General features: G+C 57.4%; 98 protein-coding genes, 1 pseudogene and 1 riboswitch (1 of these 100 running past the window's edge). Of the genes and pseudogenes, 38 read left to right on the top strand and 61 right to left on the bottom strand.

What is annotated here, in order from left to right:
* Positions 1-1,116, bottom strand: the 5' portion of a protein-coding gene (locus tag ACIGG6_RS07635) for an ABC transporter substrate-binding protein (RefSeq protein WP_253506022.1). 45 nt of this gene lie to the left of the window's left edge; the window shows 1,116 of its 1,161 coding nt (coding positions 1-1,116); its start codon is at positions 1,114-1,116; its stop codon lies off the left edge, out of view.
* Between the two features lie 104 nt (positions 1,117-1,220).
* Complete coding sequence (locus ACIGG6_RS07630) at positions 1,221-1,832, bottom strand: flavin reductase family protein (protein ID WP_253506024.1); 612 nt, start codon at positions 1,830-1,832, stop codon at positions 1,221-1,223.
* Positions 1,833-1,932: 100 nt separating this feature from the next.
* On the opposite strand from ACIGG6_RS07630, the gene ACIGG6_RS07625 reads away from it, so the two are divergent.
* The 3 genes from ACIGG6_RS07625 (at position 1,933) to ACIGG6_RS07615 (ending at position 3,643) form a co-directional block, all read left to right on the top strand.
* Positions 1,933-2,880, top strand: a complete 948-nt coding sequence (locus ACIGG6_RS07625) for a D-2-hydroxyacid dehydrogenase family protein (protein ID WP_399843643.1) — start codon at positions 1,933-1,935, stop codon at positions 2,878-2,880.
* A gap of 72 nt (positions 2,881-2,952) precedes the next feature.
* Positions 2,953-3,369, top strand: coding sequence for an alternative ribosome rescue aminoacyl-tRNA hydrolase ArfB (gene arfB, locus ACIGG6_RS07620; RefSeq protein ID WP_253502788.1), 417 nt, complete (start codon positions 2,953-2,955; stop codon positions 3,367-3,369).
* A 76-nt stretch (positions 3,370-3,445) separates the two neighbouring features.
* Positions 3,446-3,643, top strand: a complete 198-nt coding sequence (locus tag ACIGG6_RS07615; RefSeq protein ID WP_253502791.1) for a DUF1289 domain-containing protein — start codon at positions 3,446-3,448, stop codon at positions 3,641-3,643.
* 33 nt (positions 3,644-3,676) lie between these two features.
* Here ACIGG6_RS07615 and ACIGG6_RS07610 read toward each other — a convergent pair whose 3' ends face one another.
* The 3 genes from ACIGG6_RS07610 to ACIGG6_RS07600 all read right to left on the bottom strand — a co-directional run bounded on the left by ACIGG6_RS07610 (position 3,677) and on the right by ACIGG6_RS07600 (position 6,589).
* Positions 3,677-4,720, bottom strand: coding sequence for a proline racemase family protein (locus ACIGG6_RS07610; RefSeq protein ID WP_399843639.1), 1,044 nt, complete (start codon positions 4,718-4,720; stop codon positions 3,677-3,679).
* Positions 4,721-4,731: 11 nt separating this feature from the next.
* Entirely contained in the window at positions 4,732-5,913 is a 1,182-nt protein-coding gene (locus ACIGG6_RS07605; protein ID WP_253502797.1) for a zinc-binding dehydrogenase, read from the bottom strand.
* A 97-nt stretch (positions 5,914-6,010) separates the two neighbouring features.
* Complete coding sequence (locus ACIGG6_RS07600; protein WP_253502799.1) at positions 6,011-6,589, bottom strand: NnrU family protein; 579 nt, start codon at positions 6,587-6,589, stop codon at positions 6,011-6,013.
* 166 nt (positions 6,590-6,755) lie between these two features.
* Here ACIGG6_RS07600 and ACIGG6_RS07595 point away from each other — a divergent pair, with 166 nt between their 5' ends.
* A complete protein-coding gene (locus ACIGG6_RS07595; RefSeq protein ID WP_253502801.1) occupies positions 6,756-7,934 on the top strand; it encodes an MFS transporter in 1,179 nt (392 codons plus the stop codon).
* Here ACIGG6_RS07595 and corA read toward each other — a convergent pair.
* The 4 genes from corA to ACIGG6_RS07575 all read right to left on the bottom strand — a co-directional run bounded on the left by corA (position 7,931) and on the right by ACIGG6_RS07575 (position 12,567).
* Positions 7,931-8,899, bottom strand: coding sequence for a magnesium/cobalt transporter CorA (gene corA / locus ACIGG6_RS07590; protein ID WP_062360163.1), 969 nt, complete (start codon positions 8,897-8,899; stop codon positions 7,931-7,933). The two genes, ACIGG6_RS07595 and corA, sit on opposite strands and share 4 nt — an antisense overlap.
* A 33-nt stretch (positions 8,900-8,932) precedes the next feature.
* Positions 8,933-10,363, bottom strand: coding sequence for a diguanylate cyclase domain-containing protein (locus ACIGG6_RS07585; RefSeq protein ID WP_399843634.1), 1,431 nt, complete (start codon positions 10,361-10,363; stop codon positions 8,933-8,935).
* Positions 10,364-10,438: 75 nt separating this feature from the next.
* Positions 10,439-11,818, bottom strand: coding sequence for a sodium:solute symporter family transporter (locus ACIGG6_RS07580; protein ID WP_062360162.1), 1,380 nt, complete (start codon positions 11,816-11,818; stop codon positions 10,439-10,441).
* A riboswitch (TPP riboswitch) is annotated at positions 11,808-11,911 on the bottom strand. (Overlaps the previous gene by 11 nt.)
* Positions 11,912-11,955: 44 nt before the next feature.
* Entirely contained in the window at positions 11,956-12,567 is a 612-nt protein-coding gene (locus tag ACIGG6_RS07575; RefSeq protein ID WP_083024858.1) for a peroxidase-related enzyme, read from the bottom strand.
* Positions 12,568-12,741: 174 nt separating this feature from the next.
* On the opposite strand from ACIGG6_RS07575, the gene ACIGG6_RS07570 reads away from it, so the two are divergent.
* Complete coding sequence (locus tag ACIGG6_RS07570; RefSeq protein WP_253502807.1) at positions 12,742-13,431, top strand: hypothetical protein; 690 nt, start codon at positions 12,742-12,744, stop codon at positions 13,429-13,431.
* Positions 13,432-13,495: 64 nt separating this feature from the next.
* Here the strand turns inward: ACIGG6_RS07570 and ACIGG6_RS07565 are convergent, their stop codons facing one another.
* Positions 13,496-14,992, bottom strand: coding sequence for a CoA-acylating methylmalonate-semialdehyde dehydrogenase (locus ACIGG6_RS07565; protein WP_062360159.1), 1,497 nt, complete (start codon positions 14,990-14,992; stop codon positions 13,496-13,498).
* A 274-nt stretch (positions 14,993-15,266) separates the two neighbouring features.
* Here ACIGG6_RS07565 and ACIGG6_RS07560 point away from each other — a divergent pair, with 274 nt between their 5' ends.
* On the top strand, positions 15,267-16,328 hold the full coding sequence (locus ACIGG6_RS07560) for a putative zinc-binding metallopeptidase (RefSeq protein ID WP_399843630.1): 1,062 nt from the start codon (positions 15,267-15,269) through the stop codon (positions 16,326-16,328).
* Here ACIGG6_RS07560 and ACIGG6_RS07555 read toward each other — a convergent pair whose 3' ends face one another.
* Both ACIGG6_RS07555 and ACIGG6_RS07550 read right to left on the bottom strand, forming a co-directional pair.
* The gene (locus ACIGG6_RS07555; RefSeq protein ID WP_399843627.1) at positions 16,329-17,327 is read right to left on the bottom strand and encodes an alpha-E domain-containing protein; all 999 of its coding nucleotides are present in this window, start codon (positions 17,325-17,327) and stop codon (positions 16,329-16,331) included.
* Positions 17,328-17,331: 4 nt separating this feature from the next.
* Positions 17,332-18,816: a circularly permuted type 2 ATP-grasp protein gene (locus ACIGG6_RS07550; RefSeq protein ID WP_399843625.1), complete on the bottom strand. Its 1,485-nt coding sequence runs from the start codon at positions 18,814-18,816 to the stop codon at positions 17,332-17,334.
* A 434-nt stretch (positions 18,817-19,250) separates the two neighbouring features.
* Here ACIGG6_RS07550 and ACIGG6_RS07545 point away from each other — a divergent pair, with 434 nt between their 5' ends.
* The 3 genes from ACIGG6_RS07545 (at position 19,251) to ACIGG6_RS07535 (ending at position 25,973) form a co-directional block, all read left to right on the top strand.
* The gene (locus ACIGG6_RS07545) at positions 19,251-22,601 is read left to right on the top strand and encodes a DUF2126 domain-containing protein (protein ID WP_399843622.1); all 3,351 of its coding nucleotides are present in this window, start codon (positions 19,251-19,253) and stop codon (positions 22,599-22,601) included.
* Positions 22,602-22,689: 88 nt separating this feature from the next.
* Entirely contained in the window at positions 22,690-25,098 is a 2,409-nt protein-coding gene (locus ACIGG6_RS07540) for a circularly permuted type 2 ATP-grasp protein (protein WP_399843620.1), read from the top strand.
* Positions 25,095-25,973, top strand: coding sequence for a transglutaminase family protein (locus tag ACIGG6_RS07535; protein ID WP_253502818.1), 879 nt, complete (start codon positions 25,095-25,097; stop codon positions 25,971-25,973). Before ACIGG6_RS07540 ends, ACIGG6_RS07535 begins: the two co-directional genes overlap by 4 nt.
* A gap of 24 nt (positions 25,974-25,997) precedes the next feature.
* Here the strand turns inward: ACIGG6_RS07535 and ACIGG6_RS07530 are convergent, their stop codons facing one another.
* The 4 genes from ACIGG6_RS07530 to ACIGG6_RS07515 all read right to left on the bottom strand — a co-directional run bounded on the left by ACIGG6_RS07530 (position 25,998) and on the right by ACIGG6_RS07515 (position 29,670).
* The gene (locus tag ACIGG6_RS07530; RefSeq protein WP_399843616.1) at positions 25,998-27,263 is read right to left on the bottom strand and encodes a TRAP transporter large permease; all 1,266 of its coding nucleotides are present in this window, start codon (positions 27,261-27,263) and stop codon (positions 25,998-26,000) included.
* On the bottom strand, positions 27,260-27,796 hold the full coding sequence (locus tag ACIGG6_RS07525; RefSeq protein WP_399843613.1) for a TRAP transporter small permease: 537 nt from the start codon (positions 27,794-27,796) through the stop codon (positions 27,260-27,262). The genes ACIGG6_RS07530 and ACIGG6_RS07525 overlap by 4 nt, the downstream gene beginning before the upstream one ends.
* A 43-nt stretch (positions 27,797-27,839) precedes the next feature.
* Positions 27,840-28,826, bottom strand: coding sequence for a TRAP transporter substrate-binding protein (locus ACIGG6_RS07520; protein ID WP_253502825.1), 987 nt, complete (start codon positions 28,824-28,826; stop codon positions 27,840-27,842).
* 136 nt (positions 28,827-28,962) lie between these two features.
* Positions 28,963-29,670, bottom strand: a complete 708-nt coding sequence (locus tag ACIGG6_RS07515; protein WP_399843610.1) for a DUF3581 family protein — start codon at positions 29,668-29,670, stop codon at positions 28,963-28,965.
* A 107-nt stretch (positions 29,671-29,777) separates the two neighbouring features.
* Between ACIGG6_RS07515 and ACIGG6_RS07510 the strand changes: the two genes are divergently transcribed.
* Positions 29,778-32,726, top strand: coding sequence for a hypothetical protein (locus ACIGG6_RS07510; protein ID WP_399843608.1), 2,949 nt, complete (start codon positions 29,778-29,780; stop codon positions 32,724-32,726).
* Here ACIGG6_RS07510 and ACIGG6_RS07505 read toward each other — a convergent pair.
* Complete coding sequence (locus ACIGG6_RS07505) at positions 32,723-33,439, bottom strand: trimeric intracellular cation channel family protein (protein ID WP_253502831.1); 717 nt, start codon at positions 33,437-33,439, stop codon at positions 32,723-32,725. The two genes, ACIGG6_RS07510 and ACIGG6_RS07505, sit on opposite strands and share 4 nt — an antisense overlap.
* A gap of 86 nt (positions 33,440-33,525) precedes the next feature.
* Positions 33,526-33,726 (bottom strand): CopM family metallochaperone, encoded by a 201-nt coding sequence (copM, locus tag ACIGG6_RS07500; RefSeq protein WP_399843605.1) that lies wholly within the window; start codon positions 33,724-33,726, stop codon positions 33,526-33,528.
* A 122-nt stretch (positions 33,727-33,848) separates the two neighbouring features.
* On the opposite strand from copM, the gene ACIGG6_RS07495 reads away from it, so the two are divergent.
* Together ACIGG6_RS07495 and ACIGG6_RS07490 are read left to right on the top strand one after the other, a co-directional pair.
* Positions 33,849-34,343 carry a nodulation efficiency, NfeD-like protein gene (locus tag ACIGG6_RS07495; protein WP_399843602.1) on the top strand — a complete coding sequence of 165 codons (495 nt, stop codon included), beginning with the start codon at positions 33,849-33,851 and terminating at the stop codon, positions 34,341-34,343.
* 1 nt (position 34,344) lies between these two features.
* Positions 34,345-35,394, top strand: a complete 1,050-nt coding sequence (locus ACIGG6_RS07490) for an SPFH domain-containing protein (RefSeq protein WP_058576880.1) — start codon at positions 34,345-34,347, stop codon at positions 35,392-35,394.
* 39 nt (positions 35,395-35,433) lie between these two features.
* Here ACIGG6_RS07490 and ACIGG6_RS07485 read toward each other — a convergent pair whose 3' ends face one another.
* From ACIGG6_RS07485 to ACIGG6_RS07475, 3 genes are all read right to left on the bottom strand, one after another.
* Entirely contained in the window at positions 35,434-36,762 is a 1,329-nt protein-coding gene (locus tag ACIGG6_RS07485) for a DUF2252 domain-containing protein (protein WP_399843599.1), read from the bottom strand.
* Between the two features lie 62 nt (positions 36,763-36,824).
* Positions 36,825-38,315, bottom strand: coding sequence for a sodium:solute symporter (locus ACIGG6_RS07480; protein ID WP_399843596.1), 1,491 nt, complete (start codon positions 38,313-38,315; stop codon positions 36,825-36,827).
* The gene (locus tag ACIGG6_RS07475) at positions 38,308-38,535 is read right to left on the bottom strand and encodes a hypothetical protein (RefSeq protein ID WP_399843594.1); all 228 of its coding nucleotides are present in this window, start codon (positions 38,533-38,535) and stop codon (positions 38,308-38,310) included. The genes ACIGG6_RS07480 and ACIGG6_RS07475 overlap by 8 nt, the downstream gene beginning before the upstream one ends.
* A 106-nt stretch (positions 38,536-38,641) precedes the next feature.
* On the opposite strand from ACIGG6_RS07475, the gene ACIGG6_RS07470 reads away from it, so the two are divergent.
* The gene (locus ACIGG6_RS07470; protein WP_399843591.1) at positions 38,642-39,820 is read left to right on the top strand and encodes a glycosyltransferase; all 1,179 of its coding nucleotides are present in this window, start codon (positions 38,642-38,644) and stop codon (positions 39,818-39,820) included.
* A 28-nt stretch (positions 39,821-39,848) separates the two neighbouring features.
* Here the strand turns inward: ACIGG6_RS07470 and ACIGG6_RS07465 are convergent, their stop codons facing one another.
* The 6 genes from ACIGG6_RS07465 to ACIGG6_RS07440 all read right to left on the bottom strand — a co-directional run bounded on the left by ACIGG6_RS07465 (position 39,849) and on the right by ACIGG6_RS07440 (position 46,585).
* Positions 39,849-40,274 (bottom strand): GNAT family N-acetyltransferase, encoded by a 426-nt coding sequence (locus ACIGG6_RS07465; protein ID WP_399843589.1) that lies wholly within the window; start codon positions 40,272-40,274, stop codon positions 39,849-39,851.
* A gap of 56 nt (positions 40,275-40,330) precedes the next feature.
* Positions 40,331-41,689 (bottom strand): N-succinylarginine dihydrolase, encoded by a 1,359-nt coding sequence (gene astB / locus ACIGG6_RS07460; RefSeq protein WP_399843586.1) that lies wholly within the window; start codon positions 41,687-41,689, stop codon positions 40,331-40,333.
* A complete protein-coding gene (gene astD / locus ACIGG6_RS07455) occupies positions 41,686-43,158 on the bottom strand; it encodes a succinylglutamate-semialdehyde dehydrogenase (protein ID WP_399843730.1) in 1,473 nt (490 codons plus the stop codon). Before astD ends, astB begins: the two co-directional genes overlap by 4 nt.
* A gap of 81 nt (positions 43,159-43,239) precedes the next feature.
* Positions 43,240-44,271: an arginine N-succinyltransferase gene (gene astA, locus ACIGG6_RS07450; protein WP_285263060.1), complete on the bottom strand. Its 1,032-nt coding sequence runs from the start codon at positions 44,269-44,271 to the stop codon at positions 43,240-43,242.
* Positions 44,271-45,335: an arginine N-succinyltransferase gene (locus ACIGG6_RS07445; RefSeq protein ID WP_399843582.1), complete on the bottom strand. Its 1,065-nt coding sequence runs from the start codon at positions 45,333-45,335 to the stop codon at positions 44,271-44,273. The genes astA and ACIGG6_RS07445 overlap by 1 nt, the downstream gene beginning before the upstream one ends.
* A 35-nt stretch (positions 45,336-45,370) precedes the next feature.
* Entirely contained in the window at positions 45,371-46,585 is a 1,215-nt protein-coding gene (locus tag ACIGG6_RS07440) for an aspartate aminotransferase family protein (protein ID WP_399843581.1), read from the bottom strand.
* Between the two features lie 229 nt (positions 46,586-46,814).
* Here ACIGG6_RS07440 and ACIGG6_RS07435 point away from each other — a divergent pair, with 229 nt between their 5' ends.
* Positions 46,815-47,609 (top strand): SDR family NAD(P)-dependent oxidoreductase, encoded by a 795-nt coding sequence (locus ACIGG6_RS07435; RefSeq protein ID WP_253017887.1) that lies wholly within the window; start codon positions 46,815-46,817, stop codon positions 47,607-47,609.
* A 4-nt stretch (positions 47,610-47,613) separates the two neighbouring features.
* On the opposite strand, the gene ACIGG6_RS07430 is transcribed toward ACIGG6_RS07435, so the two are convergent.
* The 4 genes from ACIGG6_RS07430 to fabV all read right to left on the bottom strand — a co-directional run bounded on the left by ACIGG6_RS07430 (position 47,614) and on the right by fabV (position 51,348).
* A complete protein-coding gene (locus ACIGG6_RS07430) occupies positions 47,614-48,588 on the bottom strand; it encodes a GlxA family transcriptional regulator (RefSeq protein WP_253504913.1) in 975 nt (324 codons plus the stop codon).
* A gap of 155 nt (positions 48,589-48,743) precedes the next feature.
* A complete protein-coding gene (locus tag ACIGG6_RS07425) occupies positions 48,744-49,589 on the bottom strand; it encodes a PRC-barrel domain-containing protein (RefSeq protein WP_399843576.1) in 846 nt (281 codons plus the stop codon).
* 268 nt (positions 49,590-49,857) lie between these two features.
* Positions 49,858-50,073, bottom strand: coding sequence for a hypothetical protein (locus tag ACIGG6_RS07420; protein ID WP_083024833.1), 216 nt, complete (start codon positions 50,071-50,073; stop codon positions 49,858-49,860).
* Positions 50,074-50,142: 69 nt separating this feature from the next.
* Entirely contained in the window at positions 50,143-51,348 is a 1,206-nt protein-coding gene (fabV, locus tag ACIGG6_RS07415) for an enoyl-ACP reductase FabV (protein WP_083024832.1), read from the bottom strand.
* A gap of 160 nt (positions 51,349-51,508) precedes the next feature.
* Here fabV and ACIGG6_RS07410 point away from each other — a divergent pair, with 160 nt between their 5' ends.
* Positions 51,509-51,892 (top strand): DUF7079 family protein, encoded by a 384-nt coding sequence (locus ACIGG6_RS07410; RefSeq protein ID WP_044629259.1) that lies wholly within the window; start codon positions 51,509-51,511, stop codon positions 51,890-51,892.
* 12 nt (positions 51,893-51,904) lie between these two features.
* On the opposite strand, the gene ACIGG6_RS07405 is transcribed toward ACIGG6_RS07410, so the two are convergent.
* A complete protein-coding gene (locus ACIGG6_RS07405; protein ID WP_399843728.1) occupies positions 51,905-52,390 on the bottom strand; it encodes a glutathione peroxidase in 486 nt (161 codons plus the stop codon).
* 75 nt (positions 52,391-52,465) lie between these two features.
* Complete coding sequence (locus ACIGG6_RS07400; protein ID WP_253504916.1) at positions 52,466-53,083, bottom strand: LysE family translocator; 618 nt, start codon at positions 53,081-53,083, stop codon at positions 52,466-52,468.
* A 233-nt stretch (positions 53,084-53,316) separates the two neighbouring features.
* Between ACIGG6_RS07400 and ACIGG6_RS07395 the strand changes: the two genes are divergently transcribed.
* Positions 53,317-54,048, top strand: a complete 732-nt coding sequence (locus ACIGG6_RS07395) for a YebC/PmpR family DNA-binding transcriptional regulator (protein WP_083024829.1) — start codon at positions 53,317-53,319, stop codon at positions 54,046-54,048.
* Positions 54,049-54,052: 4 nt separating this feature from the next.
* Here ACIGG6_RS07395 and ACIGG6_RS07390 read toward each other — a convergent pair whose 3' ends face one another.
* From ACIGG6_RS07390 to ACIGG6_RS07380, 3 genes are read right to left on the bottom strand one after another with little or no spacing between them, the layout of a single operon-like run.
* Positions 54,053-54,811, bottom strand: coding sequence for a DUF429 domain-containing protein (locus ACIGG6_RS07390; RefSeq protein WP_399843571.1), 759 nt, complete (start codon positions 54,809-54,811; stop codon positions 54,053-54,055).
* Complete coding sequence (locus ACIGG6_RS07385; protein ID WP_399843569.1) at positions 54,811-55,638, bottom strand: mechanosensitive ion channel family protein; 828 nt, start codon at positions 55,636-55,638, stop codon at positions 54,811-54,813. Before ACIGG6_RS07385 ends, ACIGG6_RS07390 begins: the two co-directional genes overlap by 1 nt.
* An 8-nt stretch (positions 55,639-55,646) precedes the next feature.
* A complete protein-coding gene (locus ACIGG6_RS07380; protein WP_253504926.1) occupies positions 55,647-56,846 on the bottom strand; it encodes a hypothetical protein in 1,200 nt (399 codons plus the stop codon).
* Between the two features lie 138 nt (positions 56,847-56,984).
* Here ACIGG6_RS07380 and ACIGG6_RS07375 point away from each other — a divergent pair, with 138 nt between their 5' ends.
* The gene (locus ACIGG6_RS07375; protein ID WP_083024823.1) at positions 56,985-57,251 is read left to right on the top strand and encodes a hypothetical protein; all 267 of its coding nucleotides are present in this window, start codon (positions 56,985-56,987) and stop codon (positions 57,249-57,251) included.
* 73 nt (positions 57,252-57,324) lie between these two features.
* On the opposite strand, the gene ACIGG6_RS07370 is transcribed toward ACIGG6_RS07375, so the two are convergent.
* The 6 genes from ACIGG6_RS07370 to ybaK all read right to left on the bottom strand — a co-directional run bounded on the left by ACIGG6_RS07370 (position 57,325) and on the right by ybaK (position 64,422).
* Complete coding sequence (locus tag ACIGG6_RS07370) at positions 57,325-58,332, bottom strand: NAD(P)-dependent alcohol dehydrogenase (protein ID WP_399843566.1); 1,008 nt, start codon at positions 58,330-58,332, stop codon at positions 57,325-57,327.
* Between the two features lie 45 nt (positions 58,333-58,377).
* Positions 58,378-60,270, bottom strand: coding sequence for an ABC transporter ATP-binding protein (locus ACIGG6_RS07365; protein ID WP_399843563.1), 1,893 nt, complete (start codon positions 60,268-60,270; stop codon positions 58,378-58,380).
* A 67-nt stretch (positions 60,271-60,337) separates the two neighbouring features.
* On the bottom strand, positions 60,338-61,381 hold the full coding sequence (locus ACIGG6_RS07360; RefSeq protein WP_399843562.1) for an AbrB family transcriptional regulator: 1,044 nt from the start codon (positions 61,379-61,381) through the stop codon (positions 60,338-60,340).
* Between the two features lie 98 nt (positions 61,382-61,479).
* Positions 61,480-62,337: a PA4780 family RIO1-like protein kinase gene (locus ACIGG6_RS07355; protein ID WP_253506838.1), complete on the bottom strand. Its 858-nt coding sequence runs from the start codon at positions 62,335-62,337 to the stop codon at positions 61,480-61,482.
* A 111-nt stretch (positions 62,338-62,448) separates the two neighbouring features.
* Positions 62,449-63,846 (bottom strand): ATP-dependent RNA helicase DbpA, encoded by a 1,398-nt coding sequence (dbpA, locus tag ACIGG6_RS07350; RefSeq protein WP_399843559.1) that lies wholly within the window; start codon positions 63,844-63,846, stop codon positions 62,449-62,451.
* A 108-nt stretch (positions 63,847-63,954) separates the two neighbouring features.
* A complete protein-coding gene (ybaK, locus tag ACIGG6_RS07345) occupies positions 63,955-64,422 on the bottom strand; it encodes a Cys-tRNA(Pro) deacylase (RefSeq protein ID WP_083024814.1) in 468 nt (155 codons plus the stop codon).
* A gap of 107 nt (positions 64,423-64,529) precedes the next feature.
* Here ybaK and ACIGG6_RS07340 point away from each other — a divergent pair, with 107 nt between their 5' ends.
* Positions 64,530-64,718 carry a DUF3008 family protein gene (locus ACIGG6_RS07340; protein ID WP_399843557.1) on the top strand — a complete coding sequence of 63 codons (189 nt, stop codon included), beginning with the start codon at positions 64,530-64,532 and terminating at the stop codon, positions 64,716-64,718.
* Between the two features lie 57 nt (positions 64,719-64,775).
* Here ACIGG6_RS07340 and ACIGG6_RS07335 read toward each other — a convergent pair whose 3' ends face one another.
* Together ACIGG6_RS07335 and ACIGG6_RS07330 are read right to left on the bottom strand one after the other, a co-directional pair.
* Positions 64,776-65,045, bottom strand: coding sequence for a hypothetical protein (locus ACIGG6_RS07335; protein ID WP_399843556.1), 270 nt, complete (start codon positions 65,043-65,045; stop codon positions 64,776-64,778).
* Between the two features lie 104 nt (positions 65,046-65,149).
* Complete coding sequence (locus ACIGG6_RS07330; RefSeq protein ID WP_399843554.1) at positions 65,150-66,013, bottom strand: cation diffusion facilitator family transporter; 864 nt, start codon at positions 66,011-66,013, stop codon at positions 65,150-65,152.
* Positions 66,014-66,133: 120 nt separating this feature from the next.
* On the opposite strand from ACIGG6_RS07330, the gene ACIGG6_RS07325 reads away from it, so the two are divergent.
* On the top strand, positions 66,134-67,003 hold the full coding sequence (locus tag ACIGG6_RS07325; protein ID WP_399843553.1) for a LysR family transcriptional regulator: 870 nt from the start codon (positions 66,134-66,136) through the stop codon (positions 67,001-67,003).
* Positions 67,004-67,209: 206 nt separating this feature from the next.
* Positions 67,210-68,619, top strand: a complete 1,410-nt coding sequence (locus ACIGG6_RS07320) for a PhoH family protein (RefSeq protein ID WP_399843551.1) — start codon at positions 67,210-67,212, stop codon at positions 68,617-68,619.
* Between the two features lie 66 nt (positions 68,620-68,685).
* On the opposite strand, the gene ACIGG6_RS07315 is transcribed toward ACIGG6_RS07320, so the two are convergent.
* The 6 genes from ACIGG6_RS07315 to ACIGG6_RS07290 form a co-directional block, all read right to left on the bottom strand.
* Entirely contained in the window at positions 68,686-69,681 is a 996-nt protein-coding gene (locus tag ACIGG6_RS07315; RefSeq protein ID WP_399843549.1) for a YihY/virulence factor BrkB family protein, read from the bottom strand.
* The gene (locus ACIGG6_RS07310) at positions 69,682-70,347 is read right to left on the bottom strand and encodes an alpha/beta hydrolase (protein WP_172514775.1); all 666 of its coding nucleotides are present in this window, start codon (positions 70,345-70,347) and stop codon (positions 69,682-69,684) included.
* A 72-nt stretch (positions 70,348-70,419) separates the two neighbouring features.
* Complete coding sequence (locus ACIGG6_RS07305; RefSeq protein WP_399843546.1) at positions 70,420-72,189, bottom strand: SLC13 family permease; 1,770 nt, start codon at positions 72,187-72,189, stop codon at positions 70,420-70,422.
* A gap of 247 nt (positions 72,190-72,436) precedes the next feature.
* The gene (locus tag ACIGG6_RS07300; RefSeq protein ID WP_054641278.1) at positions 72,437-72,643 is read right to left on the bottom strand and encodes a cold-shock protein; all 207 of its coding nucleotides are present in this window, start codon (positions 72,641-72,643) and stop codon (positions 72,437-72,439) included.
* Positions 72,644-72,833: 190 nt separating this feature from the next.
* Complete coding sequence (locus ACIGG6_RS07295; protein ID WP_399843543.1) at positions 72,834-74,510, bottom strand: GMC family oxidoreductase; 1,677 nt, start codon at positions 74,508-74,510, stop codon at positions 72,834-72,836.
* A gap of 27 nt (positions 74,511-74,537) precedes the next feature.
* The gene (locus ACIGG6_RS07290; RefSeq protein ID WP_399843541.1) at positions 74,538-76,049 is read right to left on the bottom strand and encodes a CoA-acylating methylmalonate-semialdehyde dehydrogenase; all 1,512 of its coding nucleotides are present in this window, start codon (positions 76,047-76,049) and stop codon (positions 74,538-74,540) included.
* 138 nt (positions 76,050-76,187) lie between these two features.
* On the opposite strand from ACIGG6_RS07290, the gene ACIGG6_RS07285 reads away from it, so the two are divergent.
* The 3 genes from ACIGG6_RS07285 to ACIGG6_RS07275 all read left to right on the top strand — a co-directional run bounded on the left by ACIGG6_RS07285 (position 76,188) and on the right by ACIGG6_RS07275 (position 79,408).
* The gene (locus ACIGG6_RS07285; protein WP_399843539.1) at positions 76,188-77,096 is read left to right on the top strand and encodes a LysR family transcriptional regulator; all 909 of its coding nucleotides are present in this window, start codon (positions 76,188-76,190) and stop codon (positions 77,094-77,096) included.
* A gap of 73 nt (positions 77,097-77,169) precedes the next feature.
* On the top strand, positions 77,170-77,793 hold the full coding sequence (gene msrA, locus ACIGG6_RS07280) for a peptide-methionine (S)-S-oxide reductase MsrA (protein WP_399843537.1): 624 nt from the start codon (positions 77,170-77,172) through the stop codon (positions 77,791-77,793).
* A gap of 232 nt (positions 77,794-78,025) precedes the next feature.
* A complete protein-coding gene (locus tag ACIGG6_RS07275) occupies positions 78,026-79,408 on the top strand; it encodes an NAD-dependent succinate-semialdehyde dehydrogenase (protein WP_399843534.1) in 1,383 nt (460 codons plus the stop codon).
* A 104-nt stretch (positions 79,409-79,512) separates the two neighbouring features.
* Here ACIGG6_RS07275 and ACIGG6_RS07270 read toward each other — a convergent pair whose 3' ends face one another.
* The 7 genes and pseudogenes from ACIGG6_RS07270 to ACIGG6_RS07240 all read right to left on the bottom strand — a co-directional run bounded on the left by ACIGG6_RS07270 (position 79,513) and on the right by ACIGG6_RS07240 (position 88,250).
* Positions 79,513-79,992 carry a phosphatidylglycerophosphatase A gene (locus ACIGG6_RS07270; protein WP_399843533.1) on the bottom strand — a complete coding sequence of 160 codons (480 nt, stop codon included), beginning with the start codon at positions 79,990-79,992 and terminating at the stop codon, positions 79,513-79,515.
* Positions 79,992-80,720 carry a tellurite resistance TerB family protein gene (locus ACIGG6_RS07265; protein ID WP_399843531.1) on the bottom strand — a complete coding sequence of 243 codons (729 nt, stop codon included), beginning with the start codon at positions 80,718-80,720 and terminating at the stop codon, positions 79,992-79,994. The genes ACIGG6_RS07270 and ACIGG6_RS07265 overlap by 1 nt, the downstream gene beginning before the upstream one ends.
* 109 nt (positions 80,721-80,829) lie before the next feature.
* Positions 80,830-83,895, bottom strand: coding sequence for an AAA family ATPase (locus tag ACIGG6_RS07260; RefSeq protein ID WP_399843529.1), 3,066 nt, complete (start codon positions 83,893-83,895; stop codon positions 80,830-80,832).
* Positions 83,892-85,040, bottom strand: coding sequence for an exonuclease SbcCD subunit D (locus tag ACIGG6_RS07255; protein WP_399843527.1), 1,149 nt, complete (start codon positions 85,038-85,040; stop codon positions 83,892-83,894). Before ACIGG6_RS07255 ends, ACIGG6_RS07260 begins: the two co-directional genes overlap by 4 nt.
* A 61-nt stretch (positions 85,041-85,101) precedes the next feature.
* Positions 85,102-85,974, bottom strand: coding sequence for an ammonia-dependent NAD(+) synthetase (gene nadE, locus ACIGG6_RS07250; protein WP_399843727.1), 873 nt, complete (start codon positions 85,972-85,974; stop codon positions 85,102-85,104).
* Positions 85,975-86,019: 45 nt separating this feature from the next.
* Positions 86,020-86,423 (bottom strand): annotated as a pseudogene (locus tag ACIGG6_RS07245) (CinA family protein); the annotation flags it as partial.
* A 183-nt stretch (positions 86,424-86,606) separates the two neighbouring features.
* Positions 86,607-88,250, bottom strand: a complete 1,644-nt coding sequence (locus ACIGG6_RS07240) for an SLC13 family permease (RefSeq protein WP_399843724.1) — start codon at positions 88,248-88,250, stop codon at positions 86,607-86,609.
* 244 nt (positions 88,251-88,494) lie between these two features.
* Here ACIGG6_RS07240 and ACIGG6_RS07235 point away from each other — a divergent pair, with 244 nt between their 5' ends.
* From ACIGG6_RS07235 to ACIGG6_RS07220, 4 genes are all read left to right on the top strand, one after another.
* The gene (locus ACIGG6_RS07235; protein WP_399843525.1) at positions 88,495-89,109 is read left to right on the top strand and encodes a CDP-alcohol phosphatidyltransferase family protein; all 615 of its coding nucleotides are present in this window, start codon (positions 88,495-88,497) and stop codon (positions 89,107-89,109) included.
* 167 nt (positions 89,110-89,276) lie between these two features.
* Entirely contained in the window at positions 89,277-98,000 is an 8,724-nt protein-coding gene (locus tag ACIGG6_RS07230; protein ID WP_399843522.1) for a GH36-type glycosyl hydrolase domain-containing protein, read from the top strand.
* Positions 98,001-98,159: 159 nt separating this feature from the next.
* Positions 98,160-98,339, top strand: coding sequence for a hypothetical protein (locus ACIGG6_RS07225; protein ID WP_399843520.1), 180 nt, complete (start codon positions 98,160-98,162; stop codon positions 98,337-98,339).
* A 225-nt stretch (positions 98,340-98,564) separates the two neighbouring features.
* Positions 98,565-98,882, top strand: a complete 318-nt coding sequence (locus ACIGG6_RS07220) for a hypothetical protein (RefSeq protein ID WP_399843517.1) — start codon at positions 98,565-98,567, stop codon at positions 98,880-98,882.
* Positions 98,883-98,963: 81 nt separating this feature from the next.
* Here ACIGG6_RS07220 and ACIGG6_RS07215 read toward each other — a convergent pair whose 3' ends face one another.
* Positions 98,964-99,293 (bottom strand): hypothetical protein, encoded by a 330-nt coding sequence (locus ACIGG6_RS07215; RefSeq protein ID WP_399843515.1) that lies wholly within the window; start codon positions 99,291-99,293, stop codon positions 98,964-98,966.
* A 234-nt stretch (positions 99,294-99,527) separates the two neighbouring features.
* Between ACIGG6_RS07215 and sstT the strand changes: the two genes are divergently transcribed.
* The 7 genes from sstT to ACIGG6_RS07180 all read left to right on the top strand — a co-directional run bounded on the left by sstT (position 99,528) and on the right by ACIGG6_RS07180 (position 105,510).
* Positions 99,528-100,745 carry a serine/threonine transporter SstT gene (gene sstT, locus ACIGG6_RS07210; RefSeq protein ID WP_399843514.1) on the top strand — a complete coding sequence of 406 codons (1,218 nt, stop codon included), beginning with the start codon at positions 99,528-99,530 and terminating at the stop codon, positions 100,743-100,745.
* An 81-nt stretch (positions 100,746-100,826) separates the two neighbouring features.
* Positions 100,827-101,357, top strand: coding sequence for a helix-turn-helix domain-containing protein (locus tag ACIGG6_RS07205; RefSeq protein WP_339119515.1), 531 nt, complete (start codon positions 100,827-100,829; stop codon positions 101,355-101,357).
* Positions 101,354-102,094 carry an AzlC family ABC transporter permease gene (locus ACIGG6_RS07200; RefSeq protein WP_399843511.1) on the top strand — a complete coding sequence of 247 codons (741 nt, stop codon included), beginning with the start codon at positions 101,354-101,356 and terminating at the stop codon, positions 102,092-102,094. Before ACIGG6_RS07205 ends, ACIGG6_RS07200 begins: the two co-directional genes overlap by 4 nt.
* Positions 102,091-102,426, top strand: a complete 336-nt coding sequence (locus tag ACIGG6_RS07195) for an AzlD domain-containing protein (RefSeq protein ID WP_399843508.1) — start codon at positions 102,091-102,093, stop codon at positions 102,424-102,426. The genes ACIGG6_RS07200 and ACIGG6_RS07195 overlap by 4 nt, the downstream gene beginning before the upstream one ends.
* A 68-nt stretch (positions 102,427-102,494) precedes the next feature.
* Positions 102,495-103,484, top strand: coding sequence for an ABC transporter substrate-binding protein (locus ACIGG6_RS07190; protein ID WP_399843505.1), 990 nt, complete (start codon positions 102,495-102,497; stop codon positions 103,482-103,484).
* A complete protein-coding gene (locus tag ACIGG6_RS07185) occupies positions 103,478-104,482 on the top strand; it encodes a FecCD family ABC transporter permease (RefSeq protein ID WP_399843503.1) in 1,005 nt (334 codons plus the stop codon). The genes ACIGG6_RS07190 and ACIGG6_RS07185 overlap by 7 nt, the downstream gene beginning before the upstream one ends.
* The gene (locus ACIGG6_RS07180; RefSeq protein WP_399843501.1) at positions 104,479-105,510 is read left to right on the top strand and encodes a FecCD family ABC transporter permease; all 1,032 of its coding nucleotides are present in this window, start codon (positions 104,479-104,481) and stop codon (positions 105,508-105,510) included. The genes ACIGG6_RS07185 and ACIGG6_RS07180 overlap by 4 nt, the downstream gene beginning before the upstream one ends.
* Positions 105,511-105,513: 3 nt before the next feature.
* Here the strand turns inward: ACIGG6_RS07180 and ACIGG6_RS07175 are convergent, their stop codons facing one another.
* Complete coding sequence (locus ACIGG6_RS07175) at positions 105,514-107,640, bottom strand: TonB-dependent receptor (protein WP_399843722.1); 2,127 nt, start codon at positions 107,638-107,640, stop codon at positions 105,514-105,516.
* A gap of 259 nt (positions 107,641-107,899) precedes the next feature.
* On the opposite strand from ACIGG6_RS07175, the gene ACIGG6_RS07170 reads away from it, so the two are divergent.
* Together ACIGG6_RS07170 and ACIGG6_RS07165 are read left to right on the top strand one after the other, a co-directional pair.
* Positions 107,900-108,721: an ABC transporter ATP-binding protein gene (locus ACIGG6_RS07170; RefSeq protein WP_399843499.1), complete on the top strand. Its 822-nt coding sequence runs from the start codon at positions 107,900-107,902 to the stop codon at positions 108,719-108,721.
* On the top strand, positions 108,718-109,611 hold the full coding sequence (locus ACIGG6_RS07165) for a sucrase ferredoxin (RefSeq protein ID WP_399843496.1): 894 nt from the start codon (positions 108,718-108,720) through the stop codon (positions 109,609-109,611). The genes ACIGG6_RS07170 and ACIGG6_RS07165 overlap by 4 nt, the downstream gene beginning before the upstream one ends.
* Positions 109,612-109,638: 27 nt before the next feature.
* Here ACIGG6_RS07165 and ACIGG6_RS07160 read toward each other — a convergent pair whose 3' ends face one another.
* Positions 109,639-110,673, bottom strand: coding sequence for a diguanylate cyclase domain-containing protein (locus ACIGG6_RS07160; RefSeq protein WP_399843494.1), 1,035 nt, complete (start codon positions 110,671-110,673; stop codon positions 109,639-109,641).
* Positions 110,674-111,128: 455 nt separating this feature from the next.
* Here ACIGG6_RS07160 and ACIGG6_RS07155 point away from each other — a divergent pair, with 455 nt between their 5' ends.
* Together ACIGG6_RS07155 and ACIGG6_RS07150 are read left to right on the top strand one after the other, a co-directional pair.
* Complete coding sequence (locus ACIGG6_RS07155; RefSeq protein ID WP_188639194.1) at positions 111,129-111,857, top strand: Crp/Fnr family transcriptional regulator; 729 nt, start codon at positions 111,129-111,131, stop codon at positions 111,855-111,857.
* A gap of 188 nt (positions 111,858-112,045) precedes the next feature.
* Entirely contained in the window at positions 112,046-112,759 is a 714-nt protein-coding gene (locus ACIGG6_RS07150; protein WP_399843491.1) for a Crp/Fnr family transcriptional regulator, read from the top strand.
* A 63-nt stretch (positions 112,760-112,822) separates the two neighbouring features.
* Here ACIGG6_RS07150 and ACIGG6_RS07145 read toward each other — a convergent pair whose 3' ends face one another.
* Positions 112,823-114,967, bottom strand: a complete 2,145-nt coding sequence (locus ACIGG6_RS07145) for a TonB-dependent siderophore receptor (protein ID WP_399843488.1) — start codon at positions 114,965-114,967, stop codon at positions 112,823-112,825.
* Positions 114,968-115,343 lie beyond the last annotated feature (376 nt).

Here is a 115,343-nt window from a genome sequence, read left to right as displayed (position 1 = left end):
TCGGATAACCGTAGGCCAAACAGCATCGCTTGCCTGATGGTCATTCGGGCCAAGAGTGAGCGGCTCCCCAACGCCTATATCAATACTGCCAAGGCTTAATAAGCCATCTACAACCGCTTCACGATCAGGGTTACTACCCGCGGCTTTTACACCTTCTACAAACAGCTTGGCCGCAAGGTAGCCCTCCAGAGAGATAAAGTCAGGGGCAGCGTTTGGCGCATACTCTGCCAGCGCTTGGCGATACTCTTCTACCGCAGGAAGGTCAGCATCTAGCGGTGGCACTACCTGCGTCACAATAACGCCCTCTGCTCGTCGTGAACCCAACTCCTCTAACAGCGCCTGGCTACCTACAAACGAGACGTTAAGAAAAAGCGTGTCAGGTAGGTCTTGACGAGCTTCACGGATAAAATCTGCTGCCGGCCCGAAAGTGCCAACAATGATGACCGCGCGTGGTGTGACTGGCGCTTGGAGAATAGTCGCCAAGCCCTGATGGATATTCCGGGTCCCACGGGTAAAGCGGCCATGAACCAAGTTAGCCGTATTGGAGAAGCCCCGCGCTTGCATAGCACTTATCGCGCCGTTATAGCCCGCATCCCCAAAACTATCGTTTTGGGTAAAAAAGGCAATTTCCTCCGGTTGAATACCTGCGCTAAGCAGCCCATCCACCATGGTGGCGGTCTCTTGTACGTAGCTTGCCCGATAGTTGATCACATAGCGGTCCGGTGGCGAACGGCGCAGAATACCTGCCCCTGTGAATGCACCAAACAGCAGTGTTTTCCCTTGGTTATAAATAGGAATGGTGACCGCTGCGGTGGGCGTACCCACATTGCCAACGGCGGCCAGTAGGTTCTCATCACTTACCAGATCACGGGTATGCTTGGCAGCCTGCAGCGGCGCATATTGATCATCATAGGCTTTTAAAGCCAACTGATTGCCGTTGACGCCACCTTCAGCGTTTATCTTGGCAAAGTAGGTATCAATTCCCTGCTGCATACCGATGCCTAACGGGGCAGCCCCCCCGCTTGAAGGGGCAACGATGCCCACCGTTAGTTCTGCCTGCGCCAGTGGCGCTGCTAACAGCCCAACTACCAATAGCCATGTTTTTGTACGCCGCATTAATTCTCCCCCTACGTAGTGCTGCTTTCTACTGTTATCGGCGGAAGAATATACGACTTAAGCCTAGCTAGCCTTAAACAGAATGTAATAAAACGTGTCGTCGGCTAGGCTGGTCGCTCAATGGAAAAACGGTCAGTGATGCGCACGTAGTCGCTGCCCGCTAAGCGGCCTATTGGTTGAAGTATTTCCATATTGACGTGACGACCATCCCATACAGAATCATCTGCATGGATCGCGACTACCTGCACCAGTACTAGGCTGCCTGCCAGTGGCCGGTCACCAAAACGAATGACATCCACCAGTTTGCAACCAAACGCCACCGGTGCCGCAGCTATCCGCGGTACGCTCACGCCCGGCATGGCGGCTTTTTCCAGCCCTGCGAGTACAAACTCATCCTCGCCTCTGGGCAGGCTCGCGCTGGTGGTGTTTAACGCCTCAATAAGTCCTTCCGTGCCCACATGCACCACGCACTCTTCCACTTCATTTAAATTACGCAACGTGTCTTTTGGCTGGGCGCTGCCGTCCAGTAACGGTGAGAATGCCAAAACAGGCGGATCAATGCTGGCAACGTTGAAAAATGAGAACGGTGCAAGGTTGGCGTTACCACGTTTATCTTGGGTAGCCACCCAGGCAATAGGCCGAGGGCACACGCTGCCAGATAGCAGACGGTAAAGCACACCTGCACTCAATGGCGCTTTCTCTAACAGGACATCCATGGGCGCTCCTTTTGAACGGTATTTGAAGGTACTATTTTGTGACGCTCTACTTCGCTTTACGTTTTGCCATTAACTAGGCTGCCCAGCAAGGAAACGGACTATGAATATTGTCATTCCAGATGACTATCAGGATTGTGTGCGAGGCCTTGACGCATTTGCGCTGCTTAACGGTCATAAGGTGACCATTTATAACGATACGGTTGGCGAACTGGATGCGCTGGTCGAACGCTTTAAAGAAGCGGATGCGTTAGTGCTAATCCGCGAGCGAACGCCTATTACAGCTGAGCTATTGGCGAGGTTACCCAAGTTAAAAGTGATCAGCCAGACGGGGGGTGGCGCTGCCCATGTGGATCTTGATGCCTGTCGGCAACATGGCGTGACGGTGATGACCGGAAAAGGCTCCCCCTATGCTGCTGCCGAGTTAACCTGGGGGCTGGTGTTGGCGGCAATGCGGCATATTCCCGAGGAGGTTGACAACCTAAAAGCGGGCCGCTGGCAGCGTACTTTAGGGACTGGGCTTAGGGGCCGCACGCTGGGCATATTTGGCTACGGCAAAATTGGCAGCCTAGTCGCTCGCTATGGGCAAGCCTTTGAGATGAAGGTATTGGTCTGGGGCCGTGAAGGCACCCGTCAGCGTGCTACAGAGGCTGGCCTGGCGGTGGCAGAGAGCCAAGAAGCCCTGTTTGCACAGTCGGATGTACTCAGCCTGCATCTGCGTTTAAATGAGGCTACCCGGGGCATTGTCACCGCCGCACATCTCGCACTAATGAAACCAACCTCCCTGCTAGTGAACACCAGCCGAGCACCATTAATCGCTCCAGGCGCGCTTGATGCTGCTTTAAAAGCAGGCCAACCCGGCCGTGCCGCAGTGGATGTATTTGACGAAGAGCCCGTGATTAACCACCCGCTGTTAGCACTGCCTAATCTCATTGCTACCCCTCACCTAGGCTATGTAGAAAAAGATAGCTATGAACTCTATTTCCACGATGCGTTTAACAATGTGCTGGCGTTTGACAGCAACCAGCCGATAACTAACTTGGCAGGGTAGCCATACAGCGGGCCGTCGCCTCTGTGTTAAATGTGCTAGCCTAAGATGCTACATGCGACACAGAGGAACTGAATGCTCACTATTTCCAATAGCGTCAGCGTGGCGGACTGGGAAATTGATATTAGCCAAATTCGCGCCCAGGGCGCTGGCGGCCAAAATGTCAACAAAGTTGCCTCAGCGGTGCATTTGCGTTTCGATATTCAGCGCTCAACGCTGCCGCCGGTTTATAAAGAGCGCCTGATGGCACTCTCCGACCAGCGCATCAGCAAAGAAGGCGTGGTGATTATTAAAGCCCAAAGCTACCGCACCTTGGAGCTGAATAAAGAGGACGCTTTGAACCGTCTACAGGTATTGATTCGAAGCGTGGCGAAACAGCCAAAAGCGCGCCGCCCAACCAAGCCCACCAAAGGCTCTCAGCGGCGTCGGGTGGACCATAAAACCCGCAAAGGCAAAATTAAGTCGCTGCGTGGTAAAGTGCCGGTGGGTTAGCAGGGAGCTGCCCTTACTCTTTTATACGTGCCCCTCTTTTATACGTGCCCTCTCGATACCTGACACAGTGACCGTCATGCCAATCCCATCTCGTCCATTATCGCCTTGTATTCACGTTTGCCAAATTAAGCCGAGCACCGAGGTCTGCCAGGGCTGCGGACGCACGCTGGATGAAATTGCCTATTGGGGTAGCATGACCGAGGCCGAAAAGGCCCCGGTATGGGAGCGCATTGAACAGGAAGGTTATGTTGTAGGCGGTGTGACTACCGATTGAGCACTTCACACTCCACCACCTACTCGCTCAACATTACTCGCTGTGACGGTCGCTCAGGATATGGTGAAGCTCGCCACAAGCCACCATCGGGTCGTCGCAGTTAATTACAATCTTGGAGTCCGCCAGTACATAGCTGCGCCCGGTAATGGTGTTTTCCACCACTTGGTAAGCGCCCTCCTGATGAGTACCAGTAAAGGTGCCGATAAAACCAGTTTCCCGCAGCGATACCGTTTCCAGCTTATCGCCCAGCTTTAAACGCCCTTCATAGTTCATCAGCGCTAGCCGTGCTGAGGTGCCGGTGCCCGTGGTGCTGCGGCAGATAACCCCGGGATGCACATAGGTGGTCGAACGCGAGCGGATATAGCCTTCGGCTACCTGCTCTTCCGGCCCCATAAAGTGCAAAAACGGCAGCGGGCCCACATCTCCCAAGGTGTAGTGGGAGAAGCCTCGCTGCGCCTGAATCGCCTCAACGATTTTATGGGCGCAGGCGGCAAGTGCCTGCTCTTCATCTCGCACCAGCTTGAATCCCAGCGCCTCGGCATCTACCAGGGCGTAAAAGCCGCCGCTATAAGCGACCGAGTAGGTCACGTCACCGATCCCTGGTACTTGGATGGTATCCCGATAGGTATCGATATAGCTGGGCAGACCTTCACACGTGACCGATTCCACCACGCCGTTATGCACGCGGGCTTCAATTTGCACCAACCCCGCAGGCGCTTCCAACTTAAAGCGCTGGATGCCCTCCTGCTTCGGCACAATGCCGGTTTCCAAAACGGCAGTGGCCGTGCAGAGCGTGTTGGAGCCGGAGTAAATCGGGTAGCCCATCACTTCCATAATGATATATCCCGCCACGGCTTCCGGGTCTGTGGCAGGAACCAGCAGGTCTACCGACATCTCTGGAATGCCATAGGGCTCTTCCAACAGCAAACGCCTGAGGCCATCGGCATCGTCGCGCAGATACTCCATCTGCTGACGAACCGTAGCGCCGGGTAGCGCATCAATACCACCGGTGACAATACGGCTGACATCGCCGCCCGCATGAGTGTCCAACAATTGAATCGTATGGAGGTTCTTCACAAACCCGCCTCCTAGGCAGTGGTAAGAGCAAAAGGTGCGCCGTGATTGTCCCACTGGGCATCGGGAACAATCACGATTTTACCCAGGTAGTTACTGCCACGGTTTACAAAATAGCGTTCGGCATCATGTAGCTCGGAGAGCTTAAAGGCGCCATGCAAAACGGGTTTAAGTTCGCCGCTGCGAATCCAGTCAATCAGCTGCTCTGCCTCTTCCCGGGTGCCGTGGGACACACCGAAAATCTGCACCTGATACAGATAAATGCGGGTCCACATGATTTCGCTGATATTGCCGCCGCTGGCACCAGCAATGGAAAGCCGTGGATAGGTGGTGCGGCGCTGCATATCGCCAATCATGGTGTCGATGAAAAGGTCGGTCATTTCGCCGCCTACCAGATCCATCACCGCATCAATCGCTTGGCCACCGGTTTCCGCCAGCACACGCTCGACAAACGTTGGCAGGTCGCCACGGTCAATCACCGCTTCCGCCCCAAGCGAAATAAGCGCATCGGCTTTATCAAGCTGACTTACCGCATAAGGGATCGCCCCAACAATGCGACACAGCTGAATGAGCGCCGTGCCCACCCCGCCGCTGGCGCCGCTAACCAACACCCGCTCGCCTGCGCGCACGTTGGCGGCAGTCATCATGTGGTAGGCCGTTTGATAGGAGCACATGCCCATAGCGGCCAGCTCAGCATCATGCAGTTCAGGGTTAGCGACGTGGTGAAACTGGTCGGCAGGCACCGCAATGTAGTCAGCATAGCCGCCATCAGCACCGTGGCCGTAGTAGTCCGGCGTGAGGTTAATATCACGACGCTCATCGGCGTAGATGTTGAAATCCAGTAGGCCACGCTCGCCGATACGATGCTCATCCACACCCTCACCTACGGCGACAATGCGCCCGGCAACATCGGCCCCTTGAATACGCGGGAACGTTAAGGTTGGCGAACCGCCCATGGCAAACGAGGTAACCTCCTCCTTGCCCTTCGTCGGGTAGAGCCCTTCGCGCGCTTTGCGGTCGGTGTTGTTTTTCGCGGTGGCCGTTACCTGGACGAGCACTTGGCCAGGCCCTGGCTTTGGTGTCGGCACATCCTGTCGATACTGCAAAGCATCCACATCACCGTGGCCGGTTAATAACATCGCAGACATCTTTGTTGGGATGGGCGTCGCGTGGGCAGTGTGTTGCGTGTCGGCCATGGGCTGGCTCCTTATTAGTGCATACGCCGCGACAATAACAAACGCCCGGCGAGGTTCAAGATATTAAGAGAACAAAACTGCGAGATGCATCAAAGGGCTAGCCAAAAACAGGTACGCCGATCAGTACGCCGTGTAAGTAGAAAGCAAACAGTCCGTAGGCCACCACGCCAATGGCAATCGTTGCCAGTGTCGCGGGCAGCGAGGTGGCCTGAGGCGCTGAAGGATGTTGGCGGCTACGCTGCTTGGCAGCTTTAAACGCCAAAATGGCCCATACAAGGAAAGCAGCAAAAAAGAGGATATCGCCCAGTCGACCATTCACCAGCAGGTGGGCGAACGCCCAAATTTTAACTGACAGCATCATGGGGTGGCCTAGTTTGGCCTTGATAGCGTTACGCGGTACGTAAGCAGCTGCCAGCATAATAAACGCAGGTAGCATCAATAACGCCACTGCATGGCGTAAGCCCATCGGCGGAAACCAGATATGGATAGGGTCCAAGCGCGTTAAGCCATAACCATAAATCGCGAGGGCCAGCCCTATCACGGCCACGGCTGAGTAAGCCAGCTTCCAGGTACCTTCGCCGCGTGCGGCTATTTGCTGCTGTCGCCAGGATTCAGCAAAAATGCGTACCGAGTGCCCGCCAAGAAATATTAGCAGGCCTAAGATCATAATCGTCATGGTGTTCACTCTCTGGTGAGTTGCAGGTCTTTGGTCGACTGCGAGCATGCCACACTCCCGCGTAAACCACATGGCACGGCGTCAACTTTTCGCCAATAGTGATGGGATGAAAAACACGTCAAGCTAGCCAACCAGCCGCATCCCTCAGACCCTGCCAAGGAACGGTATGCTTCACTTTATCTCTGCGTATCATCGTCGCCTTACCTGGACCTATTTTGGCCTGTTTATCGCCATCGGCATGACCGGCGGGCTGCTAGGCCCTGCCCTGCCCCATTTAGCCGCAGCGAGCGGTTCTTCCATGAGCCAGATTGCAGTACTGTTCACCGCCCGAGCGGTGGGCAATATGAGCGGCGCTATTGTAACGGGGCTGCTGATGGACCGCTTTAACGGCCATCGCGTGTTGTTAATGATGGGGGTACTGGCGGTGGCAGGACTCGCCTTGGCGCCGCTTAGCCCGCTCCTGGTGCTATTAACGCTGCTGTTTATGCTGTTGGGCTTTGCGGAAGTATCGCTAAACGCGGGGGGAAATACGCTACTGCTATGGCTACACCGCGATGCGGCAGGCCCAAACGTGAGCGCGTTACACTTCTGCTTTAGCTTCGGCAACATGCTTACGCCGCTGATTATGATTGCCGCACTCTCACTTACCGGGCAATTTCATCTCACGTTTTGGATTGTTGCATTAAGCGTGGCTGCCATGCTGTGGCCACTTTCGCGCTTTGCCAGCCCGACTATGCCAACGGTAGACCCTGACCCAGCCACTTTGGCAGCGCTCAAACATCGTGACCCACTGCTGCTGGGGCTATTTATGCTGCTGTTTTCCATTTATGTGGGCATTGAAATTACGTTTGCTGGCTGGGTGACGGCGTATGGCGCGCTGTCAGGGCTGACTACCGAGCAGGCGGCACTGCTGGCCACCCTATTCTGGCTAGCGCTATCTGCTGGCCGTTTGCTGGCCATTCCTCTGCTGCGTGTTTGTTCACCCTGGCAGGTGTTAGCCAGTTGTTTGGCGCTGGGCTTGGGTGCCTCGGCCGGCCTGCATTTTAACTGGCTGCCTCTAAGCCTCGGAGCACTGCTGTTTGGGCTTTCGGCTTCTGCTTTTTTCCCAACACTTTTTGCGCTATGCAACCAGGCCATTGTGATGCGGGGCCGCACCACCGGCGCTATTTTTACCGCAGCGGGTAGCGGTGCGTTGATTATTCCGTCTTTAACAGGCCCGCTGCTGGATATCGCCGGGGCCCGGGCTTTTCCTATGTTACTGGCCGCTCTGTGGCTCTTGATTGCGCTGGGGCTTTGCATGCTGGCATTTCGTTTACACCAACTCACCGCCCGACAAGGGCTTTAGAACCAGTCTTTGCGTTTAAACAGCCAGATTAAAATACCGCCAATACCCAACATGGCCCCCCATACAAAGAAGTAGCCGTATTGATAGCTAAGCTCAGGCATATATTCGAAGTTCATTCCGTAAATACCGGCAATGAACGTCAGCGGAACAAAAATAGCGGTAATCACCGTCAAAACACGCATGGTGATATTTAGCTGGTGAGAAGAAATAGAGATATAGCCATCCACCAAGTCACCGCAAATATCGTAGTACATTTGTGTCAGCGTATAGAGGCGCTCAAAGCGCTCCTCTACATCGGTAATCGCGTGCAGGGTTTCACTCTCACCTCTAGGTAAGTGGGCGTAGTCATACGCCGTTAGCTCTTGAGTAATACCTTTGTGATAGCTAAAGATACGCCGCATTTTCACCAGCCGCGAGCGGTAAGTCGTAATTTTACGCATCAGAACATCGTTGCCGTTTTCGAGCAGCTCATCCTCAAGATCGCTAAGTTCCATCTCAAACTCCAGCAGGCTATCAATATAAAATCCTGCTGAGGTATACATCACTTTTAATGCCACATGCTCTGGGGAAAGCGCCAGCAACGCCTTACCCTGCTCATTTAACAGCCGCTCAATACTCAAGGCTTCTCCGGGGTGAAGCGTTATCAAAAAACGTTCGCCGATAAAGAAACAGACCTGCTGGGGCACAAAATTAAGCTGGGCATCGAACGATGAAATGCCGCGATAAATAATCAGCGTATGGTTCTCAAACTCTTCAATTTTCGGCGGGTGTCGCTCTTTATGGGCATCTTGAATGGCCAAGGGATGGCAGTCAAAACGCTCTAGCACATCACGCTCCTGCGCTTCGCTTTCGCCTTTCATATCAACCCACAAATGGGCAGTGGGCATTGTTTTCCAGTCGTCGATTAGGCGTACATCCCCCTCGCGCACATCGCCTTCTGGGGTGGTTAATATGCAACGAATCATTTTCTTCCCTGGGTTCGTTAAGTCTTGGGCTTGTTAAGTCTTGGGCGTTATATCTGCCGGGCGCGTTAGCTCTATACGCGCTTTACCCGCCCGCTTCGACATATACATTGCCACGTCAGCTCGCTTTAACAACTCCTGAGCCGTTTCAGACGCCCCTGGCAAAAATAGCGCTACACCGATGCTGGTACTAACCCGTAAGGTAGCGCTGCCAACATAAAGCGGCTCTTCAATGAGGTGAATCAGTTTCTGAGCCAATGGCTCTAGCGCCTCGGCGGTGACTCCTTCTAGCAGCACGACAAACTCGTCTCCTGCCCAACGGGCAACAAAGTCCGTCTCGCGAACGGCATACTGCAAGCGCTTGGCAACGTCGCGCAGCAGTTCATCACCCATGGCGTGGCCATGCTGGTCGTTAACACGCTTGAACCCGTCTAAATCAAGAAACAGCACCGCAAGCGGGTTTAGGGTACGGCGTACCCGCGCCATCGCTTCGGATAGGCGCTCGTCAAGCGCACGGCGATTAGGCAACCGAGTCAGTACATCTTCACGGGCCTGTTGATCCCGAAGCCGCTCTAGCTGCTGGCGCTCAGTGATATCGTGAATAAACAGGCTACGGCGCATCCGACCATTAATCTCATAGCTTTTCAGGCGTACTTCGACCGGCAAGCGGACGCCATCACGGCGCGTCGCCTCACAAGAAATAGGCGCAGATTCATCTTGATTGGGTAGCCCTTGGGGAAACATAAGCGCCGTTAGTGGGCGCGTTAAAGCTTCTTTGCGACTCCAGCCAAATATACTCTCTGCAGCACGGTTCCAGTCCAGCACCCGCTCTTGGGCGTCAATGCTCAGATAGGCATCGTAGGCAGACTCAATCACCAAATTGAGCTCGCGAGTACGCCGCTCGATTTGCTGTTCAAGGCTTTGATGAAGCTCAGTGAGCGCTTTTTGGGTGGCAATACTATTTTTTTGCTCTTTAATGAGCCGTTCGCGCAGGTGAATCTCACCGGTCACAATGTCGGCTAAATCTTGCAACGCGGCCTGCTCCTGAGCGCTCAACTGCCGCGGTTTGCTATCCATCGCACACAGCGAACCCAGCACCAATCCCTGTGAGTTTTTAAGCGGAATGCCTGCGTAAAAACGTATTCCATCAGGTCGAGTCACTAAAGGGTTGGTGGCAAAACGCTCATCTTGCAGCGCATCTTTCACCACCAACGGAGAAGCTTCCAGCACGGTGTAGGCACAAAACGCCACATCCCGCGGCGTTTCGGAGATATTGATGCCAACTTGCGACTTAAACCACTGCCGATCGGAATCAATCAGAGTGATAGTTGACTGTGGCACACCGAGTAGCACCGTTACCAAGCGCGTAATGCGATCAAAAACAGGCTCGTTCGGCGTATCCAACAGTGCTAGCTCGTTAAGCGCAGCCAAACGGGCATTTTCGTTAGGAGGTAACAGGTGGCTCATGGCGATCGCACCTACAGTAGTAGTCAGACCCCTGCCAGCATAACGCGAAACGAAATTTCCTGCTTAACGCCTTGATTAACGGGCAAGGACGCGGCGCTTGTTGGCTCCAGCAATGATCATACTCACCGCAGTTGAGAGCAGCAGCGCCCCAACAAACGGGCCAAGGGTTGGTACGCTGCCGGGGAAGGTGGCTGCTATCACGCCCGCACTAACACTGCCTTGGCTCAACCAACCCGGCAGCACAGCGCCCACTAGCCCAGCAAGCCCGCCGCCTATCGCAGCCATAGGCGTCATGCGTTGCCATAAGCCAAGCAGTACCGGTACCACGATGGCGGCACACAGCAGATCGGCAATCAGGAACAGGCGAAGCACCGAGAGCCCCTGCAGAGCAATCACAATCACCGGCACCATGATCGCGACAGTAAGCCAACGGGCCTTGGTTAAAGCATCTGGGCGGTCGCCGCTGGCCCATAGCGAGGCAATCCCGTTTTGTAACGTGTCGACGCTAGACGTGACCAGGGTAACGGCAAGTACCAGTGACGGCAGCGTGATCCATATCGGCGCATCGCTTAACAGCGCAAAAAACGGCATGGGCGGCTCACCTAAGCTGACACCGCTCATGGCGGCCATCATGCCCACGCCACCAATTACCATCACCACGAGAATCGTCATACCACCGCCTAGCCAAGCGCCACGCCCAAGGCTTTGGTCATCTTGTGCCGCCCACACCCGCTGCCAATAGCCCTGGTGGAATAAATTGGCAGCCGTCACAGCAATCACCAGCGTCAATGCCACGCTGAGCGAGCTACCGATTGGCAATGAGGGTAAAGCGGCGTCGCTGGGCATGCTCGGTAGCCGCCAAAGCGTTACGCTCGCCACCGCCAGTAGTAGGGCCAACAGCAGCCATGCCTGCCAACGGTCGGTCGCAAGGCTGGCGCGAAGGCCGCCCATCACGGTGTACACCAGCGTCGTTAGAGCAACGCCAATGATCACCACGGCAGGCGGCACATCAGAGAGCAGCGCGGTAATAGCCCCAATGGCAGTTAACTCAGCGGCTAAAAAGCAGCCCATATAAGCAACAGATACCATCGCCACAAAGCGACGAACGTTTTTGCCATAGCACGCCTCAGCAAACTCCGCGATGCTGCGCCCTTCTGGCAGCGCTTGGCGTATTTTTGGCCCATAAAGGCCCAATACAATAAACGGAAGCGCCGAGCCAAAGGCATAGCCCAGCAGCGCCACGGGGCCAACAAAGGCACCAATTTCAGGTGGAGCAAACAGAATCCAGGCACCCATTCCAGAGGCTAAAAAAGACAGCCCCAGAGTGGACGCAGTTTGCGAGTTGCGGGCGGTGACATAATCATCCAGCGAGCCGCCGCCAAAGCGTGCCCGAAGACCCAGAAATGCAAAGCAGCACAGGGCTGCGCCTAACACAGCAGACGTTAGGTATGGCATGTCGCGCTTCCTCCGCCGGTACGAACCGGATCAGGTTCCAGGGTCTGCGTTACGCGCATTCTCAGCCCGTTTTGGGCTCCCCTGGCGACAGTGAATGAAGGCGCTATCCTCAATCAAAGCAGCGCCGTAGTAAAGTCTTAAGGCGTTTCGCGAACCGATTCGTCAGGCTTTTTCGGCACGCGCCCCATGAGATAGAACTCGGAATTAGGCGGCGTGCCCGCTAGGGTCACCAAGCGATTCGACATACCAAAAAACGCCGCAATGGCGCCAATATCCCAGCAGTCATCTAAGGTAAACCCCACTTTTTCTAAACGGGTTTGCCAGTGCGGAGAAAATTCCCCTAGTTCGATAGCGCTATGCAGCGCAAAATCGAGCATTAGACGATGACGCTCGCTTAGCCCCGCGACGGTATGGTTAATGGCGATATTATCGGCCAATAACGGGTCTTTACTGTAAATGCGTACCAGCGCGCCATGGGCAACCACACAGTACAAGCAGCGATTGCGGGCACTGGTAGCCACCACAATCATCTCCTTTTCAGCTTTGGTCAGCGTATCGGAGTCGCGCTCCATCAGGGCATCGTGATAGGCAAAAAAAGCGCGAAACTCCTCAGGGCGATGCGCCAGCATCAGAAACACATTAGGCACGAACCCCGCTTTTTCCTGCACAGCCAACATCGCATCACGAATATCGCTTGGCACATCATCCAGCGTTTCGGGAAGTTTAAAACGGCTAATAGCAGCAGACATATTGACACCTTCTTGTTATGTTCATGATATAAATAGCGCGATTAAATTAACTGGTAACAAATTGCTAACTAAAGCACCTTTCATTTCGCGTTCGCGCTCACCATACTCTTATTAAGTCCATGTCATAAAAGCCGTACGTTATCAGCAAAGCGGCGTACTAACAGGGAAACCACCATGACATACTCTGAAGCTAAAGAGCACACGCCAGGGCGTTTGCATGAGCTTTTTGCCGACCCTTACCGTGCGTTCGAAAACGATACGGATGAGCGTCAGCTACATATCCGCGTTATGCTTCATACGCTGCTAGCACGCCCGATGCAGCGCGGGCAAGTCACTCTACGTGTCATTCATGGCTGGGAGAACGGAGGCTTTGAGCCATCTGACCTGCAGCACGCCGATTATGCGCTACATAGCTTAGATGACTACCACACTGCCGTGGAGCGCTTTACCACCGCCGCCCGGCAAAATGCGCCGCTGCCTGCCGATAACACGGCCATTTTAGCTGCCCCTCTTGCCGATGCCATCGCAGATGCCGAGGCAGAAGGCCAAACGCTGACAGACGATATTGTCGAGACGCCTGCACGTTGGCCTGCGTTTGATGGTGGGTTAGCCCTCTATACGCTATTTAAGATGTATCACCGCCTGGTTTACGGCGAAGATGACAGTTATCGTTGCTCTCAGTGCGATACCCCACATGGCCCCCGTGAAATCCATGAATTCCACATGGAAGAGGGTGAGTTTGCACTGCTGGCACCCATAAGCGAGCAGCACGACGCCCCTTACCTGCTAGTGCTCCATGAAAGCCAGCTTGCCCCCATTGAGCAACTGCTCAACGACAGCCTGCCACTATTTGATCGTTTTTAACGCGCTTGCGCCTCCTCCGCTAGCTTGGAAGAGGCGCATCGCCCAACGTATAACAATGAATCTTTTACAACGAAATGGTGCTGTTAATCCCACTAGAGACGTTTTCAGGCTCGAACCAACGGGCCGTGACGGTCTTAGTTTGCGTCCAGAAAGCAATCGCCTGTTTGCCGTTGGGGCCTAAGTCACCCAGCTTGGATGCCCGAGATCCGGTAAAGCTGAAGTAAGCAACGGGGACAGGAATCGGCACATTGATACCAATTTGGCCAACGTCGATATCCGTTTCAAACCGGCGAGCCACCCAGCCAGAGTTGGTAAAAATCGACGTGCCGTTGCCATTGGGGTTGGCATTAATAAAGTTGATGGCGTCATCCAGCGTTTCTACGCTAACCACACACAGCACAGGGCCGAAAATCTCTTCCCGATAAATGGTCATATCCGCCGTTACATCGGCAAATAGCGTCGGTCCTACAAAGTTGCCATCCGGGTAGCCGTCCACCGTATAGCCACGGCCATCTACCAGAAGTGTGGCGCCCTCTTTTTCACCGGCGCTGATTAAGCGCTCAACCCGCTCTTTCGCCTGGGGCGATACCAAAGGCCCCAGGTCTGCATCGCGCTGGGAGCCTGGCCCTACTTTCATGCCACGGGCACCGGCTTCGATATCTTTTATCCACTCCCGGGCTTCCCCCACCAGCACCACTACCGAGTTCGCCATGCAGCGCTGCCCGGCCGCGCCAAAGGCAGACCCTAACAGGCTGTCAATCGCTTGGCTGCGGTTAGCGTCAGGCATAACGACGCAGTGGTTTTTGGCCCCCATCATCGCCTGCATCCGTTTGCCTGCCGCCGCGGCACGGTTGTATAGCAGCGAGCCGACATGAGTCGAGCCGATAAACGACAGCGCCTTGATATCCTGGTGGTCAGCAATTTGATTCGCTACATCCGGACCACCGTGCACCACGTTTAACACGCCAGCGGGAATGCCCGCTTCATGGGCTAGCTCGACTAGCCGCATGGTAGAGCTCGGGTCCTGCTCGGAGGGTTTCAATACAAAGGTGTTACCCGTGGCAATAGCCAGCGGGAACATAAAGCAGGGCAGCATAATCGGGAAGTTAAATGCCGTAATACCCGCGCCCACGCCTAACGGCTGGTGCATGGTATAAACATCTACCTCGTTCGCTGCGTTTTCCGCCAACTCGCCTAGCTGCAGCGAGGTAATGGAGCAAGCATGTTCCACCACCTCAAGACCGCGGCCTACTTCACCCTCGGCATCGGGCAGTGTTTTGCCATGCTCTTCGGTAATTAACGCGGCAAGCTCTGCCGTATTCTCGCGAATAAGGGCCTGAAGCTTGAGCATAATGCGCATGCGTTTACCCAGCGGCACCTTGCGCCACTCTTTAAACGCCGTTTTGGCACTGGCAACGGCCCGCTCGACCTCTTCTGAGGTGCAGAATGGAACGCGAGCCACTACCTCTTGGGTGGCCGGGTTAACAACGTCGCGCCACTCCTGGCTTTGCGACATCACTGGCTGACCATCGATATACATGGGTATTTCGCGAACGGACATAACACTGATCCTCGTGGTTGTGTTTGTTATGGATTCTAATAGGGAGCCTGTAGGGTATATCAGCAAGTTAACGTAAACGTCAATTAGCCACTCGATAAAGACAAAAACGTTTAGCCAAATGCAATTCGCCTTTCCCTCTCGGCAGCGCCCTCGCTATGCTGTTTCTAAGACATACCCGCAAAGTAGAGAGCATAGCTTTCCTATAGATGCACCAAGGGCTTCAGACAAGAAGACGGTTTCATCCAACTACGCGGCTTAACACCAGGAGGCATCCATGCAGACATTTAGCTGCCGCTGCGGCAACCCACTGTTTTTTGAAAACACTCACTGCCTGGCCTGCGAGTCTGATGTTGGCTGGTGCCCTACTTGTAGCAATATTGTCGCGCTGGAACCGCTAGACAACGGCGGCTACCGTTGTACCCATGAAGGCTGCAGCACAGCGCTCATGCAATGTCACAACTACTCTGCGGAAAACGTGTGTAACCGTATGGTGGTCATGGCTGAAGGCCATGCAGACTCACTCTGCGACTGCTGCCGCTACAACGATGTGATTCCTGACCTGAGTACTCCCGGTAACCGCGAGCGCTGGGCGGCGCTGGAAGCGGCCAAACGGCGGCTCTTCCATACCTTGGATCTGCTTAAGCTGCCCCACGGTACCGAAGGGGAAAATATTCGTGTGCCGCTGAGCTTCTCGTTTATGGCCGATGCGCTACCCGACCAAGGGCTATGGCGCTCTACAGCAAGCCAAGAAAAGGTGTATACAGGCCATGCTAATGGGCATATCACTATCAATGTCAAAGAAGCCGATGACGTTGAGCGGGAGCGGCTACGCGTGGATATGAATGAATCTCACCGTACGCTGATCGGTCACTTTCGCCATGAGATTGGCCACTACTACTGGGATCTTCTCGTAAAAGGCCAAGATGAGAGCACCAGTTGCCGTGTCTTTGGCGATCACAACAACCCCACTTATAGTGATGCGCTGGAACAGTACTACCAGCAAGGAGCACCCACTGACTGGCCGACACGCTTTATTTCCGCCTACGCCTCCATGCACCCTTGGGAAGACTTCGCTGAAACATTCGCGTTTTACCTGGATATGGTAGCCGTGCTGGATACTGCACTACATATGGGACTTTCTCGCGCCGAGTATGACGGCACGCTGGACAGCATGCTGCGGGCGTTTCATCAGGTGGGTATGGCGGTGAATGAGCTAAACCGGGATATGGGTCTGCTGGATTTAGCACCGGGGGTCATTGCCCCCGCCGTCAGGGAGAAACTGGCGTACCTGCATGAACTCATTCAGAACGCGAACGCCAGCTCTCAAGCCGCTTAGTTAGTCGTTATCGTGGTCTCCTGCGTGGCTTTGGCTTTGCCGTTGGGCCACCCGTGGAACGCTGTCGCCGCTTACAAAGTAGGTGGCGCTGAGCGTATCGTGAATAGCGGCAATGCCAATCTGTAGATCATCGACAAAGGCGTGCAGCTTGCTGGGGGAGTGCGCCAGCGCTTGGATATCTGCATCTACCACATCTGCCCGCACCAGCGACACCGTGGCCGCTACACGGTCCTGACGCGGCAGTAGCTGGAGCTCCTGGCCTAAGGTTTCCAGACTGCAGGCAATGGAGCGTGGCAGGTGCGGATCTTGCAGTAAAAAGCGCAGCACATCTGGCCCGCGTACTCGTAAACGCACCTGCTGACGATACATCTGATAAGCCGTTAACGATTTCAGCACGCTCATCCACTGCAGGTTTTCAAACGGCAATAGCTCTTCAGGGTTTTGCGGCAGCAAGCTGGCTGAGCGTACGTCAACGATACGTGTGGTCATGTCCGCCCGCTCCAACTGGCGGCCTAACTTGATAAAGGTGCGCGCTGGACCGTGGCTGAGCGTGCCCTCAATCAAGCCAGTCAACGTTTGGCAACCGCGAATCACGTTTTTCAAAAATGCATCTCGGCGCTGCGGGCTGACGCCGCTTTCCGCGTGGTCGGCCACGTTAAGGTAAAGCTGGTTGACCTCTTCCCAGATTTCTCTGGGTACCACATCACGGGTGGTACGCAGGTTTTCCCGGGCACTCGCCAGTGCTGAAAGAATCGAGCTACCGTTCTGGGCATCGGCACACAAAAAGTGCACCACGTTGCGCTCATCAAAGCTGCTATGGCGTTCATTAAAGGTTTCAAGCGTGCCGGTCATTTCAATCAGTGGTGCCCATCCCAGCGGTAAATGGCGCGGTAAATCCAGCATCAGGTGACTATTGACGCTCAACAGCCGCGCGGTATCTTCGGCCCGTTCAATGTAACGCGCCATCCAGTAGAGGTTTTCAGCTACGCGTGACAGCATGGCGCTAGGCTCCTTTCTGCTCAGCGGCACCCGCCGCGTTCTCATCGGTCTCGACGATCCAGGTGTCTTTACTGCCGCCCCCTTGGGAAGAGTTCACCACCAGCGAACCCTCCACCAGTGCCACACGGGTTAACCCCCCGGTAGTAACGTGGGTTTCAGGGCCAGAGAGAATAAACGGGCGTAGATCCACATGGCGGGGCTGGGGTAATCCATTGGCAAGCGTAGGCGTGGTTGAAAGCGCTAGGGTAGGTTGGGCCATGTAATTTCGCGGGTTCTCCTTGATCAAACGCGCAAACTCGTCGCGGGTCTCTTTGGTAGAGCGCGGGCCGATCAACATGCCGTAGCCACCAGACTCGTTGGCGGGCTTCACCACCAGCTCATCTAAATGATCGAGTACATACTTGCGGTCATCCTCAAACATACACAGGTAGCTGGGCACGTTGGGCAGCAGGGGTTCTTGATCCAGATAGTAGCGAATCAGCTCCGGCACAAAGGCATACACCACTTTATCATCAGCCACACCGGCACCGGGGGCATTGGCCAATGCTACTTTGCCCGCCCGCCAAGCGCGCATTAGGCCCGGCACACCCAGCATGGAGTCTGGATTGAAGGCTTCCGGGTCAAGAAACTCATCATCCACACGGCGATAAATCACATCGACCCGGCGCAACCCCTCTACCGTGCGCATGTAGACCAAATCATCCTCATCCACTAGCAGGTCGCTGCCTTGCACCAGCTCAACGCCCATTTGCTGAGCAAGATAAGCGTGCTCAAAATAGGCGGAGTTATAAATACCGGGCGTTAATACCACTACTTGAGGGTCGTCCCCAGGACGTGGCGACATCGCCGCCAGCATGTCGTAAAGCTGGGCAACGTAATCATCCACCGGCAAAATCTTGCCCGACGCAAACAGCTCCGGCAGCACGCGCTTGGTCACGTTGCGGTTTTCCAGCATATAGGAAACACCGGAAGGAATACGTAGATTGTCCTCTAACACATAAAGCGTGCCATCGCCGCCGCGTACCAGGTCGGAACCACAGATATGCGCCCAGACGCCATGGGGCGGATTAATTCCTACACACTGAGGGCGGAAATTTGCTGATTGAGCAAGCACTTCGGCGGGTAACACTTTATCTTTAACAACATTTTGTTTGTGATAAATATCATCAATAAACAAGTTAAGCGCTTGAACACGTTGCTTTAAACCAGCTTCCGTTTTACGCCACTCATTCGCCGGTATAATCCTGGGCACAATATCAAAGGGCCATGCGCGATCAATCATGGCCCCTTCGGAATAGACGGTAAAAGTAATCCCCATTGTTCGGATGGCAATTTCAGCGGCGGTTTTACGCTCTGCCAACTCTTCAGCGCTAAAGCGCGCCAGCATATTACATAACTCATCCGCGGAGGCGCGTGGTTTTCCCGGTGCCGCTAATAGCTCATCGTAAAAATCACGGCACGTATAGTTGTTCCAGTCTACTTGGCTCATGGGCGCTCTCCTGGCGCAAGGGTGGAAGCGGCAACTTCCTCAATCAGTAGTGTAGGCCTGACGCAGACAATCTACGTAGCGGTCTGACTATATAAGCACGCAAAAGCCGTACCACTTTGCCCATTGTTTCAACGCTTAAACCAACCATGACGTTCAAAGTTAACCTTACTCCTCCTTAAAAAGAACACTTTTTGTGCGCTACTGAGTCTTATTAGTGCATTTTCATGAAGCGCCATTCATCAAAAAGCACTAAGTTAGTGCAGCCAGCGCGCACCACATGATATAGCCACCATTTTTCACACTTCTTAAACGACTTTACGCATATTGCAGCTGCAAAAAACGCCAACTCCAACGATACTTCTGCTTACTTATTTTTCTTAACCGATGCCTTGTTTATCTGCGCGGTTACTTCTGGCTTTTTTTGAGGGTGGCTCATGACCATTCGCGTTGCCTTGCATCACCGCACGACTTATCGTTTCGACCGTCCCGTTAGGCTCTCACCCCACGTTATCCGTTTACGACCGGCGCCCCACTGCCGTACGCATATTGATGCCTATTCACTGCATATTTCAGGCGACGATCACTTTTTAAACTGGCAGCAGGACCCCTTCGGCAACTTTAATGCTCGCGTGGTGTTTCCCGAGCCACGTAAAGAGCTCACCATCGCCGTCGAACTCGTCGCCCCGATGACGGTGATCAACCCGTTTGATTTCTTCTTGGATGATGTGGCCCAGACAATCCCGTTCACTTATCCAGATGAGCTCACCAAGGAGTTAGGCCCTTACCTGGAAGTCACCGAGGCAGGGCCGCGCTTACTGGAGTGGTTAAAAGACGTCTCCCTTGAACCGACCACCAGCGTCGATTTTCTCGTGGCGCTCAACCAGCGCTTGCAGAAAGACATCAGCTACCTAGTACGCATGGAGCCTGGGGTTCAAAGCTGCGAGGAAACCTTAGCCCTAGCCAGCGGCTCCTGCCGTGATAGTGCTTGGCTGCTGGTGCAGATTCTGCGCCACTTGGGCCTAGCGACGCGTTTTGTTTCGGGCTACCTGATTCAGCTAACGCCGGATGTCAAAGCGCTGGATGGCCCCAGTGGTACCGAGGTGGATTTCACCGACCTTCACGCATGGACCGAAGTGTTCCTGCCCGGTGCGGGCTGGGTAGGGCTTGACCCCACCTCTGGCCTATTTGCTGGCGAAGGCCATATTCCGCTGGCCGCCACGCCCACCACGGGAAGCGCCGCCGCCATTACCGGATTTTCAGATAAGTGCGAGGTGAAATTTGACGTAGAGATGCGCGTCGAGCGCATTCATGAAGATCCTCGGGTCACCAAGCCCTATAGTGACCCACAGTGGCAGCAGATTCTTGCACTAGGCGACCAAGTTGACCACGAACTCAACCAGCAGGATGTGCGCCTGACCATGGGCGGCGAGCCTACCTTTGTCTCCATTGATGATATGGAAAGCCCCCAGTGGAACACCGACGCCTTGGGTGAGCACAAACGCGAGCGTGCCGAAGCGCTGTTAACACGGCTGCAGGCCGCCTACGGCCCCGGCAGTGTGATTCAACAGCAGCAAGGTAAGTGGTACCCCGGCGAGCCGCTACCCCGCTGGGCACTAGCCTGCTACTGGCGCAAAGATGGCGTGCCGCTGTGGCGCGACCCAAGCTGGCTGGCCTGCATGGAAGGCGCGCCTGCCGTAGTGGCCGATGACGCCATGGCCCAGCGCTTCACCCGTGCTCTAAGCGAACGCCTAGGAGTCGCAGAGCACTTCTGGATTCCCGCCTTTGAAGATGCCTACTACTACCTATGGAAAGAACAAACCCTGCCGGTGAATGTTGACCCACGCACAGTTGATTTAAAAGATGACGCCGAGCGCCGCCGCCTGGCACGCCTGCTGGAACAGGACCTGAGTGCAGTCGTCGGCTATGCCCTGCCGCTGCGCCACTCCCTCGCGCAATCGCATCGTTGGGAGAGCGGGCGCTGGCCTTTGAAACGCGACCACCTTTTTCTGGTGCCCGGCGACTCACCCATGGGCCTTCGCCTGCCGCTCTCCGCTCTGCCTTGGGCCGACCCGGAAGACCAGCCCCAGCCGCAGTCGCTGTTTGCCCCGCGCCCTGCGCTAGGCGACATTCATGGCGAAGTGGCCCGCCGCCATGCCGAGCAGCGCCGTTTTACCAGCGCGGAGCGTATAGGCCAGAGCCTACACCCAAGCCAAAGCCATCCTGAAGGCGAAGCGGTTCAGCAGCAGCCCAGTGCTGAAGATGACCGCGAGCACAAGATTATTCACACCAGCCTGTGTATCGAGCCACGGGAAGGGCGCTTACATATTTTCCTGCCACCGCTGACGCAGCTTGAGCACTACCTTGACCTGCTGAGCAGCATCGAAGAGTGCGCCCGTACGCTGGCTTGCCCGGTCATGATCGAAGGCTACGCTCCGCCACGTGACCCGCGCCTGGAGAGCTTCCAGATCACTCCCGACCCGGGTGTCATTGAGGTCAACATTATGCCAGCGGCAAGCTGGCAAACTCTGGTCGCGCAAACCGAGCGGCTTTACGACGAAGCGCGCCAAGCCCGCCTGGGCACCGAAAAGTTTATGCTGGATGGCCGCCACACCGGCACCGGTGGCGGTAACCATATCACGCTGGGAGGCTTGACCCCAGATGACTCACCATTTCTGCGTCGTCCGGATTTACTCGCTAGCCTCGTCACCTACTGGCAGCATCACCCCAGCCTCTCGTACCTGTTTTCTGGGCTATTTATTGGCCCTACCAGCCAGGCACCCCGCGTAGACGAAGCGCGCCATGAAGCGCTGTATGAGCTGGAGATTGCCCTGCAGCAAATGCCCGAAGGAGAGGTGGTTCAGCCCTGGCTAGTCGACCGCTTGCTGCGCCACCTGCTGACCGACTTAACCGGTAATACGCACCGCGCTGAATTCTGTATTGATAAACTCTACTCCCCAGATAGCGATAGCGGTCGCCTCGGGCTGTTAGAGCTGCGCGGTTTTGAGATGCCTCCCCATGCGCGTATGGGACTCATGCAGATGCTGCTGATTCGTGCGCTGGTCGCCCGCTGCTGGAAAACGCCGTACCGCGCCAAGCCCGTGCGCTGGGGCAGCGCCCTGCAAGACCGCTGGATGCTGCCCCACTATTTATGGGAGGACTTGAGCGATGTGCTGAGTGACCTGCGCCATCATGGGTTTGATTTTGAGCTCGCCTGGTTTGCGCCCTTCTTGGAGTTTCGCTTCCCCGTTCACGGTCGGCTGCATACGCCTATGCTCTCCATTGAGCTGCGCCAGGCCATTGAACCGTGGCACGTATTGGGCGAAGAAGCCACCGCAGGCGGCACTGCGCGCTACGTCGACTCCTCGGTAGAACGCTTAGAGGTAAAAGTGAATGGTATGAGCGGCGACCGTTATGAGGTGACCTGTAACGGCCGCCAAGTACCGCTAGCACCGACCGGACGCAACGGCGAGGCAGTAGCGGGTGTGCGTTACCGCGCATGGCAGCCGCCCTCTGCGCTGCACCCACAAATTCCTATTCACGCGCCGCTAGTATTTGACATCATCGACACCTGGAACCAACGTGCTGTCGCAGGCTGTACTTACCATGTGGTACACCCCACAGGACGCAGCTTTGAAACCTTCCCCGTCAATGCGTTTGAAGCAGAAGCAAGACGCCTGGGCCGGTTTAGCGACAGTGGCCACAGCCATGGCTATCAGACATCTACTCCGGAAATGCCCAGTCAGGAACTGCCATGCACGCTAGACCTGCGCTGGAGTCCACGCTAATGCGACTTCTAATGTTATGCCTAATACTTTCTTATCAGCGTTAGCTGCAGGATAATCCGCCCCCTACTCGCTTAGGACAACCAGGAACATGACTGCCCCTGTCTCTCCCTCACTGCTTGAGCTCGGTGCCGCTGGGCTCGTTGAGGATTACTTGAACCAGCTAGGCAAGGGACAGCCCGGCACATTTGATGCAATGCTTGACCGGCAAGGGCAGCTACGCCCTGGCTGGCAAAGCCTGCTAGGCGCTCTGGAAGCACTCGGAGCGGATGGCCGTCACCAACGCCATGAAGAGATTCAGCGCTTGCTGGCGGAAAATGGCGTGATCTTCAATATGCATGAAGACACCCAAGGGCGCTCGTGGCGACTCGACCCACTTCCCTGGGTGATCAACCAAGCGCAATGGCAAGCACTGGAAGTAGGCTTAACCCAGCGCAGCCGCCTGTTTAACGCCCTTTACGACGACATTTACGGCGCCCATACGCTGTTTGATACGGGCCTGCTGCCTACTCAAGCTATCCTGGCCTCTCACCACTTTTTACTACCTTGCCACAGCTCGCAGCCCAGCGATCGCCCGGCGATTAGCTTTCATGGCATTGACGTTATTCAAGATACCGAAGGCCAGTGGCGCGTGATTGGCGACCGCTTGCAAGCACCTTCAGGCACCGGATTTGCGCTGGAAAACCGTATTTTAATGGCCCGTGCCCTGCCTGAAATGTACCGCAATGCGCCGCTGAAACGGCTCGCGGGTTTTTTAGACAAATACCACCGCACGCTGATAGCCATGGCGTATCAGCACCGGGACAACCCTAATGTTGTTCTACTGACGCCTGGCCCGGGTAGCCCGCGCTACTTTGAGCACGCCTACCTCGCCAACTACCTGAATATCGACTTAGCAGAAGGCCAGGACATGGTCGTGCGTGATAGCCAGCTGTGGCTGCGCACGCTGGGCGGCTTGCAACCAGTAGATGTGGTGCTACGCCACTGTGATGATGCCTACTGCGACCCATTAGAGCTGCGCGGCGATTCACAGCTCGGCGTACCTGGGCTACTGCAAGCGACGCGCACCAGCGGCGTGGCGATGTCTAACGCCCTGGGCGTTGGCGTGTTAGAAATTCCCGAACTGGCCGCTTACCTTCCTGCGCTGTGCCAACACTTACTTGGTGAGGAGTTGCTGCTATCCAACGCAGATGCCAGCACACGGCCAGCCTCGGCACCGGTATTCGACCCACAGATGCAACGGCTCTCACCGGCCAGCCTGAATCTGCGCTGTTTTGTTTCTCGGCTACCTCGCAGCGTCACCAACCAACGCCAGCAGCCCAGCGACTACCATGTAATGCCTGGCGGCTTAGCCTGGGTAGGCGACCCTGGTTCGCCTTCGCTGAGTAGCCCCATCGTTAAAGATGTCTGGGTCACGGCAAGTACCCCTCAGCCCCACGTCAGCCAACTACGCCAAGCCCGCGGTCCAGTGGTGGCTACCCGCGATGGCACCGACCTCCCAAGCCGAGTGGCAGAAAGCCTATTCTGGCTAGGGCGCTACGGCGAGCGCCTGGATGCCCGCGCCCGCTTGCTGCGTGAAGCGCTGATGCGATTGATGGAGTACGACCAGGACGAAATCGCCGACCAGCTGCTGGATGAGCTGCTGCTGGCCCTGGAAATCACCACGCTCAGCCATGACGACGAAGGTGCAAAGCCGCCGCTCGAGGGTTTTGCACAAAAACGCACAGCGCTGCTAGCCCAGTTTGATGAGCATGACCCACAGGCGCTGCAGCCGCTATTTGCCCAAATGCAGCGCAACGCCCGCAGCGTGCGCGACCATCTAGGCGATGACTCCTGGCGAGTAATTAACCAGTTGCGCCAGCGGGTGGATACCTTTAACCCAAGCCTAGGTGCCAGCGCTGCCCGCCGCGCCTGCGAAGGGCTCTCCGCGCAGACTGCCGCCTTCTTTGGCCTATGTAACGAAACGATGCCCCACCATTACGGCTGGCGGTTTATGGATATCGGGCGCTTCCTGGACCGTGTAATAGGGCTGCTTTCGCTGCTCAAGCTCACATTGAAAGCCCCCCACTCGCCGGGGCTGGCGTTGTGGGAAGTAGTGCTCGCCACCACAGATAACTTTACCGCTTACCGGCGGCGCTACCGCAGCGAGCTGCACCCAGAAGCGATTTTGGATCTACTGCTATTCGATGAGACCAACCCACGCTCGGTGGGCTATATGCTCAAGCGCCTTGAGCGGCAAATGGACAGGCTGCCCGGCAGCTCATCGCCCTACCGCAATGCCGAGCGCCGCTTGCTCATTCAAGCCAATGCCGCGCTGCACCTCGCCGACATTGATCGCTTGAGCCATTTAGCCGACACCCCCGATGCCCAAGCAGCGCTGGAGCAGCTACTGGATGAACTGATTACCCCGCTAAACGCGCTTTCGGATGCCATTAGCCACAGCCACTTTAGTCACGTGGAGCGGCCGCGCCAACTTGTCAGCATGGAGCCCGACGAATGAACTACACCCTGCGACACACCACGCGCTACCACTACAGCGCCCCGGTGACGCTATGTCATAGCGAGGCCAGGGTGCTGCCACGCAGGACACAGCACCAGCAGTGCGGCGCATCAACGCTCACCATTAGCCCGATGCCCCAGGTGCAGGCAGAGCGCCGAGATGTTTTCGGCAACCGGGTGCTCTATTTTGCCATGGAAGAGGTGCACCAGACCCTGGATGTGACCGTGGTCACCCCCCTCAATACCCATCCGCTGGGGCCGCTACCTAGCAGCTCCCCCGCTTGGGAAAGTGTCGCGGAACAGCTGCGTCACGATAGCCGCTTCGATATGCAGCTCTACCGGCTCGACTCACCCTTTATTCGTCGCAACGACGAGTTGGCTGAGTTCGCCCACAGCTGTTTCACGCCCGGCCGCCCGCTGGTTGATGCCGCGCTGGCGCTTAATCAACTGATTTACGACACCTTTGAGTACGACCCTAGCTTTACCACGCTGGCCACACCGCTCAGCGAAGTGCTGGCCAATCGCCGTGGTGTCTGCCAAGACTTTGCTCACCTTGCAATTGGCTCCCTGCGCTCGGTGGGATTAGCGGCGCGCTATGTGAGCGGCTACCTAGAAACTCAGCCACCGCCCGGACAGCCACGGTTGATAGGGGCGGATGCGTCTCACGCATGGCTCGCCACTTGGATTCCAGAGTGGGGCTGGCTAGCGCTAGACCCGACCAACGGCACAGTGGCCGGTGAACAGCACCCGGTGCTGGCCTGGGGCCGAGATTACGCCGACGTAGCACCGCTCAAAGGCGTAATGAATGGAGGCGGCGAACACCAGCTAGAAGTGGAAGTAGATGTCATGCCGCTGACAGACAACAGCGCGGCCTAGGCCACGCTGTTGCCCGCTAGGCTTCTAACGCCGAACCAACCCGTCGGTTAGCCAGGGCAACCACGCCAGCAGCACCAGCGTGATGAGGGTCGCCAATAAAAAGGGCAGCAGCGCTCGGAAGATTTTTAGCGGCGGCGCACCGGTCATGGAGGAAGCGATAAACAGCCCCGCGCCCACTGGCGGGGTCAGTAACCCCATCACCAGGGTCAGGCAGACCACCACGCCAAACTGATAGGGGCTAATCGCAAACTGGCTTTGAGCGATGGGCATTAAAATAGGCACCACCAGAATCAGTGCGGCAATCCCATCAATCACCATTCCCACCAGCAGTAGCGCCCCAATCACCAACAGCAGAAAGAGAAACGGGCTGCTGGTCAGCGCGGCAATCCATTCAGCGGCCATTTGCGGCAGCTGCTCGTAAATCACCACCCAGCCAAACACGCCTGCCGCCGCAATCAGCATAATCACCAGCCCAGCGTTGATCGCCGTGCGGGTGAGCACCTGGGGAAGCTGCGTCAAGCGCAGGTCGCCATACACAAAGCGCCCCATCAATAGCGCCGCCAGCGAGGCCAGAGCCGCCGACTCCGTAGGCGTGGCAATGCCCAGCAGAATGCCGCCGATGATAATTACCGGAATCAGCAGTGCAGGCATCCCCCATAGCGCATCGTGCAGCGCCTGTTGCCGACTGGGCCACTGCCCTTTCGGGTATTGCTGCACCAGCCCCACCAGAGCGATGACTACAAAAAAGCTCGCGCCCAATAACAGCCCCGGCAGTAGCCCGGCGATAAACATCTCCGCAATGGGTACTTGGGCCATCACGCCAAACAGCACGAACAGCATGGAGGGCGGAATGATCGGCGACAGCAGCCCGCCCGCCGCCGTAATCGCCGCGCTGTAGGGCGTGTCATACCCCTCCTCCTCCATCGCAGGCACCATGGCACGGGACATGATGGCGATTTGTGACGCCGCCGACCCAATAATCGCCGCCATCATCATATTGGCGACTAGGTTGATATAAGCCAAGCCACCGCGAAAGCCACCCACCAGAATGCGGGCCAGAGCAATCAAGCGTTTGGTCAGCCCGCCCTCGTTCATCAACTCCCCGGCCAGCATGAACAGCGGAATCGCCAGCAGGCCGTAGCTTTCAATGGCGCTAAATAGCTGCTGTGGGTAGGAATCAAACAGCACTGTATTGCCAGAAGCCTGTATGTACCACATCGCCGTGAGTGCGAGCACTAGCGCAATGGGCACCGCCCCCAGCAGAAGCAGTAAGAACACCACAACGGTCATAACTGCCCCCTCAGCACCTTAAGCGACTGTAACAAATTGGCGACGCCGTGCAGGCTCAGCGAGAGCGCAAACCAAGGCACAATCAGCCACGCCCAGAACTTTTTAATGCCCAGCGTGGAGGTGTTTTCCGCATAGATAAAATTAAACGTTTGCCCCTGAAACGCCTGGGTATCGAAGCCGGTTTGGGCCAGCGTCAGCGGCTGGTACCAGCCCCAACAGAGCCAGACCAGCAGCAGCGCAAACAGCAGCACCATGGCATCCACCGCCACGCCCACCAAGTGACGACCTGCGGGTGGCAGTAGATCGCTCAAAAGCGTCACCGCAATGCCCTGGCGGCGTTTCAGCACCGCCCCGGCAATCAAAAACGTCATCCAGATCATGGCGTAAATCGCCAGTTCACTGACCCAGTAAAGCGGGCTGCCCAGCGCGCGAAAGGCGATATTTGTGAGAATTAAACACGTCACCGCCGCTGCCAAGGCAGCGGCGGTGATCTCTTCACAACGGGCAAGCCCTTTGGAAAGGCGTTGCAACATGATGATTAAAGGCCTTTATCAACGGCTTGTTTGACGTTAAGGATTACTCGTCGCGCAGGCGGTCAGCCTCGGCGCGCAGGGTTTCCAACATAGGGGCTTTCGGTGCCCAAATACTTTCCCACTCGGCAATCGCCTCAGAGAAGAACTCGGCATCGGCTTCGACAATATTGATGTCCAACCCGCGAATTTCCTCTTCCTGAGCGGCATCCATCTCCTCAAAACCTGTCAATACATTCTCCAGGTGTTCGGACATGGCGGTATCAATCAGCTCGCGGTCTTCTTCAGAGAGCTCGCGCCATACCCGCCCAGACACCACCCCCACCATCGGGAACATCATATGGTTGGAGATCAGCAGATTGTTCGCCTGCTCGTAGAATTTCAGAATCAGAATGGAATCGAAGTCCATGTCGATGGCGTCGACCTGCCCATTGGCGAGGGCATCGTAGACTTCCAACAAAGGCATGGGCGCAGGAGCGGCGCCAGTCGCGGTGTAGAAGTCGCGGATCGGCTCGAAGGGGGTAATACGCAGCCGCTGGCCCTGCAAATCTTCAGCGCTTTCAATGGGGCTACGGCTCAATACTTGGCGCATACCCACCATGCCGTAACCTACCCCAACAAGGCCCACGCCTTCCGGCATCAAGTCGAGTAGTTCACCGGCCGCATCTGAGCGCAACAGGCGCGCCGCGTGGTTGACGTCGTCCACCAGATACGGGGCGTAGAGCGCGCCAAAATCAGGAATGCGATTGGAGATTTCGGCAATGGTTAGAAAGGCCATGTCCAGCGCGCCGGTTTGCAGCTGCTGCACCATTTGCGCTTCGTTACCTAGTTGCTGAGCAGGAAACACGCTTACGCTATGCTCGCCGCCTGAGCGCTCATTTAGCGTCTGCGCAAACGCTTCGGCTTCGGTGGACCACAGATGCTGGGCGGGTGTAATCAGCCCTAAACGGAAGTCACGCGCCTGGGCGCTAACGGAGGAGACCGCCAAGGCGGCTGCGGCGCAGGCAAGCGTCAGCGTTTTCATTCGGTTCATGCAAAGCCTCGTTGTCCAGCCAAAGCGCCGTGCGGCGCTTTGGGTGTTTTTTAATTAGTCGGCTTTGAGAATACCCTAGCGGTTGCGTTAATGGCACCCGCCATTGCGCTAACGCAGCGCAGAGCGATCCGCTCCCCTAGGCGGCTTCGTAGGCGGCTTTCAAGCGGTAAAATTCGTCGACAATGGCCGCCATTTCGGTAGCGTCGTAGTCGCATAGCCCGCTGACGACGAGCTTCTTAGAGCCTACACCCACCGCTTCACCGGCTGACTCAATGGAAAATTCCAGCAGCGCATCTGCACGTTTACCCTGCACCTCCAGTGAAGATTCCGTCAGCGCCAGATTAGGTGAGAAGCCGTCTAAACGCTCCAGGCAAAAGCCCATGCTATCGTAGATCACCAGCGGGCGTTTAGGGTTAAACATCACCCCATGCTGCTCCATCAGCGGCTTGAGGTAGTGGGGAAAATTCTTACCTGAAAATGCTACATAGCAGCGGGCAAACCCCTCTACCACCGTCTTATCCCGCGTCATGTCGCCGCTGCGCACCACCTGTAAATAGCACTTTCCACTATCATCACTGACATGGATCTCGCCATTATCGGCTTCACTAAACTTGAGCGGTGTATCAGCACCCACCATATTGGTGAAGCGAAATTCCATTTGTCGCGACAGCCCAAACTTCACTAGTACCAGCGTAAATAGCAGGTCGCCGGGCACACAAAAACGCCGCGCATCCGGATTGTGAATCGGGTTGTAGTCACCGGCCACGCCTTTAGCGAAGCGGCTGGCCTGCTCAGCGGAGATCACCACATACTCTCCGCGCTGCGCGTAAAAATCCTTGAACATGGCTTTGCTGCCTGCCTAGCGTTGAAATCGAAAACCCATAACTGCTCCACGACGCGCATAATGCCATAAAACACGCGCCAACAGGAGTCATCTGCTAGGAAGCCCGTATGACGAGTGACACGCCCTCTACTAACCGCCGTTTTCGACCGCTAGCCGCCCTGCTGTTTGGCGGGCTAGCACTGGCCTTTATTTGGCTGCTGGGAAGCTACTGGCTACTTAACAGCCAGTGGCTTCCCCAACAGCTATCGTCCATTGAGGGCGTCGAAGTGCGCTGGTCCAGCGCCCAGAGCCTCCACCCAGGACGTTGGGAGGTGGAAAATCTCTACCTTGCCCGGGAAGACGATGCTCTGCCCATCACCGTAGAAGCCCGGCAAGCCACGCTCTCGCTGTCGCTGCTCGCCATGTTGCGCGGCGAGTTACATATAAAAGCGCTGGATGCCAACGGTATTCGTCGTTTCACCGTAGGGGATGTTGCGCTGGAAGCAGAGGGCCAGCTGAAGGTAGAGGATACCCAATTCAGCCAAGAAACCCTCACCGTGCCTTATGTAGGTTTGGACATTACCCAAGGCCGCCTCGTCCGCTTGAGCGATCAAACCACGCTGGTGCAGGACATTCAGCTACGCAGTACGGCGTCGCTGGACTCACTTTCTACCCAGCAAAGTAACGATGCGCTGACGGAGGCGCTGCTCGACGCTCTCACCGCCCAGCTTGCCATCACGGCTCAAGCGGATGCTTGGGACGTGTTCATGCCCTACCTAGAAGCGCTACCCTGGTTGAGCCTGGCAGGCAGCGGCGTATTGGAAGGTGAGCTTGCGCTTGCCGAGGGCCAACTACAGCCGGGCAGCGAACTCACATTAGCAGCCCCCGAGCTTGCGCTCTCTTTCGATGAGCAGCGCTTGAGAAGTACCGACAACACGCGCCGCTGGCTGGTAGCGGATGAAACACCGCCGCCGCATACCGCCACGGGCCAGGGGCGCGTCAGGCTCGCCGTGGAGGATGGGCAACTGCGCTTCGCTACTCAGTTGGAGGACGTCACGCTAGCCGACACGCACCCCTACGCCACAAACACACGGCTCTCCCTCGCTACCCACATCCCTAATCAGCGCCTGGATCAGCTCGACTTGCCCACTGGCGCCTCACTTGAGCTATCGGGCGAGGTAACGCGCCTGGACATGCTTGACCGCTATCTCGCAACGGCCTTCGATGGCCAAGGGATTCGGCTATCCGGCCAGGGGAGCATCACCGCGAGCGCGACGCTGCGGGATGCGCGCCCTTATGAAGCATCGCTAACCGTTCAAGCCCCCACGCTAGGCGCAGAGCTGCTTGAACTCACCGCGCAAGGCAGCGGTACCCTCGACGCGACGCTCTCCCCCGATGAGCAAGTAGCGGCAACGCTGGCCTTCACAGACGCCACGCTGCGCCATCAGGAGCGAACCTTGCTGACGGACGCAGCGCTAACGTTGGCCGCACAAAGCCCCCTCGACCCCGAACAGGCACAACAAAGCGCCACGGCGCAACTGAGTTGGGAAGAAGCAACGCTGCCCAATATCCAAGCGCTACAACCCTACCTTGCGGCGGTGTTGCCCAGCCCTTCTCCGCTAACGTTAAACAGCGGCTCAGCCACCAGCCACGGTCAGCTCCGCTTCACGACCGAGCAACTGAGCGGAGAGCTTTATCTGGCTGGCAACGCGCTGACCACCGGCTGGCAACGTAGCGAGCAGAGCGGCACGTTGGTGAGCGATATGCAGCTGGAGCTGGCCATCCTCCAAGCGGCGCTGGATGGCACAGCGCTGGACATCAGCGGCTCGCGGCTAAGCTGGCAGGTGACCGACCCGCAACATCCCAGCGAGGCCTTGGAGAGCACGCTGGTGCTGCGCAATGGCCGCTTCCAGCGCCAAAACGCCACCCCAAGCGGGCAGTTCACGCTGGAGGGCAGCGTGCAGCGGCTGGGGTTTCTCAACACGTTTTTACCGGATGCCCACGGCGTATCGCTTTCCGGCAACGGTCAGCTTTTTTTGCAAGGCGCGTTTATAGACGACACGCTGCAAGCCCCTACGCGGCTGCGGGTCAATGCTAACCAGTTGGAAGTGACGTTTCTCGACTACTTGGCCACCGGGCGCGGCGAGCTGACCGCACAGTTAGATAGCCCCGAGCAAGCACAGCTTTCGCTAGGCATTCCACAGTTCGCCCTACGTCGGCAAGATGATGACCGACCGCACTTGGAAGGCCGCCACTTTGCGCTCACCACCCAAACCGACCGCTTTAGTGACGTGCTGGACGCCCCCGCTCCCGAACACTTCACCACTCGCGTTGCGCTGCCAATCACCGAGGTGCCGGACATTACCCGCTACAACCGCTACCTGCCAGAAGATGCGGGGGTTGAGCTACTCTCCGGCAACGCCAGCCTAACCAGCGAATGGCTGCTAGAGGGGCTGCGCGCCCAAGGTGATATCACGCTGCGCGCTTTTGAAACGGAGATGGCGCTACTGGAACAGCGCCTAAAGGGCGATGTGACGCTGCATTTACAGCTCACCGAGGGCGATATCGAGACGCGTCGCTTTGTCGCCAATGACTCCTACCTGCGCCTGGAAAACGTTTTTCGCCGAAGCGACGACGGCACTCAGGATGCGGGCTGGTGGGTGCAGCTCACCATGGAAGAAGCCCAACTCAACTGGGGCGACCCGATACACCTCACCAGCCAGCTACGGTTAGGCATGCGCGATACTGGGCTGCTGGCACGGCTATTTCTCGCCCGTGCCCGGGAGAGCGACTGGCTGGGCAGGCTTTTAAACGTGCATAACATCAACGGTCATGCCCTACTCACAGTGAGCGACGAGCAAATACGCCTGCATGACCTCACGCTCACAGGCGGGCCGCTGCTACTGCTTTCCGATATGACCCTAGCCGACGGCCAAGCCAACGGCGCGCTTTATGCGCGGCTGGGTGCCGTGGGCCTCGGCGTGGAGCTGAATGACAGCGAACCGGCCCTGCGAGTACTCCAGCCCAAGCGCTGGTTTGACCGCTGGCGAGAAGCCCAGCGTTTTCCAAGGCCTTAGCGGCGCGTGCGCTCTCGACGAATCATACGCACGCGCTCTTTGGCTTTTTGCGGAGTGGACAGGGGTGCGGCGGCTTCATCATGGGTTTTAGGCGGTACCGTTACCCAGGCAAACACAGGCAATGCTAAGTGCCAATGAATCGCCGCTAAGCGCAGGCCTAGCGTCACGCTCAATGAGGCGGCAATGGCGAATGTCAGCGGCACCTCGAGCGCCTGCAGCGCGACATAGACAATCCCGCCCGCCATGGCAGCGGTGGCATAAATCTCTTCGCGCAGCACCATCGGCACCCGCTGGGCTAGAACATCACGAATCATGCCGCCCGCCACGCCGGTCATCATGCCCATGAGTACCGCCACCACGCCAGAGGTACCCAGCAGCAGCGCTTTATGCGTGCCAATCACGGTAAATAGCGCCAGCCCAAAGGCATCCGCCACCGGCAAAAAGCCCCGAGACAGCCGGTGAATGTAGTGAAACCCCACCAGCGACACGCCCACCGTGGCCAAGATCACCCAGAGATAGGTCGGGTCGGTCACCCAGAACACCGGCCTAACGCCCAGCACCAAATCGCGCAGCGTACCGCCCCCAATGCCCGTCACCGCTGCCAGCACCAACATACCGAACGGGTCCATCCGCGAGCGGCAGGCCAAAATGACTCCCGACAGGGCAAACACAATCACCCCCGCCATATCCAACCAATAAATCACACCCGACACGCGGCCCTCCCTCATCACCTGCTGTTTAGGCGGGCAGAATATCACTCATTCGGGAAGGGTGTATGTGATCAGAGAGCCAGACAGGCTTAATAGCCGTGACGCTGCAACCACGCTTTCAAAAAAGCAATTTCACTCTCTTGAGCGGCGATAATGCTCTCGGTCAGTTGACGAGTCTCGTCATCTTCGCCGTGCTCCAGCACAATTTCTGCCATGGCGATGGCACCTTCGTGATGGGGAATCATGCCTTGCGCGAAATCCACATCAGGGTCGCCAATGTAGGTCGGCATGGCAGCACTCTTATCGGCGATATAGGTAATTAAAGTTTAAAACCTACAGGCTGCCCACAGGTCAAGATGGGCTAAGTGCGTTACTCTGATAAACATCCTTCGTCGTTAGTCATGGAGTAAATATGGATTGGAACCCTGCTTACAGCTGGCTGGTGCTCGCCTTGCTGTTGAGCCTAGCCGAACTGACCTCTGGCGCGATGGTGCTGTTGGCGCTCGGCATCGCGGCGGCGCTGACCGCTGCCGTCACGGCTTTGGGGCCATCGCTGCCCTGGCAGTTGCTCAGCATGGGCATCTTTGCGGGGGTGCTGGTGCCGTTAGGCGTGATGGTGATTAGGCCACGCTTCTCCCCCAAAGGCGTTGCCTACGGCACCACCGGTACCGGCGTAGAAAAAGGCAATTGCTATACCACGCTGATTCGTGAGTATGACAATGCCACAGGGATTAAAGTGAACGGCGATTTTTACCGTATACGTGTGCTCGAAAGTGGCCAAACAGAGCTGCCCGAAGGCACCCAAGTGGTGTTCAAACACTTTGAAGGTACGACCGCTCTGGTGAATGTATTGTCACCTGAAGCACTCGATAGTGAACGCAATACGCCCGACACCAAGGAGTTTTAAAATGGATTTACCGATTAGCCCCGGCCTATTGATTAGCCTGATTATTGTCATCATTGGCATTTTGATCATCTCGAAAGGCCTAGTGATTGTTCGCCAGTCGGAAGTGATGGTGATTGAACGCCTCGGCTCTTTTCACCGCGTGCTAGAGAGCGGCATTAATATCATCATTCCATTTATCGAACAGCCCCGCGCCATCACCATGCTGCGCTATCGCAAAATGGGCGAGGAGTACACAGCCATTACTTCAGATGAGACCCGCATTGACCGCCGCGAAACAGTGATGGATTTCCCCGGCCAGCCCGTGGTGACCACGGATAACGTCACGGTGCGCATCAATGGCGCGCTGTATTACCAAATCATCGACCCCAAGCGGGCGGTCTATGAAGTCGAGAACATGAGCCAAGCCGTGGAGGTATTGGCGAAAACCACGCTGCGTTCGGTGGTGGGTAAAATGGAGCTGGATAAACTGTTTGAGTCTCGTGCAGAGGTCAACAACGAGATTCAGGCTGCGATGGAAGAGCCTGCTTCTAAATGGGGTGTGAAAATCTCCCGGGTGGAAGTGCAGGATATCGCCATGCCGGAAGAGGTCGAGTCGGCCATGCGCCTGCAAATGGCCGCCGAGCGGAAGCGGCGCGCCACGGTGACCGAAGCCGAGGGTGAAAAATCGGCCGCCATTGCCATGGCCCAGGGCCAGCGTGAATCTGCCATCTTAAACGCCCAGGGCGATAAAGAGTCCGCTATTCTTCGCGCCCAAGGTGAGCAAGAATCCATCAAGCTGGTGCTAAGCGCTATCGGCGATAGCGAGGAGAACAAGCGCACGGTGGTGGGTTACCTGCTTGGCCAAAGTTATATCAAAGTGCTGCCCACCATGGCGAAAGACGGCGAGCGAGTGTTCGTGCCTTACGAGTCTTCTGCTCTGCTGGGTTCCATGGGGATGTTCCGTGAAATGGCAGGCTCCCCAGAAGACACCGTGTCCCATCATCTAAAAAGCCGCTCCGGTCAGGAAAGCGGCTTAAGAAGTGGCATTGTCGGTGGTGCCAGTAGCAGCTAACTCGTTAAGTTTTTAGCCACCGGCACGGTACAGCCCCTACTAGGACTCTGCGTCGGTGGCTAGAAAATGCTCCATAAACACTTGGTAGTCTTGATTCACACAGTCGGCGTAGGCCTTAGCAAGCGTTGAGACCACGCCGATAAACTGCTCCTCACGCCCTTCTAACCGCTGGCATACCGCGTCGGCAAACGGTGCGGCTTTACCTCGGTTAAGTGCCTGCGCACCGCGCAGGTGTTCACGGGCTAGAATTTCACCCCACTGGCGCGCCAGCTTGCGGTAGGCTTTACCGCCAGAGAGCTTGTGGGTGGGGTAATCTTTTTTGAACGGTGAGCGTTCGCGAACCGAAAACACCTTGCCGTTCATGGTCAACCAGCCAAGGTAGGCATCCGGGTGCTCCGCAATAGCATGGAACGCCGCGGCATGGCGAATACCTTCATTGGGAAACAGCTTGCGCCACGCCTGCTGCTGCGCCTTATCCATCAGGCGGTAGGCTTCTGGCGTGACCTGCTCTTTGATATCCAGAATCACATCGTCGTGTTCATGATCAGCCCCGCCTTCGATCAGCACGTAGTACCGCTCGACGCCCAGCGACCCAGTGCCTGCATCCAAGCGCCGCGCGGTGTCTTTAACGAAGAAGTGCTGCGGATCGCTCTCCTTAATAGGGTGCTGCAGCGTTTGCTGGTACTCCTGCTCAATGATGCGCCGTAGCTGGCTTGCCACATCCGCAGGCAGATTGGCGAGTTTGCCGGGGCGCTCGGCAAACTGACGCCCTTTATCTGGGTCTAGCGTCGTCCACTTCTCCAGCATGCGGGCACGGCTCTGCTTATCGGCCACCTTGCCCATAAACGACTTAAGCGGATCCTTGGCGTTGTCCAGCGTGATCGCGTGGATCGCCACGTCATCCTCACGATGAACGCTAAGGGTGTCCATATACCCTTCCAGCAGCTTGTTCAGCGCTTTATCAATGGCTTTGGGGCTCAGCTCGGCGTTCTCGCGGGCATCCAGCACTAGGCTGATCGCCAGCCGCCACACGTCGTACTGGTAATCCCCAATCAACGCATCGTCGAAGTCATCCATGCCGTAGCGTACTTGGTCATCGTGATGGCCGTAAGCGCCAAAATTGTAGGCATGGGCATCGCCCTGAAGCCAGGTTTGGGTATTCGGCCAACCGCCGAACAGCGCAAAGCGCCAGTCGTGCCATACGTCTTGCCAATAAAGGTGATTTGAGCCTCGAAAGAATCGATAGGGAGAGGCCGCCATTTTGGCGTATTTCGCCTGCCGATGCGCCGTACTCAGCGGTGCATTCGCCTGTTGAATGGCCTCAATGACCTGCTGAGGGCGGTTATGTCCTGTCAATGCGTGGCTCATACAGTCCCTTTATGTGTGCATTAATTCGCTAAGGTTAAGCGTAGACGATGCACGTTAACAGATTAAGACACCCGCTTGCCCAAACGCGTCAGACCACGGGGCGCTGAAATGCGAAAGAAGCGCTCGACCACCTCTTCACGCGTAGCTGGGGTTGCTAGCGACACCAGCAAAAACAGCGGCAAATTGACCATCAGCCCCCAAAACCCTGCGTGAATGCCGAGCGGATGCCGCCATAAGGTGGTGAACGCCACGGTAACCACAAAACCGCCTAAAATGCCCGCCATGACGCCCAGCCTTGAGGCGCGAGGCCACAAGAACATGCCGATAAACGCGGGCAAAACCTGCGAGGCAAAGCCAAGCCCCACCAGCAAAATCATCACCAGGCTCCCCGGCTCAGCAATCGCCAGCGGCGCAATCACCAGAAACATAATGGGCAGAATCAAAAGACGCGCCAGCTTGGCGGTGGTGCCCTCCGAGAGCTTGAGCAACGGCTGCAGCACGTCTTTACTCACGGAAAGGGACACCGAATGAATAAACGGCTCGCTGGAGGACATAGAGGCGGCCAAGGTGCCCGCGCCCAGCAGTCCAACTAACACCACGGGCAAGTGCTGCATGGCGTACTCCAGCACCACGGTATCTGCCCGGGCCAGCTCCGGCAGCGAGAAAATACCGATAAAGCCCACCACCACCATGGGCAGAATCACCACGTAGTAGGTGGGTAGCCACGTCGCGCTGCGGCGGATGGTGCGCGCTGAAGAGGCGCTCATCCATTGCGTCCAGACGGGGGGCATAAACGAGAACATGGAGACGATGATCGAGGTGGTCCAGAAGCTAAAACTCATATCGCCCCCCGCGCCGGGGAGGGTTAGAAACTCGGGGTGCTCGGCGGCGATGCGTTCAAACACGCCCGCAAAACTCAGCCCGCCGGTGGCACTGTGTATGGCCCACAGGCCTACCGCCCAGGCCACCACCAGCATCAGCACGCCCTGGAACGCGTTGGTACGGCCAATTGCCCGCTGCCCGCTGGCGTAGAGATAAACGGCAATGCAGGCCAGCACCAACAGTACGCCCAGCCAAACAGGAATCTGCCCGCCGCTCATCACGAACAGAATATAAGCAGAGCCAATCGTTTGTAGCACCGCGTAGGCCACGGAGCCTACCGCCATGACCAGCGCGGACAGCGCCCCCAATGCAGGGCTTTGGTAGCGGTCGGCAATGGCGCTTGCCTGCGTCACATGGCCAAACTGCTCGCCGAACTGCCATACCTTCGGCCCGAAATACCACGCCACCAGCGCCAAGTACGCCAGATAAATCGCTACATAAAAAACCGCCACGCCTTTGGAATAAGCCCAGCCCGGCGCGCCCATGAAGGTGTAAGCACTCACACTACCCGCCGCGATCAGCAGGTAAAGCGTCACTGGCCCCATGCTGCGCCCCGCCACGCCCCACTCTTCAAGATTATTCATGGATCGGCCTGCCCGTGCGCGAAGGCCGATCAGCATCGCGGTGGCCACGTATAACAGCGTAATGACCAGCGGCCAGGCACTACTCATGGTCGTCTCGCTCTACAATGCGGTTGCCCACTAGCATGACTGCCACGCAGGCAAACATGATCACGTAGCTCCACACCACCAGCAGCGGCAGTCCCATCAACAGCGTGGCCCGGTTCACCCAGCCAATCACTGGCCAAATACCGGCCAATACCAGCGTCACAAAGGCAATGAAAAGCCCCCAGCCCGCCCGGGACGTGGGCAGCACTAAAAAACGTCGCATGTCATATCCATAAGATGATGAAAAGAAGTGGTAGCCTCAGCGGCTGTCATGGCGGTGTCACGGCACATTGCCACACTAGGCCGCAATGCCAGCCGTTAAGCCGCTTATGATGAAGATTTTAATGCTTTCCGACGTCTACTTCCCCCGGGTGAACGGCGTTTCCACGTCGATTGAAAGCTTCCGTGGGGCGCTGGAGCGCTTGGGCCACGAAGTACATCTGATTTGCCCTCGCTATATGGATCACGCCAACGAAGACCCGCGCCTTTGGCGTATCGATTCACGAGGCGTATTAGGTGACCCGGAAGACCGCATGATGCGCTACCAAGTCATCATGGCGCTGGTTCCGTCGCTGCACGCCATCGAGTTCGACCTAATCCACATTCACACCCCGTTTGTGGCGCACTACGCGGGCGTGGCATTAAGTAAACGGCTCGGCGTACCCGTGGTGGGCACCTACCACACGCTGTTTGAAGAGTATCTGCACCACTACGTGCCGTGGCTGCCTCGCCGCAGCCTGCGCTTTGCCGCCCGGCGATTTTCGGTGCACCAGTGCCATCAGCTCTCCGCCGTTGTCGCTCCTTCTTCCGCCATGACCTCTGCTCTCACCGCCTATGGCGTTCGCTCCCCGATCGCGACCATCGCAACGGGCTTGTCGCTCACTCATTTCGTCGCGCAAACCGCTGGCGGAGAGTTTCGCGAGCGTCATGGCCTCCCAATACAGGGTCGACTGCTGATGTTTGTAGGGCGCGCCGCGTATGAGAAAAACATCGGTTTTCTGATCGGTATGCTGCCTAAGGTGCGCCACCAGCACCCGGAGACTCACCTGGTGATCGTCGGCGAAGGCCCGGCACTCGCCTCACTGAAACAGCAGGCCCAGCAAGCAGGCCTCTCCGATGCGGTGCACTTTTTAGGCTACCTTCCCAGAGATGGCGCACTGCAAGATGCCTACCGAGCAGCCGATGCCTTTGTGTTTGCCTCCCGCACCGAAACCCAAGGCTTAGTGCTGCTGGAAGCCATGGCGTTGGGCACTCCAGTCGTCTCAACCGCCATCATGGGCACCCAAGATGTATTGCAGCAGGATGAGGGCTGCCTGATCGCGGAAGAGCACCCCGCATGCTTTGCAGAACACGTCAGCCGACTGCTATCTGATGACGCTCTTCGCACCATCCTAGCCCACCGCGGCCAAGCCTACGCCCAACGCTGGAATGAAGATACCAAAGCCGAAGCGCTGGCAGCGCTTTATGAGAGCCAATGCCCTAAAGCGTTTGCTTCATCGCCTGCTTAGTTGTCGATATAGTTGTCGATAGCGAGGATCACACAATACGCCGCTCCATAGCATGCACTGCGTCTTCAGTGTTCAGCACTCGAAACCCTATGCGCTCGTATAAAGCGATAGCGGGGTTTATACGAAAGACTCGTAGCCGCAGTCGGTGAATACCCGCTTGCCGGGCATGCGCTTCGGCGAAGTGGAGCGCCGCCGTTCCCAAGCCTTGGCGCTGCCACGGCGGGGCAATTTGCAGCTCTCGAATATGGTAGGCGTCATCTTCCTGATGGAGGCATAGCACGCCCACAGGGGTTGCATTGATGACTAACTCAAAGCTTTCTAGCTCGCGCCACTGCTGATCAAACAGGGCGGAGTCCCAGTGCCATCCTAGCTGCTGGTGGTAAGCCGCCATGTTGTGACGAATCAGCGTTTCGGCAAACGCCTTATCGCCCGTCGGCTGGATCACAGGCGTCATCGTTCAACACCTGCACCATCCGGCCGTTGGCAAACACGAACTTGGCCGTTCATTACCTACCCCAACTGGAACGGATACACCGACCCTATCTGCAAGAGCTGAGTCAGCTCGTCCAGCGCGGTGAGCACTTCTGTGGCGAGCTGGGGGTCGGCGAGGTCTTCACTCGTCAGGCGGTCGCGGTAGTGGCGGTTCACCCAGGCGGTGAGGTCGCTATAAAGTGCATCGTTGAGCAGTACGCGGCCGGTAAGCGCAGCGCGCTCGGCTTCCGTTAGCACCACGCGCAGGCGCAGGCAGGCGGGGCCGCCGCCATTGCGCATGCTTTGCTTCACGTCTTTAACGATCACTTCGCCAATAGGGTTATTGCCCGCCAGGATGAAGTTTTGAATCGTGTTCCAAACGGCTTCCCGCTCTTGGCACTCGCTGGGTACCACCAGGGTCATGGTGCCATCCGTGTTGGAGAGTAGTTGGGAGTTGAACAGGTACGATGCCACCGCGTCTTCCATGCTCACCGCTTCCACCGGCACGCGAACGGGAATCAGCGGCGTGCTCATCTTGACGCGCAGCTCGTCCAGCGTGCGCTCTTCATCGAGAAACGCCATTTCGTGGTAGAGCAGCACTGGGCCGTTACCCACGGCAATCACATCATTGTGGAACACCCCGGCATCGATGGCCTCCGGGTGCTGCTGGGCGAAGACGGTTTGCGCCTCGCTCAGCCCGTGCTGGCGGGCCACCGCTTGGCTGGCTTCCAGGGTTTGGCGGGCGGGGTAGCGCTTGGGTTCGCGCTCACTGCTACGCGCGTCACCAAACGCTTGACGGCCGTAAACGAAGAGATGAACGCCAGGCTCACCGTATTCGCCGCACAGACGGGTGTGGTTGGCCGCCCCTTCATCGGAAAACGCGGGCGTAGCGGGCAGCACCGGGTGATGAGCAAAACGCTGCTCATCGCGGAAAATCGCCTGTAGCACGCGGCCAGTGGTTTTCGGCTCCAGGTAACGGTGGAAGCTGGATTGCAGGTTGGCGGGGGTAAAGTGCACCCGACCATCCGGCGCATCGACGCTGGGGGTAATTGTGCCTGCGTTAGCCGTCCACATGCTGGAGGCTGAACATACCGCCCGCAGCAGCTGCGGCGCTTGCTTCGCGGCTTGAGCGAGGATCTCGCTGTTGCTGCCGCTAAAGCCTAACGCTCGCAGTGCGCCCAAATCCGGGCGCTGCTGGGGAGGCAGCACGCCCTGGGCATAGCCTGCGTCCATCAGCGACTTCATTTTGGCCAGCCCCTGCAGCGCCCCCTCTTTGGGGTTGGAGACCAAGCCGCCGTGACTCATGGAGGCCATGTTGCCGTGGGCAAGCCCCGAGTAGTTGTGGGTAAGCCCTACCAAGCCATCGAAGTTGACTTCGTGAATGCTGTTGACGCTCATAAATTGACTCCCGGCGGCAGGGTTTCGGGCATTTCCAGGCTGTCGGCTTCCATGGAAGCGACCGGGTAGGCGCAGTAATCCGCCGCGTAGTAGGCGCTGGGGCGGTGGTTGCCGCTGTCGCCTACGCCGCCGAAGGGCGCATCGCCAGAGGCTCCGGTGGTCTGGCGGTTCCAGTTCACAATGCCTGCGCGAATACGCAGCAGGAAGTCGTCCCAATCCGCCTGCTCGCCACCGATCAACCCGGCAGACAGGCCGTAACGGGTGTCGTTGGCAAGGGCCAGCGCCTCATCCCAATCCGCGTAGCGGTGTATTTTCAGCAGCGGGCCGAAATGCTCCTCGTCGGGCACGTCCAGGCCCGTCACGTCGATCAGCGCAGGGCTGAGCAGGCTGGTGTTCTCTTTGAGGCGCTGCATACGGTTAATAACCGTACCGCCCATGGCTTCTAGTTCATCCTGGGCGTTGAGGAGGCCATCGGCTGCAGCAACGCTTACCAAGCCGCCATAGAACGGCGCAGGCTCCTCGTCGAACTGCCCCGCCACGTGCAGCTTGGCGATAGCATCAGAAAGCGCATCGATGAGACGGTCGCCCACCTCGCCTTGAGGCACCATCAAGCGGCGGGCGCAGGTGCAGCGCTGGCCGCCGGAGAGAAACGCCGACTGTAGAATCGTCAGTACCGCCGCACGCTCGTCATCCACGTCCTTCACCACCAGCGGGTTATTGCCGCCTAATTCCAGCGCGAGGATTTTATCCAGCTGCCCGGCGAACTGCTGCTGCAGCATTCCACCCACTTTGGCGCTGCCGGTAAACAGCAGGCCATCGATACCGGGATGGGCGGAGAGCGCCTGCCCGACCGGGACACCGCCCTGCACGAGGTTGATCACTCCGGCAGGCAATCCGGCTTCTAACCAGCACTGCAGGGTGAAATCCGCAGTGAGCGGGGTTTGGTCACTGGGCTTGAACACCACGGTGTTCCCCGCCAACAGGGCAGGCACCATATGGCCGTTGGGCAGGTGGCCGGGGAAGTTATAGGGGCCAAACACCGCCATCACGCCGTGGGGGCGGTGGCGCAGTACCGCTTTGGCGCTGCCGACCTCTTTTTCGCGCTCTCCGGTTCGCTCGTGGTACGCCTTAATAGAGAGCGCGACCTTGCCCATCATCGCGCCTGCTTCGGTGCGTGCTTCCCACAATGGCTTGCCGGTTTCCGAGGCGATGGCAATGGCCAAGTCCTCGCGACGTGCGGTTAATACGTTTACGAAGCGCTCCACCAGCGCCTGACGTTCAGCAAAGGGCGTGCGCGCCCAGGCAGGAAACGCCGCACGGGCTGCTTCCACCGCCGTGCTTACCTGACGGCTAGAGGCAGCCGCCCCTTGCCATAGCAGCGTTCCCGCAACGGGGTCGTGCTTGGTAAAGGGCTCGGCGTCGCCGACGACCCAGGCGCCGTTGATCAGTTGCTGCTGCTGGGCGTGCATGTTCTGGGTGTGCATCGTGCTCTCCTTCACTGAGTTTTTGTCGTCTTGGCGCGGGTCGAGGGGGCGCTTAGATTGCCAATATTAGGTTTCCAGCAGGCGAACGGCGTCGCCGGTGGAAACGCCTAGCCGCTCGGCCTCGTCGGGGGTGAGCACAATTGTGCTGCTATCTGCCGGGCCGCGGCCGATCCAGCTCGCGGTAAAGTTCAGCATCTGGGTAGATGCCGCCAGCCAGCGGCTAACGCTCTCTTGTGGCGCGTTAGAGGAGACTTCCACCTGATAAAGCTGCGAGTTGCGAATCGCCCGCACGTCATCGATGTAGGCCTCCACCGTGGGGCCACCATCGAAAATGTCGATGTAGCCTTCCCAGCGCAGCCCCTCTTTTTTAAGCATCTCCAGCGCTGGCCGGGTGTGCCGGTGCACCTGCCCGATACACGCCCGCGCCTCTTCCGACATGAAGGTGGTGTAGATCGGGAACTTGGGCATCAGCTCGCCGATAAAGCTCTTCTGGCCCAGGCCGGTCAAGCGGTCGGCTTCGTTGAAATCCATGGGGAAGAAGTGTTTCCCCAGGCTTTCCCAGAAGGGGCTAACGTTGTTCTCATCGAACACGCCGCGCATCTCGGCCAGCACTTTCTGCGGAAAGCGGTCGCGGAACTGGGCAATGAACAGCCAGCGCGCTTTGGAAAGCAGCGCCCCGTTACGCAGGTGCTTGTTGGCCTCGCCGCGATACTCCGGACGCAGAAACAGCGAACACACTTCGGCGTCGCCGGTGTGGTCGGAGCTTAAGAACAGCGTATCGATGGTGCGATGCAGATCGAGCTGTACCGACGAGTGCGCTAGCGTGCCAAGCCGATAGTTATAGAACGGCACTTCACGCCCTACCTGGCCTTCGATGGCGCAACAACCTGCTAGCTCACCGTTGGTTTCATCTTCCAGCACGAAGAAGTAGAGACGATCATCCACTGGCGTACGCTCTTCGAACGCGCGGGCGGCGGACTCGATCTTCCCGGCCAAAAACTCGCGGTTATCCGGCAGCGAGGTAAAGCCAACACCGGCCTGCTGCGCAAGCGCCTGGAGCCCATCCAGATCATTACGGGCAATGGGTCGAATGCGCATTACATCTCTCCTTCATCAAGCGCATCGATGGCGCTTGGCAGGGTTAACGGTGCCGCCAGCACCGCCCGACCCTCTTCTACACCCAAACGCTCCGCGTGCTGCGGGGAGAGCATCAGCTGCCCCGTGGGCGAGAGCGCATAGCGCGCAACGATGCAGCGGAAATCGCTCAGCGTTTGATTGGCAATCATCGCCGGTTCGGCATCCGGCAGCGCGTGCTCGGGGCGTATCCGAACCGGGTGCCAGGCCGCGCGGCGGAACGTTTCTAAGCGTTCGCGCTCGGCTTTGACGATGGGGCCCGCGTCGAAAATATCCACATGCCGGGAGCGCACGAAGCCTTCAGCCAACATTTCCGCCAGCGCCTCTTCATGGGCCGGGTGCTCGCGGCCAATCGCAGCGCGGGCCTGGGGCGTGAGTAGCGGTAAGTAGAGCGGAAACTGCGGCATCACTTCAGCAATAAAGCTTTTCGAGCGCACGCCCGCCATGTGGTTCATCTCTTGGAAGCTGCGGGCAAAGAAGTGGCGGCCCACACTCTCCCAAAAGGGGGATTCATTCTGGCTATCCAAATAGCCGGGAAAGGCCACCGCCAAAATCCGCGAGAAGCGCTCCGGGTATTGGGCGATGAACATCAGCCGCGCCCGGCGCAGCAGGCTCTCTGCGCTGGTGCCTTTGTAGCGTGGGTTGAGCGACAGCGCACAAAGTAGCGTGGCATCCGAGGCTTCATGGGAAAGCGCCAGCGTTTGCACCTCGCGGCGCACGTTGAGCTGCTGAGAGGCGTGAATCAGCGTCTCTTGGCGGTAGGTGTAGTAGGCCTCGGCGGCCCCCGCTTGGGCACGGATGGTGGCCGTGCCCAGAACGTCGTTGCGGCTATCGTCCGCCAGCACGAACATATAGTGCTCGTTACCGGGGAACTCGATATCGCTGGCGAATGCTTCCTGGGAGCGCAGGATGCGCTCCTCAAGGCGTTCACGATTGGCAGGCAGGTTGGTAAGCCGTGGCACCGCGTGCTCTGCCAGTTGCTCTAAGGCGGAAAGGTCAGCCAGGGTGACCGGTCGGATTACCAACATGTTTAACGCCCCCTCTTGTGTGACTTGCGCTCTACTCATGCGCTGGCGACAAGTCGCTCGATGGCACGTTCTAGGCGCGCCATGCCTTCGGCAATGTCTTCCTCGGGAATCACCAGCGAGGGGGCCATCCGTAGCACGTTGGGCCCCGCGATGAGCGCCATCACGCCCTCTTCAATCGCCAGCGGCAGAATATCCTTGGCGCGGCCTTCGAAGGCGTCCGACATCTGGGCCCCCATCAGCATGCCCATACCACGGATCTCTTTGAAGACGCCGTGCTTGCGGTTGATGGTTTCCAGGTGCTCGCGGAACAGATCGTGGCGATGTTTGACACCTTGCAGCACCTCCGGCGTATCGATGAACTCGACCGCCGCTAGCGCTACCGCAGAGGCCAATGCGTTACCGCCGTAGGTGGAGCCGTGGGTGCCGATGGCTAGCGATGTGGCGATGGCGTCGGTGGTCAGCATGGCACCAACGGGGAAACCGCCGCCCAGCGATTTGGCGCTGGTGAGAATATCCGGGGTAATGCCGAAGTTTTTATAGGCATACAGCTCGCCGCTGCGTCCAACGCCGGTTTGCACTTCATCGAAAATCAGCAGCGCGTTGTGCTGGTCACACAGGTCGCGCAGGCCCTGCAGGAACTCTTGGGTCGCGGGGACGATGCCGCCCTCACCCTGCATCGGTTCGACCATAATGGCGCATGTGTCGTCGCCCACGAGCTTGCGAACGCTCTCCAGGTCGTTGAAGTCGGCGTGGAGAATACCGCCCGGCACCGGGCCAAAGCCCTGGGAGTACTTGGGCTGGCCGCCTACGCTGACGGTAAAGAAGGTGCGGCCGTGGAACGACTGGTAGAACGAAATGATTTTGTCTTTATGCTCGCCGTAGTGGTCGACCGCCCAGCGGCGTGCCAGCTTCAGCGCAGCTTCGTTGGCTTCACCGCCGGAGGAGCATAAAAAGACTTTATCGGCGAAGGTGCGCTCGGTAAGGGTTTTGGCCAGTTTGAGCGCCGGTTCGTTGGTGAATACGTTGGAGAGATGCCAAAGCTTTTCGCCCTGCTCTTTCAGCGCATTGACCAGCACCGGATGGCAGTGACCCAGGGAGTTCACCGCAATACCGCCAGCGAAATCGATGTACTCGCGGCCTTCTTGGTCCCACAAGCGGCTGCCTTCACCACGTACCGGAATAATCTGCTGCGGCGCGTAGTTAGGCGCCATGTAGTGGTCGAAGTCTTGACGGTTCGGGGTGTGGCTCATGGGACAGTACCTCCAGTGGAGTAAGCGATTGAATCAGTATACGGGGGGCGTAGGACGCCCTGCTTTCAGTATTGGGACGGTAAATTATGAATAGAGACGTGTGCATTTACATCTAAGTACTGGCTCGCATCACCTTGAAGAATGTCTAAAGCGCCCCATTGTCACTAGTAGGGCATTCACTGGTGCCTTGTGGAGCGGCACGGACATTTTTGACCCAAGGAGCTGAACCATGAAGATCGATCTACGCGGCAAGCATGCCATTATCACCGGATCTACCGCCGGTATCGGCTATGCCATCGCAGAAGGACTGGCCAACGCGGGCGCAGAAATAGTCGTTACCGGGCGCACGCAGCAGCGGGTGGATGATGCCATCGCTGCCCTAAAAAAGCGCCTGCCCGAGGCCCGAGCGACCGGGGTAGCCGCCGATCTAGGTACTGCAGAAGGGTGTCAGGCTCTGATTGACCAGCAGCCCGAGACCGACATCCTTATCAATAACGTAGGCATCTTTGGCCCACAAGACTTCTTCGACGTAGATGACGCCACTTGGCAACAATTCTTCGATGTTAACATCATGAGTGCGGTTCGTTTGTCGCGTCATTACGCCAAGGGCATGCGTGAGCGCGATTGGGGCCGCATCCAGTTCGTGTCCAGCGAATCCGGGATCAACATTCCCAGTGAAATGGTTCACTACGGCATGACAAAGTCTGCGCTACTGTCCATTTCACGAGGACTGGCAAAAGTATTGAGTGGCACCCAAGTCACAGTCAACGCTATTCTGCCAGGACCCACGCGCTCAGAGGGCGTGTTGAACATGCTCAGCGACATCGCTCAGAAAGAGGGTATCTCGCAGCAGGAAGTAGAAGCGCGTTTCGTCAAAGAGAACCGTCCGTCGTCGATCATTCAGCGCTTGGCGACGCCCGAAGAAGTCGCCCACATGAGCGTCTATGCAGCCTCGCCACAGGCCAGTGCCACTACCGGTGCCGCGCTTCGCGTAGAGGGCGGCATCGTGGATACACTGACGTAAAGCATTAACCGAGCCGCTCCTCTCTCGGCGTCATGCCGAAATGGTGACGGTAGGCGGTTGAGAAGTGTGCCCCTGAAGAAAACCCAGTGGCAAAGGCAATATCACCGACGGCCCGGTCGCTCTCACGCAGCTGTTTGCGTGCCTCCTGCAAACGCAGGTCGAGGTAGTAGCGGCTGGGCACCGCCTGCAGGTACTTCTTGAATAATCGCTCCAACTGACGCCGGGAGATCCCCAAATGCTCGGCCAGTTCCAGCGTCGAGAGCGGCTCTTCGATATTGGCTTCCATTAGGGTGACCGCATCCACCAAGCTTTGGGGGGCGTGTCCCAAACGGTTACGCAGCGGAACGTGCTGGCGCTCATCAGCCAATCGAATGCGGTCGCAGACGAACTGTTCAGAGACTTGCTCGGCCAAGCGCGGGCCGTGATGCTTGCCAATTAGCGTGAGCATCATATCCATAGCGGCGGTGCCGCCCGCGCAGGTCAGGCGGTCACGATCAATTTCAAACAGCTGTTGGGAGAGCGTCACCTGGGGATAGGCTTGGGCAAACGCATCGAAGCGCTGCCAAGGCAAGGTAGCGCGGTAGCCTTCTAGCAAACCACAGCGGGCGAGCACCTCGGTGCCTCCGGCCAAACCGCCGATAGCAACGCCACGGCCATGATGGCTACGCAGCCACTCATTGAGCTTCGCGGGCAATACGTAGGGTAGCGGCGTAGGCGCACACACCAGCAGTAAATCCAGCGGGCCAAGGGGGGCTCCTAACGCATGCTGCGCGATGAGCGAAAGCTGCGCGCCGCTGCGCACGGGCTCTTCATCTAGGCTGAGGGTAACGGTGTGGTAAAGCATCTGGCCGCTCAGCTGATTGGCCATTTGCAGCGGCTCAATAGCGCTGGCGTGAGCCAACAGCGAAAACCCCGGCAGCAGCACAAACGCCACCCGCCTGCGGTTGCTAGGGGGTGGCGTTAACGTACTGGAGTGCATGTGGGTTCGCTGTACTGCCTATTGCGCTGCATGAAAACCGCCGCTGGCTAACTGGGTCATTTGTGTTACCAACATCTTACCCAATTGTGCCACTGAAGGCAGCGCCTGCTATCGCTATCTCAAAAAAGACGTCGCAGGGCTATAGCGAGTGAGTGTTACCTGTTCTCTTCCGCGTCTGAAAGCGTCGTTTGGTTATCAATAAACTGGTAGTCACTCTCGCGGTATTCGTCGGCGGACGCTTCGATCTCTTCGCTACCGTAGTCGGTGTTGACGACCAACTGGTCTCCTTCGCGCTGCATCTCTTTCACGGGGAGCGCTACATCACTAGCGCCGAAGCCCCAGATGCCGCCAATCGAGACAATCGCAAACAGCTCGCCACTCTCTTGATGACGGGCAATGTGCTGGATTTCACCCACTTCATCACCCTGTTGGTTAGCGACGCTCATGCCTTCCAGGTCCCGTGCGCGCTCCGCCATCAGCGAGTTGCCCTGGTCGCTTTGCTGAACGTCTTCCTGCACGACTTGTTGATTCTGCTGCTGCGCTGACGTCTGTTCTTGATCGCGCCCTTCGTTATCCCGGTTAACCTCTACCTCTGCAGTGTCAGCCTGCTCAATAGTCACCTCCGGTTCGCCGCGCTGCTCAACGGTGACGTTCGGCTCCGCCTCTTCCACCGTCACTTCCGGCTCGGGCTGTTCAATGGTCACGTCGGGCTTAGGCTGCTCGATGGTGACGTCAGGTTTTGACTGTTCGACCGTGATGTTGGGCGACTCCTGCTGCACCTGAACATCCGCAGGCGCTTGGTCAACCGTGACATCCATCGTCTCGTTGCCATCTGGGGTTTGGCCGTTTTGGCGCTGCTGTTCGGCCACTTCGTTCTGTCGCTGTTGCGACATGTCCCGGGTGGTCGATGCGTCAGTCTGATCATCATTTTGGGCAAAAGCGATGCCTGACAATCCGGCACATACTGTACCAATGGCTACTGCGAGTGCTGTCCGTTTCATACCCTTTCTCCTTTTGCTGAAGTGCACTTTTTCCTGAAGTACACTTTGCAAGCTAGTTAACCACAGCGCTTGAACGCAACGTAAAACGGCAAGAAACAGTAACGTTGTACTTAGGTTAACGGACTTTTAGCAGGAGATAGGTGCAAAAGCTTACAAACATTAAAATCATCACTTGGCGTAGTCATCGCCCAGAATGCAAAACCAGGGGGGCTTAAACGCATACTGCCGGACCATAGGCCCGGCAATATGCACCGCAAAAGCGCAAGATTTAGCCGCCGCTATTGCCTAGCCCCAGCATCACAATGCCAGCGACGATGATGCCCATAATCACGATGATTAACGGCAGCATTTTATGCAGCCCATTAGCGGGCTTTTTCGCTTCTGGTTGCTGCTGAGGCTGCGAGGTCTCGAAATCTTCGGGTAAGCGCTCGCTCAGCATATGCTCTTTCTCTTCTTCCCGGGTCTTGCTCTCTCTGGTATCCATACAGCACCTCATCCTATCCGGTTAGATGATCAACAGCGCGGCGGCAAGCGTTACCCGTCGCGCGTTGCCCTATAGTGTCACGACATCAAACTCGACTTCCGGGTTCACATCGGCGTCGTAATCTACGTCGTTACGCTCGAAGCCAAACAGCTTCAAAAACTCATGCTTGTAACCAGCATAGTCGGTAATGTCGAATAAGTTCTCGGTGGTGACTTCCGGCCAGAGATCTTGGCAGGCTTTTTGAACGTCGTCGCGCAGTTCCCAGTCGTCCAAACGCAGGCGACCGTGGTCATCGGTGACCATTTCGCCGGTCTGGCCGGAGTAAAGACGCTCGCCGAACAGGCGGTTCAGCTGGTCAATGGTGCCTTCGTGGAGGCCCTGCTCTTTCATGATGCGGTAGACCATGGCGATATACAGCGGCATCACGGGGATCGCGGCGCTGGCCTGGGTCACCACGGATTTCAGCACGGCCACGTTGGCACCACCGCCGCTCTCTTTGAGCTTGGCATCGATGGCGGACGCTGCGCGGTCCAGGTCCTCTTTGGCTTTACCCAGGGCACCGTGCCAGTAGATCGGCCAGGTAATTTCGGTGCCGATGTAGCTAAACGCCACGCTGCGCGCGCCTTTGGCCAGCACGCCCGCATCATCCAGCGCGCTCATCCACAGCTCCCAATCTTCGCCGCCCATCACGGTGATGGTGTCGTCGATCTCTTGCTGGGTGGCCGGTTCCACTTCGGCTTCAATAATGGCGTCTTTATTGGTATCGATCGCCGTGGCGCGGTAGGTCTCACCAATCGGCTTTAGGCTGGAGCGCTTTAGCTCACCGCTGTCAGGTAGCTTACGCACGGGAGAGGCCAGCGAGTAGACCACGAGATCAATCTCGCCCATGTCCTGCTTGATCAGCTCAATGGCTTTTTCCCGCGCTTCGTGGGAGAACGCATCGCCATTAATGGATTTGCTGTACAGACCTTCCTGCTTGGCAAACTTATCGAACGCGGCGCTGTTGTACCAGCCAGCGGTGCCCGGCTTCTTCTCGGTGCCCGGCTTTTCAAAAAACACCCCCAGAGTGTCGGCGCCGTAACCAAAGGCGGCGGTAATACGCGCCGCTAGGCCGTAACCGCTAGAGGCACCGATCACCAGCACTTTCTTCGGGCCTTGGCTTTTATCCAAACCACGGGCGCGGGTCGCTTCGATCTGCTCGAGAACGTTCTGCTCGCAGCCTTTCGGGTGGGTGGTGGTGCAGATAAAGCCACGCACTTTCGGTTTAATGATCACATTCGACCCCTTCATCAGATGAGTATTGCGTTCGGCACGGCAGTGCCGAGTTATCAATGAGGGTATTCTAGCGGTCTCGGCGCGCCCTGTCCGCTCTTGAGCTTATCCGCCATTCGCGGCAGGATAGCGGCCTGCCCACCACTTGCCGACGGGATCTTTAATGAATGCACAGCAGCTAGTCGATGAGCGGGGCGATTTGTGGCTAGCACTTGCCCCTCTCTGGCTTGACCGCGAACCCAGCGAGCGCGACTACGCCCATATGATTGAGGTGATTGAGCAGCACAAGATGTCGCTCAAAGAGCTTGAGTGGATGCTACGCCTGGAGCTGGCGCCGGTGATGTCACGCCACCAGCTATCGGTTGCCAGTGAGTGGCGCAAGTTCGATGACTACAAACTGATGAAGCAGCTGGTGAACCACAATCTGAAACTGAAAGGCTGGCGGCGCAAAAGCTGGGCACTCTTTTCGGGATTGACGACCATGATGGTTCGCCATCGCTGGACCGAGCTAATGCAACGCTTGATGGTCGCGCGCGGGGAGGTTTAGCGGCTGGCTGATTCACTCTTTATCCAGTGCGGCTTCAAGGGCTAAGCGCAGCGTTAACCCATGATCCTTGGGGCCAAAGCGGGCGATGACCTTGCCATCTCGGCCTACCAGAAACTTGGTGAAATTCCACTTTACAGCTTTGGTGCCCAAAATCCCTGGCGCCTCCCGCTTGAGCTGTACAAATAGCGGGTGAGCATCGGAGCCGTTGACTTTCACCTTTTCCAGCAGCGGAAAGCTCACCCCGAACTGCTGCTCGCCAAAGGCGCAGAACGCCTCGGCACTCTCGGGCGACTGGCGCCCAAACTGGTTGCAGGGAAAGCCCAACACCATAAAGCCGCGATCCCGATAGCGCTGATAAAGCCCCTCAAGCTCTTTTAACTGAGGAGTGAAGCCGCACTGGCTGGCCACATTCACCACCAGCAGTACCTGCCCGCGCAGTGCGCGCAGGTTAAAAGGCTCACCCTGGTGGGTATAACAATCCTGCTCGTAAATCGTCATCGCCAGGCCTCTAAATGCCTTTACCAGCATGCGCCTTACCTTGCCATGGCAACGGTAGTGACACCAGCGTGGAAATTAAATTATGGGCCCCGCCACCACACGCAGCGCCAGCGCAATCAACAGTACGCCGGTAATGCGGTTAATCCAGTGGGCGTGGCGCTGCAGCCACGGCAGCACCCGAGAGTGAGAAAGCCCTACGGCCACCAGCACGTACCAGCCACCATCAATAATAATAGCCGTGGCCACGATAATCGCCTTGGCGAGTAGGCTCATCTCGGGGGTGACAAACTGGCTTAATAGCGCCACAAAAAAGATGATCAGCTTAGGGTTGCCCAGTGCCACCAACACTGCCTCTTTGGCCGCCTGACGCGGTGTGGTGGCCACGGCGCCCGGCGTAAGCGCGCCACCCCGGCCCGCCCGCAACGCTTTTATCCCCAGCCACGCCAGGTAGGCAGCACCAAACCATGTAATCAGCTGAAAAAGCTCGGGAAAGCGTACCATTACAGCGCCCAAGCCCAGCACGGTGAGCAACGCGTAAAACCCTACGCCTAAGGCATGAAAGATCGCGGCGGTCATTCCCGGCACGCGACCACCCCCCAAAGTGTGGCGTAGCACCAATGCTAAGCTTGGCCCAGGCGACATGGCCCCCATCGCACAAATGGCAGCCAGCGAAAGCCAGAGTGTCAGCGGCATTTTCTCCTCCATGGATAGCATCGTTATGAGCTGGCCAGTATACGACAGCGCTTGCCTAAGCTAAGGCCAATTCTTGTGTTGTTGCCTGTAGCATGTCTTTTAACCGTAGGGGAAACCACCCAGGCGCTTAAATAACGCTGTTAGCATGGTACGCTGTTGGGTAAAATTTTCCCCTTTTTGAAAACGATGACGCCTGCCATGCAGGCGGTTCATGGCTAATAAAGGACTTCAATATGGGTAGGGCGTTTCAAAACCGTAAGGAATCCATGGCCAAAACGGCCGCTGCGAAAACCAAGGTTTACAGCAAGTATGGGCGTGAAATTTACGTCTGTGCCAAAGCGGGCGGCACGGACCCCAACGGTAACCTCGCGCTGCGCGGTTTGATGGAGCGTGCCAAGAAAGACCAGGTGCCGTCCCACGTCATTGATAAAGCCCTGGACAAAGCCAGCGGCGCAGGAGGCGAAGACTTCTCTCCGGCACGCTACGAGGGCTTTGGCCCCGGCAACGCCATGGTGATTGTCGACTGCTTGACCGACAACCCCAACCGCACCTTTGGCGATGTACGCGGCTGCTTCACCAAAACCAAGAGCAAGATCGGCACGCCGGGCAGCGTCAGCCACATGTTCGACCACTGCGCAATTTTCTCCTTTAACGGCAGCGATGAAGAAGCCGTACTGGAAGCGCTGATGGAAGCAGATGTGGATGTCACCGATATTGAGCAGGAAGAGGGCCGCATCACGGTGTTTGCCCCGCATACCGACTACGCCAAAGCCAAGCAGGCACTGCTGGATGCTTTCGGCGAAATCGACTTTGAAACGGATGAGATCCAGTTCCTGCCGCAAACCACCACGCCAATTGAAGGCGATGATGTGGCGATGTTTGAAAAATTCCTTGGCATGCTGGAAGAGCTAGACGATGTGCAAAACGTCTTCCACAGCGCGGAGCTGCCGGAAGAGAACGCTTAAACGGCTATTCGCTTAACGCATCCCTCGGTACAAAGATCCACCCTTCGGCCGCTGGCATCTCTGCTGGCGGCCAAGCCACGCTCTCTTTTGCATGCTCCAAGCTCCACGCCAGTAGCGCACAGTGCCAAGCATCGTGAATATCCTGCTGCTTTGGCGTTGGTTGATGGAGCATGGCGTGCAATGTTTCAGGCATGTACACGCGCTGACGCAGCGCCGCAAACCCAGCCGACCGTTTAGCGGGCGACGGATAACCTTCGACCGCACACAGCTCCCCCGCTACCGAGTGCCACTGCCCGCAGGCCGTTATATGCGGAGCAAACCGTGCTAGAAAGTGCATGCCTTTGGTGGCTTGGCTGCCAATCATGTCTTTAATCGGCGAAAGCGGCGTGACCCCTCGGGCGAATAGCCAGCGCTCAGTCTCCCGGTATAGATAAGGGTTATCCTGGGAGCGGCCCAATGAATCCACCGCCTCGCCACGGGCAAGTGCCAGAAGCGCCTGAGGAAGCGCTAACGGCGTATCAATCGCCATTGCCACTCGCTCATTGCCACTGGGCACATATTGGCACAGCGCCAGCAGCCGGTTGATCACATCACGGCTAGAGGTAGCGTCATTTAGCGTTACGCGCAGGTTTCCCCGCCACGGCGTGCCTATAACATTGAGCGCGTCATCCAGCACCACCAGCGCATCGCGGCTGGCAGAGTTGTTGTCGCAGTTCCAGCCGCCCACGTCCCATCCAATATAGAGTGTGGTTGGTGTTGTCATCAGCTAGCGGCACCTCGTGCATCTAGGGCGGCATCCGGTGGTAGCAGCGCTGGTTGAATGCCAGCAGTGCTTAGCACTGCTTTGCCGCGCACCGTTAAGTCAGTGATAAACAGAAACTGCTGGCGGGGGTCGACGGGATAAGCACGGATACGGTAATGGGTGCCCCAGGGCTTCTCCTCCGCCACCACGATAATCGGCTTATCAAACTTTAAGTAAGCACTGGTCAGCGCTACATCGCGTAGCGCTTTGCGCACCCAACCGGCCTCATGCTCTGGATGAAGGTAAAAACTCGCCACGCACTGTAGGCTGGTGCCGCCGTTGTTGGCGTTGTAGATGGCGGTGTCCCACAGCTTTAAATGCGGCACGGCCACCAAGTCATCGTCCGGCGTTTGTACTTCCACCGTGCGCATCCCCACGTGCTTTACCTCACCGTAGGTGCCTTCAATCTTCACCCAATCGCCAGGGCGGTATGGCAGCTCGACGGCAGACACCACCCCGGCAATCAAGCTGCTGACATAATCTTTCAGCGCAAAACCTATGGCTAACCCAATGGCCCCCAGCAGCGTCACCATATTGCGCAGCGACGGCTCGATAATGATCGGTACGGCAATGGCGAGCGCGGCAATCAAAATGATCAGCCTGGTGAGTGGCACTAGGGCAAAGACCCGAAAGCGCACTTGGCCGTGCAGCCGATTCGCCACCCAGTTGAGTCCACGCTGGCTGACAATAATCAGTAGAATCGTGCTGACCAAGATAATGCCGAGCGTGATCAGCGTTTGGCTATCTATATCGTTAAACAGCTTGGCGTACTGCCCTTGGTCTTCCATCAGTGCTCCTAAAGCGGGTCAACGAGATAGTTACGCGACTCAAGCAACTGCCGCACACTGGCATAGCTAAGCGGAGCCACCTGCCAGCGCCCCTGCTGGCTGCTAAGAATGCCGCGCCGCGCCAGGGCAAAGCGTGCATTTAACGCTTCGTGGTCAGAAAAGGGCAGCACGTGCTTTAAGGCTTGGTCTTCTAGCCCGCCGTGAATCAGCAGGGTATGCAGCAGTAAAGTAGCTAGATCGCCGGTATCTGTGGGTAGTTCGGCTTCAGCCAGCGCGTCCAGTAGCCACAGTTCTTGAGAAGTGTCGCTATCCTCTTTATCGCTACTTTTATCGCTACGTTTATGGCCATTGTTATCACTGCTATCCGAATCTTCTGCTGGCTCACGCAGCCGCTCGCGCCAGTAGTGCCAGGCAATTCCCAGGTGCCCCCGGCAGTGTGCCGTTAGGCGTTGCAGCTCTTTAAAGACCACTTTTTGATCACTGTCGCTGGTGAGAATCGATTTTCCCGTACGTGTACTGTACACCGTCGGGCACTCCCCCGCTGCTTGGGAAAAATAGTGGGCCAACTGTTCACCTTCGAGCCCTTGGAGGGTCAATACCGGCACGCCCTCCAGCCCCACCGCATGCTGTAAGTAGGCGTAGGTCCAACTGTCGCACCCCATCACGCTCTGCCCCAGGCGCCCACTCAAGGCACGCTCAAGCAACTCACGAACGCCTTGCAAGCCATTGGTATGGCGTAAAAAGTGGTACTCCAAGGCAGGAATTGCCCAGCGCTTTAGCTGGGTAGCGTCTTCTACCCAGGCTAGGCTGCCGTCCACTAGCTCTTTCAGCGTGGGTACGGTGAGGCAAGGAATATCCTGTTGCGCAGCCCATTGGCTCACCACGGTGCTGTGCCCGCCGTAAGGCGGTGAAATAAACAGCACAACCGGCGCATCTTCGTAGTCTTTCAGCGCCTGTTTCAAGCGTTCGGTGGCGGGCATCCAGTCAATGGGGGGCGCAACATGCGCCAGCTTCACTTCAGGCAGCGCGCGCAGTTCACTCTCCTGCTTCGCTTGGCGCTCGGAAGCTTCCTTGCCTATCATCCAGGTGGTGGCCGCTCGCCAGCTACGCCGCCACTGGCTCGCCTGAGTGCGCTCAGGGGTTTGAAAGGTGTCTAATGCCACCACGTTCCATGGCGATAAAGCCGCGTTCGTTGAGCCTTGCGCCATATCCCGCCTCGATTCAGTAAACTAGATTAAGGTTAGCATGCCTTATGCCATACCCCCGGGGCTAGCCGAACTTATCGTCTAAAATAAAGTCGTTATACCCAAGTAACTCACACTTCAAGCGATGCGCAGGAGGCAACGATGAGCGTGGTTAACGTCACTATGGCAGAACTACACGAGAAGCTTGCAAAGTGCATTGCTGGCGAGCGAGTACTCGTTGACCAGGAAGGCAACCGGTTCAGCGGAAGAATTCAGCATGTCGGGGTGATGGGAGTGAAGGTCATTCCCGAAACCGTGATTAAAAACAGTACCGGCGACCCTGGCGATATGGATGGCGTCACTGTGCCTTACGACGACATCTGGGAGCTTGAGGTAAAAGGCGTGGTATTTAGCCGATTAGGAGAGTAGGGCAACATGGTTGATACGCACTACACGCCCGCCTTCTATGCAGACGTGTAGTACGATTGTTAGCGCTTGATTATCAGAAGGTCAGGCAGATTTTACCAAAGTGCTTGCCAGACTCTTGGTAACGAAATGCCTCTGAGATCTCAGTAAGCGCGAACTCACGATCAATAATCGGTTTCAAGTTAGCCGCTTCAATGGCGTTAATCATCTCTACCTGGTGGCGACGGCTACCGACAATCAGCCCCTGCAGCTTGGCCTGTTTCGCCATGAGCTTGGCGGTGGGAATTTCCCCTTCACGCCCGGTGAGAACACCAATCAGTGAGATATGCCCGCCAATCTTCACCGCGTCAATGGATTGCGGCAGCGTACCCGGGCCGCCGATTTCAACCACGTGATCCACGCCTTCACCATTGGTGAGAGCTTTGACCGCTTTGCCCCACTCCGGCGTTTCGCGGTAGTTGATCGTGTGCTCAGCCCCCAGCTCCCGAAGGCGCGCCAACTTCTCGTTGGAGGAAGTGGTAGCAATGACGCGAGCGCCCATCATCTTGGCAAACTGCAGCGCGAAGATAGACACGCCGCCAGTGCCCAGCACTAGCACGGTATCCCCCGCTTTCAGCCCGCCATCGACGACTAACGCGCGCCAAGCGGTTAAACCGGCGGTTGTCAACGTGGAGGACTCAGCATGGCTGTAGCCTTGCGGCTGGCGAGTAAACCACTCAGCCGGGCGAATCACCTGCTCGCGAGCATAGCCATCGACGCCATCGCCAGGCGTGGTGGTGAAGTCGCCTACGCGCGCCGGGCCTTCCAGCCAGTAAGGGAAGAAAGTCGAGACGACCGCATCGCCCACGGCAAACTCTTCCACACCTTCGCCAACGGATTCCACCACGCCCGCGCCATCCGACATTGGGATGCGCTTATCGTCGGTGGGAATCATCCCCGCCACGACCGCGTAGTCGTGAAAGTTCAGTGAGCTGGCGTGCAGGCGCACTTTGATCTCGCCAGGGCCTGGCTCCCCTGGGGCTGCCACGTCGACAACATTTAATTTATCTAAACCGCCGGGTTGTTGAAGCTGGATAGCTTGCATCAGTACCTCCTGTTAAAGCGCCCTTACTAGGCGACCGGTCTAGTCTCAAATGGGGGCGTTGTTATCAGGATCAAGGTCGTTACCCAAAAAGCCTCCCGACTGGCGCTGCCAAAGGCCTGCATAAATGCCGTTTCGGGCGAGCAACTCCTGGTGGGTGCCGCTCTCCACCATGCGCCCTTCATCCACCACAATCAAACGGTCCAGCATGGCGATGGTGGAGAGCCGATGGGCGATGGCAATCACCGTTTTGCCCTCCATCAAGGCATCCAACTGCTCTTGAATCGCCGCTTCAACCTCGGAATCCAGCGCCGAGGTGGCTTCATCCAACACCAGGATGGGGGCATCTTTGAGCAGCACCCGGGCGATGGCAATGCGCTGGCGCTGGCCGCCTGAGAGCTTCACACCCCGCTCACCCACATGAGCATCCAAACCTCGCCGCCCTTTGGGGTCGACTAGGTCGTTGATGAAGGTATCAGCATGGGCACGGCATACCGCCTGCCAGACATCCGCATCGCTGGCATTCGGGCTGCCGTAGCGGATGTTGTCCCGCAGCGAGCGGTGCAGCAGCGAGGTGTCTTGGGTCACCATGCCGATCTGGTGGCGCAGCGAGGTCTGGGTGACCTCAGCAATGTTTTGTCCGTCGATCAGAATGCGCCCGCCCTGCAGGTCGTAAAAGCGCAGCAACAGGTTCGCCAGGGTCGATTTCCCCGCCCCGGAGCGGCCAATCAGGCCGATCTTTTCACCGGGCTTGATGGTCAGGTTCAGCCCATCAAACACATTTTTGCTCTCCCCTTTTGCCTGGGCATACTGGAAGCGCAGCGTATCGAAGACGATCTCGCCGTTGGGCACGGTCAGCGCTTTGGCGTTGGGAGCGTCTTTCACCGTCGGCTCCTGGGCGATGGTGTTCATGCCATCCTGCACCGTGCCGATGTTTTCAAACAGCCCGGCGACTTCCCATAAAATCCAGTCGGACATAAAACGGATCCGCATCACCAGGGCAATGGCGATGGCCAGCACACCCAGAGAGATCGCCTCCATGTACCACGCTGCAATCGCCATGCCTGCCGTGCCAACCAGCAGCAGCGTATTAAGCAGCGTCAAGCAGACGCTCATCACCGTGACCAAGCGCATCTGGCGATGCACGGTGACCATAAAGCCTTCCATAGCATCTTTGGCGTAGCGCTCTTCGCGCTGAGTATCGGCAAACAGCTTGATAGTCTGGATATTGCTGTAGCTATCCACCACGCGGCCAGTCATTTGCGCGCGAGCATCCGCCTGCGCCATAGAGACATCCCGCAGGCGCGGCACAAAAAAGCGCATGATGCCTAAATAGCCGATCAGCCAAAGACCTAGCGGCAGCAGCAGCCACGGATCAGCGCGGCCCAGTAGAATGGCCGCCCCGGTAAAATAGACGATGGCGTACACCATCAGATCCATCACTTTCGTAACGGTTTCACGCACCGCCAGTGCGGTTTGCATCACTTTTTGCGATACCCGCCCGGCAAACTCATCTTGATAAAATGCCAGGCTCTGGCTGAGCATATGGCGATGAGAGAGCCAGCGGCCAATCATCGGGTAGTTGCCAAAAATGCTCTGGTGAGTGACCAGCGACTGCACCAGCACCAGTAATGGCAGGCCCACCACCACTAACAAACCAAGGCCCGCCAGCCACAGGCCGTGGTTGGCCCAGAAATCGGCGCGCTCGACGCCACCCAACCAATCCACCAAATCGCCCATGTAGCTAAAGAACACCACCTCTGCGGCGGATACCACCGCCGTAATCAGCGACATCACTAGCAGCCACGGCCACACCGGGCGCGAAAAGTGCCAGATAAACGGCAACAGCCCTTTGGGCGGTGTGGTGACCTCACCCTCTGGATAGGGATTGACGCGCTCCTCAAAAAAACGGAACAGCGGCGAGAGCAGACGTGACAGCATGGAGAGTCCTTACATGACGCGATAAAAGGGAGTACAGCGGAGGAGAGTTAGCGTAATGATCGCGACGTCAGGCGTCAGGATGATGACGCATTAGCCAGCGGGCCCAGAAGGGAGCAACAATCATCAGGGTGACCATCCGCAGCAAGTGATGAAAAGCCACAAACACTGGGTCAATGTTGAGCGCGACGGCGAGTATCGCCATTTCACCAATACCGCCAGGGGCTAAAGCAAGCAAGGCAACATCGCGCCCTACCCCCACTGTTTGGTGGATCAATTCGGCAAAAACAGCCAACACGACGAGGGCCAGCAGCGTCGCAATGCCTGACTGCCATAAGTAGCGGCCCAACAGCCGCCGCGTCATACCTTGAAAGCGCGAGCCAATGGCGCTGCCCAGCACCCAGAGCATCAGGTTCATGCCCCAGCTTGGCAGGGCGAGGCTGGCGATATCTAACCCGGAGAGAAGTGCGGTGGCTAACAAGGGAGCGAGCAGCGCGGGGCTTGGCAGGCGTAGCCATTTCCCTAGCGGCAGCAACAGTGGAATAGCCAGCAACAACCAGCCATCGGTGAGTGCTGATTCTGCCGGGCCCAGCGTACCTTCTCCCCCTTCGAATGCCCAAAACAGCGGCGGTAGGAAGAGGATCACCAGCACGATACGCAGCGACTGGGCAATGGCAATGCGCTGCGGGTCGCCGCCGCATCGCTCACCCAGTAGGATCATCGCGGTCATGGCGCCCGGCGAGGCACCAAACCAAGCGCTGACAGGGTCGAAACCACAGCGGCGGTACCAGGCAGACGCCACGGCGGTTGACGCCGCTACCCCCGCCAACAGCAGCATGGCCGAAACGGGCCAGTCGAGCACCCGGTGGGCCAGCTCAGGCGTGACTTGGCTGCCGAGCACCATGCCCATCACCGCTAAAAACACGCTGCGCAGCGACTCAGGCACTTCAACCTTCACGCCTTTGGCAGACACCAGCAGGTTCGCCACCAAGGGGCCAAGCATCCAGGCCAGCGGCAGCCCCGAAATGTGAAACAGCACACCGCCTGCTGCACCAACACTGAGCGATAAGACAAGCGCCTTGGCTCTCCCTGCACTGAAACGGCTGCCCTTCACACTCCCCTCCGGTGATCTTTCGGCTATGCGATATGGCAGAGTCGTTTCATCCAACTACTTACTCTGCTAAGCGTTGCCTCAGTTTATCACTATTGGGGTTAATCCTCGTCGTCGTCATCACGCATTCGCGCCTGACGCTCAGCTTCTTCCTCTTTGGCGTCGTCGATGACTTCCATCAGCTCATCCACGTTGGCAATGTGGCTATCAAACTCGAAGTGGCCGGTGAGTTTGCTATCGGGGTGCAGCTCGCCCGCTTCATAAAGCGCCCACATCTCCTTGCCGTAGTGAGTAGTGAGCAGCTCGGGAGCAAAGCGACCAAAATAAGCGCGCATGTTATCGACATCGCGCTCCAGCATGGCGGCGGCGCTGTTATTACCGGCCGCGTCTACCGCTTGGGGCAAGTCGATAATGACTGGGCCATCGGCATCGACCAGCACGTTGAACTCAGATAGGTCACCGTGAATCAGACCCGCGCAGAGCATTTTCACCACGTCTTGAATCACTTTGGCGTGATAGCGTAAGGCTTGCTCTTCGGTCAGGGTAACATCGTCTAAGCGCGGTGCTACATCGCCTTCGGCGTCGGTAATCATCTCCATCAGCAACACGCCATCCACAAAGCCATAGGGCTTTGGCACACGAACATCAGCTGCGGCTAAGCGATACAGCGCATCCACCTCGGCGGTGAGCCACGCCTGCTCCTGCTCTTTCTGGCCGTAGCGGGTTTTCTTGGCCATGGCCCTCGCTCGGCGGCTGTTACGCTCTTTACGCCCTTCCTGGTATTGCACCGCTTGCTTGAAACTGCGCTGCTTGGCTTCCTTGAATACTTTGGCACAGCGTGTGTCGCCGCCGCAGCGCACCACATACACCTGCGCTTCCTTGCCGCTCATCAACTGCATCAGCACCTCATCGATCAGGCCGTCATCGACCAAGGGCTGTAATCGTTTGGGTGTTTTCATAGCTTGCTGCGAAGGCTCCTATCTCATGCCAGACATCTACATGGCGAATGCGCGAGTCGCGAATACGCTGATGACCGTGTGATACACATCAGCATTGATTTGAATACGTCGTTAATACCGAATGCGACGCACTCGAAAAGCACGCCCTTTTAGCTTATCCCGCTCAAGCTTTGCCTGAGCTTTTTGCACCGCTTCTCGCTCTACAGCCACGTAAGCACTGCGCGCAAGAACTTTGATTTTGCCCACCTGATCACCGCGTAGACCGCCCTCACTGGTTAAAGCCCCCAGAATATCGCCGGGGCGAAGCTTGTCCTTTTTGCCACCGGCTAGTTGCAGGGTCGCCATAGGTGGCTCAAACGGGGCACTGTTGGTCGCTTTTGGCAGCGGCTCGGTGTTCAGTGTTTCACCCAAAAGATCCGCTAAGCGTTCTAAACGGTAGCTCTCTTGGGGAGTCACCAGCGTGCAGGCAATACCACTGGCACCCGCGCGTCCGGTACGCCCAACACGGTGTACGTGTACCTCTAGCTCGCGGGCTATTTGGTAGTTAAACACAGCGTCTAGCTGAGCGATATCCAGGCCACGGGCGGCAACATCGGTGGCCACCAAAATGGACGCGCTTTGGTTGGCAAACAGCACCAATAGCCGGTCACGATCTTTTTGCTCAAGATCACCGTGGATGGCCACCGCGCTGAAGCCCGCGTCGACCAAGCTATCGGCCACGGCTTGGGTTTCTCGCTTGGTGTTGCAAAACACCACGCTGGTGGTGGGCCGTGTCGCAAGCAACAGCTGCTTTAGCGCAGCAAAGCGGGCGTCGTCGTTGGCCACATCGTAGAAGTGCTGCTCAATAGTCGTCGCGTCGTGGGTCTCTTCGACTTTAACGCTGACCGGGTCGCGCATGACGCCACGCGTCATGATCGCCAACCCGCCTGAGGCTTCCTCATCAGGAAAGGTGGCACTGAACAGTAGGGTTTGGCGGTCGGCAGGCGTATCGGAAATAATATCGTCAATGGTGGTCTGAAAACCCATATCCAGCATGCGGTCAGCCTCATCCAACACCAGCGTGGAGAGTGAACCGAGCGTGAGCGAGCCTTTACGCAGGTGCTCATCCACCCGGCCCGGCGTGCCCACCACGATGTGCGCGCCATGTTCCAACGATGCGAGCTGCGGGCCAAACGGGGCGCCGCCGCAGAGCGTGAGCACTTTCACGTTGGGCATCCCGCGGGCGAGACGACGCAGCTCTTCCGCCACTTGATCCGCCAGTTCTCGGGTGGGACACAGCACTAAACCCTGGACGCTAAACGCCTCAACGCGTAATTGGGAGAGTAGCGCCAAACCAAAGGCGGCGGTTTTGCCCGATCCCGTTTTGGCCTGGGCCATGACATCGCGGCCCGCCAACATAGGCGGCAGGCTCTGCGCCTGTACCGGCGTCATTTCGTGATAGCCAAGGGAGTCTAGGGTGCTCAGCAGCGCAGGAGAGAGCGCAAGGGATGCAAACGAGGTATCAGACACAAAAAATTCCTGAAGGGGGCGTGTTGCCCAGCAAACCGATAATTTGGAGCACCATACCAGAAAGTGCCACCCCCTGCTTTGCCATGCGCTGACTCTGATTTGTATCTCCTACGCAGAGAGCGCTGCAAATTGCCCCTGACTGAGTGCGGCTAAATCCTCCGGCGAAAGTTCGATTTCCAACCCACGCCGCCCGGCACTCACGTAAAGCGTCGACCACTGCTGTGCAGAGACATCAATGAAGGTCGGTAAGCGCTTTTTCTGGCCCAATGGGCTAACGCCGCCCAGCACGTAGCCCGTCGTGCGTTCCACAATCTCTGGGCTAGCCATCGTGGCCTTTTTAGCACCTGCCGCTTTGGCAATGCGTTTCAACCCTAACTGACAATTCACCGGCACAATGCCGACCGCCAATTGCTTGCCATCTAGGCTCACCACCAGTGTTTTAAACACCTGCTCAGCGGCTACACCCAGCTTTTCAGCCGCCTCTAGCCCGTAGGATGAGGCATCAGCATCGTGATGATACTCGTGAAGTTGAAAGGCAATACCTGCGTGCCTTGCGCTATTAATCGCCGGTGTCATGGAGCTCTCTTATGTTAAACGCGCTCGTCAGTCTGGAAACAACACTACCCACTGCTAGGCTTAATAGCGTGAGCACCTAAGGGAAGTCAACTGACAGGAGTCGTTAAATGAAAGCCACCTCTAAAGCACAGCAGAAAGCCGCCGGGGCTGCCCTCTCGGCTAAGAGCGGTGAGACCAAGCCAAGCGAGCTGTATGACGCTTCGAAAGAGATGTATGACTCGATGAGCGAAGAGGAGTTGGAAGAGATGGCGGGTACCCAGCGTAAGGGCAAACCGCAAAAGAAAGAGGACGACTGACCAATGCTGCGCCAGCGGGTTGCGCTGGCGCAGCTTGCGTGAGCCTATGTCAGCCAATTATTGGCAAGGCACCACGCGGCGCAGAGTATCTTTCGCCCACAGCGTTTGGCCATCTGGCGTGCGGCCATGTTCGTTCCAGCGCTCGGTGGTTTCCAGGCAGAACGAACCGGCGTTTTCGGTACGCGGGTCAGCGCTGACAGGGCGCTCTCCGCCGATCCGCATCACGTCAGGATTTTCAGTGGTATAGCTTGGGGCAATGGTAGAACTTGCGCAGCCAGCCACCAAAGCGGTGACCAGCAGCACGGGCAAACAGCGGCGCAATGGCATGTTTTTGCAACCCTCAAAAGTGCAGTGTTAAGCCGACACCAATTGTCGGTAGCGCTAAATATCACCACACCTTCGATAGCGTCAACATTTTTTCAATGCCAGTGTCACGTGACCAGCGTAATACTCGTCACCGGGCGGAGATTGCGCAGCTTACAGTGCTGTTCTACGCTCTCGACAATCTCTTCGGCGTCATCCATCTGCTGCTTATCCAGCTGAATATCGACCATTAAAAAACTGCCCACCTGCGCTAGGCGCACATCGTCATCGGCAATATCAAAATCCGCGACTTCCTGGACCACCTCCTGGCGGACGCTACCTACCGGTTCGCCAAACATCAGCTCACGCAGCGCCCCTTTTACCATGCGAATCGGCATGGGCAGGAAGTAACCGGCAATAATCAGGACCATCACCGGGTCGGCAAAACGCGCCAAGTGCGCCCATGGCGAGAGCGTGAGCCCCCAAGTGAGGGCAAAGCCCAGCATCACGGCGGCACTGAGCCAGGTATCCATCTGCCACTGGCGGAGCTCCGCCGCCAGTAGTGAAGATTGCGCGACCTTGGCGTACTGGTTTAACCACCACCAAGTCAGCAAACACACCGTCACGTTGACCACGCCAAACATCAGCGCCAAGTCCAGCGTGACCAAACGTCCACCCTGAGCCAGGCTCCAGAGCGCTGAGACCAGCGAAAACAGACACACTAGCGCAATCACCACGCCTTTGAGCAGCACGGCTAGCGGTTCTACCGTTAGCCGCCCAAAGGGGTAGTGATCATCCGCGGGTTTGCGGGCCTGTTGAAGTGCAAACAGCGACAGCGATGCCAGCACTAAACTTAATAGCGAATAGCCACTATCGAAGAGTATCGTAATTGAGCCACTGGCAAGGCCTAAGGCAAGCCCGGTAAAGGCAAATAGGCTGGCAGAAATGGCGGAAAATCTAAGCGCTCGGCGCTCGGCGACAAAGGGGGTCACGCGGGTTGCTCCAATAAGAGGATAGTAAACGCAGGCCATCATAGTGAGTACACTAGCGCTTCACCAATCGCTCAGCGCCAACTATATTGGCGCTCAAAGGGTTTTCATAAGGTGGTTCTCATGCGCGCAGAACAGGTGCAGGCGTTTATTGATGTCACAGAACACGGCTCGTTTGCCGCCGCCGCCCGGCATACCGGAATAAAGCGTAGTACGCTCAGTGCCTCCGTCAATGCGCTGGAAGATAGCCTGGGTGTGGCGCTGTTTGAGCGCTCGGGTAACAGCTTGCAGCTAACGGCGGTGGGGGAAAGCGTACTCCCCGACTGCTATCGACTGCTGACCAGCGCCAGCCGCATTAATAAACATTGCCAGCAGCACTTGCAGGGCGTTGAGAGCCAGCTCTGCATCGCTCGGGACGATGCCCTGCCCGAGGTGTTTTGGCGGCAGGTTATGCACGACTTAAAGCAGCGTTACCCGCTGACCGCCATTTCGGTGTACCTGCTGCCGCCTCAGGAGCACGCCCAGTTTGTGCTGCGTCAAACGGTGGATATTGCCTTTGGGCTCTATACTGCCGAAGGTGCCTCGGTGAACGCCAGCAACCTAGCGCCGGTAAGCATGAGCCTAGTGGCTGCTCCTGATCATCCGCTTAGCCGCCTGCCCAATGTCACTAAGGATGATCTGGCCCAATACACTCAGGTATGCCTGACCTTCGATCAGGGCGACAAACTCGTGAGCGAGGCGCTGTTCTCGACCAACTACTTGGGCCTAACCATGTTTGAGGTGATTCGTGATGCGGTGATTAACGGTACCGGCTGGGCGCTACTGCCTTACCCACTGGTCAAAGACGCCTTAACCAATCACACGCTGTGTGCGCTCAACCACGACCTGCTGCTGGAAAGCCACTACTACCGCTATGTCGAAGGTGAAAGCCTGGGCGTGGTCGCCACTGCATTACTCACAAACGTCACGCGCTTTTTAGGAACGACTCGCTAATAGGACTTACCCCCATAGCAACGTTGAAATTAAGGAGTGGCGAAAATCCCAAATGCATTCCACGCTGTTAGAAATTGCTAAACTAAAAAACGGAAGATAAGGAGAACTAAGGACACGCTAGAGAACCGACACAGGCAAGTGTCATCTAAGCGTAAAGTGCGTCTGCCAGTGTCGATGTTGCCGTCAACCAAGGAGTAGTTTCCGCGATGGTACGACTCGATAAGAAAGCGACTAGGCTGTATGTCCTAGACACGAATGTCCTGATCCACGACCCCACTGCGCTCTATCATTTTGATGAGCATGATGTGGTTATCCCTATGACCGTGCTTGAAGAGCTGGACAAGCACAAAAACGGCATCCGCGAAATCGCCCGTACGGCAAGGCAAATCAGCCGCACCCTTTCCGACCTGACCAATCAGGTTACCTTCGATGAAATCCAGAAAGGCATCCCCATTCCCCGCATCAGCGGAGAATCCGGCCGCCTACACTTTTTATGCTACAACGATTTAAAGCCTTTCGACTCGCTAGACGATAGTCCCGACAACCGAATCCTGGCAGAAACCTGCCGCCTGCGTGACGAACGTCCGGATGCCTCGGTCATCCTGATCACGAAAGACATTAATCTCCGGGTAAAAGCCGCCGCACTAAAAGTGCCGGTGGAAGACTACCTGAATGATCGCGCCTTCTCCGATAGCGATGCGATGATTGAAGGCGCCCAGGTGTACGCCTCGGCCGGGCAGGATGGCGCCTCACTATGGGAAGCGCTCAACGTTGAGGTTACCGTGGAGCGTGTTGGGCATCATACGTTTTACCAACTCAGCGGCAATATGCCCCGCCACTGGCATATCGGCATGTTGGTTTCTGATAGCGAGAATGGTGCTGAATTTGAGGCTATTGTGCGCGAGCTTTCGCCCTCCTCTGCCCGGCTTCAGCTGCTCACCAACTACCGTCACCATGCTGGTGTGTGGGGCGTCCACGCTCACGATAGCCGCCAGAACTTTACCCTCAACCTGTTGATGGACCCCGAGATTGACCTTGTCACCATTGCCGGTAACGCGGGTACTGGTAAAACCTTCATGACCCTTGCGGCAGCCTTCCAGCAGACCCTGGACGCCAAACGCTTTGAGCGTATTGTCTTCACCCGCGCGCCCATCCCCATGGGGGAGGATATTGGTTTCTTACCGGGTACCGAAGAGGAGAAGATGTCGCCGTGGATGGGGGCCTTCCACGACAATATGGATAACCTGCTGCGTAACGAAGAGGGGGAATCAAGCTGGGATAACGGTGCCACGCGGCAGCTGATTGGCTCACGTGTGCAAATTCGCTCACCGAGCTTTATGCGCGGGCGCACGCTAAACGACACCTTTTTGATCATCGACGAGGCGCAAAACTTCACCCCTAAACAGCTTAAATCGCTGGTCACCCGCGCCGGGCGTAACACCAAGATTGTCTGCTTGGGCAACGTCGGGCAGATCGACACACCCTACCTCACCGCCAACACCTGCGGCATGGCCGCCGTAGTAGAACGGTTTAGAGATTGGCCCCATGCTGGGCATATCACCTTGAAAAGCGTTGAACGCTCCCGTTTGGCACTGGCCGCCGAGGAGCTTTTGTAGCGCTCTATTCGCCTCTACCGTTAACCTTCACCGCCCAGCTCGCTGGGCGGTGGCACGATCGGTCTCTTAATCGCACGGTGGTCGCTTTCTTGCGGTATTGTCACTATTCCAAGGGTTTTCGACGCCAATGGTATCGGCAGCAAATGCCTCGCGCTCGCCTAGAGGACGCGCTTCACCCACGGTGGTGTCATGACAGGTTTGGCGTTCCATTTCACTATTAAGCTCCGCACCAAACAGCACGACAAATGCTGACAACCAAAACCACAGCATCAGCGCCACCACCGCGCCTAACGAGCCATACAGTTCGCTAAAGGTCGAAAAATAGCGCACGTAGAGCGACAGCCCCCCGGAGCCCAACAGCCACATCAGCGTCGCAAACAGCGTGCCGTAACTCAACCAGCGCCACTGCGGTGAGCGCCGATAGGGCGCAAAGCGATATAGCATGGCAATCAGTAAGCTCATTAGCACTAATAGTGCCGGCCAACGTAGCCACTGCAGCACTCTATCCAGCGGCGGATCAATCATTAGCCTATCCACCACAACAGGCACAACGGCAATAAAGCCGAGGGAAACAAGCGTCATCACAATGAGACCAAAGGTCAGCGAGACCAGCACCAACGCCCTATACAGCAGCGAACGCTTCTCCTGCTCGCCGTAAACGGCGTTTAAGCCAATCACCAACACCGACACCCCTTTCGAGGCGATAAACATGGCAATCAATAACCCTGCCAAGGCGGTCATCACGTTGCCAGACTCGGTGCTCTCCACCACCTCTTGCGCCTGCTGATCAATCAGGTTGGCAGCATCAGGGGGCATAAAGCGACTAATCGTATAGAGCTGCCGCCCGGCCTCCACTGGATCAAACAGCAGCCCCCACACCGAAATCACCGCCGCGATGGTCGGAAACAGCGCCAGCAGTGCATAGAAAGCGACGCCAGCTGCAAACATAGTGATTCTATCCCGGCGGGCCGCGCGCACCACTCGCCATGCAATATCATGCCAGCCCCGCTGAGGGATATCGCTGGGCACATCGGCAGCACGGCCTCGGCGATGGCTATCCATTTAGCCTAACCGCTCGCCCAGCCACTTGCCGATATCGTTGACCTGCTGTGGGCATAGCGCATGGGCCATCGGGTACTGGCGATAGTTGACGTTGTAACCCATGGCTTTTAAACGCTCTACACCGCTACGGCCCAAGGTTTCAGGCACGATGGGGTCGAAGTTACCGTGATGAACTTCAATCGGCACCTGACGGTTAGCCTCGGCAGGCTCGATGCTATCGGCAGTAGCAAAGTAGGTCGACATCGCCAGCAGCCCGCCTAGCGGCTGCGGGAACGAGAGCGCAGCCTGATACGCCACCGCGCCGCCTTGGGAGAAGCCCGCCACGATGATCCGCTGGCTATCGATACCCTGATCGATCTGCTCTTGAATCAGCGCCTGAATACGCTCGGCGGATTTTTTCAGCTGAACTTCATCAACCCGGCGGCCCAAATCCATCGCCAGAATGTCGTACCAGGCGGGCATTACCATGCCGCCGTTAATGGTGACCGGCAGGCGCGGAGCATGGGGCATAATAAAACGCACGTTGGCGCTTTCTGGCAGCGCTAAGGCGGGCACTAGGGGTTCAAAATCATGCCCATCGGCACCTAGGCCATGAATAATAAACACACACGCATCGGCGGGTTGACCATTTTTTGGCTCAATAATCAGTTCGCCTGGGGCTGTCATGGGTTATTTCCTTACTGATATTAAAAGCGTCACCCTAGCGTAAAGCAGCGCGGGGAGCGAGACATTAACCGCTTAAAACGGCCACACCAATGGAATCAGCGTGACCGCAATCACACCGGTCAGTACATTTAAACCACCACCAACACGTAAAAAATCACTGACTCGATAGCCACCAGGACCATGCACCATCAAGTTGGTTTGGTAGCCGATCGGGGTCAGAAAACTGGCCGAGGCGGCAAACATCACGGCCACCACAAACGGCATAGGACTCACGCCGAGACTTTCTGCAGCCGCCATGACCACCGGAAAAATAATCACCGCCGCGGCGTTGTTGGTCACTAGCTCCGTGAGGAGCGCCACCACGCAGTAGGTACCCACCAGCAGCAACCACGGGCTGCCCACCACCCACGACAGCACGCTGCCTGCCATGGCATCCGCTGCACCTGACGACTGTAACGCTGCCCCCACTCCGAACGAGGCGGCAATGGTTAATAACACCTGAGTATCTAAGCCCCGCTTAGCCGCGCCCACTGTGCAGCAGCCGGTCAGCAGCGCCATCGCCGCCCCCAGCATAGCGGCATTAAGCATGCTCAGGACGCCAAACGCAGCCAGCAGCACCGCGCCTAGCAAAATCCCCCAGGCCAGCGGGGCCTTCTCATGAATGGGCCGCGCCGAGCCGTTTAGCTCGCTGATCAGTAAGAAATCTTTCGACTGCCGATGGCGCTCGATAAACGGCGGGCGTGCCTCTAACAGCAATACATCGGCTGGCTGCAAGCGCACTTGGCCTAGGTTCCCCGTCACGCGCTCGCCGCCGCGGCAAATCGCTAGCACAGCAGCGCCGTATAGCGTTCTAAATCGACCGTCACGAATCCGCTGACCAATAAACTGGCACTGATTGGAGACCACCGCCTCGACCAAACGGCGCTCTTTGAACTCTTTTTCTAGGCTAGAAGCGCCATCCCGAGAAGGGATCAGCCCACGGATCTGCTGAAGCTCTACAGCGGCATCCGAGGTGCCCACAAACACCAAACGATCCCCGCCTTTGAGCTGCTCCCCTGGCCCAACTACGCTGACCACGTTACCGGCGCGCTCGATCTCGACAAGGAACAGCTCCTGCAAATGGCGCAGCCCCGCCTCTTCGACCGTCCGGTCAACCAGTACCCCTGCCGGGTCTACTTCCATTTCAATAGTGAACTCGCGAGGGTTAGCAAAGGCTTTAGCCGTGCCGCCACGGGCGGGTAATAAACGTGGGGCAAAGAAAATAAGATAAGCCAAGCCCGCTACCGCGACCGGAATGCCTACCCACGCCAAGTCGAAAAGCCCCATGGCCAAATCAGGGTAGCGCTCGATCAGTAGCCCATGCACTACCAAGTTAGTGCTGGTACCAAATAGCGTGATAGTACCGCCTAAAATAGAGGCAAAGCTCAGCGGCATGAGCAAGCGCTGTGGGGAAAGCCGCACACGGCGGCTCCAGCTCATGACGGCGGGAATATAGGTCGCCACCACCGGGGTGTTATTGAGAAAACCGCTGAGCGATGCCACGGGTAGCAATAGACGTGTTAGCGCGCCGCGCTCGCTGGTTGGCCGCCCCAGCACGTAGCGAATAATAAGATCGATACCGCCCGTTTCACGAATACTGGCCACCAGCACGTACATAAACGCCACAGTAAACAGGCCACTATTAGAGAATCCACCCAACGCCTGCTGTGGGTCAATCACGCCAAGCGTCATCAGCACCACCACCGCGCCCATTAAAATGATATCTGGCCCTAGGCGTGACAACGACATCAACGGGAAGATAGTCAGCACGACTCCTACTGCAATCCAAGCATCCAGCGACATAACCACACATCCTTTCTCAAGCCCACTCAACTGACATAACCGAACAATATGAAGGGCATTGTGCCGCCTAGCAGATATTCTAAAAAGTTATTTTTAGAAACACAGTAAGAAGAAAATAGAATATAGGCGTGGGCCGTGGGCCGTGGGCCGTGGGGCAGATAATAATCCACAAACAAAAAACCCCGCTCAAGGCGGGGTTTTTCTAGCTCACTAACATCAGGTGTTAGCGGCGAACATCAAGCTGGAATTAACCCAGAACTTTGATGTTGGAAGCCTGAAGGCCTTTTTTACCCTGAGTGACGTCGAAGGAAACCTTCTGGCCGTCTTGCAGAGTTTTGAAGCCGTCAGCTTGAATTTCGGAGAAGTGCGCGAACAGGTCGTCGCCATTGTCGTCCGGAGAAATGAAGCCGAAGCCTTTAGTGTCGTTAAACCACTTAACGGTACCAGTTGCCATGATCGAAATCCTCGATAAAGCTTAATGTAGAGCCGGGTAATACCCGAGTTGCAGTGGGTAGAACAAGAAACTTTCACCAGACTCAACGCTAGAGCGTTTCGATACTGCTGACAACGTTCGACTTGCTAACCAACTGCATTCAGCATGCGCTTAACCAAGCCGCACGTCAACACTATGATGAAAAAAAATGTCAATGCAATGAATTTTCTTTAAAAATCCATCCAGCGGCTTTTTCAGCGATCATTAACGTGGGCGAATTGGTGTTTCCACTGGTAATGGTAGGCATTACGCCCGCGTCCGCGACCCGTAATCCCACCACCCCACGCACCCGCAATTTTTCATCGACTACCGCCATTGGGTCATCACGTTTCCCCATTCGCGTGGTGCCGACCGGGTGAAAAATCGTCGTGCCAATATCTCCCGCTAGCCGCGTTAGCTCGTCATCGGTTTGATACTCAACGCCCGGTTTTACCTCTTCAGGCGAATATTTAGCAAAGGCAGGCTGTTCGGCGATACGTCGAGTCACCCGCAGCGAATCAGCCGCCACCTTGCGATCCTCCGGCGTGCTGAGATAGTTCGGCGAAATCGCCGGTGCCTGACGCGGGTCGGCGCTTTTCAAACGCACCGTTCCTCGGCTGGTAGGATTCAAGTTGCATACGCTCGCGGTAATGGCCGGATACGGATGCAGCGGCTGCCCAAAGGCCTCTAAGCTGAGCGGCTGCACGTGATACTGAATATTGGGATACGGCTGATCGTCAGAACTGCGGGTAAACGCACCAAGCTGCGAAGGCGCCATGCTCATCGGCCCGGTGCGCTTGGTCACATACTCCCAGCCAATCCCCGCCTTGCCCCACAGCGTACTGGCAATAGCATTGAGCGTTTTGGCATTACTGACACGATACACCGAGCGAATCTGGAGATGATCTTGCAGATTTTCACCTACCCCAGGCAGGTCGTGCACCACTTCAATGCCGTGCTCACGCAAATGCTCAGCAGGCCCAATACCCGACAGCTGTAAAAGGTGGGGCGAGCCAATGGCCCCTGCACACAGCACTACCTCTTTTCGCGCCTGCACGCGCTGGGTTTTGCCGCTGCGCACCACCTCTACCCCATTGCAACGAAGCGTTTGTGTATGATCGAAGCAGAGCCGATTCACCTGGGTCGAGTGCCAAAGCGTCAGGTTGTCGCGCTTTAGCGCGCTGCGCAAAAACGCCTTAGCGGTATTCCAGCGCCAGCCGTCACGTTGGTTCACCTCAAAATAGGCAACCCCTTCATTACTCCCCCGGTTGAAGTCGTCGGTGCGGGGGATGCCCGCCTGCACCGCCGCTTCGGCAAAGTCATCCAGCACCTCCCATTTCAGGCGCTGCTTCTCGACCCGCCACTCGCCGCCATGGCCATGAAAAGCACGGTGAGCCTCATCACCGTCGCTGCCTTCATCTAGCCGGTAGTGGTTTTCGTGTTTGATAAAGTCGGGCAGGCAGTTCTCCCAGCGCCACTCGTCGCTGCCAGTGACCTCTGCCCAGTGGTCGTAATCCCGGGCCTGACCGCGCATGTAGATCATGCCGTTGATGCTAGAACAGCCTCCCAGGGTTTTCCCCCGAGGGTAGATCAGCGAGCGGCCATTGAGCCCTTTGTCCGGCTCGGTGCGAAACAGCCAGTCGGTGCGCGGGTTATTAATGCAATAAAGGTAGCCCACAGGAATATGAATCCAGTGGTAGTTATCCCGACCGCCCGCCTCAATCAGCAGCACCCGATTATTGGGGTCGGCGCTCAGCCGATTGGCCATCAGGCACCCTGCGGTGCCTGCGCCAATCACGATGTAATCAAATGCTTCTGCGGTGGGATGAGTGGTTGTATTTGTTGGCATGGGCTTGGCTCCCGTAACGGTCAGGCGCTACTTCGCCGTCGGCATCACAAACTCTGCACCCGCGTCGATGGAGTCCGACCAGCGCTGCATGATCGACTTCTGTTTGGTGTAGAAGCGCACACCCTCTTCGCCATACGCGTGAGTATCGCCAAACAGCGAGCGTTTCCAGCCGCCAAAGCCGTGCCACGCCATGGGCACCGGAATCGGTACGTTGATGCCAACCATGCCCACCTGAATACGGCGGCCAAATTCACGGGCGACGCTGCCGCTTTCGGTAAAGCAGCTCACGCCGTTGCCAAACTCATGGTCGTTGATCAGTTGAATGGCGGTCGCCACATCCGGCACGCGCACGCATACCAGCACCGGGCCAAAGATCTCCTCTTTATAGATAGTCATCTCCGGCGTGACGTGGTCGAACAGCGTGCCGCCCATCCAGAAGCCGTCAGCACAGCTCTCGCCCGCTTGAGTGCTATCAAACTCGCGCCCATCGACAATAAGCTGAGCGCCTTCTGCCACGCCCTTTTCGATGTAGCCGGTGATCCGCTGATGCGCTTGGCGGGTCACGATGGGCCCCATTTCTGCATCCAGCTGCATGCCATCTTTGACTTTCAGCGCCTTGGCCCGCTCGGTGAGCATCGGCACGACTTTATCGGCCACATCGCCGACCAGCACGGCCACGCTAATCGCCATGCAGCGCTCGCCCGCACTGCCGTAGGCTGCGCCAATTAACGCATCCACTGCTTTATCCAGATAGGCGTCTGGTATCACGACCATATGGTTTTTCGCCCCGCCCAGTGCCTGCACGCGTTTGCCGTGCTTAGCCCCGCGCTCGTAAATCAGGTTGGCAATCGGCGTGGAGCCGACGAACGACAGCGCTTTAACGTGAGGGTGGTCGATCAGCGCTTCAACGGAGTCTTTATCGCCCTGCACCACGTTGAACACGCCATCGGGCAGGCCTGCCTGCGTTAGCAGATCCGCGATCATCAGCGAGGCGCTAGGGTCCAGCGGGCTGGGCTTGAGAATGAAAGTATTACCGGCGGCAATGGCGATGGGGAACATCCACATCGGCACCATCGCCGGAAAGTTAAACGGCGTAATACCAGCGACCACGCCCAGCGGCTGGCGCACGGTCCAGTTATCGATGCCGGTGCTAACCTGCTCGGTGTAATCACCCTTTAATAGCTGGGGAATACCGCAGGCAAACTCGACAATATCAATACCCCGTGCCACTTCGCCCTGGGCATCGGTAAATACCTTGCCGTGCTCTTTGGTGATTGCTTCGGCCAGGGCATCTTTATTGGCGTTCAGCAGCTCCAGGAATTTAAACATTACCCGAGCGCGGCGAATAGGCGGCGTATCGGCCCAGGCTGGAAATGCCGCCTGGGCGGCTTGCACGGCGGTGTCCACATCAGCGGCCGAAGCCAGGGCAACGCGGCCAGTGACCTGCCCAGTGGCAGGGTTGAAGACATCCTGGGCGCTGCCGGAGGCGCCTTCGCTGCGTTGGCCGTTAATAAAATGATGGATGGCGTTGGTTGTCATTGTCGCTACCTTTATAACAAAAGCTTAAGTGATCGGAGGATGATCACTAGACTACCCCGCCTAACAGGCCAAGCAATTGAGTAATTTTTAACCCAGATATAAGCTTTGCTAATAACATAACAATGAAGGTTCACCACTATGCAGGAGTACGCCACGCTGCGGGCCTTTGTGGCCGTTGCCCACACCGGCAGCGTCTCAAAGGCGGCCGAGCAGCTCCATCTGACCCAGCCCGCGGTTAGCCTAAAGTTGAAGCAGCTACAGCTGCATCTGGGCCTAACGCTGTTTACCCGCCGCCCACAAGGGTTAACGCTGACTGCCGATGGTTACGCCTTGCTACCGGCCGCTGAAAATGCCCTGGCCAGCGCGCTGGCCTTTGAGCAGAGCGCCAGCGCGTTACACAGCACGCTGCGGGGCAAGCTGCGCATTGGGACCATTGTTGACCCGGAATTTATTCGCTTGGGCGATTTTCTCAGCCGCTTGATGGCCCGTGCGCCACAGCTGGAAACCGAGCTGCACCACGGCATGAGCGGCAGCGTATTGGGCAACGTGGAGCAAGGGGAGTTGGATGTGGGCTTTTTTCTCGCCCCGCCCGGCGAAGGCACCGGCGATAGCGCCCTGGCGTGGCGGGAGTTAACCCACTTCCACTACCACGTGGTGGCACCGCCGGGTTGGGAAGCCAAACTTGCCGACACCCGCTGGGAGGCGCTTGCGCAACTGCCCTGGATTGTGACCCCCACTGTGTCAGCGCACTCCCGGCTACTCAAGCGAGCGCTAGCTGATAGCGGCGCGACCCCGAACCGTGTTGCACAGGTCGACCAAGAGGCGTGTATGCTGGATTTAGTACGTGCAGGCGTGGGCCTGAGCCTAACGCGAGACGCGCTAGCCATGGCCGAACGCCAAGAGAGCGGCTTGGCGGTGGCAGACAACGTTCGCCTGCCCTGCGCATTAAGCCTGATCTGGCGCAGCGACCGCGCCACCGAGCCCACGATTAAAGCCGCACTAGACACCCTCGATACGGTGTGGCCGCATCGTCTAAGGTCGCTGTAAGGAAGCGGAACCTCTCGACACTAATGGACTCAATAACGAGCTTTGACTCGCCACCTCCACCGGAGTGTTTGCAATGATCCGATTTCCCCATATTCGCCCCTTAACCCTGTGCGTGATGGCCGCTGCCGGTTTTGCGAGCGCATCACTCCAAGCGCAGTCCAATGCAGAAGCCACCTTTGCCGGCGGCTGCTTCTGGTGTATGGAGCCTCCTTACGATAAACAGGTGGGCGTGAGTGCCACTATCTCAGGCTACATGGGCGGCGAGCTTGAAAACCCCACTTACGAGCAAATCTCCCGGGGCGGCACTGGCCATATTGAAGTCGTACAAATCGAGTATGACGACAGCCAGATTAGCTATGAACAGCTGTTGGAGATTTTCTGGCGCAACATAGACCCCTTCGCCGTTAACCGTCAGTTTTGCGATAGTGGTGACCAGTACCGCTCGGCCATCTTCTACAGCAACGATGAAGAGCGGGAATTAGCGGAAGCCTCAAAAGCTGAGATGGAAGCCAGATTTGATCAAGAGATCACGACCGACATCCTGCCCGCCAGCGAGTTTTGGACCGCAGAGGAGTACCACCAGGATTACTATGAAAAAAATCCGCTGCGCTACAAATTCTACCGCCTAAGCTGCGGTCGGGATGATCGTCTGGAAGAGGTATGGGGCGAAGAAGCGGGCGGTCCTACTTTCGAGTAATCTCACCCCGTTAGCCTCAAAACGCCAAGGCGGTTGATTCGCCTTGGCGTTTTTTTATGGAACGATTTCCAATGCGCCCTGCCCCATCAGAAGCTTTATGTAATGGCGAATCATTCATTTGGGCAAAACGCCATTTATCTACTAAGGTAGAAAGTCAGCATTAATAGACCAGTCGGCTAAAGGACTGCTCTATCTGATTAAACGCCCCGTTGATCTAAAGATAGGAGATCTTATGAGCAACAGCATTACGACAGTGAACCCGACCACCGGCGAAACGCTTGAGACCTATGCGCTGATGGATGAAAGCCAGGCCAAGCAGGTAGTCGAGGCCAGTCATGAGGCGTTTCTGGATTGGCGGCTCAAACCGCTCGAGCACCGCGCCAAGGTGGTGAAAGCCATTGGCGAAGCAATGAACGCGCATAAAGAAGAGCTTGCCGACCTAATGGTTAAAGAGATGGGTAAGCTGCCCTCGCAAGCGCGCCAGGAAGTGGATCTTTGCGTCGGTATTTGTGATTACACCGCCGAACATGGCCCCACCAAGCTGGCCGATGAAGAGCGTAAACCCGGTAACGGCGAGCGCGGTATTGTTACCTATTCCCCCATGGGCGTGATTTACGGCATTCAGCCGTGGAACTTTCCTGCTTACCAAGTGGTGCGCTACTCCATCGCCAATATCATGGCGGGTAATAGCGTACTGCTAAAACACGCTGAAAACGTAACGGGCAGCGGCCTGCTGCTGGAAAAAATCTACCGCGAAGCGGGCCTGCCGGAAAACGTTTTCCGTACGCTCGTCATTTCTCATGATGTCTCCGACACTGTTATCGCCCATAAAGCCGTGCGTGGCGTGACCTTGACAGGCAGCGACGGCGCTGGCCGCAAAGTGGCTGCTAAAGCCGCCGAGCATCTGAAAAAGACCGTACTGGAGCTGGGCTCCAACGATGCCTACTTGGTGCTGGACGATGCCGACCTGGACGTGGCGGTGAATACCTGCGTCACTGGCCGCGTCTTTAACGGCGGCCAAACCTGCGTGGCGGCAAAACGTTTCGTGGTCACCGAGAAAAACTACGAAGCGTTCAAAGAGCGCTACGTGGCGCGCATGAAGGACTTGAAAGCGGGCGACCCGACCAAAGAAGATAGTGACCTAGGCCCGATGGCCCGTGTCGATCTTCGCGACGGCCTTCACGAGCAGGTGGAAGAGAGCGTGCGTAAAGGCGCGAAAATCCTCTGCGGCGGTGAGAAACCGGAAGGTAAAGGGGCGTTCTACCCGGTCACCGTGCTGGATAATGTCACCCCCGGACAGCCCGCCTACGACGACGAGCTGTTTGGCCCGGTTGCCGCGTTGATTCGCGCCAAAGATGATGAAGACGCCATGCGCATCGCCAACGACAGCCGTTATGGCCTGGGCGGCGGCATCATCTCCAAAGATGTGAAGCGCGCCACCGAGCTTGCCAGCAAGTATTTCGATACCGGCATGGTGTTTATCAACGGCTTTGGTGTGGCAACGCCTGAAATGCCGTTTGGCGGCGTGAAGGACTCAGGCTATGGCCGTGAGCACGGCGGCTTTGGCATGCACGAGTTCGTCAACGCGAAATCGGTGATTGTGGTGCAAAGCTAACATCACCAAGCCCATCGGCTCACGATGGGCTAATCCATAAAAATGCCGCAGTGTCGTTTCACGACCTGCGGCGTTTTTATGAGTGGCGCATTTTAAAAGTGGCGTTAGGCGAGTTTTTGCTGCCGACGCTGCCATAGCGTCACCAACAGTGCCACCACCAGCCAACTTACCAGCGCGGCAATCACGTCATCCAACACAATGCCCAACCCGCCGTTAACGTATTCCGCTAAATGAATAGGTGGCGGTTTCAAGCCATCGAAGAAGCGGTAGACGCCAAACGCCAAGGCCAGTACCAGCGGATGGCGAGCGGCTGTTAGCCCCAGCACTACCAGCGGGAAGGCGACGTACTCATCGGCGACAATGCTACCGTGATCCAAACCATCGTAGTGCCACGCCGCGATATGACACACCGGCACCGCGGCCACCAGCATCAGCGCGATGATGGCAGCCTGCTGCCCGGTCGGGCGACCCAAGAGCCACCACGCCAACGGCAAGCCAATCAATGAACCAAAGGTGCCTGGCGCAACGGGCGCTAGCCCTAGCCCAAAGCCGGTCGCTAGCCAAAAATTAATCGTATCGAACATTAGCCAGCCTGCTGTGCCTGACGTTCAAGCTCTGCCGCCATCTCTGGCGTTAGGTTTAGCGCGCTGGCGAGTTGATCCAACCATGCCCGCTCCATGGGGTTTTGGTCGTCAATCACTGCCACGCTGATCAGGTACATCTCGCGGGCCGCCTGGGGGGAATCCGCCTCACGGGCGAGTGCCTGGGCATCCAGCGGTGCTTTTAACTGCTGTTCCACCCAGCGGTGCATCTCCTGATCCGCGCCTAGGGCATCAATCTGATCGGTGATTAGCGCCTGCTCCTGCTCATCGATATGACCATCCGCACGGGCGGCCATGATCATTGCCTGCAACAGCTCCAGGCTGCGGCGCTCTTGATACTCACCGCTCAGCACCTCGACGCGCTCGCCTTCTGATGAGGATTGGGTCGCCGCTCCTTTCTTTTCCTGAGAGCTTTGCCACGCTTTCCACGCCAGCATGCCCACACCCGCAATCGCGCCATATTTCAACGCTTTACCGCCCATGCTGCGGCCACGTTTGGAACCCACCAGCATGCCCATGGCACCGCCGCCCAGCAGGCTTTTCACATCAAAACCGCTGGAACCGCTGCTTTGACGCGTGCCTTGGCTGCTGTTACCGCCTAAATGGCGGGAGAGCTCATCAATCACGCCTTTGACATCCATGCCGCCGCTGCTGCCTTTGCTACCACTGGCCTGGCTCATCAGCTGCTGTAGAATTTTGCTTGCGTTCATCCTTGCACTCCTCAATAAACATTCATTCGACGGGTCGAACGCGGGTCGTTTAACCCTTGTTATAACGCATGCTACATGAATGCAGCATGAATTAACCCCGCGCTAGCGCTTAGCTCAGCGCCCCTTTCACCGCGACCGAACTGCCATGACGGCTAGCGCTCACCTCAATACGAACCGGCATCTGCTCTTTGAGTTCGCTGACGTGGGAAATAATCCCAATCATGCGGCCGCTCATTTGCAACTCGCTCAGCATGGCAATGGCTTGATCCAAGGCGTCTTGGTCCAGGCTGCCAAAGCCTTCATCAATAAATAGCGTATTGAGCTGAATACCACCCGCGTAGGCCTGCACCACATCAGAAAGTCCCAGCGCCAGCGACAGCGCCGCCATAAACGACTCCCCTCCAGAGAGCGTGGCCACCGGGCGATTTTTGCCTGTGTAAGTATCAGCCACGTCTAGCTCTAAGCCAGACGCTTTATTGCCTTTAGAGGGGTCTTCCCGGCGCACCAACTGGTAGCGCCCACGGCTCATGCGCACCAAACGTTCAGACGCTTGAATCAACACATCATCCAGCAGCACGCCCAGTACAAAGCGCTGCAGGCTGATGCGGTGGCCGGTGCGGCCGTTGGCGACATCGCTCAGCGTGCCCCACAGCTGGTATTGGGCTTCCAGCTCCGCCTGGGAGGCGTGGGCAGCCGCCAGCTTTTGGTGAATGTTTTGCAACGTGGTTAATCGCCCATCCAGTTGCCGCCAGGTCTCTAGCTGGCTGTTTTCTTGAGCCTGTGCACTTTCAGCCTGGGCAGTCAGTGCGGCGAGATCCGGCGGCGTTTTTTCCGCCAGCTGGGTTTGGTAATTCTCTAGCGCGCCCTCAAGCTCGGCCAAGCGGCGTTGATACGCCTCCACCCGATGCGTCAGCTCTTGCCGCTGGGCATCATTCAGTTGGGCGGCCTGATATTCCGCCTCATCACCAAAGGGGCTAGCCTGCAGCGCGGCCTGCCACTCGGCGCGAGCCTGCTGAAGCGACTGCTCGCTACGCTCGACCCGCTCGTTCGCCCCGCGTAACTGCTCTTCTGCCCGCGCCAGTTGGGTCTGGCTAGTCGAAAGCGCTTGCTGGGCGCTCTCCCAGGCCTTTTCAAGCTGGGCGATGTGCTGCTCCAGCTCAGCCAGGGTTTGGCGCATTGCCTCAGGATAACGGGCATCTTCCGGCAGCGACTGGCTCAACTGATCACGCTGGCTCTCTAGGCGTAACGCGCTCTCTTTCGCCTTTTCCACCTCAGGACGCTGGGCTTTGAGCTGCTTATCCAGCGTGCCCCACTCACGTCGCAGCGACTCCCGGGCAGCGGTTTGCTGGCGAATCTCAACCTCAACCTGCTCCCGGCGCTGTACCTGATGGCGCAGGTTTTCATAGGCCTGTTGTAATGCAAGCAGCGGCTGGCTAGCCCACTCCCCCAACTGCTGGGTAAGCCGCTGAGCCTGCTCGGTGTGGCTGTCGATGTGTTGAGTGAGCTGATGGTGGTGACGCTCTGCACGTTGCAGTGCCTGGCGCGCCTGTTCTTGCACCGTTCTAGCGTCTTCCACCTGAGCCTGGGTGACCAACTCGGCGCGATTTATCGCTGGGGCGGGATGCTCCAGGCTTCCACATACCGGGCAGGGGGCATCCTGCTCAAGGGTCAGCGCTAACAGCGCGGCCTGGCCCTGGTGCCAACGCATCTCCTGCTCAGTGGCGTAGCGTTCGGCACGCTCGGTCTCGCCTTGCTGGTGGCTGAGCGCGTTTTTAGCCTGCTGCTGTTGCGTGATCAACGCCTGGCGCTGCTGGGTGAGTTCATCCAGCTCTTGGCGCAGGGCTAGCAGGTGGTGATGGCGGCTTAGCTCAGCGGGGGCGCTCGCCAGTTGCTGAAACTCACTCTGCAAGCGTTCCAGGTGAACGCCAATGGCTTCGCCCTGCTGGCGAATGCCATCTAGCTGCTGCTCATCGCGCTTAAGCGCCTCATCGGCTTGTTGCCAGGCAGTCTGAGACGTTTGAAAGTGCCGCTGCAGCTCACTGAGCTGCTGGCTCTTTTGGATAAACTCTCCCAGTTGACGGTGCCGCTCCCTAAGTTCAGGAAGCTCTGCCTGACGTTGGCGCGCCGATTCTAACGCCTGCTGCGCCTGTTCAGCGCTAGTGCGCTGCGTCGTTAACGCCGCGTGCGCCTGGTGTTGTTCCGCCTGAGCGGTGGCCAACGCCTGCTGCGCTTGGTCTAAAGTGGCTTTTTGGGGGCGCAGCGCTTGGGCATGGGCGCTTTGCGCTAACCGTAACTGGCTGTTTTCGACCTCGCCGCGCTGCTCAAGATGGCGAGCTTTATCGGCAGCCAGTGCGTCACGGGCCTCAAATTGGCGCTGCAGCGCCAGGGCTTCATCGCGCTGCTGTTCCGCGCGGCGGCGTTGCTGCTGCGCCGTTTCAAAGCGCTCACGCGACTGGCCCACCTGAGGGGTGAGCGACTCCAGCTCTTGCGCCAACGCGGCTTCGCTCTCAAGCTCCCCCCCGGCAAGAATGCCATTGATATGCTGGCGATGATCGCTCACCGCCCGCTCGATTTGATTGGCCTGAGTGCGCAGGCGCTCTTCGATACGCTGGAACACCTGGGTTTGGAACAGCTGGGAGAAAATGACTTCGCGCTCTTTGGAGCCTGCCAGCAGCAGTTCGCGGAACTTACCCTGGGGGAGCACCATCACCTGACGAAACTGATTGGCGTCTAGGCCTATTAGCGCTTGCAGCTCGGCCGTGGCGTCGGTGACCTTTCGCGCCACTAGGCACTCGTCCTCCTCGCCTTCTGGAGTGAGTCGCCACAGCTGGGCTTCTGCAGTTTGTGTCGTTGTGCCTTCGCCGCTGGCTTTGGGACGCTCCTGCAGAGGCACTCGGCGCACCCGATACATGGCATCACGCAGGCGAAACGTCAGGCTGACTTCGGTGAGCAGAGAAGCATCCGCCTGATCGCAGCGCATTTGAACGGCGTCCCGCTCGTTGCCGGTGGTCTGGCCGTACAAGGCAAAACAAATCGCATCGAGGATTGAGCTTTTGCCCGCGCCGGTGGGGCCGTTAATCAGAAACAGCGGACTTCTGCCCAGCGCGGTGAAGTCGATAGTTTCGCTACCGGCAAAGGGGCCAAAGGCCTGCATGGTCAGCGTTAATGGCGTCATGCCTGGCCCTCCTGCTCGCGACTAAGGGTGGTGATCAACTCGCTCATGGCACGGGCCTGCGCGTCGCTCATTGGCTCGCCGCTGGTTTGAGCGAAAAAGTCGCTGAACATATCCAGCGCGCTGAACGCAAGCCGCTCGCGGTCTAGCTGCTGGCGGCCTTTTGCTTCCAGCATGCCGGGCTTTTCCAGGTGCAGCACGTTGGGGTAGATCTCCCGCAGTTTGCCCATGGGGTCGAGAATAGCGTGGCGGTCGGTGAGGCGCACCAGCAGATAGTCATCGGCGTGGGGGTCAGCGGCCCCTTGGGCCAGCAGCTGAGCCAGCTCACCTTCTAGCACGCGCACGTCCCGACGGGGCAGCAGCGGATGGTGGGCTATTTGGGTGACGCCTTCGCTGCCCACCTCAACAAGGGTGACGCCTTTGCGCTGGGTGGCTTCGGAAAAGCTGTACTTCAGCAGCGAGCCGCTATAGCGAATATGCTCGCCACCGCGAATTTGGGGGCCGTGAAGATGGCCCAGCGCCACGTAGTCGAAACCCTGCATGGGATCCCACGCCACGCTTTCCGCTCCGCCCAGGGTGAGCGGGCGTTCGGAGTCGCTGGCGGTTCCGCCATCCACAAAACAGTGGCTCATCAGTAGCGTCGGGCGGCCCGGCTGGCGCTGTGCCTCAATGCGCTCCAGCAGGTAGCGGTGGGCGCTGTCGAAGTCGCGCACGTCTTCGCCAAACTCGCTGCGTACGTACTCCGGGTCGGCGTAGGGGATGCCGAAGATATCCACCGTGTCATCGCCAATCGTGAGCGTGACCGGCTGGTCGCAGGTGGCTAGGTCGGTGAGAATATGCAGCCCCGCTTGGCACAGGTGGCGTGCGCCAAACCCCAGCCGCTCGGCACCGTCGTGATTACCGGAAATCATCACGACCGGCAGGCCACGCTTCTCGCACAGCTCGCCCAAGGTCTCATCCAACAGCGTGACCGCCGCTGCCGGAGGCACCGAGCGGTCGTAAATATCGCCCGCCACCAGCACGGCATCCACCTGCTCGCGGTCGATGATCTCCAGCAACTGCTGCAACACATGGCGCTGGTCTTCCAGCAGGGAAAGGTTGTGAAACAGCCGCCCTAAATGCCAATCGGCGGTATGAAGTAATCGCATGACAGGCTCGATACAGAAAAATTAGCTGCATCATAACAACCTGACACCGCGACGCTAGCGTTTAAGGGGTGATAGGCAGCTGACGCTTATGCGCCGAGCGCTGGTAGGTTTGAATAATGGTGGCACGGGCGCCCTCGCTGATCTGCTCGCCGGTCAGAAAGGCATCGATATCCGCATAGCTAAACCCCAGCGCTTCTTCGTCGGCGGGCTGTGGTTTGAGAGTTTCCAGGTCGGCGGTGGGCTGTTTTTCCACCAGCGCTTCCGGCGCGCCCAGCACAGCGCCGAGCTGCCGCACCTGGGCTTTGGTCAACCCGGTGAGCGGCGCAATATCGCAGGCACCGTCGCCATACTTGGTAAAAAAGCCCATTAACGCTTCGGCCGCTTGGTCGGTGCCTACCACTAACCCTGCGTTAGCCCCTGCTACAGCGTACTGGGCCACCATCCGCTGGCGCGCTTTAATATTGCCCAGCACGAAATCCCGCTGATGGGCGTCAGTAAAGCCCAGCCCACCGGCTTCAAGCGAGGCCAACAGCGCATCGCTGGCCGCTTGGATGTTGACCGTCAGTACGTTATCCGGCTGGATAAACGCCAGCGCCTGGTGGGCGTCTTCTTCATCCTGCTGGGTGTCGTAGGGCAAGCGCATGGCGTAGAAGTGCGCCTCGACTCCCTCTTGGCGGGCTTTTTCTACCGCTAGCTGCGCCAGCCGCCCGGCAACGGTGGAATCGACACCGCCGCTAATGCCCAGCACCAGGCTCTTCTGCCCAGTGCTCACTAGCTGGCGATATAAAAATGCCACTCGACGCTCTACTTCCTGCTGTGGGTCAAGGGTGGGCGATACCTGCAGCGCTGTCTGGATATGGGCCTGATTGGCTTGATGTGCGATGGCACTCACCTGCCCCTCTACCACGGCGGCGTGGTGCTCCAGCAGGCGCATCAGCGCATAGTGGGCGGCGGCCAAACGCACCTCGTTGCGGTCACCGGAAAAGCGCCGCGTCTCGGATATCAGGTAGTACTGCTGCTCGTGGCGAAACGCCCAGGCAAAACATACCGTGCCTACCGGAATGCCATCGTGGGGCTCTGGCCCGGCAATGCCAGTATTGGCCAGGGCCACGTTGGCATCGTTGTTGGTCAGCGCCCCCAGCGCCATCTCCTTGGAGGTGGCTTCGCTGGTTAATCCGCGGCGATCCACCGTATGCTCGCTCACCGAAAGGAGCGCTGCTTCGCGTTAGGGGAGTACACGGCCAGGCCGCAATCTATTGATTGGCCGCTGCCGGGAACCCGCGCCAGTTCCGACACGATCAGCCCAGCCGTGCAGGACTCGGCGGTGGCGAGTTTTAAAGCGTGCTTTTGCAGATAGTCGCGGACATTTTCGAGCAGTTCCATTGCCGGTCTCCTTTGGGGTTGTGTCTGCGTGTTGAAGTCCCTCAAGCCACTATAGGTAATCCCTGCCGTTTGTCGAAAGGTCGCCAACCCGCCCCAGCACGCCGTTTCGCGCTGTAAGCCGCATACAAAAAGCCCCCATCGCAGGACGGGGGCTTAATGCTAACCACGTAAATTTAATCTAGGTTAGTCCCTAAACGCGTCCGGGTAAGTGGTGAGATCAACGCCCCAAAGCACCGGTAACAGAAAGTAGACCGCCGCCACAATCAGGAACATCGCAATGATGTTTAGCCAAAAGCCGTTACGCACCATCTCGATGATTTTGATTTTGCCGGTGGCGAAGATAATCGCGTTGGGCGGCGTGCCCACTGGCAGCATAAAGGCGCAGTTAGCCGCCATGGCCGCTGGCACCATCAGTACGAACGGGTGAATATTCAGCGCCAGCGCCAGCGACGCCAATACCGGCAGGATCATGGTGGCCGTGGCTGTATTGGAGGTGATTTCGGTTAAGAACAGCACCATGCCGGTCGCCAGCAGAATCACCAGCAGGAAGTTGACGCCTTCCAGCACGCTCATTTGGCCGCCAATCCAGGAAGCTAGGCCCGACGAGCCAAAGCCCGCCGCAATCGCCAAGCCGCCGCCGAACAGCAGCAAGATGCCCCACGGTACGTCTTTGGCCACATCCCACCCCAGCAGGCAGCCGCCTTTGTTGGGAGAAGGAATGAGAAACAGCGCCACGGCGGCGGTAATCGCAATCATGGTGTCGTTAATGCCGGGGATCGTCAGGATCTGCCCCTGCCATAGGAACGAGCGGGTAATCCAGAAAAACGCGGCGAACAGGAACACACCGAGTACCGCCTTCTCTTCGAAGGAGATCTTCCCCAGCGCTTCTTTTTCTTTGCGGATCAGCGCACGGCCGCCCGGCAGCTTGGCGAGTTTAATCGGATAAATAAAGCGTGTGAGCATCACCCAGCCGATTACCAGCAGCGAGACAACCACCGGGAAAGCAAACATCATCCAGCTAGCGAAAGAGATCTCAATCCCAAACAGCTCGTTCACAATCGCAGCCAGGATAATGTTCGGCGGCGTGCCAATGAGCGTGCCCAAACCGCCAATGGTGCCCCCGTAGCCCACGCCAAAAATCAGCGACTTACTGAACTTATCAATCTCGTCGCTGTGATCTCCTTCGGTTTTGTTCAGCTCCTGGGTCACCTGGTAGACAATGGCGGTGCCAATGGGCAGCATCATCATGACGGCAGCGGTATTGGATACCCACATGGACAAGAAGCCCGTGGCCGCCATAAAGCCAAACACGATGCTGTTAATGCTGGTGCCTAGCAAGGAGATAATCGACAGCGCGATGCGCTTGTGCAGATCCCACTTCTCCATTGCCAAGGCGATCATAAAGCCGCCCAGGAACAGGAAAATAATCGGGTTACCGTACGCCGCCGTTACAGCGCCACTCTCCAACGCTCCGGTAATCGGTAACAGGATAATCGGCAGCAGTGACGTCACCGGGATAGGAATGGCCTCGGTAATCCACCACACCGCCACCCATAAAGTAGTTGCCAGCACCATGCGCCCTTCGAAGCTCAAGTCGGCGGGATGGAAAAACATCACGACCAATGCAAACAGCAAAGGGCCCAGCACCAAGCCGATTTTCTGTGCCGTACTATACGCGGGCGGACGGGGCGAATGGCCGCCGCTGCCCTGGGTCTTATGGGAGTCACTTCGGGATGAGGAGCCACCAGCACTTGAGGTCGGCAACGCACACATCAGGAGATTTTTAACTTGGTCGTGGGAGTGCCAAAGCTGATCCCACAGCGTCATCGTGGCAGTTCTGCGCATTATGGAAGTACCGCTCGCAGTCAGGGTGAACGAAAGGGCTCAGGACTTAGCTGTCCCTATGGCATTTTTTGCCAGCGCCGCTGGCTTTTAGGGTGCCCTTTATTCACTGCAATAGGCCATTAGTCCAGTAAATTGGCGGCAATTACAACCAAAGTCTAACCACTTTAGTCGAAATAATTAGTAGCCACTAACATTAAACCGAACCACCTTTTACGGAGATATCATTGTGTTAGACCGCTTTACCATGCCGCTGACCCAGCGACCGCTTCGCTATCTGGCTCACGCCTTGCACCATCGAACAATCACCCCAGATCAAGTCACTCTAGCGGCCTTTATCGTTGGCATCTGCGCCCTACCGCTGCTGGCGTTCGAACAGTATGGGTTGGCGTTGGCCGCGGTCGTATTCAATCGCTTGGGAGACGGGGTCGACGGTGCCTTGGCACGCCTGAGCGGCCAGCAAAGCGACGCGGGAGGCTTTCTGGATATTGGGTTCGACTTTGTCTTTTATGCGGCAGTGGTGCTCGGTTTTGCACTCGCGAACCCGATGCACAATGCCCTACCCGCCGCGCTGCTGCTGTTTGCGTTTATTGGCACCGGCACGTCGTTTTTGGCCTTTGCCATTGCCGCCAAAGCCCGCCAAGTAGAGCGCCCTAACTTTCCTCAAAAAGCTTTTTACTACTTAGAGGGTTTAACCGAAGGCACCGAGACCGTTGCCGCGCTGGTACTGTTCTGCCTGTTTCCGGAGGCGTTCCCACTGCTGGCCAGCCTGTTTGCCGCCGCGTGCCTGATCACCACCGCCACACGGCTATGGGGCGGCTACTGGACTCTGCGCCAGCGCTAACATTTTTTAGAACGTCGCCTGCGGTTCTGCAGCCTCTGCGTTTGCAGCTGTAATGTGCGATAACGAACCGACAATCTGAGTCATTGCGACCATCTTATTGGCAAGGAAGCCCTGTACTTGTTTTGAGTGCCGGGTGAGGTACTTGCAGCGAAACCAGGATGGTAGCCGTGACTCTTTTGTTCCAATCACCCTTTTTCCAGCGTGTGCGCCGTTATAACGCGTCGGCAACACTCTGGAACTCCACTGCTCCCGTGCGTGAAGAACTCTTTAGCGCTGAGCGGCTGGAACAGCATGCCTGCAGCCTTGCACAGGCCCAAGTCGTCACTCAAACACCCCCTAAAGTTGTTTCTTTATCCCGGCGTCTTAATGAAAACGCTAGCGTACTGCTTTCGGCCTACCGAGCCTGCGCGGCTACCCTGGCAGAAGGGCGTGATATCGTGCCTGCGGCTGCTTGGTTACTGGATAATTATCACCTTATCGAGGCACAGATACGCGAAATTCGCGGCAATTTACCCCCTGGTTATTACCGTCAGCTACCTAAGCTGGCCGATGGCCCGTTTGCAGGCTATCCGCGGGTGTTCGGTATTGCGTGGGCCTTCGTGGCCCATACCGACAGCCACTTGGAACTGACCAATCTGCGCGCTTTTCTCAATGCCTACCAACGCGAACAGCCATTAACCATTGGCGAGCTGTGGGCAGTGGCCATTACGCTGCGCATTGTGTTGGTTGAGAACCTGCGCCGTCTGGCCGACCAAATCACCGAAGAGCAGAGTGCACGAGACGAAGCCGATGCCCTCGCCACAAAGTGGATTGTGCGTGATAGCGCCATTGCCGAAAGTGACAGTGGTAAAAGTGATAGTGGTAAAAACGATGCTCACCCCTCTTCCTCCTCTCACCCCGGCTTAGCTGTTGGCCAACAAGCCGATCATGAATTTCCTTCGTTTACGCTGCAAAAAGCGCCTCTTTCGGCGTCTTTCACTGCGCAATTAGCGAAACGCTTACGGGGCATTAACCCGCGCACCAGTGCGCTGGCATGCTGGCTTTCTGAGCAGCTTCATAGCCAGGGCGAATCCATTGATGATGTGGTGCAAAGCGCCCAGCATCGTCAAGGCGCGGCGAGCGTCACCATGCGTAATATCATCACCAGCATGCGGTTTATCGCCAGCACCGACTGGGCCGACCTGCTCGAAAGTGTCAGCCTAGTGGATGCCAAGCTGAGCCAGCATAGCCAATTTGCCCAGTACGATTTTGCCACCCGCAACCAATACCGCAGCGCGGTAGAAGAGCTGGCCCGTGGCTCTGCCTACAGTGAACTTGAGGTGACTGATCACGCGCTGAACGCCTGCCGTGACGCCTTGGCAACCGCTAAAGGCGCTACTGAAGCAGCACGCGTGGGCGACCCCGGCTACGTGTTGGTGGCGGGTGGGCGCGCGACCTTGGAAAAGCGTCTGGGCTTTCACCCCTCTTTACGTCGCCGGTTTCGTCAATTGCTGATAAAGAACGGCATCCCCGGCTACGTTGCGCTGCTAGCAATCACCACCACTGCACTCGCCGCGCTGGCTGGATGGCTACTCTGGCTAACCGTGCCCCCTCAAGCAGTACCTATATGGTGGCTGCTGCTGTTAGCCGGTTTAAGCCTATTGCCACTGATTGAGGTCGCTACGCTGATCGTCAACCGATTTGTGATCCATAGCATTGGTGCCGAGCCTCTGCCCAGTCTGGATCTCTCCAAAGGCGTGCCCTCAGCGCTGCGAACGCTGGTCGCTGTGCCAACGCTGTTAACCAACGAAGCCGACCTAAAAGAGCAGATTAACCGTCTTGAAGTGCACTTTTTAAGCAGCGGCGATGGCGCTATCAGTTACGCCCTGCTGTCGGATGGTGTTGACGCCCAGTGCGAAGAGTTAGCCCATGAGGCCGCTTTATTCAGCATTGCAGAGCAACACATACAGCAGCTCAACGATCGCTACTACCCCTCTGGCAATGAGAAGCGCTTTTTTTGGCTGCATCGCAGGCGTGTGTTTAATCCGCGCGAGCAGTGTTGGATGGGATGGGAACGCAAGCGTGGCAAGCTGCACGAACTCAATCGGCTATTACGCGGCGCCACCGATACTACCTTTATTAACCCACCCTTACTGCCTAACGGGGTGCACTATGTCATCACGCTGGACGCCGACACTCGCCTGCCTAGAGGCGCCGCAAGCAAGCTGATTGGCAAGCTCGCTCACCCTTTAAATCAACCGCGCCTAGACCCGCGCCAACAGCGGGTCGTGGAAGGCTATGCCATTTTGCAGCCTCGGGTTACCCAGTCGCTGCCTATGTCGGGCAGTGGTTCCACCTATCAGCGGCTGTGCTCTGCGCCCGGCGGCATAGAGCCGTATGCAGCGGCTATTTCCGATCTTTATCAAGACCTCGTGGGCGAAGGCTCCTATGCAGGCAAAGGGATTTACCATATCGACGCCTTTGAAGCGTCGTTAACAGGCCGCATTCCAGATAACAGCCTACTCAGCCACGATATGTTTGAGGGGGTATACGCCCGTGCGGGCCTGGCCTCGGATATCGAAGTCATTGAGGACTTTCCGAATCGTTATGATGTGGTCGCCAAGCGCCAGCACCGCTGGGTACGTGGTGATTGGCAGCTCCTGCCGTGGTTACTCAACGGTGCCTTACCCCCTATTGGGCGCTTAAAAGCGCTAGGCAACCTGCGTCGCTCGCTGCTGCCGCCACTGCTGCTTGCTTGCCTAGCGGTTAGCTGGCAGTTGCCACTGCTAATGGCCGCCGCAAGCACGCTGATGGTGATCCTATTCATGAGCGCCCCGGTATTGTTATCGCTATGGGCGACCTTTATTCCGCTCCAACCAAGCGTCAACCTGCGTCATCATTTTCAGCAGTGGCTGGCTGAACTACGGCTAGGCGTAAAGCAAACGCTGGTTCAACTCATATTCCTGCCTGACCAAGCGTGGCGCATGCTGAGCGCCATCGGATGCACCCTCACGCGGCTTTTTGTTACCCATCGCCATTTGCTGGAGTGGACTTCCGCTGCGCAAACCATGAAGCATCCTCACCTCAGCACGCTGGGGTTTTACCAACACATGGCCCCTGGCACGGCACTTGGTGCGGCAGTTGCATTGGTCGCCTTAGGATTTAACAGCAGCGTTTGGGTCATCGTACTGCCGATTACCTTGCTGTGGCTGGCAGCCCCCAAGGTGGCCGCTTGGCTAAGCAGCGCGACAAGTGCCGCTAATCACCCGCTACCAGCGGAAGAGACCGCCCAAGCGCTGCGGTTGATCGCCCGTCAGACATGGCGCTACTTTGAAACCTTTGTGAATAGTGATAACCACTACTTACCGCCCGATAACTTTCAGGAAGCGCCTCAGCCGGTGACTGCCCAGCGCACCTCGCCCACCAATATGGGGCTGTATTTACTGGCCACCGTCGCCGCTCGCGACTTCGGCTGGATAGGTAGCCAAGAGGCGCTGCACCGCTTAACCAGCACCCTGGCCGTGATGCAGACGCTGCCGCGCTTTCGTGGTCACTTCTATAACTGGTATGCCACCGCTGATCTTCGCCCACTAGACCCGCGCTATGTTTCCACGGTGGATAGCGGCAACTTGGCAGGCCACCTCATTACACTGGCCAATGCCTGCGACACTTGGCAGGCAACAGGCGCTCCTAACTCGCGCCAGGGCGTTTCTGATACGTTAATGATCGCCGTTGAGGCACTAGCACGCCTTTCGTCAGAACATGAGCCATCGACCCTCCAGCCGCTTCAAAAACAGCTCGAACAGATCGAAGCACTCTTAGAGGGAGATTCAACCGCGCCCTTACCTATTAACGACCTATTGCCACTAACTGCCACCACGGTGGAGTCAGCACGGGCGTTACTGGCACCTCCGGCTGACCACGATACTGAAACGGCACTGTTTTGGATCAGTGCCGTTCACAACGCAGTTACTCAACATAGCGACGATCAAACGAAGGCTGCTCTTTCAGCTAGTACTTGTTCAGCCAACACTTGTTCAGCCAACACTAGCCCCGTTCAGCTGCAGCAGTTAGCCCATCAGGCAAGGCGGCTGGCGACGTCGATGGATTTCGCATTCTTGCTAAATACCGAGCGACAGCTGCTCTCCATTGGCTATTCGCTGGATGACTACTGCCTAGATAGCAGTTGCTATGACCTGCTGGCGTCCGAAGCGCGGCTAGCGAGCCTGTTTGCCATTGCCAAAGGCGATGTGCCCACCCGCCACTGGTTTCGTCTAGGCCGTGCGGCCACCCCGTTAGCACGCGGTGCGGCGCTCATTTCCTGGTCGGGCTCCATGTTTGAGTATTTAATGCCGTCATTGGTCATGCGCGCCCCTGCGGGTAGCCTGCTAGAACAGACCAATCGGTTGGTGGTGAAACGCCAACAAGCTTATGCCGCGCAGTTTTCAGCACCCTGGGGCATTTCTGAATCTGCATATAACGCCCGGGATATTGAGCACACTTACCAGTACTCCAATTTTGGCGTGCCGGGGTTAGGGCTTAAACGTGGGCTGTCGGCGGATTTGGTGGTGGCCCCTTATGCCACCGGGTTAGCCACGATGATTGATCCTGAAAGCGCCTACCAAAACTACCGTCGTTTAGCCGAGATGGGTGTCCAGGGGCGCTATGGGTTTTATGAAGCCATCGACCTAACCCGTTCACGGCTTCCCGCCAGTGAAGAGGGGGGTATTGTCCGTAGCTACATGGCCCATCACCAGGGCATGACCATCGTGGCGATTGCCAATACGCTTCAGCAGGGAAAAATGCGCGCCCGCTTTCACCGTGAACCGATGATTCAAGCAAGCGAACTGCTGCTGCAAGAGCGCATTCCTCGGGACGTGGCGATTGCTTACCCACGTGCCGAAGAGGTGAAATCCACCGCCAGCCAAGTCACGAACGACGTCCAAGCCGTGCGCCGTGTACCCACAACGGTTAGCGGGCCTCCGGTCACGCATCTGCTCTCTAACGGCCACTACTCTGTCATGCTGACGGCAACGGGCGGTGGTTATAGCCGTTGGCATCACATCGCGATCACTCGCTGGCATCCCGATACCACCTCTTCCCCCTGGGGCAGCGCTATCTTTCTTCGCGATACCCGCCACCCGGGCATTTGGTCGGCTACAGGGCAAACAGCCGAGCACCAAAGCAGCGCTAACAATGCTGCCAATCACGCACTGTTTGCCGAAGATTACGCACGCTACATCCATCGTCACGACGATATTTCCAGCCACTTGGACGTACTGGTATCCGGTGAAGATGACAGCGAGGTTCGCCTGCTCTCACTGACCAATAACGGACGCCACACCAGCGATATTGATGTGACCTCCTACGCGGAGCTCGTGCTTACCACGCCCGCTGCCGATAACGCTCACCCGTGCTTTGCAAAAATGTTTGTGGTGACCGAGTACTTATCTGAACTCAACGTACTCATTGCCACACGGCGCCAACGCGACCCCAGCGAAGCCCACGTATGGGTCGCCCACTTTGCGGTGGTGGAAGGCGACACTGTAGGTGAGATGCAGTATGAAACGAGCCGTGACACGTTTATTGGCCGGGGGCGCAGCCTGTTTAACGCCACCGCACTGGCCGAAGGCCAACGTTTAACTGGGACGGTAGGCAGCGTGCTTGACCCCATTCTTGCCCTGCGCTATTGCCTGCGGGTAACCCCAGGCAGCAGCGCCCGTATCGCCTTTTGGACGGTGGTAGCCGCCTCGCGGGAGGCGCTGATGGATCTGATTGATCAACACCATGATCGCAGCGCCTTCGAGCGCGCCAAACTACTGGCCTGGACCCAGGCACAGGTTCAACTGCGCCACTTAGGCATACAGCCCGACGAGGCTGCCGATTTTCAGCGCTTGGCGGCCCCGCTGCTTTACCCAGATGCCCGTTTTAGAGCGCCACCATCAGCTATTAAGCGTGGCGCGGGGCCACAGTCGCTGCTTTGGCAGCACGGCATCTCCGGCGACTTACCTATTGTTTTACTGCGTATCGATTCGTTGATGGATATCGCGCAGCTACATCAACTGCTGCGCGCCCATGAGTATTGGCGCATGAAACGCTTAGAAGTCGATATTGTGGTGATGAATGAACGGTCATCCTCCTATGTGCAAGACCTGCAGCAAGCCATCGAGGCAACCATACTGAGTAGCCAAGCCAGGCCGAGGCTGCATGAGGGCCAGACCCAAGGCGCTGTGTTTGCTTTACGCGCCGATTTGACCAGCCTGGGCTCTCGCACACAGCTACAGTCGATAGCGCGTATTGACCTAATCGCCAGCCGCGGCGCCATCGCCGACCAGCTATTGATGGTACTGCAGGAAAAAAAGGCGCCCAACGTAGGTGTATCGACAAAACGTTCGCTGCCGCAACCGCGCACCTTCAAAGAGCCACGGCCTGTTACAAGCCCATCAGAACTAGAGTTTTTTAACGGACTAGGCGGATTCGCCAAGCAGGGGAAAGAGTACGTCACGTTACTTGATGACTACCGCACCACTCCTGCGCCCTGGATTAACGTCATAGCGAATCAGCGGTTTGGTTGCCAAGTATCGGCGGAAGGCGCTGGCTACGTATGGGCAGACAACAGTAAAGAAAATCAATTAACGCCGTGGTCCAATGACCCCGTGGTAGACCCCAGCGGGGATGCTATTTACATACGGGATGAAGAGAGCCTAGCCCTGTACACCGCAACCGCCAGCCCACTACGCGATGCTGGGCGCTATGTTGCTAGGCATGGTTTTGGCTACAGCCAGTTTGAACACCGTGCAGATGGCCTTGATGTCACCTTGCTGCACTTGGTGCCCCTAGAAGCACCGCTACGCGTTTCTCGCTTAAGGATCACCAACCACACTAACCGAGTAAGTAAGCTGTCCGTCACCGCCTATGCCGAATGGGTGCTTGGCACATCGCGCAGCGCATCGGCTCCGTTTCTCATTACGGCCCAAGAGGCAGGCAGCGGCGCGCTATTGGCCACCAACCCTTGGAATGCCGCCTTTCCAGATAGGGTCGCCTTTTTGGATATCGGCGAACCACCCACCAGCTGGACGGCTAACCGCAGTGAGTTTATCGGTTACGGTAAAGGCCTTGCAGACCCAGCAGGGCTACGCAGTAAACGCCCCCTTTCCGGCGCGATAGGCGCAGGCTTTGACCCCTGCGCAGCGCTGCAGCGAAAGTGTTCTTTAGCTCCTGGAGAAACCGCCGATATCGTGGTGTTGCTAGGCCAAGGCGACACTACCGAACACGTTCAGGCGCTGATTGCCCGCTACCGCGACGCCGATATTGATGACGAGCTAGCTGCCCTCCAACGCCATTGGGCCAACCAGTTGAGTGCTATTCAGGTCACCACCCCCGACCGCGCGATGGATATCATGCTCAACGGCTGGTTGCTGTACCAAACCATCGCCTGCCGCTTGACCGCCCGCTCAGCCTTCTACCAGGCCAGCGGCGCCTATGGTTTTCGCGACCAGCTACAGGACGGTATGGCGTTAACCTTCAGCCAGCCTGCCACCACGCGCCAGCACTTGCTGCGCGCCGCTTCGCGTCAGTTTCCTGAAGGCGATGTGCAGCACTGGTGGCTGCCCCACTCGGGGCAAGGGGTGCGCACACGAATCTCCGACGACCGCGTGTGGTTAGCCTATGCCTGCGCCCGCTACATTGAGACCTCCCAAGACCGCGATGTGCTGAATGAACCGGTGAGCTTTCTCAGCGGCGCATTACTGGAACCCCAGGAGCAGGAGCACTTCTTCCTACCTAGCGTGTCGCAGGAAACCGCCACGCTCTATGAGCACTGCGCACGGGGCTTGGATATCTCTCTGGCCCAGCTGGGCGAACACGGCTTACCGCTGATGGGCAGCGGCGATTGGAACGACGGCATGAATCGCGTGGGGGCCGAGGGGCGTGGGGAAAGCGTTTGGTTAGGCTGGCTGCTGATAAAAACGTTAGACCTGTTTATCCCTTACGCTGAGCAGCATGACGCCATGCATCCATCGCTCCCCGAGAGTGAGCGCCGGGCCAGCCGGTGGCAGCAGCAAGCCAACGCGCTGCGCACAGCGCTAGAACAGCATGCTTGGGATGGCCAATGGTACCGGCGCGCGACCTACGACGACGGTACTTGGCTGGGTAGCCAACAAAGCGACGCCTGCCAAATTGACTCGATTGCCCAATCTTGGGCGGTCCTATCAGAAGCCGCCCACCCGGAGCGGGCAGCCTTGGCGATGGCATCGTTAAAGCACCAACTGATCCGTCACGACCCGCCGTTAGCGCTGCTCTTCTGGCCCCCGTTTGATCACCCCCAGCGCGACCCCGGCTACATTAGCGGCTACCCGCCCGGCATGCGCGAAAATGGCGGGCAGTATAGCCACGCCGCCATGTGGGCTATTTTAGCCTTTACCAAGCAGGGCGAGGGAGACAACGCCCATCAACTCTTCTCGCTGCTCAACCCGATTAACCATGCGCTAACCGCCGAAGAGACTGCGCGCTACCGAGTGGAGCCCTACATAGTGGCTGCAGACGTCTATTCGGTGCCCCCTCATGAAGGGCGCGGTGGCTGGACATGGTACACCGGTGCCGCAGGCTGGATGTACCAGGCCGGTATAGAAGGGATTCTTGGGATACGCCGCGAAGGAGATTGGCTAGTGATCGCGCCCTGCTTACCCAGTACGTGGCCCTCGTTTAGCGCCACCGTCACCTTAAGCAGCAGCGAATACCGTATTCGCGTCAGCCAGCCACAAACGACGCTGGAGGCCACGGCCACTGCGCGCTCTGCGATACTGGATGGGGTTGCACTGCCACTCTCTATTGCGCAGCCTCTGCGCGTGCCCTTAGACGGCCAATCGCATCATCTTGAGCTGCATCTACCGTCCAAGATGACCCGCACATGACACCATTGTTAACATTTTGTATAGCTTTTATGAACTCACTTTCACTTCGGCTGGTCTATGCTTGGAGTGTGAGCCAATCGTGCTAAAACAGCACGGACAACTCCACTGCTGTTCTCTTTGAGGGGGATCACCCACATTACCCACATTTGGGGAGGTCAGATGATCCGTCAACATATTTACAAAGGCACCCAGCCTGGTAGCCGAGAACACCTTGAGAAATATCTTATGGAACAAAAGCATAGTCGTGCAAAAGCAAGACAGCTAGACGTGGTGACCGTGGCAACCGTGTCTTTCTTCACAGGCTGCTTAGTGACCCTACTGGCAACCTTCACCTTTTAACGCCGCAATCTTAATGACCGCTTTCAACGAAATCCCCACTCGAATTGTGGGGATTTTTTTATATTTTTTGATTCATGTGAATTTTTGCAGACAGCCAAACTTGGCGATTGATTCTCACCACCCCCTGTATTACTCTCGAAAAGTACAAGGCGCGTACAAATAGCGCGTTTGGTCTTTTTTGTTGCTCTCACAGAGCAGCCGTTGGCATTCACAAGGAGTCGTGGCATGCAACTGAATCAATTGACAGATATTTCCCAAGCGGGCCTGCAATTGGCCATTCGAGAAATCAAGGAAGAGATGTTTGATACTCCGCAGTGCGACTACACCATCGCTAAACTGTTGAGCCATTGCGGTCAGTTTGAAGCGGCTGAGCGTCATATCGACGACATGCTGTTGAAATGGGGAGCGTCTCCCGACGTGGTAGCACTCACCGATCAAGCCTATGCCGACATGACCGCACTCAGCGCTAGCCAAACGTCTAAAACACCGTTACACATTGCCCAGCACGCCTCGTCAGTCGCTCAACCCAGCGCAGTTGCTTAACGTTCTGGCGCTATCCTGATACTAGACATACTCATGCTAAAACGGCTTGCTTCCCTTCTGGGTAGCAAGCCGTTTTTGTGATCAGTCCAAATTATCCAATGTGACTACGATGTCTTGGGTAGAGACATCGACGTTCCAGAAGGTATAGCTGTCGTCGTCTTCATCGACCAAACGGATATCGAAGTAGGGGCTCGTGTAGCCCGTTAGCGTGACACGCTGCGTGTCCCCATCTGCGAGCACGTCACTTCCCAGTACATCCTCTTCCCAACTCTTTGAGTCACCTGGGCTTACGTACATATAGTAAATGGTATAGCCAGTACGGTTGGTGATATCCACATAGTAGTCGGCGGCCATGACCAACGACGAACTACACATCAACAGCAGTGCAGCTAACAACACTTTCATACGCATGGAACGTTCCTTTTTCTTTTTTTTAACAGGCGGGAGGTGGCATAAGTGCCGCGCTGCGGTAATGCCCCACAGCCAACAAAGTATAATCTGGCGCTGAGGCCAAAGATAGCGGGTCACGTTTTTTTACATGCACGCCCAAGATGCGCCCGCAACTGGTAGAATGCTGCCCCTTTCAGGCGTGTGGTGGCTAACCGCCTCACCGCATCCCTCCTCCTACTACCTGAGAGTCGCGCAATGATTGCCACCGTCAATGCCATTTTTCGGCCAATTTTACGGCTGGGCCTTATCCCTCAAATTGTGATTGGTATTGCCGCTGGGGTGCTGCTAGCTCTATTCACCCCTGGGATTGCCAGCGATGTTGCGCTACTTGGCCAGCTGTTTATTGCTGCGCTGCAAGCGGTTGCGCCGATTTTAGTCTTCGTACTGGTGGCGGCGGCCATTGCCGCCCACCAAGCAGGCCAACCCACCCATATCCGCTCGGTATTGGTGCTGTATGTCGCGGGTACGCTGATTGCCGCGCTAATTGCTGTGGCGGCCAGCTTTGCGTTCCCTACGGAGCTGGCGCTGGATGCAGGCCAAGTTGATGGCAACCCGCCCAGCGATATTCTTAGCGTGCTGCGTGACCTGCTGCTCAACGCGGTGGCCAACCCCGTCACTGCCCTGATGGAAGCCAACTTTATTGCCATTCTGGCCTGGGCGATTGGCCTGGGGTTAACGCTGCGCCAAGCCAGCGACACTACCCGCCAAGCGCTTAGCGACTTATCCGCCGCCATTACGCGTATTGTCACGCTGGTGATTCGCTTAGCCCCGCTGGGTATTTTCGGCTTGGTGGCCGGTACGCTGGCCGAATCGGGCATTCAGGCACTGCTTAACTACGCCCAGCTATTGGGGGTGATCATTGGCTGTATGCTATTTGTGGCGCTGGTGAGTAACCCGCTGCTGGTCTATTTAGCCACCCGCAAAAACCCTTATCCGCTGGTGTTTGCCTGCCTACGGGGCAGCGCTATTACGGCATTTTTCACTCGCAGCTCGGCGGCCAATATCCCGGTGAACCTGGAGCTGTGCCGCCGCTTAGACCTGGATGCCGACACCTACTCAATCTCCATTCCGCTGGGTGCCACCATCAATATGTGCGGCGCGGCGATCACGATTACCGTGATCACCCTGGCCACCACGCATACCCTTGGCATTAGCGTCGACTTCCCCACCGCGCTGCTGCTCTGCGTGGTGTCGGCCCTCGCGGCCTGCGGCGTTTCTGGCGTGGCGGGCGGTTCATTAATGCTGATCCCTATGGCCGCTAGCCTGTTCGGCATTCCTACCGAAGTCGCCATGCAGGCCGTTGCCATTGGCTTTGTGATTAGCGTGATACAAGACTCTACCGAAACAGCGCTCAACTCCTCCACCGACGTGCTGTTTACCGCCGCCGCCTGCCGAGCGCGCAAGCTCACCTAACCACTTCTTTATTGCTTGTCAATTGACAGCCCGTTGTTCCTTATATAGAACGTTCTATAAAAGGAACAATGGGCAATCACCATGGACGCGCACTCTCTTGTTACGTTAGGCCAACACCTCCAAACGCTTCGTAAAACTCAGGGCTTCTCGCTGTCGCAGCTTGCCAGCGCGGCAGGCATCGCGAAATCCAACCTATGCCGCTTAGAACAGGGCAACGGTAACCCCACGCTGGACACCATTTGGCGGCTGGCCGTCCAACTCAACGTTCCGTTTGGCACCCTGGTGGCACCGATTAGCGTACCGCTCGGTGAGGATGGCGTGCAGGTACAGTTGATCGACCAGGGTAAGGGCGTGCCACAGGTGGATGCCTACTGGATGCGCTGCGCGCCCAATACGCTGCGCCACGCCGAGGCCCATACCCCGGGCACGCGGGAAACGCTGACGCTCATTAGCGGATGGTTAGAAGTAGGCCCAGAGGGTGCGACCACCACGCTCACCCCTGGCGAAAGCATCACCTTTCAGGCCGACCAGCCGCACCTGTACCGTACGCACACTGATGAAGCCACCCTGCTACTCACCGTCACCTACGGCCAAGAAGGGACCCCACCATGAGCCAGCCAGCCGATCACACGGTGCACGCCAACCACTCACCGCTACGCTCTGCCTTACAGGGCGTGCGTGAAGCAATTCCGCTGTTAGGCGGCTATATTCCGGTCGCGCTCTCGTTTGGTTTGGTAGCGACCCAGGCCGGTTTTACCACTTGGGAAGCGGCTGCCATTTCAGCGCTGATCTACGCGGGTGCCTCGCAGTTTCTGTTCGTGGGCATGATTGCCGCTGGTGCGCCGCTATGGCTGGTGGTGGCCATGACGCTACTCATCAACGTGCGCCACGTGGTGTACGGCCCCAATTTGGCCGCGCTGCTGCCCCAAAGCCGCCACTGGCCTTGGCTGATGCACGGCCTGACCGATCAAGTCTTTGCCTTGGCGCTCACACGGCTCCCCCAGCTACCGGAAGTGAAGCGGTTTAGCTGGTTTGTAGGCGCCTCGCTGCTGGCGTGGGGGGTGTGGATTATCGGCACGGCGGTGGGTGCGACCGGCGGCGAAGCGGTCACCGCCCGCTGGCCGCTGCTGGGGGAGATCATGCCCTTCGCCCTCCCCGCGCTGTTTCTCACCATGGTGGCACCGCGCTTTACCGACAAGCGCTGGGCCGCCGCTATGTTTTGTACCATTCTCGCCGCGCTAGGGTTAAACCTGGCCGGGTGGAGCAACGTGGCGATTCCCCTTGCAGCCGCCTGCGGCGCGCTGTGCTTCTACACGGTCACGTTCCAACCACGGAGGAGCCGCCCATGAGCAGCGCCATGTGGATCGCCGTCATTATCTGCGCACTCGGCACACTGCTTATGCGAGTGGTGCCCTTTTTATGGATGCAGCGGCGGTTGGGCAGCGCAACGGGAATGAACGCCATGCCCCAATGGCTGGTGATTCTGGGCCCCATGATGATTGCTGCCGTACTGGGCGTCTCGATAGTGCCCGTAAACCCCAGCGCTATCTCTTGGTTGGCCACCGCGATTGGCCTGAGCGTTACGCTGTTGGTGTGGCGTCGCCTGCGCTCACTGGGCTGGCCGGTGGCCGCCGGGGTGGCGGTGTTTGGGGCGGTGGAGGTAGTGGCAGCCCTTATTTGATAATGCTTTGCATTAGCTTTTACAACATGCCATGATTTCGCCTTTCTTCGTTACACCGAAGGGCACGTATGCAGACAGCAGACGCTTATGGCAGCCGCACAGGGTGGCGGGTGTTGCTTATTCTTTGCTCCACCCTGCTGCCTTTCTTTGCTATAGCCAATGAAGTAGCCACCACTGCTGATTTACCTACTCAATGTGACCAACCACGCCTAGTAACGCTCTACCAAGGAGCCACGGACAGTGCCGTAGCGCTCGGAATTACCCCCGTTGGCGTGGTTGACGCTTGGCTGGAAAAGCCCACCTACCGCTATTTACGCGATGCGCTTACCAATGTTGAGCACGTGGGGCTAGAAACCCAGCCGAACCTTGAGAAAGTGGCTTGGCTGAACCCGGATGCCATTATCGCCAGTCACTTTCGGCACGAACGCGTCGCCCCGCTGTTAAGCGCCATGGCCACCAGCGTTTACGCCAACACCGTCTATGATTTCAAAACGACGTTAGCGCTGGTGGCCGAGGCCAGCGAGCGCGAACAGCAAGCCCAAGCGCTGCTGCAGCGCTGGGAAGCCCGCGTGGCGGACTTTCGCCAGCAGATCGCTGATCAGCTAGGGGGCCAATGGCCGCAAAAAGTCGCCGTGGTGCGCTTTAAAAGCGACCATGTGCGGATCTATACCAGCGGGTTTGCCGGTTCGATTCTAGATGAGCTGGGCTTTGAACAACCCGAGACGCTGGCCTCTCAAGACTGGGGGATGAAGCTTGCCAGCACGGAGAACATTCCGGTGCTTGAGGCTGATGTCATCTTTGTGCTGCTGGAGCCAGATGACCCAGCCATTGCGGCCAACTACCAACACTGGGCTTCTCACCCTTTGTGGCAACAGCTAACGGCTGTGCAGCAGGGCCAAGTATTTGAAGCCGACCCCGTTAGCTGGATGATGGGCGGCGGCATTTTGGCGGCCAACGCCATGCTGGATGACCTTTACCGCTACTATCAGCTAACCCCGGCCACCGATGGCCACTTGCCACACTGCGCTTCATGCACTCAGGAGCCGCCCTCATGCTGAACAGCAACTCCGCTAAGTTGTCGGGGTTGCTAGCAGGCGCTGCCATGACGCTACTGGCGTTTATCGGCAGCGTCATGCTCGGCACCACCTCGCTAGAGTGGTCGGCACTGTGGCGTATGCTAACCGCTTATGATCCCGCTAATGTGGCGCATATTATTTTGTACACCGAGCGCCTGCCACGCGCCGTGGTGGCGGCGCTCGTGGGTGCTAGCTTGGCCATGGCGGGCGCACTGATGCAGACCATGACTCGCAACCCACTCGCCTCGCCGGGTATTTTAGGCATTAACGCGGGGGCGATGTTTTTCGTCGTTGTGGCGGTAGCGCTACTGCCGCTGCACACGCCTGCCCATTATGTGAGTGCCGCCCTACTCGGCGCGCTAGTGGCAGCAAGTTTAGTGGTGTTGCTAAGTCGCGGGCGCTATGGCGAAAATTCGCCACTGCGGGTGGTGCTGGCAGGGGTCGCGGTGACCGCGATGTTTGTCTCCTTCAGCCAGGGGCTCCTGGTGGTCGACCAGCAGAGCTTTGAAAGCGTGCTTTATTGGCTAGCGGGTTCTGTGGCGGGACGCGACCTTGACCTAGTACTGCCGCTGCTACCGCTGTTTGGTGGTGCCATAGTGCTTAGCGCCCTCTTGGTACGTCACGCCAATGCGCTGTTATTAGGTGATGACATGGTGACAAGCCTAGGCATGCGCGCGGGCAGCATCAAACTGCTTCTGGGGCTCGTGGTGATTGTATTGGCAGGCAGCTCAGTGGCCCTGGCGGGCATGATTGGGTTTGTCGGGCTAATCGTGCCCCACATGGCTCGCTGCCTCTTTGGCATTGACCATCGCTGGATGCTTCCTGGCTGTGCCGTCTTGGGTGCTTGCTTGCTTCTGCTGGCCGATACGGCATCGCGGTTTTTAATCCCTCCACAGGAAGTGCCGGTCGGCGTAATGACAGCGCTCATTGGTACGCCTTTCTTTATTTACCTCGCACGACGCAACATGGCTCGCCAATGACACTCGCAGCGCTCTCTCCTTCTGACGCCAGCAACGCGCTTGGCACACGTTTTCGTCTCACGCTGCTGCTATTGAGTGTGGGGCTTGTGCTAAGCGCAGCCCTGTCGCTCTGTTTGGGGAGTTTTCCTACACCTCCATTACAAGTTGGGCATTCGCTCATTCACCCAGCGGATAGCGAGCTGACGTTCATTATTTGGCAGCTTAGGCTACCGCGTATTGTGCTAGCGATTCTGGTAGGGGCGGCGCTGGCAATGGCAGGCGCCATTCTGCAAAGCATCGTGCGTAACCCGCTTGCCTCGCCGGATGTTATTGGTATTACCAGCGGCGCGGCGCTGGCCGCCGTTCTTTTTATCGCGTTGCTCAGTTCGCACGTTAGCATCGGCTGGCTACCGGTGGCGGCCATGCTCGGAGCCTTATTCGCCGCTCTGCTCGTGGTCAGCTTGGCATGGCAGCGTGGTATTAGCCCTGCGCGCTTGGTGCTAGTGGGCATTGGCCTAGCCGCCGCAATGGGCGCGGGCACTACGCTACTGATCGTGATGAGTGACGACTCCGCCGCCATGAGCGCCTATACCTGGCTGACCGGCAGCTTATACGCCGCCCAATGGGTCGATGTGGCCAGCCTGCTGCCGTGGCTACTGTTAGCGACGCCGGTGAGTGTTCTGCTAACGCGCCACGCCGATACGATGGCGCTGGGTGACAGCATAGCCCAAGGGTTAGGCGTGCCGTTACTGCGCAGCCGAATCGTGCTGCTTGGCTGTAGCGTGGTGCTGGCCGGTGCTGCAGTGGCCGTGGTGGGAGGGCTCAGCTTTGTGGGCCTCATGGCACCGCACCTAGCGGCGCGATGGGTGGGCCGACATTTAGCGCGGCTACTGCCTGCATCCGCACTGGTAGGTGCATTAATCGTGCTTTATGCCGACCTGCTTGGCCGCGTTGCCTTTCTGCCTAACGACCTGCCTGCCGGTATTTTCGTTGCGGGCATTGGCGCGCCCTTCTTTGTTTATCTCTTGTATCGGGCGCGCCAGCGTTAAGCCTTAAAAATCCAGCTGATACCCTACCGTGAACGTGCGCCCACGACCGGTGAAGTAGTACTCATCGCTGATGCGAGCGGCTTGAGAGTAATAGGTGAGATAGTCTTCGTCGGTCAGGTTCTCGATACCCAGCGATAGCTGCCCCGTAGGGAGCTGGTAGGCCAGCGAGGCATCCACCAATCCGTAGCCATTAAAGTCGAGCGCCGGGTTATCGACGCTGCGGTCGAAGTAATAGCTGCCCTGTAGGCGGGTCGAGAGACGGTCGTTCCATACGGCGCTCCAGCCCAGCTTGAGCGTATCGGGCGCAATATTGATCCCGGTAAGCTTGGTGTCCACGCTGCCATCGCCGTCTTGGTCTGACTTGCCTTGGGTATGGGCGTAGGAGAGCGACAGGTCATGGTGGTCATTGACCTGCATGTTGCCGGTCACTTCCACCCCTTGGATTTCGGTTTTCTCCCGGCTGCCCACCCACGTACCGTTCTGTTCGGCCAAACGCTGGCCAAAGTCAGAGTTCGATTCGTAGTAGCTGACTTCCAGGCCGTAACGCTCCCAGTCAAAGCGCGCGCCAATTTCTTGGTTATCGGTCACGATGGGCTGCAGTTGAAGCAGCGTATCCACATCCTGCCCCGGTTCGCCAATGCCCCGCAGCACGCGACCAACGTCCGGCATACCAAAGCCTTCCGAGTAGCTGGCATACAGCTGCGCCCACTCCGTGGCCTGGTACGTCAAACCCACGTTATAAAGCGTTTCATCGAAACTGGGATTGCCGCCCCCTACCGCGACGTTATCTTGAGTGACGTTGCTACGGTCAATCGTCTCGTAGGCATCCACCTCAAGCTCGGCGCGCTCATGGCGAACACCGGCATGCAGCGTGAGCGGGTCGGCGATTTTGAACTGCCCCTGCAAGAACGGCGCAATGTTGCTGTAGCGGCTTTCCGGCACGTAGGTGCGCCCGGTCTCTACCAGCATTTGGCGGGTTTCATCCTCGAGGATGTCTAACCCCACCGTCACGCCGAGCCGGTCATCCAGCATGCCCTGGCGGTTCAGGGTGAACTTGGCGCCCTGCTTATCCGATTCGTTACGGGTTTGGTCGAACTGGGTATTGCCGTTGCCATCCAGGTAAGGGAAGAACGGCGTGGTAGCAAAGCGTGCCCGGAAGCGCTGGCGATACACCTGGGCATCGACCGCGTTGCCGTACCAATCCGCGTGGGAGTACGCCAAGCGGGCGGTGGTGACTTCATTAAAGCCCGGCGCGCCGTCGGGTGTGCCACGTTCGGCGCTGGTCGGGATTCCCGCCTCGCGGTCGCCCACCACGGGCACGTAGTCGTCGCCCTCTTCCAAATCAAAATGATTGAGCGACAGCTCGATATTTTGATTGTCGTCGATCCAGTAGCCTAACTTGCCGAACAGGTCGTAACTTTCAGAGTTTTGCAGCTCGCCGGGATAGGCAATGCCCACGCGACGGTCGCCGCCATCGTAAAACACGCCCCGCTCTTGGCGGGTGGCCGCGGCTACAAAATCCCAGTCGCCCTGCTGGCCGCTAATGCGATAGTTGAGCTTGTTGCCCAAGCCTTCCGAGTGCAGATCGTCGTCCACGGTGAAGCTAATGCCCGCACTTTGGTTAATACCGCCCCCTTCGGCCCGGCGGGTAACGAAGTTAATCAAACCTCCGGTGGCCCCCAAACCATGCTCAGCGCTGGCCCCGTGAATCACTTCAATCCGCTCGACCATGGAAAGGTCAATGGTATAGCTATCGCGAGAGCTATCGCGCAGCGGATTGGACTGAGGCACGCCATCGATCAGGAACAGCGCATCGCGTCCACGCATCGTTTCACCCGCATTGGAAAGCTTCTGGCGGCTGGGTGAAAAAGAGGGAATCAAGTTGCTCAAGACCTGGCCAGGGTCGTCGGTAATGGCCAGCTGCTGCGCAATCTGCTCACGGGTAATCACCGTTACTCGCTGCGGTGTTTGCCCCTCTTCACTGCGGCTACGCGTCGCTGTCACGACCATCGTAGGCGATGACTCGCTGAGCGACTGCCCCATCTCAGTTGCCTCTTGCTGGGCATTGGCCTGAGTGGCTGCCACTAAACTTGCTAACGTCACCGTTGGCCAGAAAGCGGCTTTTTTCATCTGTGTCATGCTGACTCCCCTGCGTGATGTGAATGACCCCTTGGTATTAGCTATCACTTAAATGCTAACGCATATCTAAATGATAATGATTATATTATGCATAAATGAGTAGAGAGGTCTATCACTTCGAACGAACGGTTCGATATAACGAAATGACAGGGAACGGGGTGCCAGAAAGAACAATGTTGAAAATGAGAATATTTTGCCTTAGGGTGCTGGCTGCCTTGATCTCGTGACTGAGCCTGCCTGAGCCAACTTTATGCCCGCCTATTCCCATCCTGCATCACGACTCACCGCTGACGCCCTGCACGCTGGCTACGATGCCAAGCGCATTTTGCAAGGAGTGGATATTGCTGTAGCGGAAGGCCAACTCACGGTGCTTCTGGGGCCCAATGGCAGCGGTAAATCGACCCTGCTAAAAACCCTGGCGCGAACGCTGACGCCTAGCGGCGGGCATGTCTATCTCGATGGCAAGGACATTCATCGCAGCAACACCCGGGAGGTCGCCCAGCGGCTAGGCATTTTGCCGCAAGGCCCCATCGCCCCCGAGGGGTTGAGCGTAAAACAGCTGGTGGGGATGGGGCGCTTCCCCCACCAAGGATTTTGGAAAAAAGACCCGCAGCAGGATGCCGCCGCCATCGCAGAAGCGATGAGCTATATGCACATTACCGAGTTTGCCGACCGGGATGTGGAAGCGCTCTCCGGTGGCCAGCGCCAGCGCTGCTGGATCGCGATGGTGCTCGCCCAACAGACCGATTTAATTTTGCTGGATGAACCCACCACCTTTTTAGACTTGAAGGTGCAGGTAGACCTGTTGGCGCTGCTATCTCGGCTGGCTCACGACCATGGCCGCACGCTGCTGCTGGTACTGCACGACTTGAACCTCGCCGCCGCCTACGCCGACCATCTAGTGATGATGCGCGACGGGCAAATCGTCACCAGCGGCACGCCAAACGATGTGTTCACCGCGGCCAACCTAAAGCGCGTCTTCGACCTGGATGCCCATATTCTGCGCGACCCTGCTAGCGGCAGCCCAGTGTGCGTGCCCTTCACCTCGGCGACGTTACAGGCGGCCCTATGAACCATACCTTCTGCGCTGATTTAAGCCGTGAACAGCACGACCCGCTGGCCGGTAGCGCCGCCCATGCCGAGCGCAACTTACTGCTCAGCTGGCCGCGTTCAAAGTGGCTGCGCAAACTACGCCACGCCAGCGATATGAGCGATTCATTAAAGCAAACGCTGGATACGTTGGCTGACGATGGCCTGCGCATCAACCTGATCCAACAGCCGAGCATGGAAAAGTACCAGCATCAGATCTTTCTGATGCCGGAGCGGCGTCGTTTTCGGGTAGCACGATGGGAGTTAGAGACGTTTTTCAGTGCGTTTCAAAGCGGTACCAGCCTTAGCCAGTGGGAGCAGCCGCCGCTGCTAGAGGACCTCGTGCTCTGCTGCACCCACGGCACCAAGGACAAATGCTGCGCCAAGTACGGTTATAAAACGTTCAAAGCGCTCGCCAGCACGGTGGCAGAGCACCCACTGCCGTTCGAGGTATGGGAGAGCAGCCACCTCGGCGGCTGCCGGCTCGCCGCAAGCGTGATCATACTGCCCAATGTGCGCAAATATGGGCGTATCACGCCAGAACAGGCCCTGCCTTTCTTACAGGCTGAAGCCCACCAGCAGCGCTTTTTGCCCGGCTATCGCGGCGGCTCGCAATTAACTCCCGCGCAGCAAAGCGCCGAAATTGCTGCGTTAACACACCTCAGCACAGATGCCGCGCAGCCAACGCTTACTCTGATCAGCGACCACGGCGACGACGAAACGCGGGAGATACACTGGCAGTGGCAGCTCGGCCAGCAGCAAGGAAAACTCATCGTTCACTGCCGGGCCACCACGCTATGGCGCGTGGATACCTGCGCCGATTTAGCGGAAGGCCCTACTGAAAGCAGCGTATGGCAAGCCTCGGTAAATTAGTCTCACTTCACGGACAGCTGGGTCACATCACGAATGCCGATGCTTCAGCGACAGGTGCATGACATCAATACCGTCCTGAAATACCTGATACTGGTTACGGCCACTTCGCTTGGCGTGATACATGGCGGCGTCGGCGTTATTGAGTAATTCGTGTTCGTTGCTGGCGTGGTCTGGATATAAACTAACCCCGATACTGGCGCTGATAGAGCGCTCGACATGCCCCATCAGGCAGGGTTTAGCTAACGTGGCTAGAATTTTTTCAGCGACTCTTACCGCATCCTGCGCGTGCTCAATCTCACTGAGCAGAATGACGAACTCATCGCCCCCTTGACGACAGACGGTATCCGTAATGCGGATACACTCGCCCAGGCGTTCAGCCACTGCCTGTAGCAAGCGGTCGCCCAGGGCATGGCCTAGGGAGTCGTTGATGCACTTGAAGTTGTCGATATCCAGGTACAGCAGCGCCACTTGATGCCGGTGGCGTTTGGCCAAGCCAATAGCGCGGGAAAGGCGCTCGGCAAACAGAAAACGATTGGGAAGAGATGTTAGCGCATCGTACTGCGCTTGGTAGGCAAACTGGGCGGAACGCGTCAACGACTGGCAAGCATCGTGAAAAACCACCACCGCGCCTACCGTAAACCCCTGATGGTTATGAATAGGAGCCGCCGAATCTTCGATTTCCAGCTGGCTGCCATCTTGACGAATCAGCATACAGTTCATGGCCAAACCGACGGTTCTATTTTCCGTCATGGCCCGATGTGCAGGGTTCGTCGCCGTGTGAAAGGTTTGGTTATTGACGAGTTTTAGGATGTGCTCCACGGGCTTTCCCAGCGCATCGCTGCTGGCCCAACCGGTAAGCTCCTCTGCCATCCGATTCAAGTAAGTCACTCGGCCCTGCACATCAGTGGTTAAAACAGCATCGCCGATCGAGTTTAGCGTTACCTGTGCCCACTCTCTTTCGGCCTGCAGGGCGGCCTCGGCACCGCGTAACCGCTCGTCGGTACTCTGCTCTCCCCCCTCTTTTGAAGAATCATTATTGCGATGGCAATCACCGTACAGCATGACATCACTCCCCATGTGTAATCTGGTCCGGGATGCATTTTTTATTCTTTGGTGTGGTGTAACAGTGCAGCCATACTCATCGATAGGGTGGCGCCGCGATCCCTGCAGCGTGCAGTGCAACATCCTGTTTAGGCATCTCCGTTGCCTCACTGAAGCAACCTTAGACGCCGTTGACATTATTGACTGTGCGCTACCGAACATGGCAACAAAATATGTGTAACGTTTGTTATTTGTCGCGATCTTTTACCACTTTGGGCAGCGCACTCTTTCATGAATCCACTACCCTATGTGCGATAGCGTACAGAGTTTTTTACCGTGCGCCCTATACTTAAGAACGGTACGTTTGGCGACGGACGACATTCAAAGTGGCCGATTAAAAAACACTTAAAAAAGCGCCTCACATCGTTCAATTTCACCAGACGCTGCGCGAAAGCTAGGAATAAGGGAGATATTCAATGCTTCAAACGCGTCATTTTCAGCAAAATGCCTTGCTTGGCCTACTGCCTGAAAAAGAACTCGAACACCTGTTGCCACATCTTGAAGAAGTATCACTGACCCTGGGCCAATCGCTGTCTGAATCTGGCCGGCACATGAGCCACGTCTACTTCCCATTGGATGCTATCGTCTCACTGCTGTGCGTTATGGAGAACGGTGATTCAACAGAAATTGCCGTGGTAGGCCACGAAGGCTTAGTGGGCGTTTCTCAGTTTATGGGGGGAGAAACCACATTAACTAGCGCCATCGTACAAAGTGCTGGGCAGGCCTATCGCCTAAAAAGCCACCTGCTCAAGCGTGAGTTTGACCGAGCAGGCACCATGCAACGCCTACTGCTGCGCTATACCCAAGCATTACTCACGCAGATGGCGCAAACGGCGGTGTGCAACCGCCACCATAGCTTGGATCAACAGCTGTGTCGGTGGCTACTCCTCAGTCTAGACCGGCTGCCCGGTAATGAGCTGATTATGACGCAAGAGCTGATTGCCAACATGTTAGGCGTGCGCCGCGAAGGGGTAACGGAATCTGCCGGAAAACTGCAAAAGGCGGGGCTGATCTCCTACAACCGAGGCCACATTACGGTGCTAGACAGGCAAGGGTTAGAAGACCGCGTCTGTGAGTGTTACGCGGGGGTCAAAAACGAATACGACCGACTGCTGAAATATCCAGCCGTGACGGTGGCATGCTAACCCCTCCATAGATCCCTAAGTGCTCTAAGATAAGCGCGAGTTGTGTACGCTAGCGTGCCGACGGGTGATTTACCAAATGGTAATATGCCGATGGGCCATCCATCACTGGAACCCCATCTGCAGCCGACATCAAAATGAGAACCACCATCATTGTGCCGTTTGCCAGGTTCATTTGACCGGAGAGGCGCATGATTTCTATTTCCCACGCGATCAATACCAACCGACTGCTGGCTGACCTGCCAAGCGCCGAACAGGCTGCTTTAGCCGCCTGCTGTGAAGTGGTGCCGCTCGCCTTTGGCGAAGTTATCTATCAGCCGACCGACACGGTGACGTACGCCTATTTCCCTATCGATAGCTTCGTCTCCAATATCGTCATTCTTAACAACGATAGCCGCCTCGAAGTCACTATGGCAGGCCTTGAAGGCATGCTCGGTATTGCCCTAGTGCTGGGCTTCAACAAAGCGCCGCTGCTGGCCGTGGTGCAAGGTGCAGGTGTTGCTTTGCGGATCCCTGCTGCGCAGTTTCAAGCATTGCTACCCACCAGCCCAACGCTGCACCAGCGGCTCATGCGCTATCTATATATCGTGATGAACCAGTTGGCCAATTCAGCGGCCTGCATCCACTTTCACCGCATTGAAGAGCGGCTCGCCCGCTGGCTGCTGATGACGCAGGACCGCGCTCAAAGCGACCATTTACAGCTTACCCATGAATTTCTTGCCATGATGTTAGGCGTTCGACGGGCAGGCATTACCCTCGCCGCCCTTGCCCTGCAGCAACGCGGATTGATTAGCTACCACCGTGGCGACATCATCATTCTAGACCGCAGCGGATTAGTGGCCGCCGCCTGCCAGTGCTATACCCAGGATTGCGCACTGTACGCCAACGCCATGGCCACGCCCTAACAGACCCACAACGACAACGCCCGGCTTAAAGCCGGGCGTTGTTGGTTGACGCTTACTGATCACTTACCAGCGGTACTTCACGCTGCCGATCACGCTGCGAGAAGCACCGTAATAGCAGTAGAAATCGCAGCCGCTCACGTACTCTTCATCGGTGATGTTGTTCACATTTACCTGCGCGGTCCAGCTGTCGTTAATATCGTAGCTGGCCATGGCATCGTAAAGTGTAGTGGAAGGCACATCGCGGTTAATGCCGCTGCCAGGACTCGGAGACGTTTCACCGATATAACGCACGCCCGCCCCAACGGAAAGCCCAGGCAAGCTGCTGCTCATATCGTAATCCAGCCACGCTGAAGCCATATGGAAAGGCACCAGCGGCACACGCTCATCCTGCTGGGCATCGCTAACATCGTAGCGCGCATCGGTGTAGGTATACGCCGCGGTGAGCTGTAGATCATCAGTGAGGTAGCCCACACCTTCAATCTCCACACCCTGGGAACGACGCTCGCCAGCCTGCTCTTGCACCGGCGCGCCGGTGGAAATCAGCGTGTTGTCTTCTTCTACGTCAAACACGGCAACGGTCACATAGCCATCCACATCAAACGGGGCAATTTTCACACCGGCTTCTAGCTGGCTACCTTCCAGCGGCTCATAGCTAGCACCATCCGGCCCGATGCCTGCCACTGGCGTAAATGACTCGCTGTAGCTAAGGTAAGGTGAAATGCCGTTATCGCCCAGGTACATGGCGCCAGCGGTGAGTGATAGCTGCTCGTCATCGTAGCCCTGGCTGCTGCTACCGGTGACATCGCTGAAGTCGTCGCTGCTATCCACGCTGTCGTAGCGTGCACCCGCGAGGAAGACCCATTTATCCGCGACGCGCAGCTGGTCCTGCACGTAAATACCAAACTGACGGCGGTCCACATCATGCTGGGTGGGGTCGCCGGTATCCGGCGCGGTAAAAGCGGCGTAATCCGGGTTGTAGAGGTCTACGGTATCCACGTTGGCGAAGAACGTAGAGCCATCGCCCAGGGTACGGAAGCTATCGCGGTTGGTGTAGTTCAGGTTCAACTCTTGATAGCCCGCGCCCACCAGCAAGGTGTTTTCCGTGTTGTCGGTGTAGGTGCGTGCAATCAAGCGGTTATCGATGTTGAACGCATCGTACTCGCCGTCGCGATCAATCACGCCACGGGAAATACTGCGCGGCGGGGTAACAAACGAGTTGGGATAAACATTACGCAGCTCAAGATCTAAATGCGTATAGCGAGCGTTCTGTTGGAACTCCCACGTATCGTTGATCTGGTGCTCAAGCTCGTAACCAATGCCCACTTGGCGCTGATCTAAACGGTCGTAATCCGGCTGACCTAGGTTGGTCTCGGGGTCGATTTGGCCGAACGGAGAGTCGTTCAGCGTACCCAGCGCAGGGAAGAAACCGGTAGTGGGCACACCCTCATCTTTCTGCACGCTGGCTAGGAAAGTGACTGTGGTATCGTCGCTGACATCCATTTCCAGGCTAGGCGCAAAGTAGTAGCGCTCCTTCTCGCTACCGTTAAGCTCCCCTTCCCCATCGCGATAAAGCCCGACCATGCGGTAACGCATATTGTCACGCTCGGCCACCGGGCCAGAGACATCAATGCCCACCTGGCGATGCTGCTGGTTGCCCGCCTCAATTTCCAACGTGCCCTGTGGTTCGCTGGTCGGGCGCTTGCTGATGGCGTTAATCACACCGCCGGGAGGCGCTTCACCGTACAAAATAGAGGCCGGGCCTTTCAGTAAATCCACCCGCTCAACGCCAAACGTCTCATTCATCCACCAGAAGTAGCCGCCGGTGCGGAATAAACGCAGGCCGTCTTGGTAGGTCGCACTTTCCGCGCTGAAGCCACGTAAGAAGAACCAATCCGTGTTGTTGTCATCGCCATAGGGCTGGGAAACAACGCCAGAACGATACTGGAACGTTTCGTCGTACTTATTAACGCCACGGGTTTCCAGCTCTTCTGCGCTCACGGTAGAGATCGCGCGAGGCGTTTCTACCTCGGGGGTATCTACCTTCAACGCGGTAGCAGTGACCACGGTGGTACCGGTGTTAATGGTTTCTTCTTGGGCAAGCGCGGCCAGCGGCGCAACGCTCAGCATTCCACCGAGCGACACCACCAGTGAACGGCGAATAGCGGCAGGCAACGGCGCGACGGAAAACGGCATGGTTTTACGGAGCATGAGTGAGTCTCAACGGGTATGAGGAGTTCGTTATAGTAAGACGAATGATACGGATTTTTATTCACAACCACAATCACTCTGGTGGGGCAAGAGGTTTGGGAGGAACGGGGTGTTCGAGGGGGATCATCGGTGGAAAAGCCCACAGAGAGACATGAGGCTTTGAGAAATAGAGAATATGGCAAAGGAGCCGTTTACTGACGTTGGTCAGCGGCTTAAGAAGAAGGCAATCTAGGGGGAGAGACTTGGAAATGGTGGGCCCAGTAGGACTTGAACCTACGACCTGAACCGTACCGGCTTTCTCGGAGACCCGTTAGTTTGAGTCAAGCAGCCTTATTTGCCTGACTCTGTTGCTCATAATACATGGCTTCTCGCTCTG

Source organism: Vreelandella lionensis, assembly GCF_044543515.1.
Lineage (GTDB): Bacteria > Pseudomonadota > Gammaproteobacteria > Pseudomonadales > Halomonadaceae > Vreelandella > Vreelandella lionensis.
Note: the sequence above shows the minus strand (reverse complement) of the source record. Positions and strands in the feature narration are given on the sequence as shown.

Bases quoted from the DNA above. Each gene is read 5' to 3' on its own strand.
- ACIGG6_RS07630 (WP_253506024.1), bottom strand. From the start codon at position 1,832: ATGGATGTCCTGTTAGAGAAAGCGCCATTGAGTGCAGGTGTGCTTTAC.
- ACIGG6_RS07625 (WP_399843643.1), top strand. From the start codon at position 1,933: ATGAATATTGTCATTCCAGATGACTATCAGGATTGTGTGCGAGGCCTT.
- arfB (WP_253502788.1), top strand. From the start codon at position 2,953: ATGCTCACTATTTCCAATAGCGTCAGCGTGGCGGACTGGGAAATTGAT.
- ACIGG6_RS07615 (WP_253502791.1), top strand. From the start codon at position 3,446: ATGCCAATCCCATCTCGTCCATTATCGCCTTGTATTCACGTTTGCCAA.
- ACIGG6_RS07605 (WP_253502797.1), bottom strand. From the start codon at position 5,913: ATGGCCGACACGCAACACACTGCCCACGCGACGCCCATCCCAACAAAG.
- ACIGG6_RS07600 (WP_253502799.1), bottom strand. From the start codon at position 6,589: ATGACGATTATGATCTTAGGCCTGCTAATATTTCTTGGCGGGCACTCG.
- ACIGG6_RS07595 (WP_253502801.1), top strand. From the start codon at position 6,756: ATGCTTCACTTTATCTCTGCGTATCATCGTCGCCTTACCTGGACCTAT.
- corA (WP_062360163.1), bottom strand. From the start codon at position 8,899: ATGATTCGTTGCATATTAACCACCCCAGAAGGCGATGTGCGCGAGGGG.
- ACIGG6_RS07585 (WP_399843634.1), bottom strand. From the start codon at position 10,363: ATGAGCCACCTGTTACCTCCTAACGAAAATGCCCGTTTGGCTGCGCTT.
- ACIGG6_RS07580 (WP_062360162.1), bottom strand. From the start codon at position 11,818: ATGCCATACCTAACGTCTGCTGTGTTAGGCGCAGCCCTGTGCTGCTTT.
- ACIGG6_RS07575 (WP_083024858.1), bottom strand. From the start codon at position 12,567: ATGTCTGCTGCTATTAGCCGTTTTAAACTTCCCGAAACGCTGGATGAT.
- ACIGG6_RS07570 (WP_253502807.1), top strand. From the start codon at position 12,742: ATGACATACTCTGAAGCTAAAGAGCACACGCCAGGGCGTTTGCATGAG.
- ACIGG6_RS07565 (WP_062360159.1), bottom strand. From the start codon at position 14,992: ATGTCCGTTCGCGAAATACCCATGTATATCGATGGTCAGCCAGTGATG.
- ACIGG6_RS07560 (WP_399843630.1), top strand. From the start codon at position 15,267: ATGCAGACATTTAGCTGCCGCTGCGGCAACCCACTGTTTTTTGAAAAC.
- ACIGG6_RS07555 (WP_399843627.1), bottom strand. From the start codon at position 17,327: ATGCTGTCACGCGTAGCTGAAAACCTCTACTGGATGGCGCGTTACATT.
- ACIGG6_RS07550 (WP_399843625.1), bottom strand. From the start codon at position 18,816: ATGAGCCAAGTAGACTGGAACAACTATACGTGCCGTGATTTTTACGAT.
- ACIGG6_RS07545 (WP_399843622.1), top strand. From the start codon at position 19,251: ATGACCATTCGCGTTGCCTTGCATCACCGCACGACTTATCGTTTCGAC.
- ACIGG6_RS07540 (WP_399843620.1), top strand. From the start codon at position 22,690: ATGACTGCCCCTGTCTCTCCCTCACTGCTTGAGCTCGGTGCCGCTGGG.
- ACIGG6_RS07535 (WP_253502818.1), top strand. From the start codon at position 25,095: ATGAACTACACCCTGCGACACACCACGCGCTACCACTACAGCGCCCCG.
- ACIGG6_RS07530 (WP_399843616.1), bottom strand. From the start codon at position 27,263: ATGACCGTTGTGGTGTTCTTACTGCTTCTGCTGGGGGCGGTGCCCATT.
- ACIGG6_RS07525 (WP_399843613.1), bottom strand. From the start codon at position 27,796: ATGTTGCAACGCCTTTCCAAAGGGCTTGCCCGTTGTGAAGAGATCACC.
- ACIGG6_RS07520 (WP_253502825.1), bottom strand. From the start codon at position 28,826: ATGAACCGAATGAAAACGCTGACGCTTGCCTGCGCCGCAGCCGCCTTG.
- ACIGG6_RS07515 (WP_399843610.1), bottom strand. From the start codon at position 29,670: ATGTTCAAGGATTTTTACGCGCAGCGCGGAGAGTATGTGGTGATCTCC.
- ACIGG6_RS07510 (WP_399843608.1), top strand. From the start codon at position 29,778: ATGACGAGTGACACGCCCTCTACTAACCGCCGTTTTCGACCGCTAGCC.
- copM (WP_399843605.1), bottom strand. From the start codon at position 33,726: ATGCCGACCTACATTGGCGACCCTGATGTGGATTTCGCGCAAGGCATG.
- ACIGG6_RS07495 (WP_399843602.1), top strand. From the start codon at position 33,849: ATGGATTGGAACCCTGCTTACAGCTGGCTGGTGCTCGCCTTGCTGTTG.
- ACIGG6_RS07490 (WP_058576880.1), top strand. From the start codon at position 34,345: ATGGATTTACCGATTAGCCCCGGCCTATTGATTAGCCTGATTATTGTC.
- ACIGG6_RS07485 (WP_399843599.1), bottom strand. From the start codon at position 36,762: ATGAGCCACGCATTGACAGGACATAACCGCCCTCAGCAGGTCATTGAG.
- ACIGG6_RS07480 (WP_399843596.1), bottom strand. From the start codon at position 38,315: ATGAGTAGTGCCTGGCCGCTGGTCATTACGCTGTTATACGTGGCCACC.
- ACIGG6_RS07475 (WP_399843594.1), bottom strand. From the start codon at position 38,535: ATGCGACGTTTTTTAGTGCTGCCCACGTCCCGGGCGGGCTGGGGGCTT.
- ACIGG6_RS07470 (WP_399843591.1), top strand. From the start codon at position 38,642: ATGATGAAGATTTTAATGCTTTCCGACGTCTACTTCCCCCGGGTGAAC.
- ACIGG6_RS07465 (WP_399843589.1), bottom strand. From the start codon at position 40,274: ATGACGCCTGTGATCCAGCCGACGGGCGATAAGGCGTTTGCCGAAACG.
- astB (WP_399843586.1), bottom strand. From the start codon at position 41,689: ATGAGCGTCAACAGCATTCACGAAGTCAACTTCGATGGCTTGGTAGGG.
- astD (WP_399843730.1), bottom strand. From the start codon at position 43,158: ATGCACGCCCAGCAGCAGCAACTGATCAACGGCGCCTGGGTCGTCGGC.
- astA (WP_285263060.1), bottom strand. From the start codon at position 44,271: ATGCGCATTCGACCCATTGCCCGTAATGATCTGGATGGGCTCCAGGCG.
- ACIGG6_RS07445 (WP_399843582.1), bottom strand. From the start codon at position 45,335: ATGTTGGTAATCCGACCGGTCACCCTGGCTGACCTTTCCGCCTTAGAG.
- ACIGG6_RS07440 (WP_399843581.1), bottom strand. From the start codon at position 46,585: ATGAGCCACACCCCGAACCGTCAAGACTTCGACCACTACATGGCGCCT.
- ACIGG6_RS07435 (WP_253017887.1), top strand. From the start codon at position 46,815: ATGAAGATCGATCTACGCGGCAAGCATGCCATTATCACCGGATCTACC.
- ACIGG6_RS07430 (WP_253504913.1), bottom strand. From the start codon at position 48,588: ATGCACTCCAGTACGTTAACGCCACCCCCTAGCAACCGCAGGCGGGTG.
- ACIGG6_RS07425 (WP_399843576.1), bottom strand. From the start codon at position 49,589: ATGAAACGGACAGCACTCGCAGTAGCCATTGGTACAGTATGTGCCGGA.
- ACIGG6_RS07420 (WP_083024833.1), bottom strand. From the start codon at position 50,073: ATGGATACCAGAGAGAGCAAGACCCGGGAAGAAGAGAAAGAGCATATG.
- ACIGG6_RS07410 (WP_044629259.1), top strand. From the start codon at position 51,509: ATGAATGCACAGCAGCTAGTCGATGAGCGGGGCGATTTGTGGCTAGCA.
- ACIGG6_RS07405 (WP_399843728.1), bottom strand. From the start codon at position 52,390: ATGACGATTTACGAGCAGGATTGTTATACCCACCAGGGTGAGCCTTTT.
- ACIGG6_RS07400 (WP_253504916.1), bottom strand. From the start codon at position 53,083: ATGCCGCTGACACTCTGGCTTTCGCTGGCTGCCATTTGTGCGATGGGG.
- ACIGG6_RS07395 (WP_083024829.1), top strand. From the start codon at position 53,317: ATGGGTAGGGCGTTTCAAAACCGTAAGGAATCCATGGCCAAAACGGCC.
- ACIGG6_RS07390 (WP_399843571.1), bottom strand. From the start codon at position 54,811: ATGACAACACCAACCACACTCTATATTGGATGGGACGTGGGCGGCTGG.
- ACIGG6_RS07385 (WP_399843569.1), bottom strand. From the start codon at position 55,638: ATGGAAGACCAAGGGCAGTACGCCAAGCTGTTTAACGATATAGATAGC.
- ACIGG6_RS07380 (WP_253504926.1), bottom strand. From the start codon at position 56,846: ATGGCGCAAGGCTCAACGAACGCGGCTTTATCGCCATGGAACGTGGTG.
- ACIGG6_RS07375 (WP_083024823.1), top strand. From the start codon at position 56,985: ATGAGCGTGGTTAACGTCACTATGGCAGAACTACACGAGAAGCTTGCA.
- ACIGG6_RS07370 (WP_399843566.1), bottom strand. From the start codon at position 58,332: ATGCAAGCTATCCAGCTTCAACAACCCGGCGGTTTAGATAAATTAAAT.
- ACIGG6_RS07365 (WP_399843563.1), bottom strand. From the start codon at position 60,270: ATGCTGTCACGTCTGCTCTCGCCGCTGTTCCGTTTTTTTGAGGAGCGC.
- ACIGG6_RS07355 (WP_253506838.1), bottom strand. From the start codon at position 62,337: ATGAAAACACCCAAACGATTACAGCCCTTGGTCGATGACGGCCTGATC.
- ybaK (WP_083024814.1), bottom strand. From the start codon at position 64,422: ATGACACCGGCGATTAATAGCGCAAGGCACGCAGGTATTGCCTTTCAA.
- ACIGG6_RS07340 (WP_399843557.1), top strand. From the start codon at position 64,530: ATGAAAGCCACCTCTAAAGCACAGCAGAAAGCCGCCGGGGCTGCCCTC.
- ACIGG6_RS07335 (WP_399843556.1), bottom strand. From the start codon at position 65,045: ATGCCATTGCGCCGCTGTTTGCCCGTGCTGCTGGTCACCGCTTTGGTG.
- ACIGG6_RS07325 (WP_399843553.1), top strand. From the start codon at position 66,134: ATGCGCGCAGAACAGGTGCAGGCGTTTATTGATGTCACAGAACACGGC.
- ACIGG6_RS07320 (WP_399843551.1), top strand. From the start codon at position 67,210: ATGGTACGACTCGATAAGAAAGCGACTAGGCTGTATGTCCTAGACACG.
- ACIGG6_RS07315 (WP_399843549.1), bottom strand. From the start codon at position 69,681: ATGGATAGCCATCGCCGAGGCCGTGCTGCCGATGTGCCCAGCGATATC.
- ACIGG6_RS07310 (WP_172514775.1), bottom strand. From the start codon at position 70,347: ATGACAGCCCCAGGCGAACTGATTATTGAGCCAAAAAATGGTCAACCC.
- ACIGG6_RS07305 (WP_399843546.1), bottom strand. From the start codon at position 72,189: ATGTCGCTGGATGCTTGGATTGCAGTAGGAGTCGTGCTGACTATCTTC.
- ACIGG6_RS07300 (WP_054641278.1), bottom strand. From the start codon at position 72,643: ATGGCAACTGGTACCGTTAAGTGGTTTAACGACACTAAAGGCTTCGGC.
- ACIGG6_RS07295 (WP_399843543.1), bottom strand. From the start codon at position 74,510: ATGCCAACAAATACAACCACTCATCCCACCGCAGAAGCATTTGATTAC.
- ACIGG6_RS07290 (WP_399843541.1), bottom strand. From the start codon at position 76,049: ATGACAACCAACGCCATCCATCATTTTATTAACGGCCAACGCAGCGAA.
- ACIGG6_RS07285 (WP_399843539.1), top strand. From the start codon at position 76,188: ATGCAGGAGTACGCCACGCTGCGGGCCTTTGTGGCCGTTGCCCACACC.
- msrA (WP_399843537.1), top strand. From the start codon at position 77,170: ATGATCCGATTTCCCCATATTCGCCCCTTAACCCTGTGCGTGATGGCC.
- ACIGG6_RS07275 (WP_399843534.1), top strand. From the start codon at position 78,026: ATGAGCAACAGCATTACGACAGTGAACCCGACCACCGGCGAAACGCTT.
- ACIGG6_RS07270 (WP_399843533.1), bottom strand. From the start codon at position 79,992: ATGTTCGATACGATTAATTTTTGGCTAGCGACCGGCTTTGGGCTAGGG.
- ACIGG6_RS07265 (WP_399843531.1), bottom strand. From the start codon at position 80,720: ATGAACGCAAGCAAAATTCTACAGCAGCTGATGAGCCAGGCCAGTGGT.
- ACIGG6_RS07260 (WP_399843529.1), bottom strand. From the start codon at position 83,895: ATGACGCCATTAACGCTGACCATGCAGGCCTTTGGCCCCTTTGCCGGT.
- ACIGG6_RS07255 (WP_399843527.1), bottom strand. From the start codon at position 85,040: ATGCGATTACTTCATACCGCCGATTGGCATTTAGGGCGGCTGTTTCAC.
- nadE (WP_399843727.1), bottom strand. From the start codon at position 85,974: ATGCGCCTGCTGGAGCACCACGCCGCCGTGGTAGAGGGGCAGGTGAGT.
- ACIGG6_RS07240 (WP_399843724.1), bottom strand. From the start codon at position 88,250: ATGACGCTGTGGGATCAGCTTTGGCACTCCCACGACCAAGTTAAAAAT.
- ACIGG6_RS07225 (WP_399843520.1), top strand. From the start codon at position 98,160: ATGATCCGTCAACATATTTACAAAGGCACCCAGCCTGGTAGCCGAGAA.
- ACIGG6_RS07220 (WP_399843517.1), top strand. From the start codon at position 98,565: ATGCAACTGAATCAATTGACAGATATTTCCCAAGCGGGCCTGCAATTG.
- ACIGG6_RS07215 (WP_399843515.1), bottom strand. From the start codon at position 99,293: ATGCGTATGAAAGTGTTGTTAGCTGCACTGCTGTTGATGTGTAGTTCG.
- sstT (WP_399843514.1), top strand. From the start codon at position 99,528: ATGATTGCCACCGTCAATGCCATTTTTCGGCCAATTTTACGGCTGGGC.
- ACIGG6_RS07205 (WP_339119515.1), top strand. From the start codon at position 100,827: ATGGACGCGCACTCTCTTGTTACGTTAGGCCAACACCTCCAAACGCTT.
- ACIGG6_RS07200 (WP_399843511.1), top strand. From the start codon at position 101,354: ATGAGCCAGCCAGCCGATCACACGGTGCACGCCAACCACTCACCGCTA.
- ACIGG6_RS07195 (WP_399843508.1), top strand. From the start codon at position 102,091: ATGAGCAGCGCCATGTGGATCGCCGTCATTATCTGCGCACTCGGCACA.
- ACIGG6_RS07190 (WP_399843505.1), top strand. From the start codon at position 102,495: ATGCAGACAGCAGACGCTTATGGCAGCCGCACAGGGTGGCGGGTGTTG.
- ACIGG6_RS07185 (WP_399843503.1), top strand. From the start codon at position 103,478: ATGCTGAACAGCAACTCCGCTAAGTTGTCGGGGTTGCTAGCAGGCGCT.
- ACIGG6_RS07180 (WP_399843501.1), top strand. From the start codon at position 104,479: ATGACACTCGCAGCGCTCTCTCCTTCTGACGCCAGCAACGCGCTTGGC.
- ACIGG6_RS07175 (WP_399843722.1), bottom strand. From the start codon at position 107,640: ATGAAAAAAGCCGCTTTCTGGCCAACGGTGACGTTAGCAAGTTTAGTG.
- ACIGG6_RS07170 (WP_399843499.1), top strand. From the start codon at position 107,900: ATGCCCGCCTATTCCCATCCTGCATCACGACTCACCGCTGACGCCCTG.
- ACIGG6_RS07165 (WP_399843496.1), top strand. From the start codon at position 108,718: ATGAACCATACCTTCTGCGCTGATTTAAGCCGTGAACAGCACGACCCG.
- ACIGG6_RS07160 (WP_399843494.1), bottom strand. From the start codon at position 110,673: ATGCTGTACGGTGATTGCCATCGCAATAATGATTCTTCAAAAGAGGGG.
- ACIGG6_RS07155 (WP_188639194.1), top strand. From the start codon at position 111,129: ATGCTTCAAACGCGTCATTTTCAGCAAAATGCCTTGCTTGGCCTACTG.
- ACIGG6_RS07150 (WP_399843491.1), top strand. From the start codon at position 112,046: ATGATTTCTATTTCCCACGCGATCAATACCAACCGACTGCTGGCTGAC.
- ACIGG6_RS07145 (WP_399843488.1), bottom strand. From the start codon at position 114,967: ATGCTCCGTAAAACCATGCCGTTTTCCGTCGCGCCGTTGCCTGCCGCT.